This window comes from Aeromonas sp. R7-2 (assembly GCF_040908105.1).
GTDB classification, from domain to species: domain Bacteria; phylum Pseudomonadota; class Gammaproteobacteria; order Enterobacterales; family Aeromonadaceae; genus Aeromonas; species Aeromonas caviae.
Map to the genome: position 1 here is coordinate 55,833 of NZ_JBFODC010000036.1, position 110,604 is coordinate 166,436.

Here is a 110,604-nt window from a genome sequence, read left to right on the forward strand (position 1 = left end):
CTGGCTGGTGATCCTCAACACGGCCCTGGCCTACTGGGCCTGGCTCTGGGGACTCAAACGCCATGGCCCGGAGGTGATGGGGATGCTGGCCCTCACCAATCCCATGGTGGCGGTCTCCTGCGGTGTGCTGATGGTGGGAGAAACCCTGGATGGCCGTCAGTGGCTCGGCATCGGCATCATCCTGCTCTCTCTCTTCCTGATGAAGCTGCCGGCCCGCTCCTTCCTCAAGCGCTGGCAGAACCGCAAGGCCGCCATCGGCAGCGTCGACAACGGCTGATCCGCAGTCAACCCGACACAAAAAAAGAGGAGCCACCAGGGCTCCTCTTTCACATGGGTTGTTGCCGTTAGGGTCAAACGCCTGCCTTGGCCAGGGCGGCGGAGACGATCTGCTGGGCTTCCTGCTGGATGAGGTCCAGGTGCGCCTCCCCCTTGAAGCTCTCCATGTAGATCTTGTAGATGGACTCGGTGCCGGAGGGGCGCGCCGCGAACCAGCCGTTCTCGGTCACCACTTTCAGGCCGCCGATGGCGGCATCGTTGCCAGGCGCCTTGGTCAGCTTGGCGAGGATGGGCTCGCCAGCCAGGGTGGAGGCTTCCACCAGGGCCGGATCCAGCTTGGAGAGCACCGCCTTCTGGGCGCTGTTGGCCGGGGCATCAATGCGGCGGTAGCTGGAGCGGCCGAATCTGGCTTCGAGCGCATCGTAGTGGGCCTGGGGATCCTTGCCGGTCACCGCCAGGATCTCGGCCGCCAGCAGCGCCAGAATGAAGCCATCCTTGTCGGTGGTCCAGACGGTACCGTCCTTGCGCAGGAAGGAGGCACCCGCGCTCTCCTCGCCGCCAAAGCCGAACTCGCCGCTGTAGAGACCGTCCACGAACCACTTGAAGCCGACCGGCACCTCTTTGAGGGTGCGACCGATCTCGCCGGCCACCCGGTCGATCATGGAAGAGGAGACCAGCGTCTTGCCGACGGCCGCCCCCTTGGGCCAGCCGGTTCTGTGGGTGAACAGATACTGGATGGCCACCGCCAGATAGTGGTTCGGATTCATCAGGCCCGCCTTGGTGACGATGCCGTGACGGTCGTAGTCAGGGTCATTGCCAAGGGCGATGTCGAACTTGTCTTTCAGGGCAATCAGGCTCGCCATGGCGAACGGGCTGGAACAGTCCATCCGGATCTTGCCGTCTTTGTCCAGGGTCATGAAGGAGAAGGTCGGGTCGACCTTGTAGTTCACCACCTCGATGTCCAGACCGTAGCGCCTGGCGATGACGTCCCAGTAGGCGACGCCGGAGCCACCCAGCGGATCCACGCCTATCTTGATGCCAGCCTGCTTGATGGCGGCCAGATCCAGCACGTTCTCGAGATCATCCACATAAGGGGTGACATAGTCGTGTTCCACCACGAACGGGCTCTTGAGAGCCTCGGCAAACGGCATCCGCTTCACACCGGCCAGGCCCGCTTCCAGGATCGCGTTGGCGCGGTCTTCCACCCACTTGGTGATCTCGCCTTCGGCAGGACCGCCGTGGGGCGGGTTGTATTTGAAGCCACCATCTTCCGGCGGGTTGTGGGACGGGGTGATCACCACGCCGTCCGCCTGGGCCACGGGTTTGCCTGCGTTGTGGCGCAGGATGGCATGGGAGATGACCGGGGTCGGCGTGAAGCCGAGGCCGGCCTGAATGCGGGTCTCGACACCGTTGGCCGCCAGCACTTCCACCGCGCTGGCAAAGGCGGATTCAGACAGGGCATGGGTATCCATGCCAACGAACAGCGGCCCCGTGATACCGGCCTGCTGGCGGTACTCCACCAGCGCCTGGGTCACCGCCAGAATGTGGGATTCGGTGAAGGCGCTGTGCAGGGCGCTGCCGCGGTGACCGGAGGTGCCGAAGGCGACCCGCTGCTCAGGGCGGCTCATGTCCGGCTTGTTGAGGTAGTAGGCGCTGACCAGACGGGGAATGTTGGTCAGATCGCAAAGACGAGCCGGCTGACCGGCGTGGGAATGCTGTGCCATGGCGTTTTCCTTGAGCTGAGCCTTGCCCGGCAAGGCCTGAAGTCATTGATGGGTTAAACGGCGCCGCACACCCGAGCCGTCAGATCCTCGTCATAACCCATGCTGTTCATGAGCTGGGCCACCATGTTCTGCTTGCGGCTGGTATTGGTATTGGTGATCACCCAGAACGGGGTCTCCGGTACCGGCTTGGGCTTGGTGGTGCTGCCACTGGCACGCAGCGCTTCCGGGTCACGGGAGAAATAGACGCGCTTGCGCCCTTTTATCTCGGTCGCCTGGGTGAAACCTTCCGGGTTGTCCCGATAGAGGGTGCTCAATACCAGCATGAAGCGGTTGATGGACTTCTCTTCTTTCTGAAGCTCGCCGGAATCCAGCAGTGCCTCCAGCCCCATGGCATCGGCCACGGGTTGCGGTTGCATCGCAGGCGCGGCCGCCACGGTTGCCGTGCCAGCCTGGGCGGGTTGCTCCAGCAGGCGACGCAGGATATCGGACGCACTCTCGCCGATGTGCCGGGTCTGGCTCGCGATAAAGAAGTAGAGATCGTCATCAAGCTCGATGGTTTTCATAGGGATGCGCTGGACTCGTCGAAATTCGGATGCGGCGATTATACATAGGCAGACCCGGCAGCCCAAGCAAGGGGCGGACAGATGTGCATGAATCTCCTTGAGAATACGGCATAATGACGGGCCAAGTGTGTGATCCCCCGCACTGATAGCCGATCCCGGGGAGATATTTTTGAAAAAAAACCACAAAAAAATCCCCCGCCAGGAATGAAATCCTTTTCTTTCAGTGTGTTAAAAAGTATGGCGATAGAGCCCACGACCGATAAGGTGTCATTTTGCAACAATATCCACGATTGAACTTCAAGGATCAGGGCGAAGGCCCGACTGTCGTGCTGATCCATGGCCTCTTTGGCAGCCTGGACAACCTCGGCCTGCTGGCGCGCCCCCTCAGCGAACAATACCGGGTCATCAGCGTCGATCTGCGCAATCACGGCGCCTCCTTTCACTCGGACGAGATGAGCTACCCGGCCCAGGCGGCGGACATCCTGGCCCTGCTGGACCATCTTGGACTTGAGCAGGTGGCCCTGGTGGGCCACTCCATGGGGGGCAAGGTCGCCATGCAGGTCGCCAAGCAGGCCCCTCACAGGGTCAGCAAGCTGGTAGTGGCGGACATCGCCCCGGTGGCCTATCCCCACGCCCGCCACAAGAACGTGTTTGCCGGGCTCAATGCCACGCTGGCCACGCCCCCCCAGAGCCGCAGCGAGGCGGAAGCCATGCTGGCCGAGCACATCGAGATCGCCGGGGTGCGCCAGTTCCTGCTCAAATCCTTCGCCAAAGGGGAGTCTGGATGGGGGTGGCGTTTCAACGTGCCGGCCCTTGAGCGCAACTACGCCAACATCATGGGCTGGCCTGACGATGAACGCCGCTTCGAAGGCGCGACACTCTTCATCAAGGGGGGCGACTCCGACTATATGTTGCCCGAATACACCGGGGCCGCGATGGCCCAGTTCCCGGCCGCCAAGGCCCGCGTCATCGCCGGCACGGGTCACTGGCTGCACGCGGAAAAGCCGGTTTTGTTCAACAAACTGGTTGTGGATTTCCTGTCGACAGGCGGTTAACAGTTTCAAATCCTTTGTGATATAGTGCGCCCGTCTTAAGGAGTGCGCGCAATCCATGCTGAGTGAACACATCGATCTCATCGAGAGTCTGGGCCTGAAACTGTTCTTCGTGGCCATCTTCCTGCTGATTGGTCTGGCCATTCAGGACGTGCTCAAACGGGGCAATGTGCCCCGCTTCGGCCGCTTCGTCGTCTGGCTGGTGCTGTTTCTGGGTTGCGCGGGTTTTGTCGCCAAGGGGCTGATCGAAATGGGCTGGGAAGGCTCAGGGATCGGCTAACTACTTTTCATCTGTGATGTATGGCCAAACAGCAAACTGATCGAACAACACTGGATCTGTTCGCAACTGAGAAGCGCCCCGGCAGGCCAAAGACCAATCCACTCCCCCGCGAGACCCAGCTCAAGATCAACAAGCGCAACCAGCTCAAGCGCGATCGTGAGAACGGGCTGAAACGGGTCGAGTTAAAGGTGGAAGCCGAGTTGCTGGAGCGCCTGAACCAACTTGCGCTGCAACAGAACGTCAGCCGAGCCGAGCTGATCCAATCTATCCTGAAGCAACAGATCGAGTCTGCTCATGCAGCAGGCATCGCAATCTGAACCGTCAAGCATCAACACCAGATACGGGTAACGAAACACTATGGCTAGTGTAGGTCTGTTTTTCGGCAGCGATACCGGTAATACCGAAGCTGTCGCCAAGATGATCCAGAAAGAACTGGGCAAACAACTGATTGAAGTCCGTGACATTGCCAAGAGCAGCAAGGCCGACATCGACAGCTTCGATCTGCTGATGTTCGGCATCCCGACTTGGTACTACGGCGAAGCCCAGGCCGATTGGGACGACTTCTTCCCCGAGCTCGAAGAGATCGACTTCAACAACAAGCTGGTGGCCATCTTCGGATGCGGCGATCAGGAAGACTATGCCGAGTACTTCCTCGACGCCATGGGCACCCTGCGTGACATCGTCGAAGCCAAGGGCGCCATCATCATCGGCCACTGGCCGACCGCGAGCTACGAGTTCGAAGCCTCCAAGGCACTGGTGGATGACAAGCACTTCGTGGGCCTGGGCATCGACGAAGATCGCCAGCCGGAGCTGACTGCCGAGCGCGTCAAGGGCTGGTGCAAACAGCTGCACGAAGAGATGTGCCTGGGCGAGCTGGAGTGATCTGATCTCCCTCCCTCTTCATGCAACAAGGGCCCCGACGGGGCCCTTGTTGCATCTGCAGCAGGCTTTCAGCCACCCCTGTGCTGGGGCTTGGATCTGACATAGAGGGTGCGCTTCACCTGGGCCACCAGCTCGCCCTGGCCATCCTGCACCTGCACCTCGAACTCGGGAAAGTGCTTCTCCCCCCCCTCGGTCGCCGCCACGATCGATGCCAGCTTGGCGTCGCTCAGGGTGAACTCCGCCACCAGTTTGCCCTTGCCCGGCTTGATGAAATTGATGCTGCCCGCCTTGTCCCACACGTAGTAGCGGTTCTTGAAATAGCCCATCAGCATCAACGGGTAGATGGGATCCGTCATGGCGAACATGCTGCCACCGAACTGGGTCCGGTTGGCATTCTTGTTCCACCAGCGGGACTTGAGAGTGACCCGGCAGAAGCGAAAATCGGGGCTCAGGGTTTCTATCTTGATGCCTGCACCCCAAAAGGGGGGCCAGGCGTTGAGGGCGCAGCGCACCCAGGCGGCATTGCCGAAAAGCCAATCCATGGATCTCATCCGACCAGACTATAAAGAAGTCACATAGTATCAACATTCTCTGGTCGAGCAAGCGGGCCTGAATATTCCCATGACGGGCTTGATGAGCTAAAGCCCTTGAATTGCTGGGTTTATTTTTAACTTGGCTACGACCTATAATGACAGGCCAAGCGAGTTCGTGGTTGCCATTACAGCGGCAGTCAATCAGAATAACCACACCTTCGAGAATGCGAATAAATAGAAATGGCAGACAACAACCAAGCGTTAAAAAAGGCCGGGCTCAAGATCACCTTGCCCCGTGTCAAGATCCTGGAAATCCTGCAACAGCCGGACTGCCAGCACACCAGTGCGGAAGATCTGTACAAACGGCTGATCGATCAGGGCGAGGAGATTGGTCTCGCTACCGTTTATCGCGTTCTCAACCAGTTTGATGATGCCGGTATCGTCACCCGTCACCATTTCGAAGGGGGCAAGTCGGTGTTTGAGCTGGCCACCCAGGAGCACCACGACCACCTGGTCTGCCTCGACTGCGGCAAGGTGATCGAGTTCTCCGACGAGGTGATCGAACAGCGCCAGCGCGACATCGCCAAGGCGCACAACATCCGTCTGACCAACCACAGCCTCTACCTGTATGGCCACTGCGCCAACGGTGACTGCAAGCACGACGATTGATTCGGCCGGGTCGGCGCAATAAAAAAGCCAGCATGATGCTGGCTTTTTTGTGTCCGCAATCCGGATCAGAAGCGGCAGGGTTTCCCCTGCCCTATTCTATCAGACCTCGGCCTTGCCCCAGACGTCACGCAGGGCCACGGTGCGGTTGAACACCAGGCGCTCGGCGCTGGAGAGCTTGTTGTCGGCGCAGAAGTAACCTTCACGCTCGAACTGGTAGGCAAACTCCGGCTTGGCATCCTTCAGGGAAGCTTCCACCCGGGCCCCTTCGATGATCACCAGGGATTCCGGATTCAGAGCCGCTTCGAAGTCATCCTCGGCGCCCGGGTTCGGCACCTTGAACAGACGGTCGTAGAGACGCACTTCGGCCGGCAGGGAGTGAGTGGCGCTGACCCAGTGGATCACCCCTTTCACCTTGCGGCCGTCCGCCGGATCCTTGCCCAGGGTCTCGGGGTCGTAAGAGCAGTAGATGCAGGTGACCTTGCCGTCCGCATCCTTCTCGACCCGTTCGGCCTTGATGACGTAGGCGTTGCGCAGGCGCACTTCCTTGCCCAGCACCAGCCGCTTGAACTGCTTGTTGGCTTCCTCTTTGAAGTCCGCTTCGTCGATGAAGATTTCGCGGGAGAAATGCAGCTCACGGGTCCCCATCTCCGGCTTGTTCGGGTGCGCAGGCGCCGTCAGCACCTCGTCGGCCGCCAGGTTCTCGATCACCACCTTCACCGGGTGCAGCACGGCCATGGCGCGCGGGGCGTTCTCGTTGAGATCGTCGCGGATGCAGGCTTCCAGCATGCTCATCTCGACGATGTTGTCCTGCTTGGTCACACCGATGCGCTTGCAGAACTCGCGGATGGAGGCCGGGGTGTAACCACGGCGGCGCAGACCGGAGACGGTCAGCATGCGCGGATCATCCCAGCCGTTCACGTGCCCCTCGGTCACCAGCAGGTTCAGCTTGCGCTTGGACATGACGGTGTATTCGAGGTTCAGACGGGAGAACTCGTACTGACGGGGGTGACAGTCGATGCTGATGTTGTCCAGCACCCAGTCATACAGGCGACGGTTGTCCTGGAACTCCAGGGTACACAGGGAGTGGGTGATCCCCTCCAGGGCATCCGAGATGCAGTGGGTGAAGTCATACATCGGGTAGATGCACCACTCGTCACCGGTCTGGTGGTGGTGGGCAAACTTGATGCGATAGATGACGGGATCGCGCATCACCATGAAGGGGGATGCCATGTCGATCTTGGCGCGCAGGCAGGCGCTCCCTTCGGCCATCTCGCCGTTCTTCATCTTGGCGAACAGGGCCAGGTTTTCTTCCACGCTGCGATCGCGGAACGGGCTGTTCTTGCCAGGGGCGGTCAGGGTGCCGCGGTATTCGCGCATCTGCTCCGGGGAGAGCTCGTCCACATAGGCCAGTCCCTTCTCGATGAGTTCGATGGCGTAGCCGTGCAGCTTGTGGAAATAGTCGGAGGAGTAGCAGATCTCGCCGCTCCACTGGAAGCCCAGCCACTGGACGTCCTGCTTGATGGACTCCACGAACTCGATGTCTTCCTTCGCCGGGTTGGTGTCATCGAAACGCAGGTTGCACTGACCCTGATAGTCGCGGGCGATGCCGAAGTTCAGGCAGATGGATTTGGCGTGGCCGATATGGAGATAACCGTTCGGCTCCGGCGGGAAACGGGTATGCACGCTGCTGTGCTTACCGCTGGCCAGATCTTCATCAATGATCTGACGAATAAAGTTAGTTGGGCTGTTCGCCTGACTCATGGCTCACCTCAAAAATGCGTCACTGGCGGACGTTGTGCCGGCTGGCACCCTCATACCCCCGCCGTCAAGCCGGGTATGATCCCTCATTACGCGCCCTGCCTCAACCTGAATTTGGCCAATTCGGGTCATTGGCGCACCAAAAACGGCGAAACGGGAGAAATTGCAGAGATCCTGGTCAAAAAAAGCCCCGCACGGGGCGGGGTCTCAAGTGATGAAAAACAGACAAAACACACACAACAAAGGTTCACACGCAGAGTCAACCTTTCCCAAACCCGATGGCCATCGACCTTGGGAAAGGCGGGTCTTGCGACCCACCTTGCGTTATGGATTGAGAGCTATCAGTTCAGCTCGGTGACGCGGCTGGTACGCTTGCCATCGAAGCTGGTGGTACGCAGCCAGACCTTGCCATCCACGGTCGGCTTGGCGGCAGCGTCGTAGGCGCTCCAGCTCTTGCCATCCAGGCTGTACTGGATGGGCAGACCCGGCAGATCCACATTCGCTTCCAGCACACCGTTCACCACCTTGGCACCCGGTACGGAGAGGCGATATTCCACCCCGGCCTGGTCCAGTTTGGGCAGCACTCGCTGACCCAGCACGTTGGCAAACTGGTTCCACTCCTTGTTCAGGGTGGCCTTGTTGACATGCTTGGTAGTGCCGGAGAACTCGCGACCCTTCACGTAATCGAGCTCGAAGCCGCCCTTGTGCCAAGCGCGCTCGGCCACGGAGAAGATGCGCGGGTAGACCATGTACTCGTACTGGGCATCGGTGCGCACGGTTTCACTCCATTGCTGACCGGAGATCCCCTTGAACTTGACCGGATCCTGGTCACCCTTGGCCACGAAGGCGTTGCCGTCGCGGTCAACCGAGGTCTCGGCGTTCTGCGGCAGGTTTTCCGGGGCGAAGGCGAACACCTTGCGGGTGTCGTTGAAGCGGGTTGCCCAGTAGTAGCCACGCTCGGCCGGGTGTACCTCGTTCGGGAAGTCGAAGTAGAGGTAATCCGGATTGGAGAGCACCACGTCATAACCCTTGTGCGCCCACTTCATCGCTTCGTTGAAGCCACCCCAGTAGAGGGTTTCCCAGAAGTTGACACGGGTGTTGTCGGTGGCGAAGTCCTTGGCGCTGTTGGCGTATTTCAGACCATCTTCCCACGCCTGCAGGGTGGAGAAGCCGTGACCCTTGACCATCTCGCTCACTTCCTTGGCAAAGTAGACCGGCAGCTCGGCCACGTCCTTGATCTTGCCATCGTCGATCATCTTCTGGCACATCGGGGACTTGCCGAACGGCTTGTCCTGCTTGCTGGAGTCGACGTTGCCCTTCCATGCCACCAGCTCTTCTTTCTTGGTGACGGCCGGATCCTGGTAACCACCGCCCTGCATGATGTTCTTCGCCTCGTCACCACCGTAGTGCCAGGCGGTCAGCGGCTGGCCGGCGGCCTGGTGCATCTGGGCCACTTCATCCATCACCTTGGCCACGAAGGTGGCGGCACCCGGCTGGCAGGGGTTGATGAAGGACATCTTGTCGTAGAACTGCACCGAGGTGACGTTGGAGGTATCGGCCGGGTCAGTCAGACGGAACTGGTTCGCCTCGGCCTCTTTGCCCTCGCTCATCAGACGCTTGTAGCGTGCCTCCATGGAGACCACGGCGGCACGGGCGTGGGCCGGCATGTTGATCTCGGGGATCACGGTCACACCGCGCGCCTTGGCATAGCGTACCAGGTCGATGTAGTCCGCCTTGCTGTAGAAACCGGAGCCCTGGTTGTCGCTGGTGGGGCCGGAGCCGAGCTGCGGCATCAGGCACTTGGTTTCGGACTCGTCATGGCAACGCTGGCTGCCGACGTCGGTCAGCTCCGGCAGGCCCGGGATCTCCAGACGCCAGCCTTCATCGTTGGTCAGCCCCAGGTGCAGCACGTTGAGCTTCATGGCGGACATCTGATCCACCAGTTTCTTCATGGTCTCCGGGCTTCGGAAGTGACGGGCCACGTCGGTCTGCATGCCCCGGTATTCAAAGCGCGGCGCATCCTCGACGCTCATCTGACTCACCAGCTTGTCGTCAACGCCCAGCAGAGAGATCAGAGACTGGGCGCCCCAGAAGGCGCCGTCAACGTCGTGCCCCTGAATGACGGTGCCCTTCTGGCCGATGGTCATGTCGTAGCCTTCGGCCTGCTTGAGCTTGCTGCCGAGCTTGATGGTGACCGGGTAGCCGGTGTCGGAGAGGGTAACACCCAGCTTGGTCAGTTGCGCCTTCAGGGCCTCGGCGCGATCGCTCGGCAGGTCAAGGGCATTGAGCTTGATGGTGGAGAAGTCGACTTGCGGGCCGGCCTTGACCACCTGCTTCATCGGGCTTGGCAGGATGCGGTCGTCAATCTTGCCGGCAGGCAGCAGGGTACTGGTCTGGTTCGCGGCGAAACGGGTCTCGCTGTTCATCAGGATGTTGTTGTCATCCTTGGTGCGCTTCCAGCCATCGGCCGGCATCGGCTTCTCGTAGGTGCTGGCATCGTCGATGTTGCTCATGCTGGCCAGCACTTTCGGCTCGGCCCCTTCACTGGCGACATACCAGTTCGGCATGATGTCAGATTCGAACAATACCCAGTATTCCACCACCAGGGGCACCTCGACCGTGGCGTCCTTGGCAAAGCCCTGGAACTTCTCGGTCGGCGTCAAACGATAGAGGTCGCCGGTCAGGTGGGTGATGGTGAACTGGTCGTTGTCCACCCGCTGGATGCGGCGGATGGAGGAGACATAGATGCTCCAGTCCTTGGAGGTGACGTCGGCACCGGTATTGGTCAGGTGCAGCTTGGCAACGCCGCAGCTTGCCCACTCGGAGCCCAGGGCCTGGCAGTCAAGACCGGCGCCGGCACCGTCATTGGTGACGACTTCGTACTTGACGACGAGGTTGCTGGCGAGGGCGTCGACCACCGCTTGCCTGGCAGCATCGGCTGCAAGTGCGGGACCGGCGAAAACGGTAGACATGGCAATGGCTAACAGAGAATGTTTCAAGTTCATAACTGCTGCTCTCATTTGAAGTAAAGGTTGGATTTTCTTGGCTTTTTTTATATGGGGCCCCGAGGCGGGGCCCTTAGTTATGTCAACAATGGACTTAGACTTGAGGTGAGCGAGTCGCTCGATTAACGCAGGGCTTTCATCTCACCGGCGATGATCTCGGCCAATGGGCCCAGAATCACCTGCAGGTTCTGCTCACCGAGCTTGACCACACCGGCCGCGCCCAGGGCTTTGAGCTTGCGCTCGTCAACGATGCTGCGGTCTTTCAGGGTCAGACGCAGACGGGTGATGCAGGCATCGATGGTCACCAGGTTCTCCTGACCACCCAGCACTTCCAGATACTGCTTGGCCAGCTCGGTGCGGTCGGTGGTTTGAGCCTGTACCGGCACGGCTTCGTCATCTTCACGACCCGGGGTTTTCAGGTTGAACTTGGCGATCACGGCGCGGAAGACCACGTAGTAGAGGCCGAAGAAGACCAGACCCTGTACCAGCAGCATGTACCACTGGGTCGCCAGCGGGTTGCGGCTGGAGAGCACCATATCCACCAGACCGGCGCTGAAGCCGAAACCGGCGATCCAGTGCATGGAGGCTGCGATGAACACGGAGATACCGGTCAGCAGGGCGTGGATGACGTACAGTACCGGCGCCACGAACATGAAGGAGAACTCGAGCGGCTCGGTCACCCCGGTGAAGAAGGCGGCAAAGGCGGCAGCGATCATGATGGACGCAACCTTCTCTTTGTTCTCTTTCTTCGCGCTGTGGTAGATGGCCAGTGCGGCACCCGGCAGACCGAACATCATGATGGGGAAGAAGCCGGCCTGATACATGCCGGTCACGCCCACGACAGCCTTGCCGGCGTCGATGGAGGATTGGCCACCCAGGAAGTTCGGGATGTCGTTGATGCCGGCCACGTCGAACCAGAACACGGAGTTCAGGGCGTGGTGCAGACCAACCGGGATCAGCAGACGGTTGAAGAAGGCATAGATGCCGGCACCGGTGGAGCCCATGCTGACGATGGATTCACCGAAGCTCACCAGGCCACCGTAGATGACCGGCCAGACGGCCATCAGGATGAAGGAGACGACGATCATCACCACGGAGGTCACGATCGGCACCAGACGACGACCGGAGAAGAAAGCCAGCGCCTTGTGCAGCTCCACGCTGCTGAAGCGGTTGTAGAGCTCGGCGGCGATGACACCACACAGGATGCCGACGAACTGGTTGCTGATCTTGGCAAAGGCTGCCGGCACCTGGTCGGCCGGGATACCCTTGATCTGGGCCACGGCGCCCGGGCTCAGCAGGGTGGTGACCACCAGGAAGCCGACCAGACCGGCCAGCGCGGCGGAACCGTCTTTATCCTTGGACATGCCGTAAGCGACGCCGACGGCGAACAGAATGGGCATACTGTCGATGATGGCGGCGCCCGCCTTGATCAGAAACGCAGCCAGAGGGCTTCCGCCACCCCAACCGTTCGGGTCAATCCAGTAGCCAATCCCCATCAGGATCGCGGCGGCAGGCAATACCGCTACCGGCACCATCAGGGCACGGCCGATCTTTTGCAAATAACCGAGAATGTTCACGGTTCCTCTCCTTAGTTGGTGTTTTTCTAGAAATTAAGTGCTTATCACGTTCGACGCATAAGCCATCAAGGCTTGATTGGCAGTCTATGTGTTTTATTTCGCTGCGCAAATTAATAAACCAGCTTTCGTGATCATTATCACTCAACAGAGATAAAGGTAGCCGATAGATGTGGCTTAGTTCGCAATCTTTATTTACGCTATAAAACAACTTGAATCCGTGTCTGGTCCCTTGCCGTCACTCCCTGTGCGGCAACCGTACTGAGGTATATAGAATGCGCCTGATCCCGTTGAAGTCTGCCAGCCAGGTGGGTCTCTGGTCTGCCCGTTACATCGTTGACCGCATCAATGCGTTCAAACCCACTGCCGAGCGCCCCTTCGTGCTGGGTCTGCCCACTGGCGGCACCCCGCTCAACACCTACAAGCGCCTGATTGAGCTGCATAAAGCCGGCGAGGTGAGCTTCCAGAACGTGGTCACCTTCAACATGGACGAGTACGTGGGGCTGCCCAAGGAACACCCGGAGAGCTACCACAGCTTCATGCACAACAACTTCTTCAATCACGTGGACATTCGCCCGGAAAACATCAACATCCTCAATGGCAACGCCGAGGATCTGGTGGCCGAGTGCCAGCGCTACGAAGACAAGATCAAGTCCTACGGCAAGATCCACCTGTTCATGGGCGGCGTCGGCAATGACGGCCACATCGCCTTCAACGAACCGGCCTCTTCCCTGGCTTCCCGTACCCGGGTCAAGACCCTGACCGAAGACACCCGCATCGCCAACTCCCGCTTCTTTGGCGGCGACATGGAGCAGGTGCCCAAGCTGGCCCTGACCGTGGGTGTCGGCACCCTGATGGACGCCGAAGAGATCCTGATCCTGGTGGTCGGTCACGCCAAGGCCCAGGCCCTGCAGGCCACCGTGGAGGGCTGCGTCAACCACATGTGGACCATCTCCACCCTGCAACTGCATCCGAAAGGGATTGTGGTGTGCGACGAACCTTCCACCATGGAGTTGAAGGTCAAGACGGTGCGCTACTTCCAGCAACTGGAAGCCGACAATATCAAGCACCTCTGAGGAGCTCCCATGTACGCTCTGACTAATTGCACTCTCTACACCGGCAGCTGCGTGCTGACCGGTTATGGCGTGGTCATCGATGGCGACAAGATTGTCGCCATCTACCGCCAGGCAGAACTGCCCGCCGGCATCGAGCAGATTGACCTCCAGGGCGCCAACCTCAGCGCCGGCTTCATCGACGTCCAGCTCAACGGCTGCGGTGGCGTCATGTTCAACGGTCACATCACCACGGACACCCTGGCCACCATGCAGGCGGCCAACCTGAAATCCGGGACCACCAGCTTCCTGCCGACCCTGATCACCAGCCCGGATGCGGACATGAAGCAGGCCGTCGCCGTCACCCGCGACTACATGGCCGCCCACCCCAACGAGGTGCTTGGCGTCCATCTGGAAGGGCCCTACACCAACCTCAAGCGCAAGGGGATCCACCCGGCCGAACAGATCCGCCAGCCCGCCGACGAGATGATCGACTTCTTCTGCGACAACGCGGACGCCATCGCCAAGATCACCCTGGCGCCGGAGCGCAACAAGCCCGAGCACATCCGCCGTCTGGTGGAGGCCGGCATCCTGGTCTCCGCCGGCCACACCGCCGCCAACTACGACCAGGCCATGGCGGGCTTTGACAACGGCATGCGCTTTGCCACCCACCTCTACAACGCCATGACCCCGACCCTGAACGGTCGCGAGCCCGGCGTGGTCGGTGCCATCTACGATCGCAAGGATGTCTATGCGGGCATCATCGTCGACGGCCACCACGTACACTGGGCCAACGTGCGCCTGGCGCACAGGATGCTGGGGGAGCGGCTGGTGCTGGTCACCGATGCCACCGCGGCGGCAGGCGCACCGGAAGGCTTTGAGAAATTTGATTTTTGCGGTGCAACCGTCTATTTCCGCGATGGTCAGTGCGTCGATGAGAATGGTACACTCGGCGGCTCCGCCCTCACCATGATCGAAGGGGTGGAAAATCTGGTCAAACAGGTCGGATTGCCGCTCGACGAAGCACTGAGAATGGCCACCCTTTACCCCGCTCGCGCCATTGGATGGGACTCGCGTCTCGGTAGTATCCAGGTCGGAAAAATTGCCAACCTCACCGTCTTTGATCAGGCCTTCGCGGTCTGCGGGACCGTGGTTAACGGACACTACACAACACAGTGACACTATGACTGGCGGACAAATAGCAAACGTAGATCTTATCAAGCAGGTAAACAGTGCGGTCGTCTATCGCCTCATTGACCTGCAGGGGCCCATCTCGCGGGTCAAAATTGCCGAGTTGAGTCAGCTGGCCCCGGCCAGCGTGACCAAGATAACCCGGCAACTGATCGAGCACGGTCTCATCAGGGAAACCTCGCCGCAAGCCTCCACTGGCGGGCGCCGCGCCATCTCCCTGACCACCATCAAGCATCGCTTCCAGTTTGTGTCCGCCAAGCTGGGTCGCGGCTACCTGCAGCTCTCCCTGTATGACCTCGACGGCAAGGAGCTCGATCAGCACATCACCCAGGTGACCGAGATCGAGCAGCAACCGGTGGTGGACATGCTGCTGCGGGAGATTGGCGCCTTCATCGACGCCAATCAGGATCGCAGCCGCAACCTCATCAGCATCGCGCTGACCATGCCGGGTCTGGTCAACCCGGAATCCGGCATGGTCATCTACACCCCCACCTACCAGATCCGCAACCTGGGGCTCGCCAAGCTCCTGGAGCACCACTTCAACCTCCCCTGCTACGTGGGCAACGACACCCGTTCGCTGGCGCTGGCCGAACACTTCTTCGGCGAGTCCCGCGACTGCATGGACTCCATCCTGGTGAGTGTCCACCAGGGGACGGGCTCGGGCATCATCACCAAGGGCAAGGTGTTTCTCGGCCAGAACCGCAACGTCGGCGAAATAGGCCACATCCAGGTCGAACCCCTTGGCAAGCGCTGCCACTGCGGCAACTTCGGCTGCCTCGAGACCATCGCCTCCAACGAGGCCATCGTCGACAAGGTGAAGGAGCTCATCAGCCGCGGTCACCTGAGTTCGCTGCAAGAGAAGCACATCACCATCCAGGAGGTGTGCAAGGCGGCGGTGGCCGGTGACGAGCTGGCCCGCAGCGTGATCGAGAACGTGGGGGAGCACCTGGGGCGCGCCATCGCCATCACGGTCAACCTGTTCAACCCCCAGAAGGTGCTCATCGCCGGTGAAATCACCGCCGCCGAAGAGATCCTGATCCCGGCCATCCGCCGCTGTGTCGAGCACCAGTCTCTGCCAAGTTTCCATCGCGGCCTGCCCATCGTGAAGGCGCGCTTTCAGAACCAGCCCACCATCGGCGGCTTCGCCCTGGTCAAGCGCTCCCTGCTGGAAGGGGATCTGCTGCAGATCATCATGGAGCAGAAGTAAGGCCTACCCCTTCGGATACGAAAACGGCAGCCAGTGGCTGCCGTTTTTTTATGGTCTGTTTTCGCCGGTTCACCCCGCCCGGCACGGTTTGAACAGATCCAGCTTGCCGTCATAGACCTGGGTCTGCACGTCCATGATACCGAGCATGGAGTGAAACAGGTTGTCGTGGGAGAAGCGCTTGCTGGCTGCCTCCTGTTGCAGGCAATCCAGATTGAGCTGACGGTCTGCCTGCAACTGGGGAGAGAACCAGGTCAGGAGCGGCACCCGGGTCTGATCGTCCGGTGCGAACTTGTAGGGGGTGCCGTGCAGATAGAGCCCCATGGCGCCGAGGGATTCGCCGTGATCCGACAGATAGACCAGCCCCACGTTGTACTGGCTCTCCAGGCTCTTGAGCTTGTCGATGAGCTGGGCCAGCACCTTGTCGGTGTAGCGGATGGTGTTGTCATAGGTGTTCACCAGCTCTTCGTTACTGCAGTTCTCGATGTCGCTGCGCGGGCAGTCCGGCAGGAAGACGCGATCGGCGGCCGGGTAGCGGCGATAGTAGGTCGGACCGTGGCTGCCCATCAGGTGGAAGGCCACCAGCTTGCTGCCCTGCTTGCCCTGCATGTCGGCGATCTGCTGATCCAGCCCCTGCAACAGCACCTCGTCATGACAGGCATTACCGGAGCAGTATGCGGGGAATGCCTTGGGCTCAATCTCGATGGTGGGGACGTTTTTGCACACCCCCTTGCAGCCGCCGTCGTTTTCCTTCCAGAGCACCGAGATCCCGGCATGTTGCAGCACGTCCAGCAAGCCGTCCTGGGACTGGGCCCTGGCCTCGTCATAGCCGCGCCGGGTCATGTTCGAGAACATGCATGGCACGGAGAGCGCTGTGGCGGTGCCGCAGGAGCGCACGTTCCTGAACGAGACGACATTGGCCTCCTTCTCGGTGAAGCCGTTGGTCTCCTTCTTGTAGCCGTTGAGGGAGTAGTTCTGGCTGCGGGCCGTTTCCCCCACCACCAGGAACATCAGGGTCGGCTTCTCATGCTGGCCGATCACCCTGGCATCGGTGCCGATCTGCTGGTAGGGAATGGGAGTGGCGAAGACCACATCCCTGGCGTACTTGTAGAGCCCGTGCACATAGTTGGCGGGCACTATCTCCTTGCCGAGGGACTTGTGGTTGCGCCCGACCGAGGCGTAATCCTGGTAATAGAGGGCGGCAGCCCCCATCAGAAACAGCAAGGAGAGGGCGATGGAACCGAGGCGCAGACCCAGCCCCTTGTACCAGGGACGGGGATACTCAATCTTCACCCACAGCAGGACCAGCACCGGCAGCAGGCCGGTCAGCAGGAACCAGAGCACCACGGAGCCGTTGAGGTAGGAGCCCGCCTCCCCGCTGTTGGTTTCGATGATGTTCTGCATCATGCCCATGTCGAAGATCACCCCGTACTTGAGCATGGCGTAGCTGACCAGGGAGCCGGTCAGGATGAGCAAGGCGAAAAAGGGCTTGAGCAGATAACGGAAGGTAAAGGGCAGGAACACCGCGTTGAGGGCCGCCACCAGTACCAGGGGAATGGAGAGGACAAACCCCGCCTTGACGTGTTCAAGGGCGCTGAGAATGCGATAAAAGTGCAGGAAAATGGGCCAGTTGAAGACCAGTGCAAACAGCAGCACCAGCAACAGATTGACCTTCATCACTCCCAGAGTGAGACGCATAGAGAGACTCCGACAAACCAGTGGAACTAACAACCTGCCAGCAGGCTTCGTGGTGACCATCCCGGCACTCGGCCCTGAAAAACAGGACAAGAGCCAGGGAGGTCCAGATACGGGGTCATCCTAGGACGGCAAACTTAAGCGAACATTAAGAGAGGAAATCGAACCACAAGGGGAGGTGCGCGGTCTGGCACATAAAAAACGGCAGCCCGGGCTGCCGTTTTTGCGAAGGTAAACAAGGTGTCGCACCTGTGTGTTCGCGAACCTGAACAGGGTCGCGGCAATCTCGTCGGAGCCGGGGAAGAGGACCCTTGTGGTCGCCCTCCCCTTGCCCTGGGGGATCACAGGGTCGCGGCGATCTCGTCGGAGCCAGGGAAGAGGACCGTTGTGGTCGCCCTCCCCTTGCCCTGGGGGATCACAGCGCTCCCGAGAGGCAATTACAGGGTCGCGGCGATCTCGTCGGAGATGGAGCCGTTGTGGTACACCTCCTGCACATCGTCCAGATCTTCCAGCATGTCGATGAGGCGCATCAGCTTGGGCGCGGTCTCGGCATCCAGTTCCGCCTCGGTGGAGGGGATCATGGTCACTTCGGCGCTCTCGGGCTTGAAGCCGGCAGCTTCCAGACCGTCCAGCACGGTGCCGAAGTCGTTCGGGGTGGTGTAGACCTCGATGGTGCCATCTTCTTCGGTCACCACGTCGTCGGCACCGGCGTCCAGCGCGGCGTCCATCAGGGCGTCTTCATCGGCGCCCACGAAGGTCAGCACCCCCTTCTTGGTGAACAGATAGGCCACGGAGCCGTCGGTCCCCAGGTTGCCGCCGCACTTGCTGAAGGCGTGACGCACTTCGGCCACGGTACGGTTGCGGTTGTCGGTCAGGCACTCCACCATGACGGCGGAACCGGCCGGGCCGTACCCTTCGTACACGATGGTCTCGAGCTGCTCGCCGTCACCGCCGCCGGCCCCACGGGCGATCGCGCGGTTGATGGTGTCGCGGGTCATGTTGCTGGTCAGGGCTGCCGCCACCGCCGCACGCAGGCGGGGGTTGTTGGCAGGATCGGCATCACCCAGACGCGCGGAGGTGGTGATTTCGCGGATCAGCTTGGTGAAGATCTTGCCGCGCTTGGCGTCTTGCGCCGCCTTGCGGTGTTTGATGTTGGCCCATTTACTGTGACCTGCCATAGGGACTCTCCGTTATAGTTGGAAATTTCAGTAACACTGGTTGCGCCCAGAGGGAAACGGGAAAGGCCGCATCGCTGCGGCCTTTGTTGCCGATAACGGCTTATTCGTCACCCTTGACGGTGGTCGCAATCGCCAGCTCGCCCAGTTGGGCCGGGTTGGCAAAGCTCGGGGCGTCTGTCATCAGACAGGCGGCCGCCGTGGTTTTCGGGAAGGCGATGACATCCCGGATGTTGTCGGTGCCGGTCAGCAGCATGCTCAGGCGATCCAGACCGAAGGCCAGGCCGGCGTGGGGCGGGGTGCCGTATTTCAGGGCATCCAGCAGGAAGCCGAACTTCAGGCGCTGCTCGTCCGGGGTGATCCCCAGGATGTCGAACACGGTGGACTGCATCTCGCTGTTGTGGATACGCACAGAGCCGCCACCCACTTCGTAACCGTTGATCACCATGTCGTAGGCGTTGGCGTAAGCGCCCACCGGGTTCGCTTTCAGCTCGGCCGGGCCCAGGTTGCTCGGGGCGGTGAAGGGGTGGTGCATGGCCGCCAGGCCGCCTTCGCCATCTTCTTCGAACATGGGGAAGTCGATGACCCAGAGCGGCTTCCAGACGTTCTCCACCAGGCCCAGATCGCGGCCCACCTTCAGGCGCAGGGCGCCCATGGCATCGCACACCACTTTCTTGGAGTCGGCGCCGAAGAAGATGATGTCGCCATCCATCGCGCCGGTGCGGGCCAGGATCTCGCGCACGATGGCGTCAGAGAGGAACTTGGCCACTGGGGACTGCACCCCTTCGAGGCCGTTGGCGGCTTCGTTGACCTTCATCCAGGCCAGGCCCTTGGCACCGTAGATGCCGACGAACTTGGTGTACTCGTCGATCTGCTTGCGAGACAGCTCCGCGCCGCCCGGTACCTTCAGGGCCGCCACGCGGCCTTTCGGATCCTTGGCAGGACCGGCGAACACGGCGAACTCCACCTCGGTCAAGAGATCTGCCACGTCCACCAGCTCCATCGGCAAACGCAGGTCCGGCTTGTCGGAGCCGAAGCGGCGCATGGCTTCGTCGAAGGTCATGATGGGGAAGTCGCCCAGGTCCACGTTCAGGATGTGCAGCCAGAGCTTGCGGATCATCTCTTCCATGATTTCACGCACCTGGGGCGCGGTCATGAAGGAGGTCTCCACGTCGATCTGGGTGAATTCCGGCTGGCGGTCGGCACGCAGGTCTTCGTCGCGGAAGCACTTGACGATCTGGTAGTAGCGGTCGAAGCCGGACATCATCAGCAACTGCTTGAACAGCTGGGGGGACTGCGGTAGGGCGTAGAACTTGCCCTTGTGCACGCGGCTCGGCACCAGGTAATCACGGGCCCCTTCCGGGGTCGCCTTGGTCAGCATCGGGGTCTCGATGTCGAGGAAGCCGTGCTCGTCCATGAAGCGGCGCACGAAGGCACTGGCCTTCGCACGGGTCTTCAGGTACTTGGCCATCTCGGGACGACGCAGGTCCAGGTAGCGGTACTTGAGGCTCACCTCTTCGCTGTTGACCTGGTTGAAGTCAAGGGGCAGCGGCTCGGCACGGTTGATGATGGTGAGCTCGTGGGCGAACACCTCGATGGCACCGGTGGCCATGTCGCTGTTGCGCTGGGAGTCGGGGCGGGTACGCACCACGCCGGTCACCTGGATGCAGAACTCGCCGCGCAGCTCGGAGGCCAGGGCAAAGGCGTCCGGCTTGTCCGGATCGAAGAACACCTGCACGATGCCCTCGCGGTCGCGCATGTCGATAAAGATGAGGCCGCCGAGATCACGACGACGATGGACCCAACCGCACAATGTAATGGTCTGCCCGGCATGGGCCTCATTGACCTGTCCGCAATAGATAGAGCGCATGGACTTCTTCCTTCGAAATGGTAGAGAGACGGTTCATCCTGGGTCGCCGGGCACGACTGGCAAGCACCGTCTGTCTCACAGCTGGCCAGATCCTGCTTCTTGCCCGGTTTGAAATCTGTCTCGGGTCATCCGGCTCCCCGAGCCGGATTCTTGCCGCCGCCCCAGGCATGCCCCCGCTCCCGACCGGGATGACGAGTGGGCGCCGGGGTATCGGCTGGCGTCGTTGTCTGGCCACTGCCGGGCCGCGATCATCGTCACCCAGGGGCTCGGTCGCGCGCATTACGACAATGTGGCAAACAAAAGGGTTGGCATTATAGAGGAAAACCTCCATTTGGGTAAAATGGCCCGCAGCCCCCTTTACCCTGTTTTTTGTTGTTCTGGCGCAAAAAGGAGGGCAAAAGTGCGCCAACCTGCCGACAGGAACCATCATGAGCCTCTATTTGGGCCTGCCCCAGTGGTCACACCCGGCCTGGCCCGGCCAGTTGCTTGGGATGAATGCCAGGCCCGCCGAGCACCTCGCCGACTATGCCCGGGTGTTCAACTCCGTGGAGGGCAACACCACCTTCTACGCCTCGCCGACCCCGGAGACGGTGCAGCGCTGGGCCGATGCGGTCCCCGACCACTTTCGCTTCAGCTTCAAGTTTCCCAAGGAGATCAGCCACCAGAGCGATCTGGTGAGCGCGGACAAACAGGTGACGGCCTTCATCCGCCTGCTGGCCCCCCTGCATGACAAGCTGGGGCTGCTCAAGCTGCAACTGCCCGCCCGCTTCGGGCCAGAGGGGCTGGCCCGTCTGGATGCCTTCTTCGCGCGGCTGCCCCAGGATTTCACCTATGCCCTCGAGGTGCGCCACCCCGATTTCTTCGCCAAGGGGGAGGCGGAACGGGCCCTCAACCGGATGCTGATGGCGCGGGGCATCAATCGCATCATGCTCGACAGCCGCCCGCTCTTCTCGGTGCCCGCCACCACGGCCGCCATGATCGATGCCCAGGGCAAGAAACCCAGGTTGCCGGTCCATCTGCTGGCCACGGGGGGTGCCCCGGTGGTGCGCCTGATTGGTTTGCCTCAAATCGAGGACAATCACCCATTTTTGCCACCATGGTTGCCACATTGGAAACAATGGCTTCAGGAGGGCAAGGATCTCTACCTCTTTGTTCACACCGCCGACAATGCCCGGGCCCCCGAACTCGCACGGCAGATCAGCCGCCTGCTCGGCCAGGAGATGGCCCCCTGGCCGGGAGAAAACGATCGCGCCCGCCAGGGGGTGCTGCCCTTTTGAGCGGCCCCCTCCCCGCCCCTTCTCTATCCCCAAAAAAAGCCGCTTTTTTTGTGGTCCCACCGGGGTTGGCGTCAAGACAAACGCCCGCCTTTCCTCTACACTAGCGCCCCAAGTAAGGTCCCGGGCCTGGGTGCATGGCAATGCGTTGCCCACCCCAGCCCGGCACCCTGAGGGCCCGGACCATGGCCCGTTGCGAACAGGGGCAGCCCGAAGGATCCCGGAGCAAGCCACCCCGTTCGTCAACCGGTGACGACGCCATTTCGATGTCCGTCCACCCAAGATTCAATTGAATAAAACAGCCGCCCACCACACCGGCTGTCAGGTTGCGTCAGCATGCACGATCAGATTTTTGCCGCCCCCATTGCCCGTCTGGGAGACTTCTGCTTTGACGAGCAGGTCGTCGACGTCTTCCCCGACATGATCCAGCGCTCGGTGCCCGGTTACAGCAACATCATCTCCGCCATCGGCATGATGGCCGCCCGCTACGCCCAGCCCCAGAGCCGCCTCTACGATCTCGGCTGCTCCCTCGGCGCCGCGACCCAGGCCATGCGCCGCCACGTCACCCAGCCCGGTTGCCAGATCACGGCGGTGGATCTCTCCCACCCCATGATCGAGCGGGCCCGCGCCCACCTCTCGGGCTTCAAGTCCGAGGTGCCGGTGGATCTGGTGGAGGCGGACATCTGCGACATCCCCATCGAGAACGCCTCCGTGGTGGTGCTCAACTTCACCCTGCAGTTCGTCGCCCCCGAGAAGCGGGCCGCCCTCATCGCGCGCATCTTTGACGGCCTGCGCCCCGGCGGCATCCTCATCCTGAGCGAGAAGTTCCGCTTCGATGACGAGCAGGTCAACGAGCTGCTCATCGACTTGCACCTCGACTTCAAGCGGGCCAACGGCTACAGCGAGCTGGAAATCAGCCAGAAGCGCACCGCCCTTGAGAACGTGATGCGCACCGACACCCTGGCGGTCCATCAGGCGCGCCTGCGGGACGCCGGCTTCACCCACCTGGACCTCTGGTTCCAGTGCTTCAACTTCGGCTCCATGATTGCCATCAAGCCAGCGACACCAACTAAGCCATGATCGATTTCGCCCATTTTTATCAACTGATCGCCAAGAACCGGTTGAGCCACTGGCTGCACACCCTGCCCGCCCAGCTGCACGCCTGGCAGCACGACAACCTGCACGGGGATCTGCCGCGCTGGAACCGCGCCCTCGCCAAGCTGCCCGTCGTGGCCCCCGGCCGGATCGAGCTCAAAGAGCGGGTCGCCATCGGCGGCTCCGATAGCCTGGGAGAGGGTGAGCGCAAGAAGACCGAGAGCCTGTTGCGCCAGCTCATGCCCTGGCGCAAGGGCCCCTTCCATGTGCACGGCATCCACATCGACACCGAGTGGCGCTCCGACTGGAAGTGGGATCGGGTGCTGCCCCACATCAGCCCGCTCCAGGGCCGCTACGTGCTGGACGTGGGCTGCGGCAGCGGCTACCACCTCTGGCGCATGGTGGGGGAAGGGGCGAAACTGGCGGTCGGCATCGACCCGAGCCCGCTGTTCCTCTGCCAGTTCGAAGCCATTCGCCACTTCATGGACAACGACCAGCGCGCCCACCTGCTGCCGCTCGGTATCCAGGAGCTGCCGGCGCTGCGGGCCTTTGACACCGTCTTCTCCATGGGGGTGCTCTATCATCGCAAGTCCCCCATCGAGCACATCGAGCAGTTGCGCAACCAGCTCAAAGACGATGGGGAGCTGGTGCTCGAGACCCTGGTGGTGGACGGCGACGAAAACCAGGTGCTGATGCCCTCCGATCGCTACGGCAAGATGCGCAACGTCTGGTTCCTCCCCTCGAGCGCGGCCCTCACACGCTGGGTCGAGCGCTGCGGGTTCACCGATGTGCGCATCGTCGACGAGAATATGACCAGCACCGACGAACAGCGTCGTACCGACTGGATGATTAACGAGTCCCTGAGTGACTATCTGGATCCACACAATCCTGCACTCACGGTCGAAGGATACCCGGCACCCAAACGTGCCGTACTGATCGCCAGAAAGGCCAAAGACTAGCCGATGGCGGCTGTGGAAGTTACACTGACCCAATTCCAGGAAGCACAGTTAAATGAATGACATGAAAAGCAAATTAAAAGGAATGACCCTGCTCTCCCTGCTCAGTCTCGGCGGGTGTGTCAGTATGGAAAAAGCCCCCCCGGCCCCGACCCTGACGCTGGCCGAGCTGCGCAACGAGATCTCGTTGAGCGAGCAACGTCTGCAAACATCCATGGAACAGCAACAGAAGCAGTATGTGCAGCAACAGCACCTGCTGGTTCAGCTCAACACCGATGTCACCAACATGAAAGAGTCCGTGAAGAAAGTCGACAGCAAGCTGGCTACCCTGCCTCCCGAGCCGCCCAAGGCCATGCCCATTCCCACCGAGAAGTGCCCGGCGCCGAGCCAGGGCCACACCGTCGATGGCAAGCTGCTGGTGGGTGAAGCGGAGTGGATCTGGGTTGACGCCGCCAACGACGCCTTCCAGGCCCGGGTCGACACCGGCGCCACCACCTCCTCCATCAGCGCCCAGGAGATCACCATCTTCGAGCGCAACGGCAAGAACTGGGTGCGCTTCTTCCTGAGCCACCAGGAGATGGACGACAAGATCCAGATTGAAGCACCCCTGGTGCGTCACGTGCGGGTCCGTCAGGCTTCCGCCGACGATCTCGACCGTCGCCCCGTGGTTCGCCTCGCCGTGCGCATCGGCGACATGACCGAGAAGGCCGAATTTACCCTGAAGGACCGCAGCGACATGACCTTCCCCGTGCTGCTGGGCCGTGAATTCCTCAAAGACATCGCCGTGGTCGACGTGGCCCGCGAATATATCCAACCCAAACCCAAGCTCAAGGATGTGAAATAATCCATGGTTTCCCGTAAGCCGTTCTATCTGCTGGTCGCCCTGCTCTACATCGTCGGCCTGGGGATGACCTTCTATCATCACATCGCGCTGGACGTCCCGCTCACGCCGGGTGAAAAGCGCCAGATCTGGTCCATCGAAGCCAAGCTCGAGTTCGAGGCCACCGGCGAGCCGGTGATCGCCTCCCTGGCCATTCCGGGCACCCAGCCCGGCTTCACCCTGATGAACGAGAACGCCGCGAGCCCGGGCTATGGCCTGTCGTTCGTGGAAAAAGACGGGGATGCCCGCGCCGAGTGGTCCATCCGCACCGCCTCCGGCCGTCAGGAGCTCTACTACCGGGTCGACATGATGGCCGATGCCCATGCCAAGCCCGCCGCCAACCCGCAGCCGCCCGCCATCGAGAAGCAGATCGAGAGCGAGCCCTACGCCACGGCCATGAAGCAGATCCTGGAGCGCGCCCAGGAGCGCTCCGCCGACGGCTACACCCTGACCCGCGAGATCATCAAGGAGATCGAGAAGCAGGAACAGAACGCCGAGCTGCTCAAGTCCCACAAGAGCCGCGCCAATCTGATTGCCGAGCTGCTCAACAACGCGGACGTCCCGGCCCGGGTGGTTCACGCCCTCAGCCTGGAAGATGGCCGTCGCCGTCAGGAGCTGGTGGATTACCTGCAGGTCTTCAACAGCCCGACCGACTACAAGCTGTTCAACCCGCAAAGCGGTGAACAGGGTCAACCGGCCAACCTGCTGCTGTGGGAGTACAACTCCGGCGCCCTCCTGGACGTCACCGGCGGTCACAACTCCCGCGTCACCTTCTCGATGATCGAGCAGGAGCAACCGGTCAACGTGGCCCTGGCCCAGAAGTTCGAAAAATCCGAGATGATGAACTTCTCCATCCACAGCCTGCCCCTGGAAGAGCAAGCCCTGTTCAAGGGTCTGCTGCTCATCCCCATCGGCGTGCTGATGGTGGTGTTCCTGCGGGTCATCGTGGGGATCAAGACCTCCGGCACCTTCATGCCGGTGCTGATCGCGGTCGCCTTCATCCAGACCTCGCTGGTCACCGGCCTCATCGGCTTCCTGCTGATCGTCGGCACCGGCCTGGTGATCCGTTCCTACCTCTCGAGGCTGAACCTGCTGCTGGTCGCCCGAATATCGGCGATCATCATCATGGTGATCTCGATGATCGGCATCTTCTCGGCGTTCGCCTTCAAGCTGGGGCTGACCGACGGCATGAAGATCACCTTCTTCCCGATGATCATCCTCTCCTGGACCATCGAACGCATGTCCATCCTGTGGGAAGAAGAGGGTCCCAAAGAGGTGTTCCGCCAGGGCGGCGGCTCCCTGCTGGTGGCGGTCATCGCCTACCTGGCCATGGACAACGAGCTCATTCGTCACCTCACCTTCAACTTCCTCGGCCTGCAGCTGGTGCTGATGGCGACCGTGCTGTTGATGGGTAACTACACCGGCTACAAGCTGAGCGAGCTCAAGCGCTTCAAGCCGCTGGTGGACGAGATGAAGTCTGGTGCCACCCCGGGTAAGGACAAGTAACAGATGTGGTTCTGGCAGAAATACACCAGTCCGTGGAGCCTGTCCCAGGCAGGCATCCTCGGCATGAACAAGCGCAACCACTCCTACATCAGCCGCTACAACCCGCGCCGCCTCTATCCGCTGGTGGATGACAAGCTCAAGACCAAGCGCATCGCGCTGGATGCGGGGGTGACGGTGCCTGAACTCATCGGCACCATCCGCGAGCAGCACGACGTGACTCGCATCACCGAGCTGGTGAAAGACTGGCCGGGCTTCTGCATCAAGCCGGCCCGCGGCTCCGGCGGCAAGGGGATCCTGGTGATCCTGCGCCAGGAGGACGGCCTCTTCTACAAGCCCAACGGCAGCGCCGCCAACGGCCAGGATCTGGAGCGCCATGTCTCCAACATCCTGGCGGGACTCTATTCCCTCGGCGGCAAGCCCGACGTGGCGCTGGTGGAAGGGCTCATCAACTTCGACGACGTGTTCGACGGCTACTCCTTCGAAGGGGTCCCCGATGCCCGGGTGATCATCTTCAAGGGGTTCCCGGTGATGGCCATGATGCGCCTCTCGACCTCGGCTTCCGATGGCAAGGCGAACCTGCACCAGGGCGCCGTGGGGGTGGGCCTGTGCCTGCGCACCGGCCGCGCCCTGCGGGCGGTGCAGTTTGGCAACCCGCTGCGCCACCACCCGGACACCGGCCTGGATCTCTATGATCTGAAGGTGCCCCACTGGGACACCCTGCTCAACCTGGCGGCCTCCTGCTACGAGATGTCCGGTCTTGGCTACATCGGGACCGACATGGTGCTGGACAAGTTCCGCGGCCCCATGCTGCTGGAGCTCAACGCCCGTCCGGGCCTTGCCATCCAGATCGCCAACGGTCGCGGCCTGGTGCCCAACCTCAAGACCATCGAGAAGCTGGGTCAGGTCAAGATGAACGTGGAGCAGCGGGTCAACTTCGCCAAGGATCACTTCGGTATCTTCGACGAATAGTCCGCCCCCCTTCTGCAAAAACGCGCCCACCGGCGCGTTTTTTTATGGCCGCTCCTGCGCGCAGGGCGCCCCGCCCGAAGGCCGATCCCCGTCACATCCCATGGCGGCGCCCCTTCAATGGCGCGGCACAAGGGGATAAGCTCCTGACCAATGAGGGGTGGCCTGCCCATCGGCGCAGGCCACCCCATGTGCGTGAGGCAGTGCGCCTGCCAGGGGGCACCGATTTGTCGGCGACAACGGGGCTTCTCGATGGTAGATTAATCAAATCAAATAGATAGCATCGATCGGGTTTCTCCTATGCAACGTTGGCCCAGCCTGAAGCAGCTCCAGTATCTGGTCGCTCTGGACGAGCACAAGAATTTCAACCGCGCCGCCAAGGCCTGCCATGTCAGCCAGTCGACCCTGAGTACCGGGATCCAGACCCTGGAGGACATGATGAACCTGCAACTGGTAGAGCGGGATCACAAGAGCTTCATCATGACGCCGGTCGGCATGGAAATCGTGGCGCGGGCGCGCAACCTGCTCTCCGACGCCCGGGATCTGATGGAGCTGGGGCAGCAGCAGGGGGGCGTCATGCACGGCACGGTGCGCCTGGGCTGCATCCCCACCATCGCCCCCTTCCTGCTGAGCAAGCTGCTGCAGGTGTGCGGCAAGGCCTATCCGGATCTGGAGCTGCTGCTGCGGGAAGACACCACCACCAATCTGCTCAAGCAGCTGGAGCAGGGGCAGCTCGATCTGCTGATCCTGGCGCTGCCGGTGGAGATCGGCGGCTTCCACAGCAAGACCGTCGGCCAGGATCCCTTCCACATGGTGATGCCCTCCCACATGGCTGCGGGCCTGCACATGCCGTTCGACTACAAGGAGCTGCCCAACCAGAGCATCTTCCTGCTGGAGCGGGAGCACTGCCTGACGGAGCACGCGGTGAGCGCCTGCCGGCTGCGGGACAAGAGCAAGATCAACCCCTTCGCCGCCACCAGTCTGCACACCCTGGTGCAAATGGTGGGGGCCGGTCTTGGCACCACCTTCCTGCCCCAGATGGCCATAGATGCGGGCATCCTCGACAACACGGACCTGGTGGCCATCCCCCTGCCCGGTGAGAAACCCTATCGGGAGATAGGCCTGGTGTGGCGCCCCAGCACCACGCGGGTGCAGACCTTCTACAAGATTGCCGAGCTGCTGACGCCGCTCATTACCCCCAAACCGGCGGGGTGACTCAGTGGCTGCCCCCACAGGCGGCCACTCGTCAATGCCGTTGTCATTCAGGTTCCAGGCAGGATCATCGTCTATGATGAACCCCGTGCCCTATCAAGGAGTTGAGATGTTTCGCACCTTGCTGCTGCCCCTGCTGGCCCTGCTTCTCGCCGCCTGCTCCAGCACGCCGGAGCCTCCCCCTCCCGTGCGCCAGAGCGGCGCATTCGACAACTTCTATCAGCAGTGGCGCGGCGTGCCCTATCGCATGGGCGGTACCAGCCGCGCCGGTCTCGACTGCTCCGCCTTCACCCAGCTCGCCTACAGCCAGGTGCTGGGCTTCACCCTGCCCCGCACCACGGAATCCCAGGCGAGTCTCGGCCGCCCGGTGGACAGATACCGTCTCCAGCACGGGGACCTGGTCTTCTTCAAGACCGGCTGGCAGCAGTACCACGTCGGGGTCTACACCGGGGCAGGTGAGTTCATCCACGCCTCCACCAGCAAGGGCGTGATCCGCTCGCGCCTCGACAACGTCTACTGGAACAGCCGCTACTGGCAGGCCCGCAGGCTGGTCCAGTAGGTGCGACCCCAAACATGAAAAGGCCCCGAGGGGCCTTTTCATGTTGTTGCAGGGTCAGTGCTTGCGGTGCCAGCGGGGCGAGGTGGCACGCTCCCCCCAGGGGGTCATGCAGGGCAGCAGGGCCCCCTCGATGACGTCCTCATGGCTCGCCAGCGCCAGGGCAATCTTCTCGTGGAGCAGGCGCAGCAGGTTCTTCTCCTGGCCCGCCAGGGAGTGGCCCGCGGCGAAATACTCCTGCTGATGTTGCAGCGCCAGCTTCTGGGCAAACTCATAGGTATTGAAACTGTCCGGCATGCGCGCGATCACGTCATCCAGCCGGGCCAGCAGGCTATGCAATTCCCTGGTCATGTGCGGTTCTCCCTCCGAGTTGGTGCCCCACAATTACCCCTTATTAGATAGAAGACCAATCCGGATGCCTCAAAAATGGGAGCCCGGACACAGTTCCGGACAACGCTGCCCACTGGCAGCCACCCTCTGCCCTCGCCCGGTTTACAAGTCGGCAACGAATCGCTAGATTTGGACCGACTAATCAGTCGGTCACTTTTCGTGCGGAGCATGCCATGGACACCACCGTCACCCCCGCCTCACCGGACAAGTTCTCCCTCCCCGAACAACTGCATCGGCTCAGGCAGGCCAGCCAGGCCACCCCCATGCCTGATCTGGCGTCCCGCCTCGCCAGACTTGATGCCCTCAAGCAGGGGCTGCTGCGCCACAAGCAGGCACTTTGTCAGGCCCTGGCCCGGGACTACGGCCAGCGCAGCGATTACGACAGCCTGATCGCCGATGTGCTCCCCTGCGTCATGCAGATCAACTACACCCAGAAACGGCTCAAGGGGTGGATGAAACCGGAGCGCCGTCATTCCGGCCTGCTGCTGGCCCCCGCCAGGGTCGAGGTGCACTATCAGCCCCTCGGCGTCGTCGGCATCATGGTGCCCTGGAATTTCCCGGTGATGCTGAGCCTCGGGCCCCTCATCGGCGCCCTCGCCGCCGGCAACCGCGCCATGATCAAGCTCTCCGAGTTCACCCCTCACACCAACGCCGTGCTGCGCACCCTGCTCGATGAGGCCCTCGGCGGTGACGAGGTGGTGGTCATCGAGGGGGATGCGGGGATCGCGGCCGCCTTCAGCGCCCTCCCCTTCGACCATCTCATCTTCACCGGCTCCACGGCGGTGGGTCGGCTGGTGATGGCCGCGGCCGCCCCCCAGCTCACCCCCCTCACCCTGGAGCTCGGCGGCAAGAGCCCCTGTCTCATCGCCCCCGACATGCCCCTGGCCCTGGCGGTGGAGCGGATGATCTTCGGCAAGAGCCTCAACGCCGGCCAGATCTGCGTGGCCCCCGACTACGTGCTGCTGCCGAGGGGGCAGGAGCAGGCCTTTATCGAGGCCTATCAGGCCCATTTTCGCCGCCTCTACCCCAAAGGGCTCGAGAGCCCGGATTATGGCGCCATCATCAACCCCCCCCAGTACGAGCGGCTCACCGCCTGGCTGGAGGAGGCGAGGCAGGCAGGCGCCCAGATCCACCCCTGCGTCACGCCCGCCCGTGATGACGCCACCCGCAAACTGGTGCCCCACCTGCTGACCGAGGTGCCCGGCCACTGCCAGGTGATGCAGCAGGAGATCTTCGGCCCCCTGCTGCCCCTGGTGCCCTATGACGACATCGAGGAGGCCCTGGCCTATGTGGCGGCCCGGCCCCGCCCCCTGGCGCTCTATCTGATGAGCCTGGACGAGACGTTGCAGCGCCGACTCATCCGGGAGACCCACGCCGGAGGCATGGCCATCAACGAGAGCCTGTTCCAGGTGGCGGCGGACGATGCCCCCTTCGGCGGCATCGGTCCCTCCGGCATGGGCCACTATCACGGCAGCGAGGGGTTTCTCACCTTCTCCAAGGCGAAAACCGTGCTACGCCGCGGGCGCTTCAGCACAGGCTCCCTCATTCACCCCCCCTATCGGCGCTGGTACCAGCGGCTGATGATGGCCCTGTTCCTGCGTTAGGAGGCGAGATGCGAGAGACCATGACCGACAAACGCCGCCAGATCCTGGATGCCGCCCTGGCCCTGTGCGCGGAGGATGGCCTGCAGGGCGCCGCCACCGCCCGCATCGCCAAGGCGGCCGGGGTGGCCAATGGCACCCTGTTTCATCACTTTCCCAGCAAGGAGGTGCTGATCCAGAGCCTCTACCAGGACATCAAGCTGCGCCTTGGCGCCGCCATCACCGAGGCCGATGCCGATGCCGCCCTGCCGCTCCAGGAGCAGGCCCGCCACTACTGGCACCAGGCCATGGGCTGGATGCAGGCCCACCCCCGTGAGCTCAGGTTCGTGCTGGGCTTTTTCCACTCCCCCCTGCTGGCCCGCCCCCTGCGCAGCCAGATCCTGGCGGAGACCTTGCATTTTCTGCCGAGCCTGCTCGCCCGGGGCCAGGCCAGCGGCGAGCTGATGTCGGCCCCGCCGGCACTGATGCTGGAGGTGTGCCAGGGCCAGTTTCTGGCCTGCGCCTCCCTCTTTGTCGATCAGCCTGAACTGGGAGAAGACCCCCACTGGCAGGAGAGCGCCTTCGCCCTCTTCTGGTCCGCCATCAGCGGAGGTTCCCATGCGCCCTGACGCCCTGCTTGCCACCGGCAGACGCCTCTGGATTGGCAGCCTGCTCTGGATCATCGGCCGCACTCTGTGCCGCGCCGCCCGGGTCGACGAGGCGGTGCGCCGCGAGCTTGCCCCCCTGCCGGACGGCCTCACCATCAGGCTCGAGGTAAACGGCATGACCCGGGGGCTCAGTCTCTACAAGTTCGCGGGGCGCTGGCACTGCGGTGAGGAGGCTGGCAGGGCGCATTCGACCTGTGCCCATGACGGCCCCCACCCCCTGCGGGTGCGCTTCAAGCACCCCGCCGTCGCCTTTCGCGCCCTCAGTTTTCGCCTCGGCATCAACCAGGCCTTTTGCGAAAACCGGCTGCTGGTGGAGGGGGATCTCGACGCGGCCATGCACCTGGTGCGAGCGCTTGAGCAGTTGCAGAGCCTGATCCTGCCCGCCTTCATCGCGCGGCCCCTGCTTCGCCACTACCCGGACCCGCATCGCAAGCTCGCGCGGGCCTGCCACATCTATCTGGGTCTGCTGACCGGTTGAACACGAGGAGAACGGGATGAGCCGTTATTACGATTTTTTCTGCCCGGTCAAACTGATGGCGGGGGAGCAGGCACTGGAACAGTTGCCGGATGCCTTGAGGGGATTGGGGGCTGGCCGCCCGCTGCTGCTCACCGACAAGGGGGTCAGCGGCAGCGGGCTCGCCACCCTGCTGGCCCATGTGATGGCCGAAGGGGCCTTGCCGGTCGCCGCCATCTGGGACGAGATCCCGGCGGACTCCTCCACCGCCGTGGTGGAGCGGATCGCCCGCCACTACCGGGAGCTGGGCTGTGACAGCCTGCTGGCCCTTGGCGGCGGCTCCGTCATCGACACCGCCAAGGCGGTGAACATACTGGCGACCCTGGGGGGCGAGCGGCTGCTCGACTATGCCGGAGCGGATTGCCTGACCCGTCCCCTCAACCCCCTGGCGGTGGTCCCCACCACGGCGGGGACCGGCTCCGAAGTGACGCTGGTGGCAGTGATCAAGGATGAAGGGAGCGGGCGCAAGGTGCCCTTCACCTCCCCCTTCCTGCTGCCCCGGCTGGCGGTGCTGGATCCCCGCTTCACCCTGGGGCTGCCGCTGCCCATCACTGCCGCCACCGCCATGGATGCCATGACCCACGCCATCGAGGCCTTCATCGGCAACGGCAAGAACCCGGTCAGTGACGCCCTGGCCCTGATGGCGGTGGAGAAGATAGCCACCGCCCTGCCCAGGGTGCTGGCCCACCCGACGGACAAGGGCCTACGGCTGCAACTGGCAGAGGGCTCCACCCTAGCGGGCATGGCGTTCTCCAACTCCATGGTGGGGCTGGTGCACGCCCTCGGCCACAGTCTGGGGGCGCGCTGCCACCTGCCCCATGGCCTCTGCATGAACCTCTTCCTGCCCACCGTGCTCGACTACAACCGGCCCGGCATCGACCCCGAGCTCGCCCGCCTGCTGCTGCCCCTGGTGGGGCCGGAGCGCTTTGCCGCGACCCCGGCCGAGGGGAGACCCCAGGCCACCATCGAGGCGTTGCAGGCACTGCGCGATACCCTGTGGCAGACGGCCAAGCTGCCCCGCACCCTGCGGGAGGCGGGCCTCACCGACAAGGCGCTGCTGCCCGGGATCCGGGATCTCGCCATCAACGATGGCGCCCTGCTCTACAACCGCAAGGATGCGGACAGGGACCAGTTGCTGGTCCTGCTGGAGCGAGCCTGGGAGTAACGGGCCCTTGCCCGTCAGACATCGGGGGTGAAGACCCCGGTGGAGAGATAGCGATCCCCCCGATCGCAGATGATCGCCACCACCACCCCCTGCCCGATCTCCGCCGCCACCCGCAAGGCCCCGGCCACCGCGCCACCCGAGCTGACACCGCAGCAGATCCCCTCCTCCCGCGCCAGGCGGCGCATCATGACGAGGGACTCTTCCAGTGTCACATCCAGCACCCCATCGACCCGCGCAGGCTCGAAGATGGCGGGCCGGTAGGCCTCGGGCCAGCGGCGAATGCCGGGGATCTGGCTCCCCTCGGCCGGTTGCAGGCCGATCACCGCCACCGCCGGGTTCTGCTCCTTGAGGTAGCGGGAGACCCCCATGATGGTGCCCGTGGTGCCCATGGCCGAGACGAAGTGAGTGACCGCCCCGCCGCTCTGGCGCCAGATCTCGGGGCCGGTGGAGCGGTAGTGGGCATCCGGGTTGGCGGGGTTGTTGAACTGATCGAGCACCAGCCCCTCCCCCCGCGCCTGCATGGCCAGGGCGAGGTCTCGCGCCGCTTCCATGCCCTCTTCCACCAGCACCAGCTCGGCGCCGTAGGCCTGCATGGCGTCGCGCCGCTCCTGGCTCATGTTGCTCGGCATGATGAGTCGCATCCGGTAACCCCGGGACGCCGCCACCATGGCCAGCGCGATGCCGGTATTGCCGGAGGTGGCCTCGATGAGCCGGGTTCCTGGCGCTAAGTGACCACTCGCCTCTGCCTGCCTGATGAGGTTCAGCGCCGCCCTGTCCTTGACGGAGCCGGCGGGGTTGTTGCCCTCCAGCTTCACCAGCAGGGTGACGCCGGGGTGCGGATTGATGCGGCGCAGCGCCAGCAGCGGGGTGTTGCCTATCAGATCGTCCAGGGTGGCGAAGGCCATGACGGATCCATCCTCTCTCAATGTTCTATACCTTGCCTTGCGACCATTCGCAGGCCGGCCAGTGTAAGCGAGCCCGCCATGGGCGCAAAGAATGGCGTTGGCAAACCCTGTCCGCCATGTTCTGATCTTCCCATTCACCCAGAGAGGACTCCCGATGAGCGACATCCTTCACCAGGCCGATCAGCAGCAGTTTGTCTGCACCGTGGACGGCAAGATCTCCCGCCTTGCCTATCGCCGGCTGGACGCCACCACGGTGGACGCCTACAGCACCCAGGTTCCCCCCGAGCTGCGCGGACAGGGGATTGCCGACAAGCTGGCCCGCCGCTTCTACGACTGGACCCTCTCTGAGGGGCTCACCATAGTGCCGAGCTGCAGCTACATCGACGTCTGGTTGCGCCGCAATGCCGGTTGAAGCCGGGGCGCTGCGGGAGGCACACCTGCGGGCCTGCACCGAGGCCCTGCTGCGGGCTGATCACCCGCGCATGGATTGCCTCCGGGCTGCGCGGGAGCTGGCCCTGCCCGACTGGGCCTTGGGGGCGGGGTTTGTGCGCAGCCTCATCTGGGATCACCTCCATCACAAGGCCGAACCCACCCCGCTCAACGACATCGATCTTATCTATCTGGACAGCGCTGATCCGACTGGATTGAAGGAGGCCGATCACGAAGCCTGGCTCGCCGCCAGGATGCCGGGCCAGTTGTGGGAGGTGCGCAACCAGGCCCGCATGCATCTGCGCCAGCAGGTGCCTCCTTTTGCCAGCTCCCTCTCGGCCCTCAGCCACTGGGTGGAGATACCCACCTGCATCGGGGTCCGCCTGCTGGCAGATGATACGTTCGAGTGGCTGGCCCCCTACGGCTTTGCCCCCAACTGGTCCCTGGTGGTGAGCCCCAATCCGCGCTGTCGCCAGGAGAGCCGTATCTTTAGCGAACGGGTCAGGGCCAAGGGGTGGCAACGCATCTGGCCTGACCTTGTGGTGAACTGGCCATGAGCGGATTGCAAAGGGTCGACAACCTTGGGCACACTAAGAAAAAGATGTTTGTAACTCAATGGGTTAAATAATGCGCGACTTCTTCTCTCTCGAGCGCTGGCTGCCGGGGCTCGCCGCCTTGCTGCAATACCAGCGGGCCTGGCTGATGCCGGATCTTCGCGCTGGCCTCTCGGTCGCGGCCGTGGCCCTGCCCGTGGCCATCGCCTATTCGGAGCTCGCCGGGGTAGGCGCCATCGTCGGCCTCTACTCCTGCATCCTGCCCATGGTGGTGTACGCCCTCTTTGGCACCTCCCGTCAGCTCATCGTCGGTCCGGATGCCGCCACCTGCGCGGTGATCGCCGCCGTGGTAACGCCGCTCGCCGCCGGGGATCCCACCCGTCACTGGCAACTGGTGATGACCATGACCGCCATGACCGGCTTCTGGTGCCTCATCGCCAGCCGCTTCAAACTGGGGGTGCTGGCAGACTTTCTCTCCCGCCCCATCCTGATGGGGCTGCTCAACGGGGTGGCCATCACCATCATGGTGGGCCAGCTCTCCAAGATCTTCGGCTTCACCTTCAGCGAGCGCTACCTGATAGAGCGGATCCTGAACGGCACCAGCTACATTACCCAGACCCATCTGCCCACCCTGGCCATGAGCCTGACGGCCCTGCTCACCCTGCTGCTGGCCAAGCGCTACAGACCGGCTTGGCCCTCTTCCATGGTGGCCATGGTGGTGACGGCGGCCCTGGTGTGGCTGTTCAATCTCGGCCGCGTCGACATCGCCACCCTGGGGACCATCGGCTCGGGGCTGCCCGCCTTCCAGATGCCGGACTTTCCCCCCGGGCTTATCCGTGAGCTGGTGCTGCCCGCCCTCAACCTCGCCATGGTGAGCTTCGTCTCCATGATGCTCACCGCCCGCAGCTTCGCCGCCAAGAACGGCTACGAGATTGATGCGGACAAGGAGTTTAGGGCCCTCGGCATGGCCAACCTGGCGGCGGCCGCCTCCCAGGGGTTTGCCATCAGCGGGGCGGATTCGCGCACCGCGGTCAACGACGCCAACGGCGGCAAAAGCCAGCTGGTCTCCATCATCGCCGCCGCCGTCATCGCCCTGGTCACCTTCTACCTGACGGCGCCGCTGCAATACATTCCCACCGCCGCCCTCGGGGTGGTGCTGGTGATGGCCTCCCTGTCGCTGACAGATTTTCGCGGCCTCTGGGCTCTGCGCGACTCGGACCGCGCCGCCTTCTGGCTCGCCCTGGTGACCTTTGTCAGCGTGCTCACCATGGGGGTCATTCCGGGCATCACCCTCGCGGTCCTGCTGGGGCTGTTCCAGTTCCTGCGCAACGTGATGCGCCCCACCGACCAGCTGCTCGGCATGGACGACGAGGGCGTGGTGCGCACCCTGGGAGACAACGAGCAGGCCAAGGCGATTCCCGGCATCCTGGTCTACCGCTTCAACTCCCCGCTCACCTACTTCAACGCCCCCTACTTCAAGCGGCGGGTGCTGGCACTGCTGGTGCAGGATCCCCACAATCCCAGGTGCCTGGTGGTGGATGCGGTGGCCTGCTTCACCCATCAGGACATCAGCGTCATGAGCATGGTGGGAGAGCTGCACAAGGAGCTCAAGCGGCGCGGCATCCACATGGTGATGGCCGGTCGGCACGGCCAGATGAGCCAGTGGTTCAAACAGGCGGGGATCCGGGTCGGCGAGGATGGCATCATCCTCTGCCCCGACATGTACCAGGCCCTGCGCATGACCCGCTGCTACCGGGAGCCGGTGTTCCGGGACGACGAGGGGGTGGAGAGCACCACGGATGCCCTGCTCACCCGCTGGCCGCACGATGACGACCTGCCCGACTCGGCGCGCCTCACCCGCCCCAGCGAGCAGGAGGCCGGCGCCACGCCGGTCTGAGAGACATCCCCTGGTCACAGGCCCCCTCCTCCTGCGACCAGGATTGCACCCCGCCCCCGCTTGGTGTTAAATGCCCCTCCAGTTGGCCCTGACGAGGGCCATCGCCAGCACCTGGATATCCCATGCAGACTCAATCCCACGCGGGCCCGGGCTCCCTCTTCGCCCTGACCTGGCCACTGTTCATCGATCTGGCCCTCCACTTTCTGACCGGGGCCCTCAACACCTTCATGGTGGGCCATGTCTCCTATCAGGGGGTGGCGGCCCTCGCGGTGGGCAACCAGGTCTTCGATCTCGCCATCACCCTGTTCAGCTTCGTCAGCATCGGCACCAGCGTGGTGATCACCCAGTATCTGGGGGCGGGAGACAAGGAAAAAGCCCGCGTCGTCATCCACACCGCCATCGGTTTCAACCTGCTGGTGGGACTGGTAGCCGCGGTCGGCGTCATGGCTGGGGCCGGCACTATGCTGGCGCTGATGAACCTGCCTGCCCACCTGATGAGCGACGGCAGCCTCTACCTGCAGATCATCGGGCTTTGCCTGCTGCCGGAGGCGGCGGCCCTCTGTCTGGCCGCCACCCTGCGTGCCCACGGCCACACCCGCCAGGCCATGTACGTGACCCTCATCGTCAACCTCATCACCTTCGTCGGCAACCTGCTGCTGCTCTACGGCTGGTTCGGCCTGCCCCAGCTCGGGGTCGCCGGGGTCGCCATCAGCACGGTGGCGGGACGCATCGTCGGGGTGGTGCTGCTGGTATGGCTGGTGGCGCGCAAGACCGGCATCCGGCTGCGTCTGCCCGAGATCGTCCGCCCAAGCCGCGCCATGCTGGACAAGGTGCTGCACATCGGTCTGCCGGCGGCGGGGGAGAACCTCTCCTGGATGCTGCAGTTCATGGTGGTGACCGCCTTCGTCGGCCTGCTCGGCGACAAGGCGCTGGCGACCCAGTCCTACTTCTTCCAGATCTGCCTGTTCATCCTGTTGTTCGGCCTCTCCATCGGCCTTGGCAACGAGATCATCATCGGCCACCTGGCGGGGGCCCGACGCTTCGATCAGGCCTATCGCCAACTGATGAAGAGCCTGAAACTCGGCCTCATCGTCACCGCCGCCATCGCCATCGCCGCCGCCCTCAACGGTCGCGCCATCATCAGCCTGTTCACCGACGACGCCGACATCATCACCCAGGTGGCGCAGCTCTTCCTCATCAGCCTCATCCTCGAACCCGGTCGCACCTTCAATCTGGTGGTGATCAACGCCCTGCGCGCCACCGGGGATGCCCGTTTCCCGCTCTACATGGCGCTCGTCTCCATGTGGGGCATTGCCGTTCCCCTGGCCTATTTCCTTGGTATCATGCAGGGCTATGGCCTGGTAGGCATCTGGCTGGCCCTCGCCTGCGACGAGTGGGTGCGCGGTCTGGCCATGTTCTGGCGCTGGCGCAGTCGTCGCTGGCAAAACAAAATTCTTGTCGAAACATAAGCGGAATCACCATGAAGAAAATCGGACTCTTGTTGACGGCCATCCTGCTCAGCCCGCTCGCCATGGCGCAAACCGCCCCGGCGACCCCCAAGGCGCAGGCTCCCCAGACCTGGTATGTGGCCCCCATCGTCATCGACGAGACCAGCGAAGCCCAGAAGGCCCTGACCAAGGAGTTCACGGCCCAGATGATCAAGACCATCAAGATCAACGAGTACCAGACCGGCAAGGCGGTGGGCAAGACCAAATCGCCCAAGTGGCTGATCCGCACCAAGCTGATGCCCGCAAGCCAAGAGCCCCTGGTCGGCAAGAAGCACCCGCAGGGCCTCACCTACGGCAAGGGCATCCCCACCCAGGAGATCGTCGGCGAGCTCATCATGAACGGCACCCTGGTGGCCCACATCGGTCAGGGCTGGCGCGAACCCATCGTCCCGGGCACACCGGTGGCGGAGAAGATCTCCATCGCCAACTACCAGTACGCCATCGGCAACGAGGCCAAGGCGCCGGATCTGGAAGAGCTGGCGGCGCAGATCGGTTTCGAGGCAGGCAAGGTGATTGCCAGAGACGGCAAGCCCCTGCCCGAGAAGAAAAAGAAAAAAGAGTAAACGGCTCACCCGTTTCCAGTCAGGGGCCTCGCGCCCCTTTCTGTTGCCCGCCCCGTTGCAGACCCCCTCTCCCGAATGTGAAGCGGATCCCGCTTCTTTCCTCTGCTGCCCCTGGGTCAGCAGGCAATCATCATGTAATTCAAACAGTTAAAAATCACCCTTCCCATGCAGCAATTCCGTGGCCCCGAATTGGATCGGGATCACGTTTCTCCCCGGCAGTAAGGGGTACTTTGGTCTTGCAGGCACAATCAAACGACAACAAGGAGGCTTCATTACATGTTTCCGGAGTACAGAGATCTCATCTCGAAACTGAAGAGCAGTGATGTCCATTTCCAGAAGAAGTTTGACTTGCACAACGACCTGGATGCGGAGATCAGGAAGCTGGAGAAACACCACGCCAGCGACTACAGCTCCGAGGTGAAGGATCTGAAAAAACAGAAACTTAAACTGAAAGAGGAGATATACGACATCCTCAAACAACATCCACACTAGACGCCTCGACGAATACCTGGATAAGCAACTTATCCTGCCAGCCCGGCCCGACGCCGGGCTTTTTGTTGGCCGCTCACGAGGCGCGGCAACGGCCACTTCCCTTGGCACCGGAAAACGAAGCGGGCCAATGGCCCGCTTGGTTATATTTCACTCACCCCATTATCACACCGGCGGATGGAAATGGCTGGCCTCGCGGGTAGCCATCTCCTCGTAGGTGGCCCACTTCTGCCACGCCACTTTTTGCGCCACCTGCATCAGCCGCTCAGCCTCCTCCGGATGGCTCTGGGCCAGCACCCGATAACGGGTCTCCTCCTGCCGGTATTCAGCGAGGGGGATGGAGGGGCGCAGGCTGTCGAGGCTGAAGGGGTTCTGCCCCGCACTGCGCAATACCGGGTTGTAGCGCATCAGCGGCCAGTGACCGGAGGCGACGGCCCGTTTTTGCTGGGTCAGGCCAAACTCCATATCGATGCCGTGGGCGATACAGTGGCTGTAGGCGATGATAAGCGACGGGCCCGGATAGGCCTCGGCCTCACGCAAGGCCTGCAGCGCCTGCTGCGGGTTGGCACCAAAGGCGATGCGGGCAACATAGACGTTGCCGTAGGAGATGGCCTGCAACGCCACATCCTTCTTGGCCAGCGTCTTGCCCCCCGCCGCGAACTTGGCGACGGCACCGAGCGGGGTCGATTTCGACATCTGGCCGCCAGTGTTGGAGTAGACCTCGGTATCCATCACCAACACGTTCACATCGCGGCCGGAGGCGAGCACATGATCGAGCCCCGATGAGCCGATGTCATAGGCCCAGCCATCGCCGCCGATGATCCAGACCGAGCGCCGCACCAGCTGATCGATAAGCGACAACAGCTCGCGGGCCTTGCCGGATTTCACCTCCTCCAACCGCTCCCGCACTTGCGCCACCCGGGTGCGCTGGGCGCGGATCTCCGACTCCAGCCGTTGCGGGGCGCTAATCAGGGTATCGACCAGCTCTGTGCCCAGCTCCCCCTTCATCGCTTCGAGGGCCGCCACCGCCTGACCGTGATGTTGATCGGCGGTGAGACGGAAGCCAAAGCCAAACTCGGCGTTGTCCTCAAACAGGGAGTTCGACCAGGCCGGCCCCTTCCCTTCGCCGTTCTTGGCCCACGGGGTGGTCGGCAGGTTGCCGCCGTAGATGGAGGAGCAGCCGGTGGCGTTGGCCACCAGCATGCGGTCGCCAAACAACTGGGTCAGCAGCTTGAGATAGGGGGTCTCGCCACAACCAGCGCAGGCACCGGAGAACTCGAACAGGGGTTCGAGGAACTGGGTGCCGCGCACAGTGGAGAAGTCCACCCGCTCGCGGGCAGGCCACGGCAGGCTCTCGAACCAGCGCAGCGCCTGCTTCTGACCAGCCAGATGGGGAGCCTTGTCCATCATGGCGATGGCGCGCTCGCCTTCATGGCTCTCATCCGCTCCTGCCCGCACCGGACAAGCCTGCACGCACTGGCCACAACCGGTGCAATCTTCCGGATAGAGCTGCAAGGTGTAGCGGCTGTCGGGGAAACCCTTGGCGGTGACGGGCACCGATTGGGCTGCCTCGGGGGCAGTCGCCAGCCAGTCCTGATGGTAGAACTTGGCCCGCAGCGCCGCGTGGGGGCAGACAAAGACGCAGTTGCCGCACTGGATGCAGATATCCGAATGCCAAATCGGGATCTCGCGGGCGATATCCCGCTTCTCGAAGCGGCTGGTGGCGGTGGGGTAAGTGCCGTCCACCGGCAGCATGGAGACCGGGATGCGATCGCCGCGCCCCGCCAGCATCTCGCCGGTGACACGCTGGACAAACTCGCTGCCGCCGGGAGCCAATGGCAGCGGATAGTCGCTGATCTGCTCCTCACCGGCGGGGATGGCCACCTGATGGAGATGAGCCAGAGTGTCGTCCACTGCCGCGAAGTTGCGCTCGACCACCTCGGGTCCCTTGCGGGCATAACTCTTCTCGATGCTCTCCTTGATCAGCGCAATCGCCTCATCCCGCGGCAAGATGCCAGCCAGCGCAAAGAAACAGGTCTGCATGATGGTGTTGATGCGATTGCCCATGCCGTTGCGCTCGGCCACCCGATCCCCATCGATGCAATAGAGCTGGATATTGAGGGCTCGAATGCGGGCGCGCAGCCGCTCGGGCAGCTGGTCCCACACCTTGTCCGCCTCATAGGGGGCATTGAGCAGCAGGGTCGCCCCTTCTGCGGCGTGCTCCAGCAGATCGACCGATTCGGCAAAGCCCCACTGGTGGCAGCCGATAAAGCTCGCCTGCTCGATAAGCCAGGGGGCGTCGATGGGCTCGGGGCCAAAGCGCAGGTGGGAGACGGTGCGCGAACCCGACTTCTTGGAGTCGTAGACGAAGTAGCCCTGGGCGTGGAACCCCTCCAGCTCGCCGATGATCTTGATGCTGTTCTTGTTGGCGCCGACGGTGCCATCGGCACCGAGACCGAAGAAGAGCGCCCGCACCCGGCTGGCGGGCTCCAGATCGCCGATGGGGTGCCAGGCCAGACTGAGGCCCGACACATCATCCACGATCCCTACGGTAAAGCGCGGGCGCGGCGCGTCGGAGGCCAGCTCCTCGAATACCGCCGCGCACATGGCGGGGGTGAACTCTTTGGAAGAGAGGCCGTAGCGACCGCCACTGAGCCAGGGCAGCCGCTTGATAAGGCCGCGCTGCAAGCCATCGATCAGCGCGCTCTGCACATCCAGCAGCAGCGGCTCGCCCCCTGCCCCCGGCTCCTTGGTGCGATCCAGCACCGCCATGCGGCGAACGCTCGCGGGCAGGGCATCGAGCAGCGCCTGCACCGGGAAGGGGCGATAGAGGCGCACCACCAAGACCCCGGTCTTGCGATCCTGCCGGTTGAGCCAATCCACCGTCGTGCGGGCGGTGGCCGCCCCCGAGCCCATCAGCACGATGACATCGGTGGCATCGGTTGCGCCGTGGTACTCCACCAGCCGGTAGTGGCGGCCGGTCAGCTCGCCGAGGCTCTCCATGCACTGCTGCACCCGCGCCGGCACCGCCTCGTAGAAGGGGTTGACGCTCTCGCGGGACTGGAAATAGGTGTCCGGGTTCTGGGCGGTGCCACGCATCACCGGATGATCCGGGTTGAGCGCCCGCGCACGGTGGGCGCGCACCCAGTCGTTGTCGATAAGGGCCCGGATCTCATCCCGATGCAGCGCGGTGATCTTGTTCACCTCGTGGGAGGTGCGAAAGCCGTCGAAGAAGTGGATAAAGGGCACCCGGCATTGCAGGGTGACGCTGTGGGCGACCAAAGCCAGGTCCTGCGCCTCCTGCACCGAGCCGGAGGCGAGCATGGCAAAGCCGGTGCTGCGCGCCGCCATCACGTCCTGATGGTCGCCAAAAATCGAGAGCCCCTGCGCCGCCAAGGATCGGGCCGCCACATGGAACACCGCCGAGGTCAATTCGCCTGCGATCTTGTACATGTTGGGCAGCATCAGCATCAGCCCCTGACTGGCGGTGAAGGTGGTGGCGAGCGCCCCCGCCTGCAGGGCGCCGTGCACCGTGCCAGCCGCTCCCCCTTCGCTCTGCATCTCCACCACCGTGGGGATGTTGCCCCAGAGGTTGGTCTGCCCCTGTGCCGCCCAGGCGTCGGCCAGTTCGGCCATGGTCGAGCTCGGGGTGATGGGATAGATGGCACACACTTCGCTCAGCTGGTACGCCACCCGGGCCGCGGCTTCGTTGCCGTCAACCATGATCAGTTCATGTTTCATTGGGACTCCTCCGGTTGGCGCAACTCGATGGCGTGGCAGGGGCACTGGTCATGGCAGGCACCACAGCCGGTGCAGCGTTCGGCATCCACCTGATACCCCAGACCCGGCCCCAGCTTGGCGATGGCCTGCTCTGGGCAGCTGCCATAGCAGCCGTCGCACTCGAAGCAGTTGCCGCAGGAGTAGCAGCGCGCCGCCTCGTAGCGGGCCGCCGTCTCGTCCAGTCCGCCGATGATCTCGCCAAAGTCATCCCGCGCCGAGGGAGGTTTGACCGGCTGGCTGCTGGCCGGCGCATGGGTCTGGAACCAGAGCTGCAACTGCTCCGGCCCCACCAATGAATAGGAAAGCGGCTTGTGGTAGAGGCGACCACGCAGCCAGGCATCCATATGGCGCGCCGCCTTCTTGCCGTGGCCGGTGGCGATGGTGACAGTGCGCTCGGAGGGCACCATGTCGCCACCGGCAAAGAGGCCCGGCACATCCGTCATCAGGTTCTCACCAACCTGTACTACTCCCTCCTTGTTGACCCGCACGCCGGGGATGCTCTCAAGCACCGAGAGGTCGACCTCCTGACCCAGCGCCAGAATGAGGGAGTCCGCTTCCAGGGTTTCAAACTTGCCGGTGGGCACCGGCTTGCCCTCGGCATCCAGCGCCATCACCTCCACCTCGATGTTGGTACTGTCGAGCTGGCGGATAGTGCGCAGCCAGTTGATCTTGATCCCCTCCTCCTCGGCCTCGTCGGCTTCAAAGGCGTGGGCTGGCATATGGTCCCGGTCGCGGCGGTAGATGATCATCGCCTCCTCGACCCCGAGGCGACGAGCGGTGCGGGCCGCATCCATGGCGGTATTGCCGCCACCGTAGATGGCCACCCGCCGTCCCAGTTTGGGCGGTGGCATTCCTTTCTCTTCGGCCAGACTCGCCTGTTCGAGGAAACTCACCGCATCGAGGATCTTGCCCGCCTCCCGGGCCGGAATATCAACCCGCTTGGCCAGATGGGCGCCGATGGCCATGAAGACGGCGTCAAAGCCCCCCTCGTCGCGCTCGCACAGCACATCCTCCACCTTGTGGTTGAGAGTCAGGGTCACCCCGGCCGCCACGATGCGAGCCACCTCCCGATCCAGCACGTCGCGAGGCAGGCGGTAGGCGGGAATGCCGAAACGCAGCATGCCGCCAGCCAGCGGCCCCGCCTCGCGGATCTCCACCTGATGGCCGAGCCGATTGAGGTGCCAGGCGCAGGAGAGGCCGGAGGGACCTGCACCGATCACCAGCACCTTCTTGCCGCTGGCAGGGGCAGGTGGCGCAGGCTGCCAGCCACGGGCCAGCGCCTCGTCGCCGAGGAAGCGCTCGATGGCGTGGATGGAGACGGCATCATCCACCTGGGCACGGTTGCAGGCCGTTTCGCAGGGGTGATAACAGACCCGCCCGTGGACTGCAGGCAGGGGATTTTCTTCGATCAGTCGTTGCCAGGCCGCCTCAAAGCGGCCTGCTTCGGCCAGGGCAAGCCAAGCCTGGATGTTCTCGCCAGCCGGGCAGGCATGGTTGCAAGGTGGCAGGGCCGGCCGCCAGACGGGTAGCCGAGTACGGACCGGGCCTGTTCCCGTTTTCTGGGAGAGATCCGGCTGTGGGGTCATATCCAGTTGTTTGCTCATACATTGCTTTCTTCTTTTTGTGTGACAGGCCCCATCCGAATGCGCTTGATACCGTTTTGCCTGGGCAGACGGTGGCCGGAGAGGGAAGAAGCGAAAGCGTCAGAAACTGGAAGCTGGCCCGATGATGGGCCGTTTTTTGTACGACATGGTGGATCAGGATCAATAAATGTTGCGCTTTATGGGTCGCCCCCTTCACAACCGGATCTCCGTCACACCCCGCAGCCATTCGGGCCTGTCGCCCGAGCCCCCTCGCCGCCCTCGACATGGGTAGCAGGAGAAGATTGCCGCCCGGGGCAGGAATCGTTATCTTCCCCTCTTCACAGGAATCGCCACAGCACAAGGACCAGGACATGCCGACCCTCGCCAGCATACATCTCTACCCCATCAAATCGACGGCAGGCATGCCGCTGGAGCGCGCCCGGGTGACCCAGGAGGGGCTTGCCGGGGATCGCCGCTACATGGTGGTCAAACCGGATGGCACCTTTATCACCGCCCGCACCCATCCCCAGTTGCAGCAGGTGGTGGCCACCCCCGTCGAGGGGGGGCTGCAACTGCGCTATCCGGGTCTGCCCCCCCTTGCCCTCATGGAGGCGGCGTTCAGTCGCGCCCCTCAGCACACCGGTGTCTGGGGGGATCGCTTTACCGCCCTGCACACCGGGCCCGAAGCCGATGAGTGGCTGAGCCGGGTGGCGAGGGAGCCGGTGCGCCTGCTCTGGCTCGGGGAGGCATCCGATCGTTTTCGGGAGAAGACCGGCACCCGGGTGAGCTTTGCGGACGGCTACCCCTTGCTGCTCATCAGCCAGGCTTCCCTTGAGGATCTCAACCTGAGATCCGATGCCTTGCACCAGATGAGCCAATTTCGTACCAACCTGGTGGCGAGCGGCACCCGCCCCTTTGAAGAGGATGGCTGGAAGCGGATCCGCATCGGCGAGGTGGAGTTTCGGGTGGACAAGCCGTGCAGCCGCTGCATCATGACCACGGTGGAGGCAGGCACGGAGCGCTTCAATGCCCTGAAAGAGCCGCTGGCTACCCTCACCCGCTACCGCCGTGGCGAAGATGGTGAGGTCTATTTCGGCCAGAATCTGGTGGCCCTGAACGAGGGGTGGATTGACGCGGGCAGCGAGATCGAGGTGCTGGAGCGGGCCCGGGCGCCGGTCTACCCCAACGCGGCCCCGAAAAAACGGGAGCTGGTGTGCGTCGCCCGGGAACCCCTGGCCCGGGATCTGGAAACCTTCTGGTTCGAGGCTGCCGACGGCGAGCCCCTGCCCGACTACCTGCCTGGACAGCACCTGCCCATCAGCCTCGATATCAAAAACTCACGGGTTCAGCGCCGCTACACCCTGAGCTCCACGCCGGAGCGGCCCGAGCGTTACAGCATCAGCGTCAAGAAGCTGGCCGATGGCCGCCTCTCCCCCTGGCTGCACCATGAGCTGAAAGTGGGCGACCGGTTGCTGGCCGCCCCCCCGGCCGGCGAGTTTCACTTAGGGTCCGAGCGCAGGCTGCTGCTGCTCTCGGCGGGATCCGGTGTCACCCCCATGCTTTCCATTGCCCGCACTCTGGCACTACGGGGGGAGCTCGATGACGTCCACTTCATGCACCTGTGTCGCAGCGAGGCAGACATTCCTGCCGCCAGCGAGCTGCACGCCATGGCGCAGCAGGGAATGACCCTCACCCTGATCCTGAGCCAGCCTGACAAACACTGGCAGGGGCTCAGCGGCCGTCTGAATGACGATCACCTGGGCCGGATCCGGGATTTGCAGGAGCGGGAGGTGTTTATCTGCGGCCCCCACGGCTTTATGGCCGATGCGGCCGCCAGACTGGCCGCCCTTGGCGTGCCTGCCGAGCGCATCCGCCAGGAGAGCTTTGGCGGGGCCCTGCTCTCGGTGGCCCGCCCCCATCAGGCGGTGCAACTGCGTATCGGCGAGCGGGAGTTTGCGGGCAACAACCAGGGCACCGTGCTGGATCAGGCCAACAAGCAGGGAGTAGAGCTGCCCTGGAGCTGCCGTGCCGGTATCTGCGGCAGTTGCAAGCAGACCCTGGTCTCGGGCGAGGTGGATCACCCCGATGCCCCCGCCATCAGCGCCGCCGAGCGTGCCGAGGGCAAGATCCTCGCCTGCTGCGCCGTGCCCCTGACGGATCTGGTGATCAAATAGGGTGATCGGGGGGCAAAACCCCGTCCCCGGAATGCAAAACGGCTGCCCGAGGGCAGCCGTTTTCTTTAGATGACTGGCTATCAGCCCCGCAGGGCGGCGATGCGCTGCTCGATGGGCGGGTGGCTCATGAACAGCTCGCTCATGGAGCGCTTGCCGTTGATGCCGAACGCCATCATGGAACCCTCCATCTGCGGCTCGGCACCGCGGGCGAGACGCTGGAGCGCGGCAATCATCTTGTCGCGGCCGGCCAGCTTGGCGGCACCGGCGTCGGCACGGAACTCGCGCTGACGGCTGAACCACATGACGATGATGGAGGCGAGCACGCCGAACACCATCTCCAGCACGAACACGGTGATCATGTAGGCGAAACCGCCGGTGCTGCTGCTCTCTTCCTCGTTGTTGGAGCTGAAGAAGTTGCTGATGACGCCGGCCACGATGCGGGCGAAGAACATCACGAAGGTGTTCACCACCCCCTGGATCAGGGTCAGGGTCACCATGTCGCCGTTGGCCACGTGGCTCACCTCGTGGGCCAGCACGGCTTCCGCCTCGTCGCGGCTCATGCTGTAGAGCAGACCAGAGGAGACGGCGACGAGGGAGTCGTCACGGCGGGCGCCGGTGGCAAAGGCGTTCATCTCGGGGGAGTCGTAGATCCCCACTTCCGGCATCTTGATGCCAGCCTCACGGGCTTGACGGGCAACAGTGCTCACCAGCCAGTGCTCGGTCTCGTTGCGGGGCTGCTCGATGACCTGGACGCCATAGCTGCGCTTGGCCATCCACTTGGACATCAGCAAGGAGATAAAGGAACCCCCAAAACCGAACACGGCGCAGAACACCAACAGACCGGAAATGCTGGACTTGTTGATCCCCAGAACCGAGAACAGGATATTGAGTACCACCCCCAGCACCAGCATGACGGCCAGGTTGGTCACCAGGAATAGCATAATTCGCTTCATATTGACTCCTTGTGAGATATGGATGCATGGTTCGGGGCGCCCCAGGGGCGACCGATGCCACACTTGCCCCAGATAATAGACAGACTCGATGAATGTTTGCTGAATGTCTGGCCTCAGAGCAAGGGCGACACATCGAGACAGTGGTGCAAATCCACCTCATTCACCGCGTCCACGAAGGGGAGCTCCCCCAGAAATGGGGCCGGCAACATGGCTTTCAAGGTGTCCAGGTTCTCCTCGTAGCGGCTCATGTGCGGATCCACCCGGTTGATGACCCAGCCCGCCAGGGTCAACCCCTGCTGGCGAATGGCGCTGACGGTGAGCAGGGCATGGTTGAGGCAGCCCAGCCTGGCCCCCACCACCAGGATCACCGGCAGCCGCTCCTGGGCGACCCACTCCGAGAGCAGACGCTGATGATCCAGCGGCAGGAACCAGCCCCCCGCCCCTTCGACAATGACGAGATCGGCCCCAGCTCCCTCAATCTCCCGCAAGCCGGCGGACAGCCCCTCGAAGGGGATGCTCACCCCCCGCTCACGGGCGGCGATATGGGGGGCGATGGGCGGCTCGAAGGCATAGGGATTGACCTGCTCGTAGGGCAGCGCAACCGTGGCCGCCTGCTGCAACAGCAAGGCATCCAGATTGCGAAGCCCCTCCGGGGTGCGGGTGCAGCCCGCCGACACCGGTTTGTACCCGGCGCAGCGAATGCCTCTGGCGGCAAGCGCCAGCAACAGGGTGCGGGCCACCAGGGTCTTGCCCACGTCGGTGTCCGTACCCGTGATGAAATAGGATGTCCCCATGATGATTCCTCGATGCAGTGCAGGGGCGCAGAGGCGCCCCGATATCCATGGTGAAAGGCAGGCGCGCGTCCTGCCGCTGAAGGGGTGGGTGCGCCGGGTCTTTTTGTGTCAGCGCCGCACCAGGCGCCCGAGGCAGACCTCGTAGCTGGCGGCCAGCAGGCCGTCCGGTTGACGGTGGCGCTCGTAGGCCTCCCCCAGTCGCACCAGGCGCTGGCGATGACCCAGGCCCGCAGACCGCTCGTCGTTGACCTGGCTCGCACCTATCCCCTTGAGGTCGCGCAGCAGTCCACTGAGCGCCGGGTAGGCGAGGGACCAGGTCAGCGGGCAGAGTGCCGGGGCCTCGAAGCCCCCGTCACGGGCCGCCTGCTGCAACTGGGGCAACGTCAGGAAGCGATTGACATGGTCACGACCATCCACGGCCCGCCAGGCCTCCCGCAGTTGCCACAGTGACCCCGAAAGCAGGGTCGAGAAGAAGACCTGGCCACCGGGTTTGAGCACCCGGTTGAGCTCGGCAAAGGCCTGGGCCGGCCGCTCGCACCACTGCAGGGCCAGGCTGGAGAAGACCCAGTCCAGGCTCTGGTCGGCAAAGGGCAGCCCCTCCGCATCGCCGCACACCAGGCGGGCTCCGCTGCCGCGAAGGGCCGCCTGGGCCAGCATGCCGGGTGCGAGATCCAGCCCGGTCAGCGTCTCGCAGCGCGGCGCCAGGGCAGGCAGGAAGAAACCGGTACCGCAACCCAGATCCAGCCCGGCCCCTGAGCGCACCTCTTTCACGCCCCCCTCGTCCATGCGCGCCAGCAGCGACTGCCCCACCTCCTGCTGGAAGCGGGCGTGGGCGTCGTAGTGGCGGGCCGCCGCTCCGAAGCGGCGGGCGAGCTGTGCCTTGTCCACCGACTGGAAACGCTCATGCACCATGGGCGCCCCCTCTCTCTTCAGTGGATGGGCGGGGCCCCAGGGCCTCGAGCAGGCGATCCACGTCATCTTCGCCATGGGCGGCGCACAGGGTGATGCGAAGGCGCGCCGTGCCGACCGGCACCGTGGGCGGGCGGATGGCGCCAGCCCAGACACCGCACTCCCGCAGCCGCTCGGCCAGTTGCAGGGCAGCGACGCTCTCCCCCACCAGCAACGGCTGGATGGGGGTATCACTTGCCCCAAGCCGCCAGCCGAGCGCCTGCGCCCCCTGCCGGAACCGGGCGACAAGGCGAGCCAGGTGGGCACGGGCCTCGTCGGCTACGCGTACCAGTTCGATGCTCTGGCGCACGGCGCACGCCTGGGCGGGGGGCATATGGGTGCTGTAGACATAGTGGCGGGAAAAATTGACCAGGTACTCCACCAGCTCGCGACTGCCCCCCACAAAGGCGCCGGCCACCCCGAGCGCCTTGCCGAAGGTCCCCATCTGGATGTGTACGCTGGCCGGGTTCACCCCCTGGGCCGCCAGGGTGCCGCGCCCCTCGGCACCCAGCACGCCGAGGCCGTGAGCATCGTCAATCATCAGCCAGTTGCCGCTTCGGGATGCGAGTGTTGCCAGCTCAGCCCAGGGGGCCTGATCCCCGTCCATGCTGAAGACCCCTTCCGAGACGATCAGGCCCCGGTTTGGCTCAAGCAGCCGCTCAAGGGCCGCCATGTCGTTGTGGCCGAAGCGCTTCATCTTGCAGGGGAGCTGGCTCCCCATCTCCTGCAGGGAGGCGTGGTTGAGCTTGTCCTGCCACAGCAGGTGATCCTTGCCGAGCAGGGCCTTGAGCACCGCCTGATTGGCGGAGAAGCCACAGTTGAACAGCAGCACCGCCTCCACGCCGAGCCAGTCGGCAAGCGTCTCTTCCAGCTGCTGGTGAGCGCGGCTGTAACCCGTCACCAGGGGCGAGGCGCCTGCCCCTGCGCCATATTGCGCCACCCCCGCCGTGAAGGCGGCCTTGATGGCGGGGTGACCCGCAAGGCCCAGGTAGTCGTTGCCAGAGACGTTGAGGTAATCACGCCCCCCGACCCGGATCCGCCCACCGCTCGCCACATCCACCGGGGTGCGTCGGCGCAGCAGGGTGGCCTGTTCACGCTCGGCCAGCGCCTCCCCCAGGGCAAAGGGGCCGGTAACAACGGGCGTCATCATGGACGGAGGACATCTGCGCGGGAACGGGTGGCATCGTAGAAGAGTTCGCTCGGCTCGCTCTGGCGGTTCACCTCGGCCAGCAGCTCCTCCTCTTGAACCTGATCCGGCTTCTGGGCCCGCTGGGCGGGGCGAATGCCAAGGCGCTTGAAGAGCTGCATGTCGCTGTTCTCGTCCGGATTGGGGGTGGTCAGCAGCTTGCAGCCGTAGAAGATGGAGTTGGCCCCGGCCATAAAGCACATGGCCTGCATCTGCTCGTTCATCTTCTCCCGCCCGGCGGAGAGGCGCACGTGGGAGGCCGGCATCATGATGCGCGCCACGGCGATGGTGCGGATAAATTCGAACGGGTCCAGGTTCTCCTGGTTCTCCAGGGGCGTCCCCTTCACCTTGACCAGCATGTTGATGGGCACGCTCTCCGGGTGGCGCGGCAGATTGGCCAGCGCCATCAAGAGGCCCGCACGGTCTTTCGCCTGCTCCCCCATGCCGACGATGCCGCCGGAGCAGACCTTCATGCCGGCGCCGCGCACATGCTCCAGGGTGTCGAGCCTGTCCTGATAGGTGCGGGTGGTGATGATGTCGCCGTAGAACTCCGGCGAGGTGTCGAGGTTGTGGTTGTAGTAATCGAGCCCCGCCGCCCCGAGACGCGCCGCCTGATCGGCGGTCAGCATCCCGAGCGTCATGCAGGTCTCCATGCCGAGCCCGCGCACCTCTTCAATCATGCGCAGGATGTAGGGCATGTCCTTCTCTTTCGGGTTGCGCCAGGCCGCCCCCATGCAGAAGCGGGACGAGCCGTTGGCCTTGGCCTCCCGGGCCCGCTCCAGCACTTTTTCCACCTCCATCAGCCGCTCGGTCTCGAGCCCGGTGTGGTAGCGAGCGCTCTGGGGACAATATTTGCAATCTTCCGGGCAGGCCCCGGTCTTGATGGAGAGCAGGGTGCTTACCTGCACCTCGTTCGGGTCGAAATGGGCACGGTGCACCGTCTGGGCCTGGAACAGCAGATCGTTGAATGGCAGGGCAAAGAGATCCTGAACCTCGGACAGGGTCCAGTCGTGACGAAGGGCGTGGGCACCCGCGGTGAGAGCATTCATACATGGCTTCCGGTTGTTATTGGTGGGATCCTGCGCCGCGCTCAAGAGAGCGTTCGCCGCAAGACCCGCCAGCTGGACAGCGCGACGCCAGGGCGTGCGCGAAGCCAAGTGGCTGAAATTGTTGGCTAGTGTAGAGAGCACGCGTAGACTGTCAACACCGACCAGATCAAATCAATTGACAATAGAACACAAAATGACCAACCAAGAATTCGACCTGCACCACGTCTGGCACCCCTATACCTCCCTCACCCATCCCCTGCCCTGCTATGAAGTGGCCAGCGCCAAAGGGGTGACCCTCACCCTGACGGACGGGCGCGAGCTGGTGGATGGCATGAGCTCCTGGTGGGCCTGCGTTCACGGCTATCAGGTGCCGGAACTGGACGCGGCCGCCACCGCCCAGCTCGGCAAGATGTCCCACGTGATGTTTGGCGGCCTGACCCATGCCCCGGCGGTCGAGCTCTGCCGCAAACTGGTGGAGATCACCCCGAAGGGGCTGGATCGGGTCTTTCTGGCGGATTCCGGCTCGGTGGCGGTGGAGGTGGCCCTCAAGATGGCCCAGCAGTACTGGCATGCCAAAGGGACGCCCCGCGCCAAATTCGTTGCCCTTCGGGGCGGCTATCACGGCGACACCTTCGGCGCCATGAGCGTGTGCGACCCGGATGGCGGCATGCACGAGCTCTACCAGGGCTTCCTGCCCGAACACCATTTCGTCGAAGCGCCAAGCTGCCGCTTCCACGCTCAGTGGGACGAGCAGAGCGTGGTGGAGCTGGCCACCCTGGTGGCGGATCATCACGAGGAAATCGCCGCCATCGTGCTCGAACCCATCGTCCAGGGGGCGGGCGGCATGCGCTTCTACCACCCCCGCTACCTGCAGTGGGTGCGCGCCCTGTGCGACGAATTCGGCCTGCTGCTGATTGCCGACGAGATAGCCACCGGCTTTGGCCGCACCGGCCAGCTCTTTGCCTGCGACTGGGCCGGCATCAGCCCCGACATCATGTGCCTGGGCAAGGCGCTCACCGGCGGCTATCTGACGCTGTCGGCCACGCTCACGACCGAACATGTGGCTCGCACCGTGTGTGACGGCAAGGCAGGCGTCTTCATGCACGGCCCCACCTTCATGGGCAACCCGCTTGCCTGCGCGGTAGCCAACGCCTCCATCGAGTTGCTGCTCGCCTCCCCGTGGCAGGCGCGGGTGCAAGCCATCGAACACCAACTCAAAACCGAACTGGTGGAACTGACCCTGCACCCGGCGGTGGCGGATGTGCGGGTGCTCGGCGCCATCGGGGTGGTGGAGATGAAGGAGCGGGTGGACGTGGCGCGCATCCAGCGCAAGTTCGTGGAGCTGGGCGCCTGGATCCGTCCCTTTGGCAAGCTCATCTACCTAATGCCCCCCTTCGTCATCACCCCCGAGGAGCTGCGGGTATTGACCGGCGCCATCCACGAGGCCATCACCATCGGCGAATATTGAGTCCGGATGAACGGGCCCTGCATGAGAACGCAGGGCCTTTCGGCGCTTTTTCATCAGAATGTGAGCAAGACACCAAAACCCGTCCGGCGAGGAGAGTAGACTGCGCGGGTTTTACCCAACAGATGTACCAGCCCCATGCGCCTCTCCATTGCTGCCAAGATCAACTTCTTCCTGCTCTTCATCTTCTCCATGGTATTGGTGTTTTCCGCGGCCTATCAGGCGGTGCGCGAGCGTGACCTCATCCTGACCCTCATCAAGGAGCAGAGCCGCGAGCAGACCGAGGCCTACTTCGACGGCCTCAACATGCTGATGCTGACCGGCAAGATGGACGCCCGCGACACCCTGCGCGCCAAGTTTCTCCATCACGCCCACGTGGAAGATGCCCGCATCGTGCGCGGGGCGGCGGTCAACAAGCAGTACGGGCCGGGCCGTGACGTCGAGGCCCCGAAGGACAGGTACGATGCCCTGGCGCTGGCGGGCAAGGGGAGCCTGGAGGTAGAGCATGACGGCATGCACAGCCGGCTGGTGGTGACCCGCCCGCTGCTGGCCAGAAAGGATTTTCGCGGTACCGACTGCACCAGCTGCCACCAGGTGCCGGAAAACACCGTGCTGGGGGCGGTGCGTTTTGACTACTCCCTCGACACCCTGTTTACCCGGGTGGAGCAGAACATCCTCACCTCGGCCCTGAGCCTCACCCTCATCTTCGGGCTGGGACTCCTGCTCACCCTCTGGGTCATCCGCACCTGGATAGTCCGCCCCCTCAACCAGCTGACCCGCTCCATGGAGGAGGCCACCGATCGCAACGACTTCGGCCACAGGCTGGAGGGGGATGAAGGGGACGAGATTGGCCGGGTGGCGCTCGCCTACAACCAGATGCTCGACAGCGTGGAGCGCCAGATAGGCAAGCGCCCCGCCTCTCAGGGGCTGGATGACGGCGACGGCCCTCAGCCCCGGTAGTAAAGCAGCAGGCAGGCCACCAGGATCAGCAGCAGGATGAAGAGATTGACGTGGCGGGCATCTTCCTGCCGACGGCTGCGGCCACGGGCCAGCACCAGCACCACCAGGGTCAGCAGGCAGCAACCCCAGAGCCCGCGCTCCAGCCAGGGGGTAAGCAGGGGGTCCCAGCTCTGGCGCACCTTGACGCCCCCATAGACCAGAAAGCCGTAAGCCACCTCTGGCCGGGCGAAGTGATAGAGGGAGAGCAGGGCGACAAAGCCGCCCCAGCAGAGGATCACCAGCCCCTGCAACACCCGTATCCAGCCATCCGGCCCCCGCCTGCGCTCCTTCACCCTCACCCCCGTCCAGCCGCCATGATCCATGCACTATGCATGGGGAAATCCCCGCAAGGGTCCGACATTTTTGCTTGTTTATCAAACCTGCGCGGGTAAGATGAACGGCTTAGTCTGCCATGGTGGGCCAACTGCGCCCGGGCCAGACCCCTAGTGTTGCAAATAGCGCTGCAAGAACAAGCTGGAGACAATATTTCGATGACGCACGCATCCGTAGTTGATGTGCTGGCCGGTAAGTATTCGGTCGGCACCACCCTGACTGTGAAAGGGTGGATCCGGACCCGCCGCGATTCCAAGGCGGGGATCTCATTTTTGGCCGTTTCCGATGGCTCCTGCTTCCATCCGGTGCAGGCCGTCGCCCCCAATACCCTGGCCAATTACGAGAATGAAGTGCAACGTCTGACCACAGCTTGCTCCGTCGAAGTGACCGGCACCGTGGTCGAGTCCCAGGGCAGCGGCCAAGCGTTCGAACTGCAGGCCACCGAGGTCAAGGTGGTGGGCTGGGTCGAAGATCCGGACACCTACCCCATGTCTGCCAAGCGCCACAGCATCGAGTACCTGCGCGAGCAGGGCCACCTGCGTGCCCGCACCAACATCGTCGGTGCCGTGACCCGGGTGCGCAACTGCCTCTCCCAGGCCATTCACCGCTTCTTCCACGAACAGGGCTACCTCTGGATCGCGGCGCCCCTCATCACCGCCTCCGACACTGAAGGGGCCGGCGAGATGTTCCGCGTCTCCACCCTGGACATGGAAAACCTGCCGCGCACCCCCGAAGGCAAGGTGGACTACGACAAGGACTTCTTCGGCAAGGAGACCTTCCTGACCGTGTCCGGCCAGCTGAACGTCGAAACCTACGCCTGCGCCCTGTCCAAGGTCTACACCTTCGGCCCGACCTTCCGCGCCGAAAACTCCAACACCAGCCGCCACCTGGCCGAGTTCTGGATGGTGGAGCCGGAAGTGGCCTTCGCCGATCTGGAAGACAACGCCGCCCTGGCCGAAGCCATGCTGAAGTACGTCTTCAACGCCGTGCTGACCGAGCGCCGCGACGATCTGGAGTTCTTCGCCCAGCACGTGGACAAGGACGCCATCGGCCGTCTGGAGCGCTTCGTCGCCTCCGACTTCGCCCAGATTGACTACACCGACGCCATCGACGTGCTGCAAAACTGCGGCAAGAGCTTCGAGTTCCCGGTCTCCTGGGGCATCGACCTCTCCTCCGAGCACGAGCGCTACCTGGCCGAGGAGCACTTCAAGTCCCCGGTGGTGGTGAAGAACTACCCGAAGGACATCAAGGCCTTCTACATGCGCCTCAACGACGACGGCAAGACCGTTGCCGCCATGGACGTACTGGCCCCGGGGATCGGCGAGATCATCGGCGGCTCCCAGCGTGAAGAGCGCCTCGAGGTGCTGGATGCCCGTCTGGCCGAGATGGGCCTGAACAAGGAAGACTACTGGTGGTACCGCGATCTGCGTCGCTATGGCACCGTGCCCCACTCCGGCTTCGGTCTGGGCTTCGAGCGCCTGGTGGTCTACGTGACCGGCATGGGCAACGTGCGCGACGTGATCCCCTTCCCCCGTACTCCCCGCACCGCCGAGTTCTAAGGCGACCCGCCTACTCGCACCGTGCAAAAGCCGACCCCCGGGGTCGGCTTTTTTTATGCCCGCCTCGCTCTTCCCGCACCTGTCATTTCCGCCTTTTGCATTCCAAACCCTGTGCTCTCCCCCATCTTTCCCGTCATTTATCTGGTGTGCGCCAGGAGGCGGTCCCCTGTTCAAGGGCTGAACCGTAGTTTTTATGCACTTAAATCGGAAAAAAGCCGGTTGTTGAAGCAACGCAATTTTTTACCCCTTTAGGGGTGACAAAATGTCCATTAACCCTTCAGGGGTAATTGATGACAGCGGATCCCGGGCAGCTGGCCGATGGGGACATGGATAAAACACACGAGGTAATGGAATGATCTTGATGGAATTTTTGGTGGTACTCGGCTGCTTGCTGCTGGGTACCCGCTTCGGGGGCATGGGGCTGGGTCTCATCAGCGGCATTGGTCTGTTCCTGCTGACCTTCGTCTTCGGCCTGGTGCCGGGCGAGCCGCCGGTGCAGGTAATGCTGACCATACTGGCGGTCATTGGCTGCGCCGCCACCCTGCAGACCGCCGGCGGTCTCAACCTGATGATGCAGGTGGCCGAGCGTCTGCTGCGCCGTCACCCCCAGTACATCACCCTGCTGGCGCCGCTCACTACCTGGACCCTCACCTTCCTGTGCGGCACCGGCCACGTGGTCTATACCATGTTCCCCATCATCGCCGACATCGCGCTGCAGAAGAACATCCGCCCGGAGCGCCCCATGGCAGTGGCATCCGTTGCCTCCCAGATGGCCATCTGCGCCTCGCCGGTCTCGGTGGCCGTGGTCTCCATGGTCTCCATCCTGGCGGCGGCTCACGGCGTGGGTCAGGCCTACGGTCTGCTCGACATCCTGATGGTGGCCATCCCCTCCTCGCTCACGGGTGTCATGATGGCGGCCCTGTGGAGCCTGCGCCGCGGCAAGGATCTGGACAAGGACGAGGAGTTCCAGGCCAAGATCAAGGACCCTGCCCAGCGGGACTTCATCTACGGCGGTGGTGAAACCCTGCTCAACACCAAGTTCCCGAAAGAGGCCTACTGGTCGACCTGGATCTTCTTCGCCGCCATCGCTGCCGTGGTGCTGCTGGGGGCCAATGAGGCGCTGCGCCCCGTCTTCACCATCAAGGAGAAGACGGGCCCCCTCTCCATGAACCTGGTGATCCAGATGATGATGCTGATCGCCGGCGCCATCATCCTGATGCGCTGCAAGGTCAAGCCGGGGGAGATCGCCAACGGCGCCGTCTTCAAGGCGGGCATGGTCGCCATCTTCTCCGTGTTCGGGGTCGCCTGGATGAGTGAAACCTTCTTCCAGGCCCACATGCCGCTGCTCAAGGAGACCCTGGCCCACGTGGTACAGGCCCAGCCCTGGACCTACGCCCTGGTGCTCTTCCTCATCTCCAAGCTGGTGAACAGCCAGGCCGCGGCGCTCACCGCCATCGCCCCCATGGGGCTGGCGCTGGGGGTCGAACCCAAGCTGCTCATCGCCTTCCTGCCGGCGAGCTACGGCTACTTCGTGCTGCCGACCTACCCGAGCGATCTCGCCTGCATCGGCTTCGACCGCTCCGGCACCACCCGCATCGGCAAGTTCATCATCAACCACAGCTTCATCATTCCGGGCCTCATCGGGGTGGTGACCTCCTGTACCCTGGGCTTCATCCTGACCAGCATCCTGCTGTAACAGGCATCCAGTGCGAGCGGCTCCCCCGTGGGAGCCGCTTTTTTATCCCCGCATCCCCGGCCCGCGCTTTGCCATCGCCCCCCACTCTGGGTAGCATGAGCCCTCTTTTATTCAGCGGAAATCCCCCATGTCTCGCGTCATCCTGCTCTGGAGCGGCGGCAAAGATGCCATGCAGGCCCTCTGCCACGCCCGGGAAGCGGGCCATCAGGTGGTGGCCCTGGTCACCTTTGCCCCGCCAGCGCCCCGCTTTCTCGCCCATCCTCTGTCACAGGTTCGCCGTCAGGCGGCGGCCCTCGCGCTGCCCCATCGGCTGGTCACCATCGAGGCGCCCTTCGATCTCGGTTATGAGCGGGCCCTGGCGGCATTGAAAGAGGAGTGGCAACTCGATGGGGTCGTCACCGGCGACATCGACAGCGTGGGGGGCGCGCCGAACTGGATCCGCGAGCGCTGTCGCCCCCTGGGGCTCACCGTCCACACCCCTCTCTGGCAGCAACCCCGCGAGGCGTTGCTGGCGGACATGCTGGCCCGCGGCATCGTCGCCCACCTCTCCTGCGTCGATACCCGGGTACTGGCCCCCGAGTGGGTGGGGCGCAGGCTCGATGCGGCCACCCTGGCCGAATTGCAGCAACTGGCGGCAACCCGGGGCTTCGATGCCTGCGGCGAGCAGGGGGAGTACCACACCATGGTGACCGACGGCCCCGGGTTTGCGGCGCCGCTGACGCTCGGCCACTGGCAGGTGGCGCGCCAGGAGCACCTCGCCTATCTGCAAGAGGACGAGGAATGACCTCTCTCGAGGGCGACACATAAAAAACGGGAGGCGATGGCCTCCCGTTTTGCTTGTCCTTAACGTTGACCTATTTGGCCAGCTTGCCCAGCACCCGCTTAAGCAGGCGGATGCGCGGCTCGATGCTCTCCAGCAGCAGGAACTCCCCCTCCGAGTGGAAGCCGCCCCCCATGGGGACGAAGCCATCGAGGGACGGCACGCCTGCGGCGGCGGTGAAGTTGGCATCCGAGCCGCCACCGGCCTCCAGCCAGGTGAAGGGGACGCCCTCCTCCCTGCCTGCCGCCTCCACCAGCGCCATCAGGGCCTCGGTGTCGCCGCTCGGGCGCATCGCGGGCTTGAAGCTCTGGCGCGCCACCTCGACCCGGCAACCGGCGAGGAAGGGGTTGTTGGCCATGAAGGTGAGCCGGTCGTGCACCGCCTGCGCCTCTTCGTTGCGCCAGAAGCGCAGATCCACGATCGCCTCGGCAAAGTCGGGCACCACGTTGACGCCGGTCCCCCCCTGCACCACCCCCACGTTCATGGTGGTGCCGGTTTCCATGTTGACCTGCTGGTTGATGGCGAGCACCCAGTGGGCCAGCTCCGTGATGGCGGAGATCCCTTGTGCCAGGGCCGAACCGGCATGGGAGGCCTTGCCGTGGAAGGTGATGCGGTACTTGGCATTGCCCTTGCGGGCGCTGATGAGATCCCCGCTCGGGCGCGCCGCCTCGGCCACCAGCACGCAGCCGCTCTGTCTGGCTTTTTTCACCAGCCATTCTTTGGACCAGGGGGAACCAATCTCCTCGTCGCAGTTGCAGCAAACCAGCACCTTGAGCCTGGCCAGCACGGCCGGGTCCAGCTCTTTCAAGGCATACCAGGTGGAGAGCAGGCCGCTCTTCATGTCCGAGACGCCGGGGCCAAAGGCCTGATTGCCTTCGATTTTCAGCGGTCGCTTGGCCGCCGTCCCCTCGGGGAAGACGGTGTCCATGTGGCCCACCAGCATGACGTCGTAGTGATCCGCCCCCGGGGCATTGGTTGCCTCGAGGCAGGGGCCGCACTCGGCGGCGAACTGGTGGCGGGTCACCTGCCAGCCGATGGCCTCATATTTCTCGGTCATGATGTCGGCGACCCGGGCCACCCCGGCCGGGGTGCGGGTGCCGCAGTCGAGGTTGATGAGCGGGGCGAGATCCGCCAGATAGGTATCGAGGGAAAACGGGCGCGTGAGGTCGTTCATTGTCTTCTCCATGGAACAATCTGCGTAAAACACAGACTGTTTTTGCAACGATAAGAGTGGGCGGGCACTCGACGCCGCCTCGTCAACGGCGGTCGGCCAGCGTGGATCAACTGGCCGCCGCCTCTACTACACCAGAGCCTTTACATGAACAGCAGATAGTTGAGGAGCAGCGCCGTCACCAGGGCCCCCGCCATGGGCACGCTGGTGCGCTTGACCACCACGAAGGGAGAGACCTTGGCGATGCCCGCACAGGCGATGAGCACCGCCGCGATGGGGGAGACGGTGCGGCCGATGCTCGAGGCGAGCTGCATCGGCAGCAGCATGGTCACCGCTGGCACGCCAAACTTGGCTGCCACCGCGGGGGCCAGGGAGGAGAAACTGAGGAAGGCTGCGTTGCCCGAGCCCATGATGACCGCCGCCACCATGATGAGCCCCACCATCACCAGGGTCATCAGGCCGCTGCCGATGCCTGCATTGCTGGCAGAATGGAGCAGGGTGTCGATGGCGCCGATGGCCTTGAGGGATTCGGCGAAGAGCTCGGCACAGACGATGAGCGCCACCACGGGGCCGAACACCTTGCCCATGCCGTCGAGGAAGCTCGACAGCCCCGCGAAGGCGGTGCGCACCGAGCGGGTGCGCAGCAGCTCGCACAGCATGCCGATAAAGACCGACAGCAGCATGGCCACCTCCACGCTGACGCTGATGGTGGTCACCAGGAGCTTGGAGAAGGTCATCATCAGTACGAAGGGGATGATGGGCAGCAGGCCGTACCAGGTCGGCGCCGCCACCTCGTCCGCCCCTTTTTCGTCAAGCTCCGCGTGCTCGCCGCGATGCAGGGCCGGATCCCAGCCCTCCTGGCTGTCACAGTGCCGCTGCCAGAAGAAGTGCAGCACCATGGTCACCAGCAGCATGGGGACCACCAGCCAGATCTGGTAGTCGACGAAGTAGCTGGTGGGATCCATGCCGGATTGACCGGCGGAGAAGATGGCGTTGGTCTGGGTCGGGCCGATTTCGAACGCCTGGGAGGTGGCGATGACGCCGCAGGCGGAAGCCGGGCTGATGCCGAGGTTGCGCATCACAGGGTACATGGTGACCATCAACAACAGGCCAAGGCCGGTGGCGGAGGTGACGAACAGGGAGACGAAGACCGCCACCAGGTAGCAGATGGCCAGCATCAGGTAGCTGGACTGGATGCCCGCCACCGGCTTGACCGCCACCCGCACCAGGGCCTGGGAGGCGCCGATATGGGACATGTAGGTGGCAAAGCCCGCCACCGCCATGATGGTGAGGCCAAGGCCCGCCGCCCGGTAGGAGAAGATCCCCTTGAACACCTCGAACAGGTCGAACAGGGCGAAGCCGGTGCTCTTGTCGGCGGGCAGAATGGGGTGCAATCCCAGCCAGTAGGCCACCGCAAAGAGGGCCATGCCTGCCAGCGCCAGCACCGCCTGCGGGTTGTAATCCTTGATGATGCCGTAGACCACGGCGATCAGCACGAGCAAGACGAAGACGAGTTCCAAGGTGCACTCCTGACAAGATTATCGAGAAGCGCAATCTAGTGGGGGATCTCCCCTTTCCTCTTGATCACCATCAATAAAGATGGAAAAAGCAAACGGTTGTAGATTTTTATTCCGAAAATAAAACCAAAAACGACATTTAACATCACGAAACTGGATCTAGAATGCTCCCCAGGGTATCCCTGACCGACAACCGCCACTTTGTTTGCGTTGGATCAACATCCCGCCGGGGTGAACTGGCCAAGATGCCCGTCGACACAGAGCGACCATTTCGCACCGGAGAGAGTTATGACAAACCAAGCCACCGCAGGCACCCCGACCTGCGACTGCAAGCTGTGGGACATCCTCGTCGAGTCTGCAAAGGAACGCACCACCATTCGTTACTCCAAACTGGCCAGGCAGGCCGGGCTGGAGCAGTGCCAGGATGAACTGCGCACCCTGCTGCAACGCATCCGCATGTATTGCACCGAAAATCACCTGCCCATTCTCTCCGCCATCGTGATGGATGACGTGGGCAAGTACGCCGGCCTCTCCTCCAGCCTGCCGGATGCCCCCTGGGAGCGGGCACGGGTCTTCGATCACGAGTGGACCACCCTGCACTGAGTGCCGCCCCCTGAATCCGGAACGCGCCCAGACCAGCAGGCGCGTTCTGGTTTTTGGCCCCCGCCGTTTCTTCCCCGGCCCCAGCGGCCCCATCCGGCCAGGTGTGCTTCCCTGTGAGGCTCCCTGCCCCCTGTCGTCCTATCCGGCCAGGTGTGCAGCATAAGGGCCTCCTCCCTCGGTCTCCCCCTTTGATGCCGCAGCGCATCCCGTCCCAGACCAGCGTGTGCTGGCGCGCGGCCCCCTCCCTTCTCCACTCGGCCTGACTGGTAAAACCAGCCCATCCGGCCATGAGCGTTGCCATGGGGGGGCCACAATGCCAGAATCGGGCCCTTGCACGATTTCAGGGCCGCCGGCCCGCAGACAAAGGATCCCCCATGGCCACCACCCTCTATGGCATCAAGAACTGCGACACCATCAAGAAGGCCCGCAAGTGGCTGGAGGAGGCGGGTATCGATTACCGCTTTCATGATCACCGCGCCGACGGTCTGAGCCCGGAACAGCTCGATCTCTGGCTCGCCAAGCTGGGCTGGGAAGCCCTGCTCAACACCCGTGGCACCACCTTCCGCGCCCTGCCGGAAGCAGAAAAACAGGGGCTCGACACCGCCAAGGCCCGTGACCTGCTGCTGGCCCACCCGGCCATGATCAAGCGCCCGCTGCTGGACCAGGACGGCACCCTGACCCTGGGCTTCAAGGCAGACCTCTATCAATCCCTCTTCTCCCGTTAACTTTTTCTGTTAAGGAACACCGATGTCGGACGTCATCACACTGGCCAAGGATCTGATCAGCCGCCCCTCCGTGACCCCCCTGGATGAAGGGTGCCAGACCCTGATGGCGGAGCGCCTCGCACGCCTGGGGTTCGTCATCGAACCCATGGTCTTTGAGGACACCACCAACCTCTGGGCACGCCGTGGCAGCGAGGATCCCCTCTTCTGCTTCGCCGGCCACACCGACGTGGTACCCGCCGGCCCCCTGGAGAAGTGGGACACCCCGCCATTCGAGCCGACCATCAAGGACGGCATGCTCCATGGCCGGGGCGCCGCCGACATGAAGGGGTCTCTGGCCGCCATGGTGGTGGCGACCGAGCGCTTCGTGGCCGAGCACCCGGACCACAAGGGCTCCATCGCGTTTCTCATCACCTCGGATGAAGAGGGGCCCTTCATCAACGGCACGGTACGCGTCATCGACACCCTGGAGGCACGCAACGAGAAGATCCGCTGGTGCATCGTCGGCGAGCCCTCCTCCACCGCCCAGGTCGGGGACGTGGTGAAGAACGGCCGTCGCGGCTCCATCACCGGCGATCTGCTGGTGCGCGGGGTGCAGGGCCACGTCGCCTACCCCCATCTGGCGGACAACCCTATCCACAAGGCGGCCCCGGCGCTGGCGGAGCTCGCCGCCATCGAGTGGGACAAGGGCAACGCCTACTTCCCCCCCACCAGCTTCCAGATCGCCAACATCCAGGGCGGCACCGGCGCCTCCAACGTCATCCCGGGGGAGTTGCAGGTCCAGTTCAACTTCCGCTTCAGCACCGAGCTCACCGATGCGGCTATCCGCGAGCGGGTCGAGGCGCTGCTGACCCGTCACGGCCTGGACTTCGAGCTGAAGTGGACCCTCTCCGGCCAGCCCTTCCTGACGGACACCGGCGCCCTGCTGGACGCCACTGTCGCCGCCGTGGCGGCAGTGAACGGCCAGCAGCCGGCCCTGCTCACCACGGGGGGCACGTCCGATGGGCGCTTCATCGCTCCCACCGGGGCGGAAGTCATCGAGCTCGGCCCGGTCAACGCCACCATCCACAAGGTGAACGAGTGCGTGAAGGCGGACGATCTGGATCTGCTGGCGGATATGTACCAAGGGGTGCTGGCACGACTGCTGGCATGAGCGGCGCTCCGGACAAGAGAGACCAGACCATGAATCAGGATCAACTGCTTGGGCTGGATGAGAGCCACCTCATCCTGGTGGGGCGCGGCCCCCATCGTCTGACCGCCGCCACCGCGGCGGCCTTCAACGACATGCAGGTGGCTGCCGCCCATGCCGGTTTCAACCTGCAGGCGGCCTCCAGCTGGCGCGGCTTCGAGCGCCAGCTCGCCATCTGGAACGGCAAATGGCGCGGGGAGCGCCCTCTGCTGGATGCGCACAACCAGCCCCTCGATGCCCTGCAACTGGGCGAGACCGAGCGACTGCACGCCATCCTGCACTGGAGCGCCCTGCCCGGCACCAGCCGCCATCACTGGGGCACGGATCTCGACATCTACGATCCGGACTGCCTGCCCGCCGGCACCCGGCTCGCGCTGGAACCCTGGGAGTACGAGGCGGGCGGCTGGTTTGCCGATTTGCGCGAATGGCTGGACGATCACATGAACGACTTCGGCTTCTTCCTGCCCTATGCAAAAGGGGAGCAACCGGATCAGGGGGTGGCCTACGAGCCCTGGCACCTGAGCTTCGCGCCCGAATCCGACGGGCTGGCCCTGGATCCGGCGGCGCTGGCGCTTTGTCTGGAACGAGCGGATATTGAAGGCAAGGAGTGCATCCTGGCTCATCTCGACGAGATCCTGGCCCGCTATGTCACCCCGGCACACCACGAAAGGAGATTCTGATGAGCTTGTGGTTATGGATAGGCTTGCCGCTGCTGTTTTTGCTCGGCCTGTTTCTCAACGCCATCAAGGACATGAAGCAGCTCGAGAAACAGCTGCCCAAGTACAAGGACAAGATCCGGGAGGTCAAGGACGACGAGGACGACTGACCCCCTCGCAGGAGCCCGTCGGCGCTCCTGCACCCTTCCCGTCCACGGCATTTTTTCGCCCTCTGCCGCCCCCCTCTGCCTGCACTGAAAGCCCCATCCATTGCCCCCTTTCCCTGCGCTTTCCCGCGCGGGCACTCCGCCCTCACCCTGCTTGAAAACAGCGCAACAAACGTAAAAAACTGCAAAACAATGCACAATTAAGCCACACAAAGGGGGTCAATCTGCATATAATGTGCCTGTTTTGCAGCCCGCCATAAGGAGTTCGCCATTGGATGCTACCACCGTCAACAGTTTCTTCTTCATCGGTGCCCTGTTGGTGGGTGCCAGTGTCCTGTTGAGCGCACTCTCCTCCAGAGTCGGCATCCCCATTCTGGTCATCTTCCTCGCCGTCGGCATGCTGGCGGGTGAGGATGGTCCCGGCGGCATCCACTTCGCCGACTACTCGGTCGCCTACCTGGTGGGCAACCTGGCACTGGCCATCATTCTGCTGGACGGCGGCATGCGCACCCGGGTCTCCTCCTTTCGGGTCGCGCTCTGGCCCGCGCTCTCGCTGGCCACGGTCGGGGTGGCCATCACCACCGGCCTCACGGGCCTCGCCGCCGCCTGGCTGTTCGACCTCAACCTGATGCAGGGGATGCTCATCGGTGCCATCGTCGGCTCCACCGATGCGGCGGCGGTCTTCTCCCTGCTCGGCGGGCGCAGCCTCAACGAGCGGGTCAGCGCCACCCTGGAGATTGAATCGGGCAGCAACGATCCCATGGCGGTCTTTCTCACCGTCACCCTGATCGAGGTGCTGGCCACCGCCCAGCAGGGGCTGGATGCCGGCTTCCTGCTACTGCAACTCGTCAAGCAGTTTGGTCTGGGCGCTGGCATCGGCCTTGCGGGGGGCTGGCTGCTGTGGAAGCTCATCAACAGTGCCAAGCTCGCCCCCGGTCTCTATCCCCTGCTCACCGTGAGCGGCGGCCTGCTCATCTTCGCCCTCACCACGGCGGTGGGGGGCAGCGGCATCCTCGCCATCTACCTCACCGGCCTGCTGCTTGGCAATCTCTCCCTGCGCAGCCGCAGCACCACCCTCTCCGTGCTGGACGGCCTGACCTGGCTCAGCCAGATCGGCATGTTCCTGGTGCTGGGGCTGCTCGCCTCTCCCCACAAGCTGCTGCCCATCGCCCTGCCGGCACTGGCCCTGGCCATGTGGATGATCCTGTTTGCCCGTCCGGTGTCGGTCTGGATTGGACTGCTGCCGTTCAAGAACTTCGCGCCGCGCGAGCGCTGGTTCATCTCCTGGGTGGGGCTGCGCGGCGCCGTGCCCATCATCCTGGCGGTCTTCCCCATGATGGCGGGGCTGCCCAATGCCCAGCTCTACTTCAATGTCGCCTTCTTCGTGGTGCTGGTTTCGCTCATCCTGCAGGGCAGCTCGCTGCCGTTGGCATCAAAGCTGGCGCGAGTGGAGGTGCCCGCACCGCCCTCTCCCATCAACCGCTCTGGGCTGGAAATCGATCTCGACAGCCAGTGGGAGACCTTCGTCTATCGCCTGAGCGCCGAGAAGTGGTGCATCGGCTCCCCCTTGCGGGAGCTGCGCATGCCTCAGGGCACCCGCATCTGCGCCCTGTTCCGCGGCCAGGAGCTGCTCCACCCCTCGGGCAGTACCTGCCTGCAATCCGATGACATCCTCTGCGTCATCGGCCACGAGCACGACCTGCCCGCCCTCGGTCAGCTCTTCAGCCAGGCGCCGGAGCAGGATCTGGGCCCGCGCTTCTTCGGTGACTTCCTGCTGGAGGCCAACGCCAGGCTGGTGGATCTCGCCCCGCTCTACGGGCTGGATGTGAGCGAGGTGGCGGATCAGAACCTCGGCGATTTTATTGCCCATCAGTTGGGCGATAATCTGGTGGTCGGTGACCATGTCGCCTGGCAGGGACTGCTCTGGACGGTGGCGGAAATGGAAGAGGGTGAACCCCGCAAGATAGGGGTACGCTTCCTGGAAGAAGACCCCGTCTAGGCGCCGGCCATCGTAGCCCGCATTTGTGTGAGAAGGGAGTGAACCATGCCTTATCAAACCCTGTTGTCCGGTCTGTATCCTCCCTCGCCCAAGCTGGGCCTCATCGAGGGTTTCTTTGGCAAGGGCTGGAGCTGGGAAGCCCGTGCCCGCTACGCCCAGTGGCTGCCCCGCCACGGCTATGGCTTCTACCTCTACGCCCCCAAGGAAGACGGCTACCTGCGCAAGCACTGGGCCACCCCCTGGCCCGCCGACCAGCTTGAAGCCCTGTGCCAGCTCGCCCGCCAGTGCCGGGAGAACGGTCTGGCCTTCGGGGTGGGCCTGAGCCCCATGGGAGCCCATCACGACTATGCCCGCCAGCGACCCGCCCTGCTGGAGAAGGTGAGGCTCATCGAAGAGGCGCTCAAGCCCGATATCCTGGCGATCCTGTTTGACGACATGAAGGGGGACACCCCGGATCTCGCCCACTGGCAGCTCACCATCGCCCACGACATCGCGGCCCACACCGACGCAGGCCGCCTGCTGTTCTGCCCCAGCTACTACAGCACGGATCCGGTGCTGGAGAAGGTGTTCGGTGCCATGCCCCCCCACTATCTGCAGGATCTGGGTCAGGGGCTCGACAGGCGCATCGATGTCTTCTGGACCGGCCCCAAAGTCTGCTCCACCGAGTATCCGGCTGCCCACCTCAAACAGGCCGCCGACTGGCTCCATCGCAAGCCCTTCCTGTGGGACAACTATCCGGTCAATGACGGCAGCAAGGCGAGCAGCTTCCTGCACCTGCGCGCCTTCGAAAACCGTCCGGCAGAGCTGGCAGATCTCGTGAGCGGCCATGCGGTCAATCCCATGAAACAGGCGGCCCTCTCGGCACTGCCGCTCGCCACCCTGCCCATGAGCTACAAGCTCGGCAAGCAGTACGATCCTGACAAGGCGCTTCACGCCTCCCTCAACGCCACCTGCGGGCCGCAGATCTCCGCCATGATCCAGGCAGACCTGCCGCTCTTCCAGGACATCGGTCTGGCCCAGCTCACACCCGAGCAGGTCATCCATCTCAAGAGCCGCTACCTGCCGTTCCAGGATCAGGCCTGCGTGAACGAGATCCTGCGCTGGCTGGCCGGGGAGTACGTGTTCGATCCGGACTGCCTGACCGACTGACCTCATGAGTCCATGAAAAGTGGGGTCATGAATAAACGGGCCCATGTAAAAGGCCACCTCCCGGGCAGGGAGGTGGCCTTTTTGCATCATCTCTCTTCAGGTGCCCCATGGCGTCACATAGGGCGGCAGATTGAGCGGGTGTTTAACCGAAGGCCAGCCAGACCCCGACAAACAGCATGAGAGAGCCCGCGATCCGGTTCATCAGAGTGACATTGCCGCTCTTGGCGAGGAAATGGCGCAAGGTGCGGCCACCGCTGGCATAGAGCATCAGGCAGGAGAACTCGATGACCAGGATGAGCGCGACCAGGGCCCCTATCTGGGGTGCCATCGGCTTGGCCGCATTGATGAAGGGGGGCAGCAGGGAGACCATGAAGGCCCACCCCTTGGGGTTGGCGATGGCGGTCACGAACCCCTGCACGGCCAGTCCCATGGGGCTGGTCTGCTGGCCCGCCGAGAGATCCGCCGGGATGGCCATCTTGCCCTTGGCCTGCCACATCTGGATGCCGAGCCAGACCAGGTAGGCGCCACCTACATATTTGAATGCTGAGAACAGGGCCGGGTAGTTGAGCATGACTGCCGCCACCCCGACCACCGACAGCACGGAGACCAGGCCGACGCCGACAAGCTCCCCCCACATCATGTGCAGGGTACGGCGCACCCCCAGACTCATGCCCAGGGTCATCGCCAGGGTCATGCACATACCGGGGGTTACTGAGACAAAAAAGAACGTGGGAATAAAGAGCGCCAAGATGGCGGGATCAATCCAGTCGGACACACTACACCTCCAGGGTAACAAGCAGACGATCTTGCCTATCACACTCTTTTAACACAAGAAAAACCTTTTCATTCAGCAAGAATTCAGCATTAAAAACCCTGTGACAAGGATTGTCGCGCCTGTGTAAGATGCCGCCTCACTCCTCTTTCGGGTTAGGATCTTTCATGTCATTGAATAATCTGTCCATTCGTCTTCAAGTGCTTATCCCTCTCCTGCTCGCCAGCCTGTTGATGCTGCTGATGGCCGTGATCAGCAAACAGGAAATCGACGGTGCCATTCAGGACATGAATGAAACCACCGCCAGCGTCACCCGCCACAAGGACGACATCGCGGCCCTGATCCACGCCACCTACCGGCTGCGCACCAACGCCATCTACGGCCTGTACGATGAGGCCCTCTTCGCCCAGTTGCCGGCCCAGCTCTCCGCCGCCGAGCAGGAGATTGGCGCCATCCTGACCAGACTGGTTGTCACCGGAGCCGAGCAGGACAACCGTCAGGTCGCGGCCGCCCTGCAGGCCTACCTCGGCCATACCCGCAGCAGCATGCTGCCCCTGCTGACCGCCAAGTACCAAGGCAGTGGCGATCCCGCCGCCTATGAGCAGGCCCGCCTGCACTTTCGCGATCTGGGGGAGGCGCTCATCAAGCAGATCGATGCCATGTCCGTCCACATCAATCAGCTGACCCAGACTGAGATTGCCGAGGAGCAGGCCCACTACCGCGCGACCCTGCTGCGCACCCTGCTGCTGATGGGGGGCACCCTGATCGCGGCCCTGCTGGGCGGCTGGTGGATCTCCGGGCGCATCGTGCAGCCCATCGGCCAGTTGCAGGAGGTGATGCACGCCGTCGCCCTCGGCCGCTTCAACGTGCGTGCCAATGCCGAAGGCAACAACGAGCTGGGCCAGCTCGCCAGGGATATCAACCGGACCCTGAGCCAGCTTGCCAACACCATCCAGACCCTGACCGGCATCAGTGGCAATGTGGCCTCCGCCGCCACCGAGCTTGCCGCTGTGATGACCCAGGCAGAGGTCAACGCCCAGCAGCAGCGCGGTGAGACCGAACAGGTGGCCTCCGCCGTCACCGAGCTGGCCAGCACCGCCGACAACGTCAACCACAACGCCGCCCTGGCCGACGAGCTGGCCCGGGATGCCAACAGTCGGGTCGAGCAGGGGCTGGCCCTGTTTGCCGAAAGCATCGAGGCCAACGGCCGCATGGCGGGCAGTCTGGAGAACGCCGCGACTGTGGTGGCCAGGCTCAAGTCCCAGTCCGAGCAGATCGGCAAGGTGATCGAAGTCATTCAGAGCATTTCGGAGCAGACCAACCTGCTGGCCCTCAACGCCGCCATCGAGGCGGCCCGCGCCGGTGAAAGCGGCCGCGGCTTTGCGGTGGTGGCCGACGAAGTGCGCCTGCTGGCCGCCCGTACCCAGGACTCCACCAAGGAGATCCAGGCCATCATCGAGCAGTTGCAGAGCCAGTCCCTCTCCGCCAACAGCGGCGTGCAGCAGACCCTGGAGATCCTCGGCCACAACCGGCAGCTCTCCGCCGAGGTACAGGCATTGCTGGGGGGCATCACGGATGCGGTCAACCAGATCAACGGTGCCAACGCCCAGGTGGCGACCGCGGCAGAACAACAATCCTGCGTCACCGCCGACATCAGCCGCAACCTCACCAACATCCACGAGATCGTGAACCAGAACGCCGCCGGCATCAGCCAGAGTGCCGCCGCCAGTCACGAACTGTCACAGCTCGCCGAGCAGCAGCGCAGGCAGCTCGCCCAGTTCCTGCTCTGATACTGCGAGGATCTCTTCGATACCGCGGGGCCCGGCGCTGGCCCCGCACTTGCCCCTCCCCCTTCACGCCTCCTGTTTAAAACGGGTTTTTGCCATCAAGGTGTCATTGGGGGCTGGGCTGCATTCGCAAATGTGGGTATGGTAGAGGCACGTCACTCCCCCTCATCGAGAGATCATCATGAGCCTGAAGTTCAAGAAACCCGCTTTTATCATGCTCGGCCTCATCGCCCTGCTCTCCGCACTCTGGCTCGATTTCTATCTGCCGGAACACACCATCGCCACCATCACCGGGGTGGAGGTGAAGCGCACCGACAAGGATGGCCCCATCAGCCAGAAGAACCCGGCTGACGGCCCCACCACCGACGTCTATTACATCTACACCGAGCGCCCCGGCGAGAAGATCCGGGTGTTTCGCAATGAAGACACCGAATGGGGCTGGCCCTTCTACTTCAAGTTCAACGCCGCCGACGTCCAGGCCAAGGCCAAGTCCATGGAGTTCGAAAAACGCCTGGCCATCATCACCTCCTACGGCTGGCGCGTGAACATGTTCTCCATGTTCCCCAACGTCACCAAGATCGCGAGCACCGAGCCCGATGCCTCCACCTGGAGCTTCTTCCGCTGGTTCTGGTTCGGTGTCTGGGCCCTGGTGATGGGCAAGGCGGCCATCGCCACCTGGCGCTACTTCGATCGCCTCGAGGACGAGATATGAGCGAGCCGAGTAAGACCCGCACCAGCTTCTATCGCCGGCTCTACGTGGCTCACCTCATCAGTCAGGGCACGGACACCGTGCCCGCCATCATGGAGGCGACCGGCATGCCGCGCCGCACCGCCCAGGACACCCTCAGCGCCCTGGCGGAGCTCGACATCCAGTGCGCCTTCGAGCAGACCGAGGGGGCTCGCCATCTGCAGGGGCACTACCGCATCAGCGACTGGGGGCCCATCAATCCGGCCTGGATTGCTGCGCAGCTTCCCGTCATCAGGCAGACCCTGGGGTATCCTTGACACCCCGGACCCGGGTCTGCTCCCATAGAGAAGGGGCCAGCCTTGCGGCTGGCCCCTTTCTTGTCTGGCCTGATATCCCGTTGCCCTCCCCCGGACTCACTCCCCTTCGCCGAAAGACGCTTCCGGCAGCGGCTCCGCCGACTCACCCCGGGTGCAGTCGATGATGGAGCGCTTTGGATTGTTGGGGTCGCGCAGCAACAGGGGGGCCATCCCCTCGTCATGCAGCCTCTCGTCGGAAAATTCGCTGCCATAGGCGTTATGTGTCAGCCTGCGGGCATTGGCGATGGGGGTATCCACGAAGAGGGCATGTACCTCGAAGGTGGAGGCTGGCACCAGGAAGCCGACGATGGGCAGGCCGTGCAGCTCCTGATGGACTTTGTACCAGGCAAAGCCCTCGCTCACCTTGTCAGGGGTATACATGGCGAGCTGCGGATTGGCCGGGCGCCCGGTCTCGATGTCGAGATGAAGGGTATCCAGCTCGCAGGTCGCCAGCCCCTGCCACATCTTCTCGAACGGGGTCGCGCAACCCGTCAGTTGCATGCATGTCAGCAGCGCCAACGTCCCTTTCCACATTCCCAACCCCTTATCCGATGTCCAGGATGTCAACCAAATGAGCGCAGTCGCTGCACCAGCAACTCGATGAAACCGACCCTGTCGAGCCCCAGCAGCACCAGGGCATTGGCCGGTTTGCCGGTCAGGTCGTAGCGATCCACCACCGTCATGCCCAGGGTATGGGTCCCGCCGGTTTCGATATCGACCCGGCACTCCACCCCGTGAAACAGGGAGGGCGCCAGCAGCCAGGCGATGGTACAAGGGTCATGGAGCGGTGCGCCAGCAAATCCCCACTTGGGATCCCGATGATAGATCATGAAAAAGTCGAGCAGCTGTGCCACGCACTGCGCCACCGGGTTGGGAATGACGCGTACCCGCTCGATATCCTCGTCCATCACCTGGGCCTCGTGGGTCACGTCCAGCCCGCACATGGTGATGGGCAGCCCCGACTTGAAGACCATATCGGCCGCTTCGGGATCCACATAAATATTGAATTCCGCCGCGGGGGTCCAGTTGCCCGCACCGGCGGCGCCCCCCATCAGCACAATGCGGGCGATCTTCTGCTTGAGCTCGGGGTGGGCCGCCAGCAAGAGGGCAATGTTGGTGAGCGGCCCGGTCGGCACCAGGGTGACCGGCTCCGGGCTCTCGCGCAGACACCTTGCCATCAGTTCAAGGGCGCTCATCGCCCGGGGAGCAAAGGCGGGATCCGGCAGCTCTGGGCCGTCCAGCCCCGATTCGCCGTGGACGTTGTCGGCGATGATGAGCTCACGGGCCAGGGGCTTGGCTGCCCCCGCCGCCACCGGGATGTCGTCGCGGCCGAGCAGGGTCAGGATGCGCAGGGCATTGTTGAGGGTCTTGTCCGGGGTCTGGTTGCCCGCGCTGGTGGTGACCGCCAGCACCTTCAGCTCGGGGCTCGCCAGCGCCAGAATGAGGGCGATGGCATCATCGTGGCCGGGATCGCAATCGAGAATAACGGGCAACGCCATGGACAGACTCCTTACAACATGACAGGGAGCCATACCTTAGCAAGAGATGTCCAGATGAACTCAGGAGGGAGTCACAAAACGCTTCAACCAACGAGATCAAGTACTTGGCGACAGGCCTTGGGAGCGGACATCCAGATTCGCCGCGCCGCCATCGTTCGGGTATGATCCCTCCCCCCTTCATCGTCCGGCTGCCCCATGTCCGTCATCGTCGACACCTTCATCGCCCCGCCCTGCGCCGCCGCCATCGAGATCCTGTTTGAGGATGCGCATCTGCTGCTCATCAACAAGCCGAGCGGCCTGCTGAGCCTCTCGGGCAAGAACCCGCAGAACCTCGATTCGGTCCATTACCGGCTGGTACAGGATTACCCCGGCTGTACCCTGGTGCACCGCCTCGACTTTGGCACCTCGGGCGTCATGGTGGTGGCCAGAAACAAGAGCATCAACGCCCTGCTCTGCCACCAGTTCAGCCAGCGCACCGTGAGCAAGGCTTACGAGGCACTGCTCTGCGGCCATCTGGCGGTGGATGAGGGCGTCATCGACGCACCCATCGCCAAGGATCCGGCGCTGTTCCCGCTGATGAGCATCTGCGCCGCCAGCGGCAAACCCGCCCGCTCACGCTATCGGGTGATGGAGCGGCTCACCCTGGAGGGGGCAGGCCAGCCGGTGCCATTGACCCGGGTCAGGCTGGTACCGGAAACCGGGCGCACCCACCAACTGCGCATCCACAGCCAGTGGCTGGGCCATCCCATCCTGGGATGCGATCTCTATGGCGGCCTGCTCCCGCCCGGCTGCGAACGAGCCCCCAGACTGATGCTGCACGCCAGTGAACTCGGTTTTGTGCACCCGGTGAGCGGCGAAGCGGTACAGATCCGCTGTGAGGCACCCTTTGCGCAGGCACTGGCGGCCATGACGGTGCAACAGGGGTAACGAAGAAGGGGGAAAGCAGGGCCAGGAAGGCAAAAGGGGCAAACGGCGGATAAAGATAGGGGCCGCGCTTTCGCAACGGCCCCCACCCCCCACTCGGTACTCTTTGTTACAAAGAGGGCTATCAGATCAGCTTGCGGGCGGCGCCCAGCACGATCTTGATGGCATCAGATTCGGTTTTCGCCATGGTTTCGGCGTTCGGGATTTCCTGCTGGGTACGGTTCACGATGACACCGGCCACCATGCCCGCACGCAGGCCCTGGCTGGTACACATGGTCAGCAGGGTCGCGGACTCCATCTCGTAGTTCAGCACGCCCATGGCTTGCCACTCTTTCATGGAACCCTGGAAACGTTGTACCACGCGACCGGATACGGTGTCGTAACGCTCCTGACCCGGGTAGAAGGTGTCAGAAGAAGCAGTGACGCCCACATGCAGCTTGGAGCCCAGCTCCTTGGCGGTGTTCACCAGGGCGGTGGTGCAGTCGAAGTCGGCCACTGCCGGGAACTCCATCGGCGCAAAGTGCAGGCTGGCACCGTCGAGGCGCACGGAGCCGGTGGTGACGATCACGTCGCCCACGTTCAGGTGCGGCTGGATGGCGCCGGTGGTGCCGATGCGCAGGAAGGTACGGATACCCAGCTGGGCCAGCTCTTCCACCGCGATGGAGGTGGACGGGCCACCAATACCGGTGGAGCAGATGATCACGGCCTTGCCGTCCATCTCGCCGCGCCAGGTGGTGAATTCACGATGGCTGGCCAGGTGCACCGGGTTGTCCAACAGCTCTGCGATGCGCTTCACGCGCTCGGGGTCACCGGGGACGATCGCCAGGGTGGCGCCTTGCAGATCCGCTTTTTTCAAACCCAAGTGAAATACATCAGACATAGTGGACTCCTGGTTGCGCCCCGCCGCATGGCAGCCGAGTGCAGTTAAGGTGATTCTTTACGGTACTTTCAAGCCGGTGTCCCCTCATCCGGGGAGGCGCCAACTATGGTCGAAAGCGCTTTCCAATTCCTTGATGCGCCTCACACTTCTGCGCTTCAAAGCTGACAAAAATGGCGCGAAACGTTTGCTAAGATGATGAATTTCTTGAAAAACGTTTTTACGTTCCTTTTGCACTCCCATCCCTTGTCAAGCCTTGAGCGACCGTCCATTTAAAGAGCGCGATCGAGTCCACAAAGTTGCAAACGAGATACCATTGACCCCTTCTCATCCCCTCCGACGCTGTTATGTTGGCGCCCGCATACCACTTAATGGCTAATCATACGGAGTCCATCATGGCGACATTCAAGTTCTACATTCCCGCAATCAACCTGATGGGGGCGGGCTGCCTGCAGGAAGCGGCAGCAGATATCCAGGGACATGGCTATCGCAAGGCGCTCATCGTCACCGACAAGATCCTGGGCCAGATTGGCGTGGTGGGCCGGCTTGCCGCCCTCCTGGCCGAGCACGGCATCGGTGCCGTGGTGTTCGACGAGACCAGACCCAATCCCACTGTGGCCAACGTCGAGGCGGGTCTTGCGATAATCCGGGCCCACGGCTGCGACTGCGTCATTTCGCTCGGCGGCGGCTCACCCCACGACTGCGCCAAGGGCATCGCCCTGGTGGCCGCCAATGGGGGCAGCATCAAGGATTACGAGGGGGTGGATCGCTCCGCCAAGCCGCAGTTGCCGCTCATCGCCATCAATACCACCGCCGGCACCGCCTCCGAGATGACCCGTTTTTGCATCATTACCGACGAATCCCGTCAGGTGAAAATGGCCATCATCGACAAGCACGTCACGCCGCTGATGTCGGTCAACGATCCGGAACTGATGCTGGCCAAGCCCGCCGGCCTCACCGCCGCCACCGGCATGGATGCCCTGACCCACGCCATCGAGGCCTATGTCTCCACCGCCGCCACCCCGGTCACCGATGCCAGCGCCGTGATGGCCATCGCACTGATTGCCGAACACCTTCGCACCGCCGTGCATCAGGGGGAGGATCTCCATGCCCGTGAGCAGATGGCCTATGCCCAGTTCCTGGCCGGCATGGCCTTCAACAACGCAAGCCTGGGCTATGTGCACGCCATGGCTCATCAGCTCGGGGGCTTCTACGACCTGCCCCACGGGGTGTGCAATGCGGTGCTACTCCCCCATGTCCAGGCCTACAACGCCCGGGTGTGCGCCGGCCGGCTCAAGGATGTGGCCCGTCATATGGGGGTGGATGTGAGCGCCATGAGCGATGAGCAGGGTGCGGCGGCAGCCATTGACGCCATCCGGCAACTGGCTCGCGACGTCAAGATCCCCGCCGGTCTGGAGCAGCTCGGGGTCAGGGCCGACGACCTCGACGTGCTGGCCAACAATGCGCTCAAGGATGCCTGTGGTCTCACCAACCCCAGGCAGGCGACTCACGCGGAGATCGTCGCCATCTTCCGCGCCGCCATGTAAGGGGGCAAGATCTGCCAGGGCCGCCACGCGGCCCTTTTTATTGGCTGATGGATCAATGGCTTTTTACTTCCGCACGGGGAGTGGGTATGATTTGCCGAGCTAAAAAGACTGTATGGATGATCTGAACCCGATATGCGGATGAAACACCTGATTGCCGCGGCCCTGACCGCCCTCACCCTGTCCGGTTGCAGCCTGGTCTATCGCATCGATATTCCCCAGGGCAACTATGTGGAACAAAAGCAGGTCGACAAGCTGCGCCAGGGCATGACCCGCGAACAGGTCGAGTTCGTGCTGGGTTCTCCCATGTTGCGCGACAGCTTTGACCCCAACACCTGGTACTACCTCTATGAGTTCCAGCCCGGTCGGGGCGACAAGGAGCGCAAGGAGCTGACCCTCAACTTCGTGGGTGACAGACTGGCCACCGTGACCGGTGATTTCCCTCTCCCTGCCGCCTTCACCACACCGCTCTAGATGACATTACAAAACCGGCTTCTGCCGGTTTTGTTCTCTCTGGCCCCGGTGATGTCGCCGGGCCACACTCTGGATGCCTCATTGCCCCGAGGAGATCATCATGAGTCGATTCCTGATTGCCGGCGCCACCGGTCTGATTGGCAAAGCCTTGCTGCGCGAGCTGGGGACGGAACACGACCTCCTCCTGCTCTGCCGCAAACCGGGCGATCCCGCTCCGGGACGCACCTGGCTGCCCACCTCGTTCGACGCGCTGGACAGATTGACGCTGCCCTCCCCTGTGGACATTGCCTTCTGCTGCCTTGGCACCACCCGCAAGGATGCCGGCTCGGCCGAGGCATTTCGCCGGGTCGATCTCGACTATGTGCTGGCCTTTGCTGCGCTCGCCCGTCTCCACGGCTGCCGCCGCCTGCTGGTGGTCTCCAGTCTGGGCGCCAACCCGGGTTCCCCTGCCCTCTATCCCCGCACCAAGGGCGAGATGGAGCAGGCCCTGCTGGCCCAGGAGTGGCAGCGGCTCGTCATCCTGCGCCCGGCCATGCTGCTCGGCCATCGAGAACCTGCGCGCCGTTCGGAGCAGATCATCCAGGCCATCTATCCGCTGGTCAAGCCCCTGCTGCGCGGGTCGCTGCGCCGCTGGCGTGCCATCGAGGCCAGTCAGGTGGCGCACGCCATGGCGCGCCTTGCCATCCAGGAGAGCGGGATAGAGACGGTGGAAAACGAGCGCCTGCTCACCCTGTGATGCCCCGTGCCGGGCGAGACGATCACAAAGGGGCGCCACGGCGCCCCTTGTCACAACCCATCACCCGTCAGGTGCCGGCATCGTCTCGCTTGCGGTGCACATCGGGCCGCCCGCCGGTGACCACATCGGCACGCCCCTCTTCCTTGGCTTTTTCCGCACGCTTCTTGCGCATCTCCTTGGGATCGGCGATGAGAGGGCGGTAGATCTCGATGCGATCCCCCTCCTGCACCGACTCTGTGCCCTTCACCGGACGGCTGTAGATACCGAACTTGTTGACCGACAGGTCGATCTCCGGGTGCTTTTGCAGGATGCCGGACTGTTCGATGGCCGCCAGCACGCTGGTCTCGGGCGCGACCCGGATGCACAGCACCGTCTGCCGCTCGGGCAGGGCATAGGCCACTTCGATATTGAGGAGCTCAGACACCGTAAACCACCTTGGCACGATTGGAGAAGGCAAGCACCATGGAGCTCACCAGCTCGCGGAAGATCTGGCCAAAGGCCAGCTCAATGAGTTTGGAGGTGAACTCGAAGTCGAGATCGAACTCCACCTTGCAGGCATCCACGTCCAGGGGCGTGAAGGTCCACCATCCCGCCAGCTTGCTGAAAGGCCCCTCCACCAACTCCATCTTGATGGTGCGATTGGCATCGAGCTGGTTGCGCGTGGTAAAGGTCTTGGCGATACCCGCCTTGGCCACATCGACCGAGGCCATCATGTAGTCTTCACCTGACTCGTGAACACGGCTGCCGACACAGCCGGGCAGGAACTCAGGATAGGCATCAACATCATTGACCAGCCGGAACATCTGTTCCGCGCTGAACATCACCAGGGCACTGCGAGTAATACGGGGCATGGGTTTTCCTCATCCAATCGGCCCGATTTTATCACCTTGTCAGCCAAAATCACCGCCGAAACTGTTCGCGGGCCACCAAGCAGGGCAATCGCACACTTTCCGGCCAGTGTGACCTGCTCTCGCCCCGCCCTTCCCTCAAAATCGTCATCGAACTGCTCACAAAGCCGCCACTCGGAGCGCTGTGCGTTTTACAGCCGCCGCCACCCACGTATAATGCGCCTTCCTAAACATTGCCTAAGGCCCCCGTCATGAGCAAAAAGAACAGTAAAAACAAAGCCGGGTCCAGCACCATTGCACTCAACAGAACCGCCCGTCACGAGTACTTCATCGAAGAGCGCGTGGAAGCCGGCCTGTCCCTGCAAGGGTGGGAAGTGAAGTCCCTGCGGGCGGGCAAGGCCAACATCAGCGAAGCCTATGTCATCTTCATGCAGGGGGAAGCCTTCCTGTTCGGCTCCAGCTTCCTGCCGCTGAACGCCGCCTCCAGCCACGTGGTATGCGATCCGACCCGCACCCGCAAATTGCTGCTCAGTCGCCGTGAACTCGACAAGCTCGAGAGCCTGACCGCTCGTCAGGGCTACACCATAGTGCCGCTGGCCCTCTACTGGAAAGCGTGCTGGGTCAAGGTCGAGATCGGCCTGGTGAAGGGCAAGAAAGAACACGACAAGCGGGAAGACACCAAGGCCCGTGAATGGGATCGGGAAAAAGCCCGCATCATGAAGAACAAGCACCGCGGTTGATTGTGCGCCGCCGGCCCCCATGCGGCGACCAATAAACCAGCAATCGACCGGCCAAGGCCGGTCGATTGCCATCAACGCCTTGCCATGACAGGATTTTTGCGTACAATCCCTTTTGACAACTTGGGGCTGATTCTGGATTCGACAAGATTCACGAAACCCAAGGTGCATGCCGAGGTGCGGTAGGCCTCGTTAATAAACCGCAAAAAAATAGTCGCAAACGACGAAAACTACGCACTCGCAGCTTAATAACCTGCGCTGAGCCCTTCTCCCCTAGCTTGCCTGTGTCCTAGGGAAATGGAAGGTCATCCTTCACAGGATCGTGTGGAAGTCCTGCTCGGGGCGGAAGCATTAAAACCAATCGAGCTAGTCAATGCGTGGCGTGTCTCTCCGCAGCGTGTTGGCGAATGTAAAGAGTGACTAAGCATGTAGTACCGAGGATGTAGTAATTTTGGACGGGGGTTCAAATCCCCCCAGCTCCACCAAACGTTTGGAAAGGGCCACTTCGCAAGAAGTGGCCCTTTTTGTATCCTTTTTCTCGCCTTCAGAGGATGTATCCGCCCCGCGAGTGCTGTGCATCTCCAGACCAAGGGCCAAAGGCTCTGCGGGTCGTGACTGCATTTGACATGGGCCAGCATCCAGGTGATGCGGCCAGCAAAAACCGGCGAGTGGAACGGCAATTTGCCCGGGAGCTCTGGGCTACGCCATCAGCCCAGCGCCTCCATGGGGTTGAAACAGCCTCGAGGATTCGCCCCCGAGAACTTTCCACTAGCCGTTGGCAGTGGAATGCTGGGTCAGATGAACGACGGGATTTTCGGAGAAGAGGTAGCGGTCATCCTCCATTTCGTCATCGAAGATGGTGGCCTGGAAGAGCATCTGCTTGGTGTTCTCCAGGTGCTGCCACATGGCCAGCTTGGCCGCCTGCGGATCCTTGCGCATCAAGGCCTTGAGGATCTGGTCGTGATCGTCGCACCAGCTGGAGATAGCCTTGTCGTCGATATGCTCGTGGAGCTTGCGCCAGTAGGGGTTGCGCTCGCGATGCAGCCAGAGCTGCTCGGTCAGGATCACCAGCACGGAGTTCTGGGTCGCCTTGGCCACCTGGATATGGAACTGCTTGTCCCACTCCGAATCGCGGGCACGATCCTCCTTGCGGGCCAGGGCCTGGATCTTCAGCAGCTCCATGATGTCCTGCTTGGTCACCTGGGTCGCGGCAAACTCGGCGATGTTGCTCTCCAGCAGTTGCCTGGCTTGCAGCAGCTCGAAGGGGCCCGCCGTCAACAGGGCGTCATCCAGGGTGGGAATCGCTTCGGCATACTGGCTCTCCCGGGCGATCACGTGGATCCCGGACCCTTTCTGCACCGCCACCAGCCCTTCCACTTCCAGCATGATGATGGCTTCGCGCACCACGGTGCGACTCACGTCCATCTCCTCGGCAATCAGCCGCTCGGCCGGCAGACGCTCGCCAACTTGATAACGCTGGCTGGCAATGCGTTGTTTCAGCTCGGCGGCGACTTTCTGATAGAGACGCTTTGATTCAACCAAGTCCATATTCATCTCACTCACACCCCAGCCTCATACTCTTCAAGTGCCGGGACTGTCCCCCGGATACGGTAACTTGTTATACCAATTTACATGAAAATGAACAAGTGAGCCCTGGGCTCACTTGCTCTCTCATGACTCAATGCATGCCAAACAGTCCCGGCAGGAAGAGGCTGAGTGACGGTATGTAGGTCACCGCCATCAGGCTCAGCAGCAAGACGAAGAAGAAGGGCAGCATGGGCCGGATCAGGGCCTGCAGCTTGACCCCCGAGACCGAACACCCCACAAACAACGCACTGCCCACCGGCGGTGTACAGAGCCCGATGCAGAGGTTGAAGATCATCATGATGCCGAAGTGGACCGGATCCATGCCGAGCTCGGTGACGATGGGCAGGAAGATCGGGGTGAAGATCAGCACCGCCGGGGTCATGTCCATGAAGACGCCCACGATGAGCAGGATCACGTTGATGATGAGCAGGATGACCAGAGGGTTATCGGAGACATTCATCAAGGCGTCACTGATGGTGTAGGGGATATCCGCATTGGTCATGGCCCAGGACATGCCCACCGAGATGCCGATCAGCAGCAGCACGATGGCGGTGGTGATGACCGAGTCCAGCATGATGGCCGGCAGATCCTTGAACTTCACTTCGCGGTAGATGAGCACCGAGAGCACGAAGGTGTAGACCACGGCGATGGCGGAGGCTTCGGTGGCGGTGAAGATGCCCCCCAGGATCCCGCCCATGACCACCACCACCAGCAGCAGGCTGGGGATGGCATCCCAGAAGGCGCGCATCACCATGGCAAAGGAGGGTCGCTCCGCAACCGGGTAGCCACGGCGCTTGGCGATGATGGCTCCCACGGCCATGATGCTGAGCCCCATCAGGATGCCGGGGACGTAACCGGCCATGAACAGGGTGGCCACCGAGATGCCGCCGGCGGTCAGGGCATAGATGATGAGCACGTTGGAGGGCGGGATCAGCAGACCCGTGATGCAGGAGGTCACGTTGATGGCCGCCGAATAGGCCGGATCATAGCCGGACTTCTTCTGCATGGGGGCCATGGTGCCACCCACCGCGGCCGCGGCTGCCACCGCCGACCCCGAGATGGAGCCGAACAGCATGTTGGCCATGACATTCACGTGGCCGAGCGAGCCCGGCATGCGGCCCACCAGCACCTGGGAGAAGTTGATGAGCCGCTGGGCGATGCCGCCGCAGTTCATCAGGGTCCCCGCCAGGATGAAGAAGGGGATCGCCAGCAGGGAGAAGCTGTCGAGGCCGGTGGCCATCTTCTGGCCGACCACCGCAAGGATGGTTTCCATCGGCAGCATCATCATGCCGGAGGCCAGGGTCGCCAGGCCGATGGAGAAAGAGATGGGCACGCCCGCGAACACCAACACGAAGAAGGAGCCGAACATGACCAGGGCTATGGTCCAATCCATCAGATGTTCTCCTCTGAGGGGGCAAGATCGGGGGTGGGCGCCAGACTGTCGAGCAGGGTCTCCAGCATGAAGAGCACACAGTAATAACTGATGATGAGGCCGCTCAGGGGCAGCACGGCGTAGACATAGGCCATCGGCAACTGCATGGCCGGGGAGACCTGGCCGGTGCTGTAGACCTTGGTCACCAGGGTCAGGCCGCCCCACACCATGGCGCCGCTGGAAAACAGCAGCACGCAGAGATCCACGAACAGCTGGTTGGCGAGCTTGCGCCCTCCCTTGAGGTCGGAAACGAACAGGTCGATGCTGAGGTGGCGACGCTTGCCGGTGGCGTAGGCCGCTCCCAGCAATCCCACCCAGATCATGCTGAAGCGGGCTATCTCGTCGGTCATGGTGCTCGGCTGTGCCAGCACGTAGCGGCTGAACACCTGCCAGACCACGCAGACCACCAGCATGGCCATCACGGCGACGGTAAACCCGGCGAGCAACCTGTCGATGGGTTGCTTGAACTTTTCAAGACGCATTGCGGTTCTCCCGGGAGGGCGATCTCGTCGCCCTCCCCTCATGATTACTGACCGGCTTCATTCTCGATCTTGGTGAGCCACTCACCGCGTATCGGATCCTTGCGGAAATCGTCATACAGGGGGGCCAGCGCAGTGCGGAAAGCCTCCTTGTCGACCTGGATGAAGGTGGCCCCCGCGTCGGTCGCCTGCTTGCGAGATGCCGCGACCTCCTTGTCCCACAGCTCCTGTTCGTAGGTTTCCGAGTGCTTGGCGGCAGTGGTGAGGATGGCCTTCTGCTCGTCGGAAAGCTTGTCCAGCACCTTGCTCGAGATCACCAGGAAATCGGGCACAGAAGTGTGCTGATCTTCGGCGTAGAACTTGGCCACCTCGACATGACGAGTCTGCACGTAGGAGGGCTCGTTGTTCTCGGCGCCGTCGATGACCCCTTGCTGCAGTGCGGTGTAGACCTCACCGAAGGGGATCGGGGCCGGGGCCGCACCCAGCAGTTCGATCAGCTTGATGGTGGTGGGGGTGGCGACCACCCGGATCTTCATCCCCTTCATGTCGGCCGGGGTGTGAATAGGCTTGTTGGCGTAGAAGCTGCGGGTCCCCGCCACGTAGGCGGCGATGGAGACGAAGCCCTTGTCACGGGTCTGGGCCATCATGGATTCGCCCACGGGGCCGTAAATAACCTTGTTGAAGTGGGCCTGATCCTTGAACAGGTAAGGCAGGCTGAAGATGGAGAAGGCGGGCGAGAAGGGTTCCATCTCGCTGGCACTGGCCTTGGTCATGTCCAGGGCGCCGTTTTGCAGCAACTCCAGGGTCTCACGGGGACCGCCCATCTGGCCACCCGGGTAGATGCGCAGCTTCATCTTGCCGTCGGAGGCGGTGCTGATCTCCTTGGCCATCTGGGCCAACGCCTGGTGTACCACATGGTTGGTGTCCAGGTTATGGGCCAGCTTCAGCGTCACTCTCTCCATGGCATGGGAAGAGAAGGCTGTCAGGGCCAGGGGGGCGGCCATCAGGATGGCGGCGGCGATGGTTTTCATTTTCATTGGAGCGGGACCTCAAGTGTGTGCGTTTATCTGCTAGACCTCTTCCCTGAGGAGTCAGTCTTAATGTCCTACATCTTTGTGATGCACACTGTAATTGGTAGAACATCTATGAATGTTGAGAACCATCACAAAAACGGCATACCCCCACAAATGGGCTGTGATAAACCCAACGCAGGTCACATTTTCCCGATCCACAAGAGTAAAAAGGTGTCATACAAACCTCTCATCCAGCCTCTTCATCCTCTTTCCCGCTCTTTCTCACCCTGTTAGGCACCATTGAAGGCCCTCTTTGAGACTCAAAATGGTTTAATTCGACGATTTTGTGAGCCGACCGGTGTTTTTTCAATATGGTGACTGGACGAGATGTCTGGCAATGAGAATAATTGGTCCAACAACTATATCCACTTCACCGAGCACTCTCGTAGGGAGCAAGCGAATGACCGCCTTCATGACCGATGACTTTCTGCTGGATACCGAATTCTCGCGCCAGCTTTATCATGGCTTCGCCGCCGGACAGCCCATTTTCGACTATCACTGCCACCTGCCGCCCCAGCTGATTGCCGAGGATCACCGCTTCGCCAACCTGTATGAGATCTGGCTCAAGGGGGATCACTACAAGTGGCGCGCCATGCGCTCAAACGGAGTGGATGAACGCTTCTGCACCGGGGATGCCGACGACTACGCCAAGTTCGAGGCCTGGGCCCGCACCGTGCCCCACACCATCGGCAACCCCCTCTATCACTGGACCCATCTCGAGCTCAAGCGGCCCTTTGGCATCACGGGCCAGCTGCTGGGGCCGCAGACCGCACAGGCCATCTGGCACCAGTGCAACGACAAGCTGGCCCAGCCCGACTTCTCGGCCCGCGGCATCATGAAACAGATGAACGTCAAGATGGTGGGCACCACGGACGATCCCGTCGACGATCTGCGCCACCACGCCGCCATCGCGGCCGACGGCGGCTTCGACATCAAGGTGCTGCCGAGCTGGCGTCCGGACAAGGCGTTCAACATCGACGCCCATGGCTTTGCTGACTACCTGGCCGAACTCGGCCGGGTCAGCGACATCCAGATCCGCACCTTTGCCGATCTGACCCGGGCCCTCGGCGTGCGGCTGGATCACTTCGCCGCACACGGCTGCAAGATTGCCGACCATGCCCTGGACGAAGTGCCCTTCGGCCAGGCCGGCGAACAGGCGCTCGACGCCATGCTGACTCGACGTCTGGGGGGCGCCGTACTGGAGAGCGCCGATGTGGCCGCCTTCAAGACCGCCGTGCTGCTCTATCTGGCGGGCGAATACCACCGGCGCGGCTGGGTGCAGCAGTACCACATCGGGGCGCTGCGCAACAACAACAGCCGCCGCCTGCTGACCCTGGGGCCGGACACCGGCTTTGACTCCATCCACGACGCTCCCGTGGCCAAGGCGCTCTCCCGCCTGCTCGACGCCCAGGACGCGCAAGGGACGCTGCCCAAGACCATCCTCTACTGCCTGAACCCGAGGGACAACGAGGTGCTCGGCACCATGATCGGCAACTTCCAGGGGGACAACCTTCCCGGCAAGATGCAGTTCGGCTCGGGCTGGTGGTTCAACGATCAGAAGGATGGCATGGAGCGCCAGATGACCCAGCTCGCCCAGCTCGGCCTGCTCAGTCGCTTCGTCGGCATGCTGACCGACAGCCGCAGCTTCCTCTCCTACACCCGTCACGAATACTTCCGCCGCATCCTGTGCCGCATGATCGGGCACTGGGTCGCGGACGGTGAGGCCCCGGCCGATCTCGCGCTGCTGGGCCAGATGGTGGAGAACATCTGCTTCCACAACGCCCGCGACTACTTCGCCATCGAGCTGAACTGACCAGAAATAAAAAATGAGGCGGCGGGCATGTCCCGCCGCCGGAGCGGACCATTCCATGGGTCAAACCGCGCCCATCATCCATATCCGCCACAGGGGCACAACCCCATGAGGACCACAACAAGATGCAACGCCTGAATCGTGATGCCTTCCCGGGGGCCCAATATCCGGACCGCGTGATCCAGTTTGGCGAGGGGAATTTCCTGCGCGCCTTCATCGACTGGCAGCTGGACCTGCTCAACGAGCACACCCGCCTCGACGCCGGCGTGGTCATAGTGCGCCCCATCGACAGCGACTTTCCCCCCAGCCTGAGCACTCAGGACGGCCTCTACACCACCGTCATCCGCGGGCTGGACGAGTCCGGCAAGGCCATCAGCACCCAGCGCCTGATCCGCAGCGTCAACCGCGAACTGAGCTGCTATCGCCAGTTCGACGAGGTGCTGGCACTGGCGCGCAACCCGGATATCCGCTTCCTCTTCTCCAACACCACGGAAGCCGGGATCAGCTATCACGCCGACGACCAGTTCGACGACGCTCCGCCCGCGAGCTTCCCGGCCAAGCTGACCCGCTTGCTGTTCGAGCGCTTCAGTCACTTTGACGGCGCCGCCGACAAGGGCTGGGTGCTGCTGCCGTGCGAGCTCATCGACTACAACGGCGACGCCCTGCGCGAGCTGGTGCTGCGCTACGCCGCCCAGTGGCAGTTGCCAGACGCTTTCCAGACCTGGCTGCGCGAACACAACACCTTCTGCTCCACCCTGGTGGATCGCATCGTCACCGGCTTCCCCCGGGACGAGCACGCCGAGCTGCAGGCGCAATTTGGCTATCAGGATCAGTTCGTGGTCACCGCCGAGCACTTCTACCTGCTGGTGATCCAGGGGCCTGCATGGCTGGCGAGCGCCCTCTGCCTCGATCAGCTGCCCGCCGGGCAGGCGCTCAACATCCTCATCGTCGATGACATCAAGCCCTACAAGGAGCGCAAGGTCGCCATCCTCAACGGCGCCCACACCGCCCTGGTGCCGGTCGCCTTCCTGGCCGGGCTCGACACGGTGGGCGAGGCCATGGCCGACGAGGAAATTGGCGAGTTCGTCGAGCGCATCATGCGCGATGAGATAGTGCCGACCTTGAGCCTGCCGCAAGAAGAGCTGCTCTCCTTCGCCCGCGACGTGCAGGGGCGCTTTCGCAACCCCTTCATCAAGCACCAGTTGCTCTCCATCGCCCTGAACGGCATGACCAAGTTCCGCACCCGTTTGCTGCCGCAGTTGCTGACCTATCAACAGCAGCAGGGCACCCTGGCGCCGCGCCTGAGCTTTGCCCTCGCCGCCCTGCTCGCCTTCTATCGCGGGGAGCGCAACGGACACGCCTATCCGCTGCAGGACGATCAACCCTGGCTCGACGCCTACGCCCGCCTCTGGCCTGCGGTGGAGCGCGGCGAGATCCCCCAGCGCGCCCTGGTGCAAGAGGTGCTCGGCCAGGAGGCCCACTGGGGCCAGTCCCTGTGCGAGGTGCCCGGCCTGGTCGAGCGAGTCGATGCCTGCCTGACCCGGATCCGCGAGCAGGGCCTGCGCGCGGCGCTGGCCGCCTGCTGCTAAGGAGTGACCATGCAAGCCGTGATTCGCATCCACCCCGCCGACAATGTGCTGGTGACCCTGAGAGAGCTCGCCGCCGGCGAGCAGATAGCGCACGAAGGTGTTGCCTTCACCCTGAGCGACCCCCTCCCCCGCGGCCACAAGCTGGCGCTGGTGGCCCTCAGTGAAGGGGATCAGATCATCAAGTACGGTCTGCCCATCGGCCACGCCACCCGCGCCATCGCGGCGGGGGAGCATATCCATCACCACAATCTCGCCACCAACCTCAGCGAGCTCGACGAGTACAGCTACCAGCCGGAACTCATCGACGTCAGCACCGCGCTGCCGGACCGGGAGATCCAGGTCTACCGCCGTCACGACGGCCAGGTCGGCATTCGCAACGAGCTGTGGATCCTGCCCACCGTGGGCTGCGTCAACGCCCTCGCCAAACAGATGAAGCAACAGCTCGAGCGCGACACCGATCTCGGCGCCATTGACGGGGTGCATCTGTTCAGCCACCAGTACGGCTGCTCCCAACTCGGTCAGGATCACCTCAACACCCGCACCCTGCTGCAAAACCTGGTGCACCACCCCAACTCGGGGGGGGTTCTGGTGGTGGGGCTGGGCTGCGAGAACAACCAGATCGCCGCCTTCAGGGAGACCCTGGGCCCGATCGATGCCGCCCGGGTGCGCTTCATGGTGTGCCAGCAGCACGATGACGAGGTGGAGCACGGGCTGGGACTGCTGCGCGAGCTGCTCGCGCAGATGCAGCAAGACAGGCGCCAACCCGGTCGGCTCGGCGAGCTCAAATTCGGGCTGGAGTGCGGCGGCTCGGACGGCCTCTCCGGCATCACCGCCAATCCGCTGCTCGGCTGCTTCTCCGACTACGTGATCCAGCACGGGGGCAGCTCGGTGCTGACCGAGGTGCCGGAGATGTTTGGCGCCGAGCGCATCCTGATGTCCCGTTGCCAGGACGAGCAGACCTTCGACAAGACGGTGCAGATGGTCAACGACTTCAAGCAGTACTTCATCGACCACCAGCAGCCCATCTACGAGAACCCCTCCCCCGGCAACAAGGCGGGCGGCATCTCGACCCTGGAGGAGAAGTCCCTCGGCTGCACCCAGAAGGCGGGGCACAGCCAGGTGGTGGACGTGCTGCCCTACGGCGCCCGCTTGCAGCGCCCCGGGCTGAACCTGCTGAGCGCCCCGGGCAACGACGCCGTCGCCACCAGCGCCCTGGCCGGCGCAGGCTGCCACATGGTGCTGTTCAGTACCGGGCGCGGCACTCCTTACGGTGGCCCGGCCCCCACGGTCAAGCTTGCCACCAACAGCGATCTGGCCAGGCGCAAGCCACACTGGATCGACTTCAACGCCGGCACCCTGATTGAGGGCACACCCATGAGCAGTCTGCTCGCCCAGTTCATCGACCTCATCGTCGATATCGCCAACGGCAAGCCGACCTGCAACGAGCGCAACGACTTCCGGGAGCTGGCCATCTTCAAGAGTGGTGTCACCCTGTGAGTCTCGAGCTTGGCTGGCTGCAACCGGTCTGGACCCTGATTGAACAGCAGCCCCTGGCGCAAGGCATCGGCCTTGCCGCCATGCTGGTCGGGGTGAGCGCCTTCCTGCAACGGGATGACAGCCGCTTTCGCTGGCGGCTGTGTCTCTACCAGGGAGCCATCGCGGTCCACTTCCTGCTAATGGGTGCCAGCACGGCGGCTCTCAGCGCCGCCCTCAGCTGTGGTCGCACCATCGCCTCGGGGCGCACCCGCAACCACTGGGTGATGCTCTTCTTCCTCGTGCTGGTGTGGGTACTGGGCATCCCCGGGATCACCAGTGCGGTGCAGTGGCTCCCCATCATCGGCACCACCATCGGCACCTGGGGCCTGTTCCGGGCCCGCGGGCTGGCGCTGCGGCTGTGCATGCTGGCGGGCGGCCTGTGCTGGACCAGCCACAACATACTGATCGGCTCCATCGGCGGCAGCCTGATTGAGACCACCTTCCTGTTCGTCAACTGCCACACCATGTATCGCATGTGGCGTCATCCCCTGGCGAACCCCCTGTAACGATTGCAAGGAGTCGAAACCATGACCCGACAGATAGCCGTCATCGGCGAATGCATGGTGGAGCTGCGCCGAGCCGGGCAAGGCCTGCTGGCACAAGGTTTCGGGGGCGACACCCTCAACACCGCCCTCTATCTCGCCCGCCTGGGGAGCCAGGCGTTCGCGGTGCACTATGTCACAGCCCTCGGCCAGGACGGGTTCAGCAGCCAGATGCTGGCCGCCTGGCAGCAAGAGGGCATCCACACCGACTGGGTGCTGCGCCTGGCAGACAAGGCCCCTGGTCTCTATCTCATCGACACCGCGGCCGACGGCGAGCGCTCGTTCACCTACTGGCGCAGCGACGCCGCCGCCCGCTACTGGCTGGCGCAACCCGAGGGCGAGGCCATTCTCGCCGCCCTGAGCCAGTGCGATCTTGTCTACGTGAGCGGCATCAGCCTGGCCATACTGCCGCCCGCCTCGCGCCAGCGCCTGCTGGAAGGACTCGCCGCAGCGCGCGCCCGGGGGGCCAGAATTGCCTTTGACAACAACTACCGCCCCCGCCTCTGGCAAGACAAGGAGACCGCCAAAGAGGCCTACACCGCCATCCTGCGCCTGGCGGACATCGCCCTGCTGACCCTGGATGACGAGCAGGCACTCTGGGGCGACGCGGAGGTCGAAACCTGCCTCGCCCGCAGCCAGGGCTTCGGGGTGGGCGAGATCGTCGTCAAGCGCGGCTCTGAGCCTTGCCTGGTGGTCACGGCAGCGCAGCGGATCGAAATCGCCGCCCTGCGGTTGTCCGCCGAACAGGTGATCGACACCACGGCGGCGGGCGACTCCTTCAGCGCCGGTTATCTCGCCGCACGCCTGCAAGGGGCCGACGTCACCGACGCCGCCCGGGCAGGCCACCGCCTGGCGGCGGCCGTCATCCAGTATCCGGGGGCCATCATTCCCCCCTCCCACATGCCATCACTCAAGGAAACGCACCATGTCTGATCTCATCGCCCGCCTCGAAGCCCTCAAGGTGATCCCCGTCATCGCGCTGAAAGATGCTGCCCAGGCCGTCCCTCTCGCCCGGGTGCTGGTGGAAAATGGCCTGCCCGCCGCCGAGGTGACCTTCCGCACCCCCGCCGCCGCCGAGGCCATCCGCCAGATGCGCGCGGCCTACCCGGATCTGCTGATCGGGGCCGGCACCGTGCTCAACCGCGAGCAGGTGGATGCGGCCGTTGCGGCGGGCGCCGACTTCATCGTCAGCCCCGGCTTCAACCCGACCACGGTGCAGTACTGCCTGGACAAGGACGTCACCATCATCCCCGGGGTCAACAACCCCAGCCTGGTGGAGCAGGCCATGGAGATGGGGCTGCGCCACCTCAAGTTCTTCCCGGCCGAGCAGTCTGGCGGCACCGCCATGCTCAAGGCCCTGGGCGCCGTCTATCCGGTGCGCTTCATGCCCACCGGCGGCGTGACGCCGGCCAATCTGAAGGAGTATCTGGGGCTGAATGCCGTGATCGCCTGCGGCGGCACCTGGATGGTGCCGGCCAAGCTCATCGACGAGGGCAGATGGGAAGAGCTGGCCGCCCTGGTAAGAGAGGCCGTGGCGGCCCTGTGATCATCGGTTGAGCGGGGGAAGGTCTGCCCTCCCCCGGATGTGTTGAAGAGCCACTTCCCGCGAAGTGGCTTTTTTATGCCCTGCAAGGGCTGGAGATCAATGTGCGGTTGCAGCAGTCTGCCAGCGGCTTATTCCCCTGCGTCATCGGGCGTCAACACCAGCCTGCGCCAGGGCCCCGTGATGTCGCAATGACCCGTCTCTTCGGTGTTCTCCCAGCCCAGGCGATGATAGAAAGCCATCGCCGTGGTGTTGCGCATGGCCACCTTGAGGGAGGCCGGGGAGGGGTATCCGGCCAAGCCGGCGGCAAGCAAGGCCCGCCCCATGCCCTGCCCATGCCAGTCCGCCACCACGTAGAGATGATGCACGAAGCTCTCGGCCCCCCAGATGGAGACGAATCCGCACGGGCTGCCCCCTTTCTCCGCCACCCAGATCTCCTCGCCCCGGGTCTGCTCGGCAAAATCCTCGAGCCGGAACAGGGCGGGATCAACCCAGTGGAAGGCCTGGCGCCTTCCCTTGAGGAAGAGCTGCGCCAGCATGGGCTCGTCAGCTTCCGTCATCATTCTGATCATGACACCATCCTTGCGTTGCGTGCTTGTCGCTTCCCACTCTCGATGGATCCCGCCGGGCTGTCAAATCGGCAATGTGGACCCTCTTGAATACGTAACCGTGTGACACAGGGCTGCCTATTTTATCGCCTCAGGGGCTATACTGCCGAGGTCCCGTCCATGACTGGTTTGAGGTTCACTGATTTATGGATAACAAGCAAATTGAAGGCAGTATTCTGGTACCCGCCCACATTGACGATGTCTGGCGGGCCTGGACCACGGAGAGCGGGCTGCGCAGTTTTCTGGCGCCGGAGTGCCTCATGGTCCCGGAACCCAACGGACCGTTCGAGATTTATTTCAGACCCGATGCTCCCCTCGGCGAGCGTGGCAGCGAAGGGTGCCGGGTGATGGCGGTCATGCCCCATGATCTGCTCAGCTTCAGCTGGAATTTCCCTCCCCAGTTTCCCCACATTCGTCAGCAGAAGACCCAGGTCAGCCTGCGCTTCGTGCCGGAGGGCCAGGGCACCCGGCTCCACTTCCTGCAAACCGGCTGGGCGCAGGATCCGGACTGGGACCAGGGCTATGCCTACTTCCGGGAGGAGTGGCTGGAACTGAGTCTGCCGAGGCTTCAGTACCGTTTCACCCACGGCCCCATCGACTGGAACAACCCGCCGGGCAAGCAGCAGCTGAAATCCCTGGCCCAGTGACGTCCATTCAAGCGATGGGCATGGCATGAAAAAGGACCCGCTCAGGGTCCTTTTTCATGGATGGGCAGGCGGTCACTCCACCGGCTCTTCATCGAACAGGGGGTGATAGAGCACCTCGCCCCTTACCCCGTCGAGCCCGCCGGGTTGCAACTCCATCGCCATGAAACACTCCGTCGGCACCTCATAGATGCAGTGCAGGCCGAAGTCGCTGGCAGGCCGAAAGCCGAAACGGGCGTAGTAGGCGGGATCCCCGAGCACCACCACCGCCTTCCAGTCCATCTCCAGTGCCGTGTCCAGCCCTTCCCGCACCAGATCCGAGCCAATGCCCTGCCCCTGCCAGTCGGGATGCACGGCCACGGGTGCCAGTCCCAGCCAGGGCCCTTCCTGTCCCTCAATGGTGATCGGGCTCAGCATCAGGTGCCCCATGAACTCGTACTCTTCCTCCTCGACCATGGTGACCACGGCGGCCCCACATTCTCGCAGGCGGTTGACCAGTTCGGCCTCGTCGGGACGACCAAAGGCGGCACTCACCAGCTCATAGACTGGCAGCATGTCGCCGGGACGCTCGGTTCTCAACATACAGCGTTACTCCTCGTACAGCAGGGCGGCCATTATTCCACAGAAGTGGTGCGCCTCTTCACTGCCTTTGTCTGAAAATGGGAGGGCGGACTCAGGAAAACGCCTGACAGACCCCGCACCAGGCTTCGCGATGACCGCCCTTGCGCAAGCCATCAGCGTCCGTCGTCAGGCTGTCTCAATCGCCGCAGATAGGCGAGGCCCAGATCCCCGCACTCCTTGAGCAGGGCGCCACCACCATGGGCCTGCACCCCGGGCGCCTCTGGCGCCAGCATGGCCAGGGGATAGCGCCGTACCTTCAGCCCGCTGAGTGTCTGCTCGCCCTCTGTCGCCTCCCCCGCCATGAAGAGCGCCACCCCCTCATCGTGCAGTATGGCCACAACCACCTCCTCGTCATCCAGCCAGGGGGCCAGCGCCTCTTTGCGTGCATCCGTCAGGCGCGCCGGGCGATCCAGCCGCCAGTGATCGAGCTCGAGGGCGCCATCGGCCGGATCTGGCCGACGCCCGTCATGGTGCATGCCAGTCTTTTCCATCACCCGGCCTGAGGCGAGGTTGCCCGGCATGTGGCGGGCGGTGAGGGCAGGCAGGCGCCACTGTTCGAAGGCAAACGCCCTGACCAGGCTCGCGGCCCGGGTGGCCAGCCCCCTGTTCTGCCAGGGCACGCCGACCCACCATGCCAGCTCCCCGTGCCAGTGCAGGGAGAGGGTGCCGACCAGGGGAGCGGGCTCGTCTCCACGCCCCTGGGGCAGAGTCAGGGCCCAGGTGCATCCCAGCCCGAGAGCAGCCTTGCGCCCGCTCAGGGCAAGCCAGTCCCGCGCCGCCTCCGGCGAATAGGGGTGGGGGATGTTGAGGGTATAGCGGGCGAGCGCCGCATCCGAACAATAACGCAGGATGGCGCTCTCATCGCCGGGCAGCAGGGGGCGCAGCACCAGCGCGTCCTGCCCGCCAGGCTCGCGCAGCACCGGGGTCATCAGGCGGCGGGCAAGCAGGCGTTGCAGGGCAACCCCAAGGTCGTCATCGGCACCGAGGCGATGATCCGCCCCCGCGGGCCCCAGGGTGAGCAGGCCGCTCTCTCTGGCCAGGGTCAGCAGGGAGCCGGAGGCAGCGATCAGGATCTGCCGGTCCGGCTGTGTCACCATCAGCGGGGAGGCGGCCTCCCCCAGCCAGGCGGCAAGCAGGTCGCGGGCACGGAGAATGCCATCTGGCGGGCTGACCGACCAGGGTGCCATCTCCCTCGCCTCCCCTTTGCCAAGCAGCAGCCACCAGCGGTTTCCCTGGTGCTGCCAGGCCTGCAACGCCGCTTGCCAGGAGGGGCGCCAGAGCGCACCCTCGATATACAGATCCATTCCTTCCCCCACATCCGCCCCCCGGATCAGGCACCGGGTGCCCGGGCGGCACCACACTCCTGTCTGAGGCAGCATAAGCAGCTGCCAATGAGTTGTTAAACCATATATTTACCATGGTTAAACGGCATACCCCATGAAAAAATGCCATATGGCTGACTTGATGGCGGTCACATTCCTTCCCCTCCTCGCTTCCTATCATGCCCCCATCATGGCGTGACCAAAGACGCCCATGAAGGACAACGGATAACAAGAGAACACACTATGCAGCCAACCAGCCCACTCAAAACGGTAGTAGTCAGTACCCTGGCGACCGCCCTGCTGATCTTCGTGGCCCAATCCCTCATCGGGAAGCAGGAGATCAGACTCGGCATCGCCATCATCCCCATCCTGCCCATGCTCTTTGCCGTCATCATCGGCATGATCGTCTCCGCCAAGCCCGTCAAGGATCGCATTCCCGGCTGGAAGAGACTCTTCACCGAGCGAGAAGAGGGCTTCTGCGGCAAGATGGTGGGTTTCAGCCTGCTGATCCTCGGGACCCAGTATGCGGGGATGATCATCCCCAACCTCAAGATGATCCTGAGCGTCGGCGTACCGCTCTTCCTGCAGGAGATAGGCAACCTCCTGCCCATCCTCATCGCCATTCCGCTGGCGGTGAAATTCGGCTTTGGCCGCCGCGCCATCGGGGCCTGCTCCTCCATCAGCCGTGAACCCTCGGTCGCGGTGATCCAGGGCAAGTTCGGCACCGGCTCCCAGGAGTACATCGGCGTGCTCGCCATCTACCTGTGCGGCTCCGTCATCGGCACCCTCTGGTTCAGCGTGCTTGGCAGCATCGCCCCCCTCACGGGGCTGCATCCCCTGGCCCTGGCCGCCGGTTCCGGCGTGGGATCCGGCTCCATGCTGAGCGCCGCCTCCGGTGCCCTCATCAACGGCCTGGACGAGGCGATGGCCCAGCAGGTGCTCAGCATCGCCGCCGCCTCGAATCTGCTCTCGTCGGCCCTGGGGGCGCTCTCCCTCACCTATCTGGGTCTGCCGCTCGCTGAAAAAATCTATGCCCTGACCGCCAAAGGAGAGAAAGCATGAAAAGCATCGTGATGGATATGCGCTTCGTCTTCCTGGCGATCCTGCTGGCCATGTTCACCCAGACCCTGACCTCGGGCCTGCCGCTGTGGCAGATGGGGGACAGCTTCGTCGCCATGTCCCTGGTGGTGTTCGCCTCCCTGGTGACCAAGCGCTATCTGCCCTCCTCCCTGCCGGCCTTTGCCTATGCCACCATCATCGGCATTCTCATCTGCCTGCCCGAGACCCCGGTGCGCGGCCTCTTCATCGATGCCGTGGCCAAGATCTCCTTCCTCTCCTGCTGCGTGCCGCTCCTGGCCTTCGCCGGCCTCTCGGTGGGCGGTCAGCTGGAGGAGCTCAAGAAGATGTCGTGGAAGGTGATCCTCATCTTCATGATCGTCTCCACCTGCTGCTTCTTTGGCGCCTCCCTGGTTGCCCAGCTCGGTTTCTCCATTCAAGGGATCATCTGATGAACCACTACCATATCGAACCTGACCTGTTGGCCCTGCGCGACTTCAGCTACGAAGTGCGCCACCACCTGCACCGCATCCCGGAATACTCCGGGGCCGAGTTCAAGACCTCTGCCTACTGCCGTGGGTTGATGGAAAAGTTCGGCTACAGGATCACCCTGTATCCCGGCTTCACCGGTTTTCACGGGGATCTGGCGGTCGACCCCACCCTGCCCACCATTGCCTTTCGTGCCGACATGGATGGCCTGGAGATGCACGACATGAGCGAGGTGACGTTCAAATCCACCCATGAGGGGATGGCCCACAACTGCGGCCACGACTCCCACATGGCGATCGCTCTGACCGCCGCCAAGTGTCTGGCCGCCAACCGCGAGCGCCTGCGGTACAACGTCCGCTTCATCTTCCAGATGGCGGAAGAGGACATGCGTGTCCCCGGGGCCGAAAAGATGGTGGAGCTTGGCTGCATGAAGGGGGTGGACGAGGTCTATGCCCTGCACAACGACGGCGCCATGGAGACGGGCACCATCAAGTTCAACCAGGGGGTCATGTCCTCCTGGGGATCTGCCTGGACGCTCGATGTGCACGGCATCTCCGCCCACGGATCCACCCCCCACAAGGGGCTGGATGCCATCCGGGAGGCGGTGCGGATCATCGAGGACATGGACTACATCGTCGCCAAGCGCACCAGCCCGTTCAGCCCGGCGGTCTTTGGTTGCGGCATGATCAACGGCGGCACCATTCCCAACGCCATCGCCGATCATGTGCAGGCCCGTGGCACCATCCGCGCCATGGATGCCGAAACCGACCAGATCCTGAAAAACAGCTTCAGGGACATCATCGCCCAGAGCGAGCTGCGCGGCTTCAAGACCACCATGGTCCATGCCGGCTACCCGGCGGTGGAGAACCACCCCCAGGCCTGCGAGCGCCTGCAACAAGCCGCCTCGGATGTGTTGTCCAGCGACGGGATCAACGCAAAGGGCCAGCCCATGACCGGCAGCGAGGACTTCAGCTACATGATCAACGCCACGCCAAGCCGCATGGGGGCCATGTTCTTTCTCGGCAGCGGCAATCAGGCCAAGGGGATCTGCAACTACCTGCACGCGAACCCCTATTACCTGGACGACGACTGCCTGCTGGTGGGAGCCCAGATCTTCGTCAATCTGGCGACCAGGGTCGACTGACGGGCCAGGGGGATCTGCCACTACCAGCACCACGTCAATCCCCTACTACCCGGATGATGACTGCCTGCTGATCGGTGCCCAGATACTCGTCAATCTGGCGACCCGAACCCCCTAAGCAGCAAGGGGGCTGCCGCACCCCGAAGCCCTGCTGGATGATGGCGATCTGCTGCTCGGCACCCGGAGCGCCGTCAATATGGTGACCACGATAGCCGGGAGAGAGGGATCACCGGGAAAAGGCAGCGCAGGACACCACTTATCACAAAAAAGAGAGGCCATTGGCCTCTCTTTTTTGCCTCTATGCAGCACATCTGACTCCCCCTGACGGCCTTCAGAGCCAGGGCAGGGTCGCAGACGGGGCGGGCGTTCCCTGGTTGAGCAGCGCCAGCTGCACCGTCTCCCGGCTCACATGGGGGGCATAGAGGTGGATGAAGTCGTACATGTAGTCCCGCAGGTGGGCGTGCCTGCGCAGGCACACATGGGCCACGCTCGAGGCGATCAGATGATCGATGTTGAGGCAGACCAGGCTCTCCCTGTCCCCTTCGTCGAACGCCGAGGTGGCGATCACCCCGACACCCATCCCCAGGCGCACATAGTGCTTGATGATGTCGCTGTCGGTGGCCGTCAGCACGATGCGGGGGCTGAGGCCATGGCGACCGAACGCCTTGTCCATCTTGGAGCGGCCGGTGAAACCGAACACATAGGTGATGAGGGGATACCGGGCCAGATCCGCCATGGCCAGCGGCTGGCAGTCCAGCAGCGGATGGCCGTGGGGCACCACCACGCTGCGCCCCCAGCGATAGCAGGGCACGGTCGCCAGCTCGTCGAACAGGTGCATGGACTCGGTGGCGATGGCCATCTCCACATCCCCGTTTTGCGCCATCTGCGCCAGTTGGGCAGGGGCTCCCTGATGCAGCTGGATGCTCACCTCGGGGTAGCGGCGGGAGAATTCGGTAATGACCGCCGGCAGCTTGTAGCGGGCCATGGTGTGGGTGGTGGCGATGCGCAGCACCCCGCTGGTGGCCAGCTGATCCCCGAGGGAAAGCTGGCCAATTTGCTCCACCTGGGCCACCACTCCCCTGGCCAGCTCCATCACCTGCTCCCCCATGGGGGTCAGGCCCGACAGGTTCTTGCCCTTGCGGGTAAACAGCGCCAGCCCTAGCTCCTCTTCCAGCATCTTCATCTGCTTGCTGAGGGTCGGCTGGGAGGTATAGAGCTTCTCCGCCGTCGCCGAGATGTTGAAGTTGTTCTTCACTATCTCGGTGAAGTTCTTGAGCCGGGCGATGTTCATCAGGGTGCCAGGCGCGCGATGTGCCAGCCGTCCCCCTCGCGGGTGTAATAGAAGCGATCGTGCAGACGGTGCTCCCCGCCCTGCCAGAACTCGACGGTGTCGATGCGCACCCGGAAACCACCCCAGAAGCTCGGCAGCGGCACCTCGCCATTGGCAAACTTCTGTTTGAGTTCGAGGAACTTGGCCTCCAGCACGCCACGGGCCGAGATGCGGGTCGACTGTTTGGAGACCCAGGCGGCGATCTGGCTGTCCTTGGGACGGCTGTGGAAATACTTCATCACCTCGAAGGTGCTCATCTTCTCCACCCGACCGGTCACGTGTACCTGTCTGTCCAGGGTATGCCAGGGGAAGAGCAGGCTGATACGGGGGTTGCCCTCCAGCTGATGCGCCTTGCGGCTGCCCATGTTGGTGTAGAACACCATGCCTTCGGCATCGTAGTGCTTGAGCAGCACGGTGCGCTGCCAGGGCTGGCCATCGGCATCCACGGTGCCCACCACCATGGCGGTGGGATCGGTCAGTTTGGCCTCGCACGCCTGGGCCAGCCACTTCTCGAACAGGGCGAGGGGCTCGGCCGGCAGATCGGCCCGGTGCAGTCCACCCCTGGTGTATTCGCGACGCAGATCAGCCACATCCATCATCTTGATTTTCCTTCTCTCTTTCTCTGCCGCCCGTGCGGCGATGGGTGCAGGCATTGTGCGACGAGCGCGCCATGGGTACAAGCCTCGGGGCGGCCAAATGGCGGAGCAAAAAAAGAGGGAGGCTCATGCCTCCCTCTTTATGCCGATGACCGTCAGCCTACTGCTTGCCGTCAACCGGCGGGCAATGGGCCAGCATGCGCCGGTTGTAGTCCGCCGCATAGGCGCTCAGCCTGGCATGGGCCTCCTTCTGATCCGGCTTGATGACATCCCCGAATCCATCGAGATAGCGCACGCCGCAGCGCGCCTTGGCCGCCGCCTGCTGATCCGCCGCGATCCCGGGCGCCACCTCGCCGCGCCCGGCCCGCACGATCAGCCGGTAATCCTGCCTGGCAAGGCTGGCGCTGACCGCCTGTTCCAGGGTGTCTGCATCGGCCTGACAACCACCGAGCAGGGTGAGCAGCAGCACCCCGGCCAGTCTCATGCCCGCCTCCGCTGCCAGCCCAGCAACGCCAGGGCCAGGGTCCAGAAGCCGAGGGCACCGCCGCCACCGCTTCCCCCCTCTTCACCGCGCTGGGTGACCGAGAGCTTGAGGGGACTGATGGCGAAGAAGATGTTGTCGCTGCACGCCACCTTCAAGCGGGCAGTGCCATCCTGGCCCGCCGGGATGGTGACGCTCGCCGAGCCCGAGTTGGGTTTGCCGCTGGCAAGGGGAGTCCAGTTTGCCCCCTCGTCCCGGGTCATGAAGAGATCCACCTTGCTGCAGTTGATGGGGGCGGCATTGGTGCCGGCCACTTCCCAACTGATGGTCTGCGTCTTGCCCGCCCCCAGGGGGGTCACCACCGGGCTGGTCAGGGCAAAGGCCTTGCCGGTGTTGACCACCTGGATCTTCATGTCATCGCTGGCGACACCGCCCTTGCCGTCCCGCGCCGTGAGGCGGAAGTTCAGGTCCCGGTTGGTGGCAGGCCAGGCCTCCCCTATCGCCAGGGTGTTGGTGAGCAGGGAGGTGAGACTCGGCAGGGTGCGCTCCGGCACGCTGGTCGGCGCCACGAAACGGAACAGCGGGCGGCTGCCGTCGTCCACCATGGTGGCCGGACTGCTCGACTCCGTCCCCAGATCGATCTGCTCCCAGGTGTAATTCAGCGGATCGCCGTCAAGATCGGCCCCCGCCCCCTTGAGCACGAAGGGGGTGTTGGCAGGGATGACGTAGTCATTGCCTGCCGCCACCTGGGGCGCATTGTTGACCAGCGCCAACGGGGTGCCGCAATTTGGCTCCGTGGCCATGTGGGCCCGCATCTGCTCGATGGACTTGCTGTGGAAATAGGGCTCGCTGTGGGGCTGCAGATCTTCGTCTCCGCAGATCCCCGCATAGGCCATGATGGAGCTGCCGCTGCCCGGCTCCCAGGCCTGGCTTGGTTCCCGGTTGCCGCCGCCACAACTGCCTGTGGTGCCGTTGAAGGTGTGGTCTGCCCCAAACTGGTGACCAATCTCGTGGGCCACGTAGTCGATGAAGAAGGCATCCCCCACCGGCTCGGAGGAGCCCGTCATCCCCGCCGATTTGTCAGGGGTGCAGAGTACGCCCAGTCCCGCCAGGCCACCGCCACCGGTATTGACCACATGGCCGATGTCGAAGGCCCCCAGACCCTTGGTCAGGGCATCGGCCTGCACCTGCATGTTGGCATCCACATCGCCGTCATCATTGTTGAAGGGATCGTTCGCCACGTCGGTGAAGATGATGGTGTCGTTGCCGCTGGCCAGCTGGAATTCGGCCGCCACGTCACGCTGGTAGACCTCGTTGACCCGGTTGAGCAGGGTGGTGATGGCGCCAAGACCCGCCTCCACGGTACCGCCGTGATACTGGGTATACTCCCCCGCCGCCGAGATGGCGATGACATAACGCTTGCGCTCGTTGCCATCCACCAGCACCTGGCGGGCCAGCTTTTTGGCCTCGCCCCCGATCACCTTGTCCGCCTCTTCTTCCAGCCGGCTGTGGGCATCCTGCTGGTAATAGACGGCATAGCCTTCCCCGTTGCGAAGGGGATCGACGAACACCATTTTCCCTTCATGGCTGAACATGGCGTGGAATCCCTGGGGACCGAGATCGAAGCGCCCGGTCTCGCCCGGCGCCGCTTCGTTGTGCCCCTTGAAGGCCAGGATATCGGGATATTTGGCGGCCAGATCCGCCGGCAGCAGATCATAGGGTTGCAGGCTGAAGGTCACCTCCTTGCCATCCGGCAGAGGCAAGGTCAGGCGGCGCTCGCCCCCCTTCAGGGCAGCCAGGTAATCGGTGGAGACGGTGACGATGCGATACTGGCTGGCCCTCACCTCGTACCCATCGGCGGCGGTGGCCCGCGCCGTGACCGTATGCCACTCGCCGGCCATCAGGTTGCCGGACGTCATCAGACCCGCCACCAGCACCGCCAGCGGAGAATATTTCATCAACTGCATCTTTTTAATTCCTTTTTAAACGGATTCACCTGAACTGCCACGGCATCATTTGCCCGCTGGTCCGATTAGTCCAGCAACATCCTCTGTACATTCCCCGAATGGGGAAGGTTGCACCAATGCAGACTAGCCCCTATCATGGCGCGGATTTGTCCGTTCCAGAACCCCTCTTCGACGGGGCCGGTTCACTCTTTCTTTGGCCAAGGTTAATCTCATGCTCAAGTCCCCACTGTTGCCCCGTTTCGGGGATCTGGTCGTTGCCATCGTTGACGATGTGCTGGGTCAGGGTCTTACCCTCGACCGCGCCTATGCACGTCACTTCTCCGGCATCGAACTCAAACCGCAAGAACAGGCAAGGATTGCCCTGGTCACCGGCGATCTGCTGCGCCGCCTCAGCCTCTACTGCTTCCTCACCGGCATCCAGGTCCGTCAGGCGGAGAAGAATGTCTGGCCGCTGCTGCACAGCTGGCACGCCTTCCACAAGATAGATCAGCCTAACCACCCGACCCTGGATCGCTTCAACGAGGAGGCGTTCCGCCGCCGCCTGACCGAAGCCAAGAAGAACCCGGTGCTGATGGACGGCTGCCCTGCCTGGCTGGAAAAACTCGGCAGCGAGCAACTGGGCGACGCCTGGCCGGCCGAGCGTGCCGCCCTGGCCTGGATGCCCAAGCGTTACCTGCGGGTCAACACCCTCAAGTGCACCCGGGACGAGCTGCAAGCCATGCTGGCCAAAGAGCATGTCACCACAGTGCCCGTCGACGGAGTGGAGACCGCCCTGCAAGTGACCTCGGACGCCGCCCTGTTCCGTACCCAGGCCTTTGCCGATGGCTGCTTCGAGCAGCAGGATGCCGGCTCCCAGCTGGTGGCCGCGGCCCTCGACGTCAAGCCCGGCATGCGGGTCATCGACGCCTGTGCCGGTGCCGGCGGCAAGACCCTGCACCTGGCCGCCATGATGCAGGGCAAGGGCCGTCTGCTGGCCATGGACGTGGAAGAGTGGAAACTGGAGAACCTCAAGCAGCGCGCCCGCCGCGCCGGTGCCCACAACGTGGAGACCCGGGTCATCACCAGCAGCAAGACCGTCAAGCGCCTTAAAGAAAGCGCCGATCGCGTGCTGCTGGACGTCCCCTGCTCCGGCCTTGGCGTGCTCAAGCGCAACCCTGATGCCAAGTGGCGCGACACCGCCGAGCGCCTGCCGGTGCTGGTCGCCCTGCAAGAGGAGATCCTGCAGCGCTACAGCCAGATGGTGAAGGTGGGCGGCTTGCTGGTCTACGCCACCTGCTCCATCCTGCCCGAGGAGAACCGCCAGCAGGTGGACAAGTTCCTCGCCGCCAACGAGCACTTCCGCCTGATCGGCGATCACAACGTCAGCCCGGCCGAGACCGGCTTCGACGGCTTCTACATGGCGCGCCTCGAGCGCATCGCCTGATGTCTGTCGTGGGCACAAAGAAAAGGGGAGCCAGTGGCTCCCCTTTTTGCATGGTATGAATGCGGCCTTATTCGGCGGCAGCGTCATCCTGCTTGTGCTTGGCGGCAGTTTCCTTGATCAGGGTCTGCAGCTCGCCGGCCTGGAACATCTCGATCATGATGTCGCAACCACCGACCAGCTCGCCCTCGACCCACAGTTGCGGGAAGGTGGGCCAGTTGGCGAATTTCGGCAGCTCGGCGCGGATGTCCGGGTTCTGCAGGATGTCGACATAGGCGAAAGGCTCGCCGCAGGACATCAGGGCCTGGGAGGCCTGGGCAGAGAAACCGCAGCTGGGCAGCTTGGGGGATCCCTTCATGTAGAGGATGATGGGATTCTCAGCCAACTGCTGTTTGATCTTTTCAATAGTTTCCATAAATGCCTCACTGGAGCGATTTCGGCGGCCATTCTACTGCAATCCGGGCAGACCACAAACTGGCAAACCGTTGCGAATGAAAGAAGTCATGCATCAATACGCCGCAGCTTGATCCGGATCATGGCAAGAATCAAGGGTTGTTCGCCCATCTTTGATACTGCTACAATCGACGGGCTTTGGGCCGTCTGGCCCCCTCATTTCAAGAACAATTCTTTTCAAGATAGAAAAGAGTACGCAATGTCTTGCAACCGTCGCCTTCGCACGGACCAGCCAATGGAGAGTAGAAAATGGCTTTCGAACTTCCCGCTCTGCCCTATGCAATCAATGCTCTGGAACCGCACATCTCCCAGGAAACCCTGGAATACCACCATGGCAAGCACCACAACACCTACGTGGTCAACCTGAACAACCTGGTGCCGGGTACCGAGTTTGAAGGCAAGTCTCTGGAAGAGATCATCAAGACCTCCACTGGTGGCGTCTTCAACAACGCTGCCCAGATCTGGAACCACACCTTCTACTGGCACTGCCTCTCCCCGAACGGCGGTGGCGAGCCCACTGGCGCCCTGGCCGATGCCATCATCAAGGCCTTCGGCTCCTTCGCCGAGTTCAAGGATGCGTTCACCAAGTCTGCCATCGGCAACTTCGGCTCCAGCTGGACCTGGCTGGTGAAAAAGGCTGACGGCTCCCTGGCCATCGTCAACACCTCCAACGCCGGTTGCCCGCTGACCGAAGCCGGTACCACCCCGCTGCTGACCGTCGACCTGTGGGAACACGCCTACTACATCGATTTCCGCAACCTGCGTCCGAAGTACATGGAAACCTTCTGGGCCCTGGTCAACTGGGAATTCGTGGCCAAGAACCTGGCTGCCTGATAAGCCTTTCTTGCCAAAACGCCCCGCACTTGCGGGGCGTTTTTTTATGGTCGAATACCTGCCATCGACAACAAAGGCGCCCGCAGGCGCCTTGTGGAAGATGACCGTGCTTACTGGTCTATCTCGTCCATGTAATCGTCGAGGTTGCCATCATCCGCCGCCTCTGGCTTCTGCTCCTGGAGCTCGGGTTTGCGGCCCGTCACCTTGCCATCGTTGTACTGCAAGTAGAAGTCCTTGGTCAGGGCGTAAGGATCCAGCGCGTTGTCGATGATGCGCTCCTGATCGATCAGCTTGGAGCGGGTACCGAGGCCATCCAGCGCCCAGTGCACCACCTTCAGCGGGAAGGTCAGCAGGGCATAGGGGAAGTAGATGGTATCGATGGTATCCCCCACCAGTTGCCGGGTGGTGGTGGGACCGTAGACCGGCACCATCAGATAGGCGCCATCCCCGATGTCGGCCTTGCCGAGCACGGTGTCCATCTCCAGCGTGTTGCGAGCCAGGCCCGCATGCTTGGCCACGTCGAACAGACCGAGCAGGCCCACAGTGGTGTTGAGGGTGAAGCGGCCCAGGTTGGTACCGGCCCCTTTCAGATCACCCACCAGCAGGTGGTTTACCATGCTGCTCGGCTCGTCGAAGTTGTCCACGAAATTCTCGATGCTGTCCCTCACTCCTTGCGGGACATAGCGGGCATAGCCGTGTACCACGGGGCGCGCCACATAGGGCTCCAGCACGTCATAGTTGACGGCCCACATGGCACGGTTGGGCCCCTGGAAGGGGTCGCGAGGATCGCTGGCCGTGCTGGATGCCCCGGGGCGGCTCGGGGTCTCGCCGAGATCCAGGCTCTCCGGGCCCGGCTTGGGAGGGCCGCCCGCACAGCCCGCGAGCAGCAATGCCACCGCCAATGCTCCTGAACGCAGATACATATGAAAGTCCTAAGATTTTTTTGGGTATTGATATGAATTATACAGGGGGCCCACCCCAAGGGGTGGGCCAAAAGCGTATTAGAGGGCGTGATCGATGCGGATGTCAATCGGCGCTGTGGGGATGGTGCTGGTCGGCACGGTGACAGAAACCCCTTCAAAGGCGCCTTCCTTGTTCATGACGTTGCCGCCCCGGGAGAGTCGCGCCTTGAACTGTAGCTCGGCATGGGCCGCCAGCTTGCTCCCCTCCATCATGGCATCCCCGTCCCCCAGGGAGAGGGTGAGCGGGAGATGCGGGCCAGCAATGCGCTTGACCGCGATGGGCATGGGCGGACCGTTGGGGATCACCGCAAAGACGAACAGATGGGCATCTTCCGGCATCTTTATACCCGGCGCCAGGGTGATGTGCAGGGGGAACTCCCCCTCTTTCACCGCCAGCACCTCGGCTTGTGCCTGGCCTTCGGCAGACGGGGTGGTCACGGCGATGCCACGCTGGCCAAGCTGCTGCCTGGCGTACTCCATGGAGCGCTCCACCATGGTGTAGCGGGCCGAGCCCGGCTCCAGCAGCGGCAACATCCCCTGCCAGCGGTCGAGGGCGGTCTGGAAATCCTCTTTTTGCAGGGCCATGAAGGCGTGGACGGAGCGGGCCTCGATGTTGGCCGGGTCCTCGGCAATGACCGCCTGCAACAGCTGATCCGCACGGGCTTCCTCCCCCGTCATCATCAGGGCCTGGGCATAGGGCACCGCCACCATGGCCTTCTGGGGCGCGAGGGCGTAAGCACGCTCCAGCGCCTCGCGGGCCATCTCGGGATCATTGCCATCCAGGGTCAGGCGCCCCAGCAGCAGCCAGCCGCGATAGTCGTTCGGTTCTTCTTTCAGCCGGGTTCGCAGGGCCAGGGTGAAGTCCAGCAGATCCTGCTCGGTCACCCGGGCGTCGCGCTCCACCAGGATGCGGTTGCTGAGCTCCCCCAACCGGCTGCTGGCATCCTGCCAGCGGCTCACCTCCTGCCAGGCGCCGAGCTTGGCGTAGAGGCCGATGCTCACCACCGCCAGCACCAGCACACCGGGGATCCAGATCAGGCTCTTGCCGCCACGGGCGGTCTGCTCCACGTCGGGAATGTCGTCCAGGAGGCTGCGCTGCAGCTCCACCAGGGATTCCGGCTCCTCCGCCAGTATCCCCTGCTCCCGCTCTTCCCCTATCTCCAGCAGGCGCTGGCGATAGAGCTGCTTGTTGAGGGCCGAGCGACTGATGCTCTGCCTGCCCTCGCCGCGCCACAGCGGCACGATCAGCGCCAGGCTCGCCAGCACCAGCAGGGCCGCACCCAGTATCCAGAATGGGGTCATGGTTTCTCTTCCTCTTTGAGCAGGGCGGACAGCCTGGCCTGCTCTTCTGCACTCAGGGTGCCTTCAGGCTGTTGCAAGGGAGCAGGGGCATGGCGGCGGCTTCGCACCACCACGGTGACGACGCCAATCACGATGACCAACAAGGGGCCAAGCCAGAGGATCAGGGTCGAGGCCATCAGGGGGGGATCATAGAGAATGAAGTTGCCGTAGCGGGCCACCATGTAGTCCACCACTTCCTGCTTCTCCTTGCCCTCGCGCACCATCTGGTAGGTCTTGTCCCGCAGATCCTTGGCGAGCCCGGCGTTGGAGTCCGCGATGTCCTGGTTCTGGCACTTGGGGCAGCGCAGCTCGCGGGTCAGCTCGCGAAAGGTCTGCTCCTGGGCGTCGCTCTCGAAGGTGTAGACATCGATGGCGGCGCGGGCCTGTCCGGCACAGACGAGACCGGCCAGCAGCAACAGGGATGCAATCAGTGTTTTCATCGGGGAGGCCTCACTTCATGGCATCGAAGATGGGTTTGAGGGTACTGGCCCAGACGTCTGGGTTGATGTCCCCCACGTGGCGATAGCGGATGATGCCCTGGCTGTCGATGAAGAAGGTCTCGGGCGCGCCATAGACACCGAGATCCAGCCCCAGCATGCCGTCCGGATCGTAGAGGTTGACCTGGTAGGGATTGCCAAGCTCCGCCAGCCACTTGATGGCCTTGTCACGCTCGTCCTTGTAGTTCATGCCGACGATGTAGATCCCCTGCCCCGCCAGCTCCTTGAGGTAGGTGTGTTCCCCGTAACAGGTCGGGCACCAGGTGGCCCAGACGTTGAGCAACATGGGGCGCCCCTTGAGGATGCTCCTGTCGTGCTGCTTGCCCAGGTCATAGATGTCCTGCAGGGTGAACACGGGCACCTCCTTGTCCACCATCACGGATTCGAGCTTGGTGGGATCGGAGCCAAGTCCCTTAAGAAGAAACCCAAGCATTAATAAAAACAAAATAAAGGGGATTAAAAACAACCAGGTCTTTTTGTTCATGCCTTGGCCTCCTCGTCACGACGTCCGAAGCGGTAGCGCTTGTCCAGCATGGCCAGCACGCCGCCGAGAGCCATGAAGACGCCGCCAAACCAGATCCAGCGCACGAAGGGCTTGTAGTAGATCCGTACCGCCCAGGCGCCGTTGTCGAGCTGCTCGCCGAGCGCCGCATAGAGATCCCGGGTAACCCCCGCATCGATGGCCGCCTCGGTCATCGGCATGCGGCTCACGGTGTACATCCGCTTCTCGGGCTTGAGCAGGGCAACCTGCTTGCCATCCCGGTGCACTTCCAGCACACCCTTGAAACCGTCGTAGTTGGGGCCGTTCTTCTCCTTGATGCCGGTGAAGACGAACTCGTAATCGGCGAACTGGACGCGATCGCCGGCCTGCATCCGCAGGTCCTTCTCGATGCTGTAGTTCTGGGTGCAGGCGATGCCGATGATGCTGACCGCGAGCCCCACGTGCCCCAGGATCATGGCCCAGTGGCTGTTGCCAAGCTTGCGCACGCCGGTGGCAAAACCGTGTTTGTGGGTGGCCCGCGCCCAGGTCTCCTGCACGCTGGTGACGATGATCCAGACGCCAAGCCCGATACCGAGCGCAGCCCAGGGTTTGAACGCCTCGGCAAAGAGTTTGGGCAACAGCAGAGCCGCGGCCAGGCTCAGCACCAGGGCGAGCATCACCTTGCCCTTGAGCTCACCGAGATCCTGGCGGCGCCAGCGGAACAGGGGGCCCACCCCCAGCAGCAGGGCGAAGGGGATGATGAGCCAGCTGTAGATGTGGTTGAAGAAGGGGGTGCCGATGGAGATGCTGCCAAGCCCCAGCTCCTTGTGCACCAGGGGCAACAGGGTGCCGAGCAGCACGGTGAGCAGGCCCGCCACCAGCAGGATGTTGTTGCCAAGGAGCAGGGTCTCGCGGCTCCACAGCTCATGCTTGCCGTGGCTCTTCACCTGGGAGCCCTTGAAGGCGAACAGCAGCAGGGAGCTGCCTATCACCGCCAGCAGGAAGCCCAGGATGAACAGACCCCGGGTCGGGTCCGAGGCAAACGCATGGACCGACACCAGCACGCCGGAACGCACCAGGAAGGTGCCTAGCAGGCTCAGGGAGAAGGCCGAGAGCGCCAGCAGCACGGTCCAGGCCTTGAAGGTGGCGCGCTTCTCGCTCACCGCGAGGGAGTGGAGCAGGGCCGTGCCCGCCAGCCAGGGCATGAAGGAGGCGTTTTCCACCGGGTCCCAGAACCACCAGCCGCCCCAGCCGAGTTCGTAATAGGCCCACCAGGAACCGAGCACGATGCCCAGCGTCAGGAAGACCCAGGCCGCCATGGTCCAGGGACGGGACCAGCGCGCCCAGGTGGCGTCCAGACGCCCCGTCATCAGGGAGGCGATGGCGAAGGCGAAGGCCACCGAGAAGCCCACGTAGCCCATGTAGAGCATGGGGGGGTGGAAGATGAGACCGGGATCCTGCAGCAGCGGATTGAGATCCCGCCCGTCCACCGGGAAATACGGCAGGGTGCGGGTGAAAGGATCCGAGGTGAACAGCACGAAGGCGGTGAAGCCCACCGAGATAAGGCCGAGCACCCCGAGTACCCGCGCTACTGCATCGAGCGGCAGGCGGCGGCTGAAGAGGGCTACCGCCGCCGTCCAGCCTCCCAGGGTCAGCACCCAGAGCAGCAGCGAGCCTTCATGGGCTCCCCACACCGCCGAGATGCGGTATTGCAGGGGCAGCAGGCTGTTGGAGTTGGTGGCCACGTACTGCACGGTGAAGTCGTTGTCGATAAAGGCCCAGGTGAGGCAGAGAAACGACAGCAGCAGCAGCAGGAACTGGCTGTAGGCGAGCGGGCGGGCCGCCGACATCATGCCAAGACGACCGAGATGGGCCCCGATCAGCGGGTAACTGCCCAGCAGCAGGGCGGTGGCGAAGGCCAGGATCAGTGAGAACTGCCCTAATTCCGGGATCATTGACTATTCCCTCTCGATTGCACGGAGAAACCTGCCGATTTGGCGGTATAAAGAAGTGAATTCTTGGCGCATACCGGCATCATTGCTTGGCTCCCTGCAACTGCGCCTCTGTGTATTCGGGCTTGAAGTGCATGCCGTTGGTGGCATCGGCCACTTCCGGCGGCATGTAGTTCTCGTCGTGCTTGGCCAGCACCTCGAAGGCGGCGACCGTGGTGGCATCCTTGAGGGTGCCCTGGGCGACGATCCCCTGCCCTTCCCGGAAGAGATCCGGCAGGATGCCGTCAAACTCCACCGTCACCAGATGGCCGCCGTTGTCCACCAGCTTGAAGGCTACCTTGAGGCTCTGGGGATCCCGCACCACAGACCCCGGCACCACCAGGCCACCGATGCGCAGGCGCTGCCCCTCCTCGGGCTTGATCTTCTCCGGCCCCTTCCCTTCCACCAGCTCGCTCGGGGTGTAGAAGAGGTCGATGTTCTGGCTCAGGGCATAGAGCACCAGGCCAGTCACGCTGGCAAGGCCCAGGCTGATGGCCAGGATGATGGTGAGGCGTTTCTTGCGGCGCGGGTTCATAGGGTGTTCTCCATCTGCTGGGCCGCCTTGCGGCGTGCCTCCCGAGCCTGCTTGTTGCGCAGTTCGCCAAGCAGGCTGCGGGTCTTCAACCGGGTGGAAATGACGATGCCGACCAGGCAGAGCAGGGTCAGACCGAAGGAGAGCCAGACGTAGAAGGCATAGCCTCCCATGGCCATGAAATCACTGAACGAGGCAAAGTGCATGCTTACTTCTCCTGCCTGGCGATGTCGGCGACCCAGGGGCGGTGCCACTCCCGCATCAGCAGCTCATTGCGAAAACGCATCAGGGTCAGGGCACCGAGAAACGCGGCGAACGCCAGGATCATGATGAGCAGCGGCCACAGCATCTCGGGGGAGATGGAGGGTTTGTCAAACTTGGTGATGGTGGCCCCCTGGTGCAGGGTGTTCCACCACTCCACCGAGTAGTGGATGATGGGCAGGTTGATCACCCCGACCAGCGCCAGGATGCCGGCGGCGCGCCCCGCCACCACCTTGTCGCTGAAGGCGTTGTAGAGGGCGATGACACCCAGATAGAGGAACAGCAGGATGAGCTCGGAGGTGAGCCGGGCATCCCACACCCACCAGGTGCCCCACATGGGTTTGCCCCAGGCGGCGCCGGTAAAGAGGGCAATGAAGGTGAAGACGGCCCCCACCGGGGCGATGGCCGCCACCGTCATGTCTGCCATGCGCAGTTGCCACACCAGGCCAATGAAGGCGGCCACCGCCATGGTGGAGTAGGCGCCCATGGAGAGGATGGCGGAGGGCACATGGATATAGATGATCCTGAAAGAGTCGCCCTGCTGGTAATCGGCGGGTGCAAAAGCCAGCCCCCAGACGGTGCCGATGATGAAGGCAAGCAGGCTTGTCACGGCAAACCAGGG

General features: G+C 63.3%; 107 protein-coding genes and 1 other RNA gene (2 of these 108 running past the window's edge). 61 read left to right on the forward strand and 47 right to left on the reverse strand.

What is annotated here, in order from left to right:
* Positions 1-277, forward strand: partial view of a DMT family transporter gene (locus AB5Y47_RS15575; RefSeq protein WP_043154179.1) — the 3' end only. It extends 605 nt beyond the left edge of the window; only the last 277 of its 882 coding nucleotides appear in the window; the start codon falls outside the window, past its left edge; the stop codon is at positions 275-277.
* Between the two features lie 73 nt (positions 278-350).
* On the opposite strand, the gene pgm is transcribed toward AB5Y47_RS15575, so the two are convergent.
* Positions 351-2,000, reverse strand: coding sequence for a phosphoglucomutase (alpha-D-glucose-1,6-bisphosphate-dependent) (gene pgm / locus AB5Y47_RS15580; protein ID WP_010674109.1), 1,650 nt, complete (start codon positions 1,998-2,000; stop codon positions 351-353).
* 53 nt (positions 2,001-2,053) lie between these two features.
* Positions 2,054-2,563: a replication initiation negative regulator SeqA gene (seqA, locus tag AB5Y47_RS15585; protein WP_010674108.1), complete on the reverse strand. Its 510-nt coding sequence runs from the start codon at positions 2,561-2,563 to the stop codon at positions 2,054-2,056.
* 290 nt (positions 2,564-2,853) lie between these two features.
* Here seqA and AB5Y47_RS15590 point away from each other — a divergent pair, with 290 nt between their 5' ends.
* Genes AB5Y47_RS15590 through fldA form a run of 4 tightly spaced genes read left to right on the forward strand, consistent with a single transcriptional unit; the run spans position 2,854 to position 4,777 of the window.
* Entirely contained in the window at positions 2,854-3,618 is a 765-nt protein-coding gene (locus tag AB5Y47_RS15590; RefSeq protein WP_041215535.1) for an alpha/beta fold hydrolase, read from the forward strand.
* 55 nt (positions 3,619-3,673) lie between these two features.
* Positions 3,674-3,895 (forward strand): DUF2788 domain-containing protein, encoded by a 222-nt coding sequence (locus AB5Y47_RS15595; RefSeq protein ID WP_042077338.1) that lies wholly within the window; start codon positions 3,674-3,676, stop codon positions 3,893-3,895.
* A gap of 20 nt (positions 3,896-3,915) precedes the next feature.
* Positions 3,916-4,212, forward strand: coding sequence for a LexA regulated protein (gene ybfE, locus AB5Y47_RS15600; protein WP_005325670.1), 297 nt, complete (start codon positions 3,916-3,918; stop codon positions 4,210-4,212).
* Between the two features lie 40 nt (positions 4,213-4,252).
* On the forward strand, positions 4,253-4,777 hold the full coding sequence (gene fldA / locus AB5Y47_RS15605; protein WP_010674104.1) for a flavodoxin FldA: 525 nt from the start codon (positions 4,253-4,255) through the stop codon (positions 4,775-4,777).
* 68 nt (positions 4,778-4,845) lie between these two features.
* On the opposite strand, the gene AB5Y47_RS15610 is transcribed toward fldA, so the two are convergent.
* On the reverse strand, positions 4,846-5,319 hold the full coding sequence (locus AB5Y47_RS15610; RefSeq protein WP_010674103.1) for a DUF4442 domain-containing protein: 474 nt from the start codon (positions 5,317-5,319) through the stop codon (positions 4,846-4,848).
* Positions 5,320-5,550: 231 nt separating this feature from the next.
* Here AB5Y47_RS15610 and fur point away from each other — a divergent pair, with 231 nt between their 5' ends.
* Positions 5,551-5,979 (forward strand): ferric iron uptake transcriptional regulator, encoded by a 429-nt coding sequence (fur, locus tag AB5Y47_RS15615; protein WP_010674102.1) that lies wholly within the window; start codon positions 5,551-5,553, stop codon positions 5,977-5,979.
* 99 nt (positions 5,980-6,078) lie between these two features.
* Here the strand turns inward: fur and glnS are convergent, their stop codons facing one another.
* From glnS to nagE, 3 genes are all read right to left on the reverse strand, one after another.
* Positions 6,079-7,740 (reverse strand): glutamine--tRNA ligase, encoded by a 1,662-nt coding sequence (glnS, locus tag AB5Y47_RS15620; RefSeq protein ID WP_042878130.1) that lies wholly within the window; start codon positions 7,738-7,740, stop codon positions 6,079-6,081.
* A 338-nt stretch (positions 7,741-8,078) separates the two neighbouring features.
* Positions 8,079-10,742: a beta-N-acetylhexosaminidase gene (locus AB5Y47_RS15625; protein WP_043155196.1), complete on the reverse strand. Its 2,664-nt coding sequence runs from the start codon at positions 10,740-10,742 to the stop codon at positions 8,079-8,081.
* A 122-nt stretch (positions 10,743-10,864) separates the two neighbouring features.
* Positions 10,865-12,319, reverse strand: a complete 1,455-nt coding sequence (nagE, locus tag AB5Y47_RS15630) for an N-acetylglucosamine-specific PTS transporter subunit IIBC (RefSeq protein WP_039039841.1) — start codon at positions 12,317-12,319, stop codon at positions 10,865-10,867.
* A gap of 272 nt (positions 12,320-12,591) precedes the next feature.
* Between nagE and nagB the strand changes: the two genes are divergently transcribed.
* Genes nagB through AB5Y47_RS15645 form a run of 3 tightly spaced genes read left to right on the forward strand, consistent with a single transcriptional unit; the run spans position 12,592 to position 15,766 of the window.
* Positions 12,592-13,392 (forward strand): glucosamine-6-phosphate deaminase, encoded by an 801-nt coding sequence (gene nagB, locus AB5Y47_RS15635; protein ID WP_043155198.1) that lies wholly within the window; start codon positions 12,592-12,594, stop codon positions 13,390-13,392.
* A gap of 9 nt (positions 13,393-13,401) precedes the next feature.
* Entirely contained in the window at positions 13,402-14,547 is a 1,146-nt protein-coding gene (gene nagA, locus AB5Y47_RS15640; RefSeq protein ID WP_043155200.1) for an N-acetylglucosamine-6-phosphate deacetylase, read from the forward strand.
* Between the two features lie 4 nt (positions 14,548-14,551).
* Positions 14,552-15,766: an ROK family protein gene (locus AB5Y47_RS15645; protein ID WP_010674096.1), complete on the forward strand. Its 1,215-nt coding sequence runs from the start codon at positions 14,552-14,554 to the stop codon at positions 15,764-15,766.
* A gap of 69 nt (positions 15,767-15,835) precedes the next feature.
* Here the strand turns inward: AB5Y47_RS15645 and AB5Y47_RS15650 are convergent, their stop codons facing one another.
* The 3 genes from AB5Y47_RS15650 to aspS all read right to left on the reverse strand — a co-directional run bounded on the left by AB5Y47_RS15650 (position 15,836) and on the right by aspS (position 20,503).
* On the reverse strand, positions 15,836-17,461 hold the full coding sequence (locus AB5Y47_RS15650) for a phosphoethanolamine transferase (RefSeq protein WP_043155202.1): 1,626 nt from the start codon (positions 17,459-17,461) through the stop codon (positions 15,836-15,838).
* Positions 17,462-17,895: 434 nt separating this feature from the next.
* The gene (locus AB5Y47_RS15655; protein ID WP_043155205.1) at positions 17,896-18,636 is read right to left on the reverse strand and encodes a YebC/PmpR family DNA-binding transcriptional regulator; all 741 of its coding nucleotides are present in this window, start codon (positions 18,634-18,636) and stop codon (positions 17,896-17,898) included.
* 100 nt (positions 18,637-18,736) lie between these two features.
* Positions 18,737-20,503, reverse strand: a complete 1,767-nt coding sequence (gene aspS / locus AB5Y47_RS15660; RefSeq protein WP_043155207.1) for an aspartate--tRNA ligase — start codon at positions 20,501-20,503, stop codon at positions 18,737-18,739.
* Between the two features lie 428 nt (positions 20,504-20,931).
* Between aspS and AB5Y47_RS15665 the strand changes: the two genes are divergently transcribed.
* The 8 genes from AB5Y47_RS15665 (at position 20,932) to AB5Y47_RS15700 (ending at position 28,951) form a co-directional block, all read left to right on the forward strand.
* A complete protein-coding gene (locus tag AB5Y47_RS15665; RefSeq protein WP_010674092.1) occupies positions 20,932-21,780 on the forward strand; it encodes a DUF72 domain-containing protein in 849 nt (282 codons plus the stop codon).
* Positions 21,781-22,113: 333 nt separating this feature from the next.
* Positions 22,114-22,857, forward strand: a complete 744-nt coding sequence (cmoA, locus tag AB5Y47_RS15670; RefSeq protein WP_043155209.1) for a carboxy-S-adenosyl-L-methionine synthase CmoA — start codon at positions 22,114-22,116, stop codon at positions 22,855-22,857.
* Positions 22,854-23,831: a tRNA 5-methoxyuridine(34)/uridine 5-oxyacetic acid(34) synthase CmoB gene (gene cmoB, locus AB5Y47_RS15675; protein WP_042017353.1), complete on the forward strand. Its 978-nt coding sequence runs from the start codon at positions 22,854-22,856 to the stop codon at positions 23,829-23,831. Before cmoA ends, cmoB begins: the two co-directional genes overlap by 4 nt.
* A gap of 82 nt (positions 23,832-23,913) precedes the next feature.
* Complete coding sequence (locus AB5Y47_RS15680; RefSeq protein ID WP_010674089.1) at positions 23,914-24,672, forward strand: ATP-dependent zinc protease; 759 nt, start codon at positions 23,914-23,916, stop codon at positions 24,670-24,672.
* 3 nt (positions 24,673-24,675) lie between these two features.
* Complete coding sequence (locus AB5Y47_RS15685) at positions 24,676-26,214, forward strand: inactive transglutaminase family protein (RefSeq protein ID WP_010674088.1); 1,539 nt, start codon at positions 24,676-24,678, stop codon at positions 26,212-26,214.
* A 3-nt stretch (positions 26,215-26,217) separates the two neighbouring features.
* Entirely contained in the window at positions 26,218-27,183 is a 966-nt protein-coding gene (locus AB5Y47_RS15690; RefSeq protein ID WP_039039849.1) for an alpha-L-glutamate ligase-like protein, read from the forward strand.
* A 297-nt stretch (positions 27,184-27,480) separates the two neighbouring features.
* The gene (locus AB5Y47_RS15695; protein WP_010674086.1) at positions 27,481-28,395 is read left to right on the forward strand and encodes a hydrogen peroxide-inducible genes activator; all 915 of its coding nucleotides are present in this window, start codon (positions 27,481-27,483) and stop codon (positions 28,393-28,395) included.
* Between the two features lie 106 nt (positions 28,396-28,501).
* Positions 28,502-28,951 (forward strand): C40 family peptidase, encoded by a 450-nt coding sequence (locus AB5Y47_RS15700; protein ID WP_029314241.1) that lies wholly within the window; start codon positions 28,502-28,504, stop codon positions 28,949-28,951.
* 54 nt (positions 28,952-29,005) lie between these two features.
* Here AB5Y47_RS15700 and AB5Y47_RS15705 read toward each other — a convergent pair whose 3' ends face one another.
* Complete coding sequence (locus AB5Y47_RS15705) at positions 29,006-29,299, reverse strand: hypothetical protein (protein ID WP_041212706.1); 294 nt, start codon at positions 29,297-29,299, stop codon at positions 29,006-29,008.
* A 212-nt stretch (positions 29,300-29,511) separates the two neighbouring features.
* On the opposite strand from AB5Y47_RS15705, the gene AB5Y47_RS15710 reads away from it, so the two are divergent.
* From AB5Y47_RS15710 to AB5Y47_RS15725, 4 genes are read left to right on the forward strand one after another with little or no spacing between them, the layout of a single operon-like run.
* Complete coding sequence (locus AB5Y47_RS15710; RefSeq protein ID WP_319885216.1) at positions 29,512-30,942, forward strand: coniferyl aldehyde dehydrogenase; 1,431 nt, start codon at positions 29,512-29,514, stop codon at positions 30,940-30,942.
* A gap of 8 nt (positions 30,943-30,950) precedes the next feature.
* Entirely contained in the window at positions 30,951-31,547 is a 597-nt protein-coding gene (locus AB5Y47_RS15715; RefSeq protein WP_319885217.1) for a TetR/AcrR family transcriptional regulator, read from the forward strand.
* On the forward strand, positions 31,537-32,064 hold the full coding sequence (locus AB5Y47_RS15720; protein ID WP_041212703.1) for a hypothetical protein: 528 nt from the start codon (positions 31,537-31,539) through the stop codon (positions 32,062-32,064). Before AB5Y47_RS15715 ends, AB5Y47_RS15720 begins: the two co-directional genes overlap by 11 nt.
* Before the next feature lie 16 nt (positions 32,065-32,080).
* Positions 32,081-33,265: an iron-containing alcohol dehydrogenase gene (locus tag AB5Y47_RS15725; RefSeq protein ID WP_319885218.1), complete on the forward strand. Its 1,185-nt coding sequence runs from the start codon at positions 32,081-32,083 to the stop codon at positions 33,263-33,265.
* Positions 33,266-33,279: 14 nt separating this feature from the next.
* Here AB5Y47_RS15725 and cysM read toward each other — a convergent pair whose 3' ends face one another.
* Entirely contained in the window at positions 33,280-34,170 is an 891-nt protein-coding gene (cysM, locus tag AB5Y47_RS15730) for a cysteine synthase CysM (RefSeq protein WP_319885219.1), read from the reverse strand.
* Positions 34,171-34,324: 154 nt separating this feature from the next.
* Here cysM and AB5Y47_RS15735 point away from each other — a divergent pair, with 154 nt between their 5' ends.
* The 6 genes from AB5Y47_RS15735 to AB5Y47_RS15760 all read left to right on the forward strand — a co-directional run bounded on the left by AB5Y47_RS15735 (position 34,325) and on the right by AB5Y47_RS15760 (position 39,613).
* Entirely contained in the window at positions 34,325-34,582 is a 258-nt protein-coding gene (locus tag AB5Y47_RS15735) for a GNAT family N-acetyltransferase (RefSeq protein ID WP_041215550.1), read from the forward strand.
* Entirely contained in the window at positions 34,572-35,156 is a 585-nt protein-coding gene (locus AB5Y47_RS15740) for a nucleotidyltransferase family protein (protein WP_043155221.1), read from the forward strand. The genes AB5Y47_RS15735 and AB5Y47_RS15740 overlap by 11 nt, the downstream gene beginning before the upstream one ends.
* 70 nt (positions 35,157-35,226) lie before the next feature.
* A complete protein-coding gene (locus AB5Y47_RS15745) occupies positions 35,227-37,050 on the forward strand; it encodes a SulP family inorganic anion transporter (protein WP_039039857.1) in 1,824 nt (607 codons plus the stop codon).
* Between the two features lie 122 nt (positions 37,051-37,172).
* Positions 37,173-38,519 carry an MATE family efflux transporter gene (locus tag AB5Y47_RS15750; RefSeq protein ID WP_010674075.1) on the forward strand — a complete coding sequence of 449 codons (1,347 nt, stop codon included), beginning with the start codon at positions 37,173-37,175 and terminating at the stop codon, positions 38,517-38,519.
* An 11-nt stretch (positions 38,520-38,530) separates the two neighbouring features.
* A complete protein-coding gene (locus AB5Y47_RS15755; RefSeq protein WP_039039859.1) occupies positions 38,531-39,121 on the forward strand; it encodes a hypothetical protein in 591 nt (196 codons plus the stop codon).
* A gap of 276 nt (positions 39,122-39,397) precedes the next feature.
* Positions 39,398-39,613, forward strand: coding sequence for a YdcH family protein (locus tag AB5Y47_RS15760; protein WP_005313020.1), 216 nt, complete (start codon positions 39,398-39,400; stop codon positions 39,611-39,613).
* Positions 39,614-39,775: 162 nt separating this feature from the next.
* Here the strand turns inward: AB5Y47_RS15760 and nifJ are convergent, their stop codons facing one another.
* Together nifJ and AB5Y47_RS15770 are read right to left on the reverse strand one after the other, a co-directional pair.
* Entirely contained in the window at positions 39,776-43,351 is a 3,576-nt protein-coding gene (gene nifJ, locus AB5Y47_RS15765; protein WP_368220375.1) for a pyruvate:ferredoxin (flavodoxin) oxidoreductase, read from the reverse strand.
* Positions 43,348-44,994 (reverse strand): NAD(P)-binding protein, encoded by a 1,647-nt coding sequence (locus AB5Y47_RS15770; RefSeq protein ID WP_319910336.1) that lies wholly within the window; start codon positions 44,992-44,994, stop codon positions 43,348-43,350. Before AB5Y47_RS15770 ends, nifJ begins: the two co-directional genes overlap by 4 nt.
* A 350-nt stretch (positions 44,995-45,344) precedes the next feature.
* On the opposite strand from AB5Y47_RS15770, the gene AB5Y47_RS15775 reads away from it, so the two are divergent.
* Positions 45,345-47,147, forward strand: coding sequence for a hybrid-cluster NAD(P)-dependent oxidoreductase (locus AB5Y47_RS15775; RefSeq protein WP_270825398.1), 1,803 nt, complete (start codon positions 45,345-45,347; stop codon positions 47,145-47,147).
* Positions 47,148-47,227: 80 nt separating this feature from the next.
* Here the strand turns inward: AB5Y47_RS15775 and htpX are convergent, their stop codons facing one another.
* The 5 genes from htpX to bioB all read right to left on the reverse strand — a co-directional run bounded on the left by htpX (position 47,228) and on the right by bioB (position 52,077).
* The gene (htpX, locus tag AB5Y47_RS15780) at positions 47,228-48,100 is read right to left on the reverse strand and encodes a protease HtpX (RefSeq protein ID WP_010674070.1); all 873 of its coding nucleotides are present in this window, start codon (positions 48,098-48,100) and stop codon (positions 47,228-47,230) included.
* 113 nt (positions 48,101-48,213) lie between these two features.
* Positions 48,214-48,894, reverse strand: a complete 681-nt coding sequence (bioD, locus tag AB5Y47_RS15785) for a dethiobiotin synthase (protein WP_041212695.1) — start codon at positions 48,892-48,894, stop codon at positions 48,214-48,216.
* Between the two features lie 108 nt (positions 48,895-49,002).
* Complete coding sequence (gene bioC, locus AB5Y47_RS15790) at positions 49,003-49,806, reverse strand: malonyl-ACP O-methyltransferase BioC (protein ID WP_041212694.1); 804 nt, start codon at positions 49,804-49,806, stop codon at positions 49,003-49,005.
* Positions 49,796-50,992 carry an 8-amino-7-oxononanoate synthase gene (bioF, locus tag AB5Y47_RS15795; protein WP_043155233.1) on the reverse strand — a complete coding sequence of 399 codons (1,197 nt, stop codon included), beginning with the start codon at positions 50,990-50,992 and terminating at the stop codon, positions 49,796-49,798. The genes bioC and bioF overlap by 11 nt, the downstream gene beginning before the upstream one ends.
* On the reverse strand, positions 50,989-52,077 hold the full coding sequence (gene bioB, locus AB5Y47_RS15800; RefSeq protein ID WP_043155235.1) for a biotin synthase BioB: 1,089 nt from the start codon (positions 52,075-52,077) through the stop codon (positions 50,989-50,991). The genes bioF and bioB overlap by 4 nt, the downstream gene beginning before the upstream one ends.
* Positions 52,078-52,270: 193 nt before the next feature.
* Between bioB and bioA the strand changes: the two genes are divergently transcribed.
* A complete protein-coding gene (bioA, locus tag AB5Y47_RS15805; RefSeq protein WP_043155237.1) occupies positions 52,271-53,545 on the forward strand; it encodes an adenosylmethionine--8-amino-7-oxononanoate transaminase in 1,275 nt (424 codons plus the stop codon).
* A gap of 135 nt (positions 53,546-53,680) precedes the next feature.
* Positions 53,681-54,502, forward strand: a complete 822-nt coding sequence (locus AB5Y47_RS15810) for a HAMP domain-containing protein (protein WP_043155238.1) — start codon at positions 53,681-53,683, stop codon at positions 54,500-54,502.
* On the opposite strand, the gene AB5Y47_RS15815 is transcribed toward AB5Y47_RS15810, so the two are convergent.
* Complete coding sequence (locus AB5Y47_RS15815) at positions 54,490-54,834, reverse strand: hypothetical protein (RefSeq protein WP_042016383.1); 345 nt, start codon at positions 54,832-54,834, stop codon at positions 54,490-54,492. The two genes, AB5Y47_RS15810 and AB5Y47_RS15815, sit on opposite strands and share 13 nt — an antisense overlap.
* Before the next feature lie 198 nt (positions 54,835-55,032).
* On the opposite strand from AB5Y47_RS15815, the gene asnS reads away from it, so the two are divergent.
* The 3 genes from asnS (at position 55,033) to AB5Y47_RS15830 (ending at position 58,913) form a co-directional block, all read left to right on the forward strand.
* Positions 55,033-56,433 (forward strand): asparagine--tRNA ligase, encoded by a 1,401-nt coding sequence (gene asnS / locus AB5Y47_RS15820; protein ID WP_039039869.1) that lies wholly within the window; start codon positions 55,033-55,035, stop codon positions 56,431-56,433.
* A 352-nt stretch (positions 56,434-56,785) separates the two neighbouring features.
* Complete coding sequence (locus tag AB5Y47_RS15825; protein WP_279956224.1) at positions 56,786-58,129, forward strand: anaerobic C4-dicarboxylate transporter; 1,344 nt, start codon at positions 56,786-56,788, stop codon at positions 58,127-58,129.
* A 127-nt stretch (positions 58,130-58,256) separates the two neighbouring features.
* Complete coding sequence (locus AB5Y47_RS15830; RefSeq protein WP_368220377.1) at positions 58,257-58,913, forward strand: hypothetical protein; 657 nt, start codon at positions 58,257-58,259, stop codon at positions 58,911-58,913.
* Positions 58,914-58,983: 70 nt separating this feature from the next.
* On the opposite strand, the gene AB5Y47_RS15835 is transcribed toward AB5Y47_RS15830, so the two are convergent.
* A complete protein-coding gene (locus tag AB5Y47_RS15835) occupies positions 58,984-60,123 on the reverse strand; it encodes a M20 family metallopeptidase (protein ID WP_368220378.1) in 1,140 nt (379 codons plus the stop codon).
* Positions 60,124-60,263: 140 nt separating this feature from the next.
* Positions 60,264-61,640, reverse strand: coding sequence for a C4-dicarboxylate transporter DcuC (gene dcuC / locus AB5Y47_RS15840; RefSeq protein WP_368220379.1), 1,377 nt, complete (start codon positions 61,638-61,640; stop codon positions 60,264-60,266).
* A gap of 285 nt (positions 61,641-61,925) precedes the next feature.
* Here dcuC and AB5Y47_RS15845 point away from each other — a divergent pair, with 285 nt between their 5' ends.
* From AB5Y47_RS15845 to AB5Y47_RS15875, 7 genes are all read left to right on the forward strand, one after another.
* Positions 61,926-62,240: a hypothetical protein gene (locus AB5Y47_RS15845; RefSeq protein WP_010674057.1), complete on the forward strand. Its 315-nt coding sequence runs from the start codon at positions 61,926-61,928 to the stop codon at positions 62,238-62,240.
* 374 nt (positions 62,241-62,614) lie between these two features.
* Positions 62,615-62,965 carry an ArsC family reductase gene (locus tag AB5Y47_RS15850; protein WP_039039874.1) on the forward strand — a complete coding sequence of 117 codons (351 nt, stop codon included), beginning with the start codon at positions 62,615-62,617 and terminating at the stop codon, positions 62,963-62,965.
* A 22-nt stretch (positions 62,966-62,987) separates the two neighbouring features.
* A complete protein-coding gene (dapE, locus tag AB5Y47_RS15855; protein ID WP_368220380.1) occupies positions 62,988-64,115 on the forward strand; it encodes a succinyl-diaminopimelate desuccinylase in 1,128 nt (375 codons plus the stop codon).
* 29 nt (positions 64,116-64,144) lie between these two features.
* Positions 64,145-64,831 (forward strand): M15 family metallopeptidase, encoded by a 687-nt coding sequence (locus AB5Y47_RS15860; protein ID WP_029314223.1) that lies wholly within the window; start codon positions 64,145-64,147, stop codon positions 64,829-64,831.
* On the forward strand, positions 64,831-64,977 hold the full coding sequence (locus tag AB5Y47_RS15865; RefSeq protein ID WP_010674048.1) for a hypothetical protein: 147 nt from the start codon (positions 64,831-64,833) through the stop codon (positions 64,975-64,977). The genes AB5Y47_RS15860 and AB5Y47_RS15865 overlap by 1 nt, the downstream gene beginning before the upstream one ends.
* Positions 64,978-65,245: 268 nt before the next feature.
* Complete coding sequence (locus AB5Y47_RS15870; RefSeq protein WP_194859934.1) at positions 65,246-66,973, forward strand: potassium/proton antiporter; 1,728 nt, start codon at positions 65,246-65,248, stop codon at positions 66,971-66,973.
* 45 nt (positions 66,974-67,018) lie between these two features.
* Complete coding sequence (locus AB5Y47_RS15875) at positions 67,019-68,122, forward strand: beta-N-acetylglucosaminidase domain-containing protein (RefSeq protein WP_045525256.1); 1,104 nt, start codon at positions 67,019-67,021, stop codon at positions 68,120-68,122.
* A gap of 142 nt (positions 68,123-68,264) precedes the next feature.
* Here AB5Y47_RS15875 and AB5Y47_RS15880 read toward each other — a convergent pair whose 3' ends face one another.
* Positions 68,265-68,897 carry a LysE family translocator gene (locus AB5Y47_RS15880; protein WP_039039878.1) on the reverse strand — a complete coding sequence of 211 codons (633 nt, stop codon included), beginning with the start codon at positions 68,895-68,897 and terminating at the stop codon, positions 68,265-68,267.
* 164 nt (positions 68,898-69,061) lie between these two features.
* Between AB5Y47_RS15880 and AB5Y47_RS15885 the strand changes: the two genes are divergently transcribed.
* The 3 genes from AB5Y47_RS15885 to AB5Y47_RS15895 all read left to right on the forward strand — a co-directional run bounded on the left by AB5Y47_RS15885 (position 69,062) and on the right by AB5Y47_RS15895 (position 71,686).
* On the forward strand, positions 69,062-70,684 hold the full coding sequence (locus AB5Y47_RS15885) for a methyl-accepting chemotaxis protein (RefSeq protein ID WP_368220381.1): 1,623 nt from the start codon (positions 69,062-69,064) through the stop codon (positions 70,682-70,684).
* A gap of 178 nt (positions 70,685-70,862) precedes the next feature.
* Positions 70,863-71,393, forward strand: a complete 531-nt coding sequence (locus AB5Y47_RS15890) for a DUF1523 family protein (RefSeq protein WP_010674042.1) — start codon at positions 70,863-70,865, stop codon at positions 71,391-71,393.
* Positions 71,390-71,686 carry a helix-turn-helix domain-containing protein gene (locus AB5Y47_RS15895; protein WP_039039881.1) on the forward strand — a complete coding sequence of 99 codons (297 nt, stop codon included), beginning with the start codon at positions 71,390-71,392 and terminating at the stop codon, positions 71,684-71,686. The genes AB5Y47_RS15890 and AB5Y47_RS15895 overlap by 4 nt, the downstream gene beginning before the upstream one ends.
* 96 nt (positions 71,687-71,782) lie before the next feature.
* Here the strand turns inward: AB5Y47_RS15895 and AB5Y47_RS15900 are convergent, their stop codons facing one another.
* Complete coding sequence (locus tag AB5Y47_RS15900; protein WP_045525252.1) at positions 71,783-72,259, reverse strand: hypothetical protein; 477 nt, start codon at positions 72,257-72,259, stop codon at positions 71,783-71,785.
* A gap of 29 nt (positions 72,260-72,288) precedes the next feature.
* On the reverse strand, positions 72,289-73,224 hold the full coding sequence (gene rihA / locus AB5Y47_RS15905; protein WP_045525250.1) for a pyrimidine-specific ribonucleoside hydrolase RihA: 936 nt from the start codon (positions 73,222-73,224) through the stop codon (positions 72,289-72,291).
* Between the two features lie 195 nt (positions 73,225-73,419).
* Between rihA and AB5Y47_RS15910 the strand changes: the two genes are divergently transcribed.
* Positions 73,420-74,151, forward strand: coding sequence for an RluA family pseudouridine synthase (locus AB5Y47_RS15910; protein WP_368220382.1), 732 nt, complete (start codon positions 73,420-73,422; stop codon positions 74,149-74,151).
* A gap of 121 nt (positions 74,152-74,272) precedes the next feature.
* Here the strand turns inward: AB5Y47_RS15910 and udp are convergent, their stop codons facing one another.
* Positions 74,273-75,028 (reverse strand): uridine phosphorylase, encoded by a 756-nt coding sequence (udp, locus tag AB5Y47_RS15915; protein WP_010674037.1) that lies wholly within the window; start codon positions 75,026-75,028, stop codon positions 74,273-74,275.
* 392 nt (positions 75,029-75,420) lie between these two features.
* On the opposite strand from udp, the gene yiaY reads away from it, so the two are divergent.
* From yiaY to AB5Y47_RS15930, 3 genes are all read left to right on the forward strand, one after another.
* Complete coding sequence (gene yiaY / locus AB5Y47_RS15920) at positions 75,421-76,572, forward strand: L-threonine dehydrogenase (protein ID WP_043154545.1); 1,152 nt, start codon at positions 75,421-75,423, stop codon at positions 76,570-76,572.
* 132 nt (positions 76,573-76,704) lie between these two features.
* Positions 76,705-77,043: an outer membrane protein assembly factor BamE gene (locus tag AB5Y47_RS15925; RefSeq protein ID WP_029314185.1), complete on the forward strand. Its 339-nt coding sequence runs from the start codon at positions 76,705-76,707 to the stop codon at positions 77,041-77,043.
* A 100-nt stretch (positions 77,044-77,143) separates the two neighbouring features.
* Complete coding sequence (locus AB5Y47_RS15930) at positions 77,144-77,779, forward strand: NAD-dependent epimerase/dehydratase family protein (protein WP_043154542.1); 636 nt, start codon at positions 77,144-77,146, stop codon at positions 77,777-77,779.
* A 67-nt stretch (positions 77,780-77,846) separates the two neighbouring features.
* Here AB5Y47_RS15930 and AB5Y47_RS15935 read toward each other — a convergent pair whose 3' ends face one another.
* Together AB5Y47_RS15935 and AB5Y47_RS15940 are read right to left on the reverse strand one after the other, a co-directional pair.
* Positions 77,847-78,203, reverse strand: a complete 357-nt coding sequence (locus tag AB5Y47_RS15935) for an RnfH family protein (RefSeq protein WP_039039886.1) — start codon at positions 78,201-78,203, stop codon at positions 77,847-77,849.
* Entirely contained in the window at positions 78,196-78,630 is a 435-nt protein-coding gene (locus tag AB5Y47_RS15940) for an SRPBCC family protein (RefSeq protein ID WP_010673974.1), read from the reverse strand. Before AB5Y47_RS15940 ends, AB5Y47_RS15935 begins: the two co-directional genes overlap by 8 nt.
* Before the next feature lie 248 nt (positions 78,631-78,878).
* Between AB5Y47_RS15940 and smpB the strand changes: the two genes are divergently transcribed.
* Together smpB and ssrA are read left to right on the forward strand one after the other, a co-directional pair.
* Positions 78,879-79,367, forward strand: a complete 489-nt coding sequence (gene smpB, locus AB5Y47_RS15945; protein ID WP_010673973.1) for an SsrA-binding protein SmpB — start codon at positions 78,879-78,881, stop codon at positions 79,365-79,367.
* A 122-nt stretch (positions 79,368-79,489) separates the two neighbouring features.
* Positions 79,490-79,849: a transfer-messenger RNA gene (ssrA, locus tag AB5Y47_RS15950) on the forward strand.
* A 283-nt stretch (positions 79,850-80,132) separates the two neighbouring features.
* Here ssrA and exuR read toward each other — a convergent pair.
* The 4 genes from exuR to AB5Y47_RS15970 all read right to left on the reverse strand — a co-directional run bounded on the left by exuR (position 80,133) and on the right by AB5Y47_RS15970 (position 83,899).
* Positions 80,133-80,912 (reverse strand): transcriptional regulator ExuR, encoded by a 780-nt coding sequence (gene exuR, locus AB5Y47_RS15955; protein WP_043154540.1) that lies wholly within the window; start codon positions 80,910-80,912, stop codon positions 80,133-80,135.
* Positions 80,913-81,042: 130 nt separating this feature from the next.
* Complete coding sequence (locus tag AB5Y47_RS15960; RefSeq protein WP_043154537.1) at positions 81,043-82,344, reverse strand: TRAP transporter large permease; 1,302 nt, start codon at positions 82,342-82,344, stop codon at positions 81,043-81,045.
* A complete protein-coding gene (locus AB5Y47_RS15965) occupies positions 82,344-82,865 on the reverse strand; it encodes a TRAP transporter small permease (protein WP_043154535.1) in 522 nt (173 codons plus the stop codon). The genes AB5Y47_RS15960 and AB5Y47_RS15965 overlap by 1 nt, the downstream gene beginning before the upstream one ends.
* 44 nt (positions 82,866-82,909) lie before the next feature.
* Positions 82,910-83,899: a TRAP transporter substrate-binding protein gene (locus tag AB5Y47_RS15970; RefSeq protein ID WP_043154532.1), complete on the reverse strand. Its 990-nt coding sequence runs from the start codon at positions 83,897-83,899 to the stop codon at positions 82,910-82,912.
* Positions 83,900-84,335: 436 nt separating this feature from the next.
* Between AB5Y47_RS15970 and uxaC the strand changes: the two genes are divergently transcribed.
* From uxaC to AB5Y47_RS16000, 6 genes are all read left to right on the forward strand, one after another.
* A complete protein-coding gene (uxaC, locus tag AB5Y47_RS15975; protein ID WP_069652824.1) occupies positions 84,336-85,748 on the forward strand; it encodes a glucuronate isomerase in 1,413 nt (470 codons plus the stop codon).
* Positions 85,749-85,870: 122 nt separating this feature from the next.
* Entirely contained in the window at positions 85,871-87,334 is a 1,464-nt protein-coding gene (locus AB5Y47_RS15980) for a tagaturonate reductase (RefSeq protein WP_324040960.1), read from the forward strand.
* A gap of 9 nt (positions 87,335-87,343) precedes the next feature.
* Entirely contained in the window at positions 87,344-88,831 is a 1,488-nt protein-coding gene (locus AB5Y47_RS15985; RefSeq protein ID WP_128296021.1) for a UxaA family hydrolase, read from the forward strand.
* The gene (locus tag AB5Y47_RS15990) at positions 88,828-89,376 is read left to right on the forward strand and encodes a YgjV family protein (protein WP_319891699.1); all 549 of its coding nucleotides are present in this window, start codon (positions 88,828-88,830) and stop codon (positions 89,374-89,376) included. Before AB5Y47_RS15985 ends, AB5Y47_RS15990 begins: the two co-directional genes overlap by 4 nt.
* Positions 89,377-89,397: 21 nt before the next feature.
* The gene (locus AB5Y47_RS15995) at positions 89,398-90,345 is read left to right on the forward strand and encodes a sugar kinase (protein ID WP_202015512.1); all 948 of its coding nucleotides are present in this window, start codon (positions 89,398-89,400) and stop codon (positions 90,343-90,345) included.
* A complete protein-coding gene (locus AB5Y47_RS16000) occupies positions 90,338-90,958 on the forward strand; it encodes a bifunctional 4-hydroxy-2-oxoglutarate aldolase/2-dehydro-3-deoxy-phosphogluconate aldolase (protein ID WP_128296023.1) in 621 nt (206 codons plus the stop codon). The genes AB5Y47_RS15995 and AB5Y47_RS16000 overlap by 8 nt, the downstream gene beginning before the upstream one ends.
* 128 nt (positions 90,959-91,086) lie before the next feature.
* Here AB5Y47_RS16000 and AB5Y47_RS16005 read toward each other — a convergent pair whose 3' ends face one another.
* A complete protein-coding gene (locus tag AB5Y47_RS16005) occupies positions 91,087-91,527 on the reverse strand; it encodes a GNAT family N-acetyltransferase (protein ID WP_041212649.1) in 441 nt (146 codons plus the stop codon).
* 182 nt (positions 91,528-91,709) lie between these two features.
* Between AB5Y47_RS16005 and AB5Y47_RS16010 the strand changes: the two genes are divergently transcribed.
* Positions 91,710-92,210, forward strand: a complete 501-nt coding sequence (locus AB5Y47_RS16010) for an SRPBCC domain-containing protein (protein ID WP_010673967.1) — start codon at positions 91,710-91,712, stop codon at positions 92,208-92,210.
* A gap of 72 nt (positions 92,211-92,282) precedes the next feature.
* On the opposite strand, the gene AB5Y47_RS16015 is transcribed toward AB5Y47_RS16010, so the two are convergent.
* Together AB5Y47_RS16015 and AB5Y47_RS16020 are read right to left on the reverse strand one after the other, a co-directional pair.
* Positions 92,283-92,789 carry a GNAT family N-acetyltransferase gene (locus AB5Y47_RS16015; protein ID WP_010673966.1) on the reverse strand — a complete coding sequence of 169 codons (507 nt, stop codon included), beginning with the start codon at positions 92,787-92,789 and terminating at the stop codon, positions 92,283-92,285.
* A gap of 152 nt (positions 92,790-92,941) precedes the next feature.
* A complete protein-coding gene (locus AB5Y47_RS16020) occupies positions 92,942-94,132 on the reverse strand; it encodes a GNAT family N-acetyltransferase (RefSeq protein WP_319910350.1) in 1,191 nt (396 codons plus the stop codon).
* Between the two features lie 261 nt (positions 94,133-94,393).
* Between AB5Y47_RS16020 and AB5Y47_RS16025 the strand changes: the two genes are divergently transcribed.
* From AB5Y47_RS16025 to AB5Y47_RS16035, 3 genes are read left to right on the forward strand one after another with little or no spacing between them, the layout of a single operon-like run.
* The gene (locus AB5Y47_RS16025) at positions 94,394-95,212 is read left to right on the forward strand and encodes a DUF3100 domain-containing protein (protein ID WP_010673963.1); all 819 of its coding nucleotides are present in this window, start codon (positions 94,394-94,396) and stop codon (positions 95,210-95,212) included.
* On the forward strand, positions 95,209-95,658 hold the full coding sequence (locus AB5Y47_RS16030; RefSeq protein WP_042016367.1) for a hypothetical protein: 450 nt from the start codon (positions 95,209-95,211) through the stop codon (positions 95,656-95,658). Before AB5Y47_RS16025 ends, AB5Y47_RS16030 begins: the two co-directional genes overlap by 4 nt.
* Positions 95,658-96,839, forward strand: coding sequence for a M20 family metallopeptidase (locus AB5Y47_RS16035; RefSeq protein WP_323938565.1), 1,182 nt, complete (start codon positions 95,658-95,660; stop codon positions 96,837-96,839). The genes AB5Y47_RS16030 and AB5Y47_RS16035 overlap by 1 nt, the downstream gene beginning before the upstream one ends.
* A 328-nt stretch (positions 96,840-97,167) precedes the next feature.
* Here the strand turns inward: AB5Y47_RS16035 and AB5Y47_RS16040 are convergent, their stop codons facing one another.
* From AB5Y47_RS16040 to AB5Y47_RS16055, 4 genes are all read right to left on the reverse strand, one after another.
* Positions 97,168-98,127 (reverse strand): LysR substrate-binding domain-containing protein, encoded by a 960-nt coding sequence (locus AB5Y47_RS16040; protein ID WP_103243515.1) that lies wholly within the window; start codon positions 98,125-98,127, stop codon positions 97,168-97,170.
* The gene (gene pdxH / locus AB5Y47_RS16045; RefSeq protein WP_103243516.1) at positions 98,127-98,765 is read right to left on the reverse strand and encodes a pyridoxamine 5'-phosphate oxidase; all 639 of its coding nucleotides are present in this window, start codon (positions 98,763-98,765) and stop codon (positions 98,127-98,129) included. Before pdxH ends, AB5Y47_RS16040 begins: the two co-directional genes overlap by 1 nt.
* Before the next feature lie 157 nt (positions 98,766-98,922).
* On the reverse strand, positions 98,923-99,246 hold the full coding sequence (locus AB5Y47_RS16050; RefSeq protein ID WP_010673958.1) for a hypothetical protein: 324 nt from the start codon (positions 99,244-99,246) through the stop codon (positions 98,923-98,925).
* On the reverse strand, positions 99,243-101,210 hold the full coding sequence (locus tag AB5Y47_RS16055; RefSeq protein ID WP_346198738.1) for a reprolysin-like metallopeptidase: 1,968 nt from the start codon (positions 101,208-101,210) through the stop codon (positions 99,243-99,245). The genes AB5Y47_RS16050 and AB5Y47_RS16055 overlap by 4 nt, the downstream gene beginning before the upstream one ends.
* A 211-nt stretch (positions 101,211-101,421) precedes the next feature.
* Between AB5Y47_RS16055 and AB5Y47_RS16060 the strand changes: the two genes are divergently transcribed.
* The gene (locus tag AB5Y47_RS16060; protein WP_010673956.1) at positions 101,422-102,633 is read left to right on the forward strand and encodes an RsmB/NOP family class I SAM-dependent RNA methyltransferase; all 1,212 of its coding nucleotides are present in this window, start codon (positions 101,422-101,424) and stop codon (positions 102,631-102,633) included.
* 67 nt (positions 102,634-102,700) lie between these two features.
* Here AB5Y47_RS16060 and AB5Y47_RS16065 read toward each other — a convergent pair whose 3' ends face one another.
* Positions 102,701-103,045 carry a Grx4 family monothiol glutaredoxin gene (locus tag AB5Y47_RS16065; RefSeq protein WP_010673955.1) on the reverse strand — a complete coding sequence of 115 codons (345 nt, stop codon included), beginning with the start codon at positions 103,043-103,045 and terminating at the stop codon, positions 102,701-102,703.
* 287 nt (positions 103,046-103,332) lie between these two features.
* On the opposite strand from AB5Y47_RS16065, the gene sodB reads away from it, so the two are divergent.
* On the forward strand, positions 103,333-103,917 hold the full coding sequence (gene sodB / locus AB5Y47_RS16070; protein ID WP_261999028.1) for a superoxide dismutase [Fe]: 585 nt from the start codon (positions 103,333-103,335) through the stop codon (positions 103,915-103,917).
* A 110-nt stretch (positions 103,918-104,027) separates the two neighbouring features.
* On the opposite strand, the gene AB5Y47_RS16075 is transcribed toward sodB, so the two are convergent.
* The 8 genes from AB5Y47_RS16075 to AB5Y47_RS16110 all read right to left on the reverse strand — a co-directional run.
* Positions 104,028-104,840: a VacJ family lipoprotein gene (locus AB5Y47_RS16075; RefSeq protein ID WP_029314176.1), complete on the reverse strand. Its 813-nt coding sequence runs from the start codon at positions 104,838-104,840 to the stop codon at positions 104,028-104,030.
* 78 nt (positions 104,841-104,918) lie between these two features.
* On the reverse strand, positions 104,919-106,181 hold the full coding sequence (gene ccmI, locus AB5Y47_RS16080; RefSeq protein WP_052815848.1) for a c-type cytochrome biogenesis protein CcmI: 1,263 nt from the start codon (positions 106,179-106,181) through the stop codon (positions 104,919-104,921).
* Positions 106,178-106,660 (reverse strand): cytochrome c-type biogenesis protein, encoded by a 483-nt coding sequence (locus tag AB5Y47_RS16085; RefSeq protein WP_151027477.1) that lies wholly within the window; start codon positions 106,658-106,660, stop codon positions 106,178-106,180. The genes ccmI and AB5Y47_RS16085 overlap by 4 nt, the downstream gene beginning before the upstream one ends.
* 10 nt (positions 106,661-106,670) lie before the next feature.
* Positions 106,671-107,201 carry a DsbE family thiol:disulfide interchange protein gene (locus AB5Y47_RS16090; RefSeq protein ID WP_102948480.1) on the reverse strand — a complete coding sequence of 177 codons (531 nt, stop codon included), beginning with the start codon at positions 107,199-107,201 and terminating at the stop codon, positions 106,671-106,673.
* Positions 107,198-109,153, reverse strand: a complete 1,956-nt coding sequence (locus tag AB5Y47_RS16095; RefSeq protein WP_041212639.1) for a heme lyase CcmF/NrfE family subunit — start codon at positions 109,151-109,153, stop codon at positions 107,198-107,200. Before AB5Y47_RS16095 ends, AB5Y47_RS16090 begins: the two co-directional genes overlap by 4 nt.
* A 79-nt stretch (positions 109,154-109,232) precedes the next feature.
* On the reverse strand, positions 109,233-109,724 hold the full coding sequence (ccmE, locus tag AB5Y47_RS16100) for a cytochrome c maturation protein CcmE (protein ID WP_010673948.1): 492 nt from the start codon (positions 109,722-109,724) through the stop codon (positions 109,233-109,235).
* The gene (ccmD, locus tag AB5Y47_RS16105) at positions 109,721-109,927 is read right to left on the reverse strand and encodes a heme exporter protein CcmD (protein ID WP_039039901.1); all 207 of its coding nucleotides are present in this window, start codon (positions 109,925-109,927) and stop codon (positions 109,721-109,723) included. Before ccmD ends, ccmE begins: the two co-directional genes overlap by 4 nt.
* A 2-nt stretch (positions 109,928-109,929) precedes the next feature.
* Positions 109,930-110,604 carry the 3' portion of a heme ABC transporter permease gene (locus AB5Y47_RS16110; protein ID WP_010673946.1) on the reverse strand. It continues 66 nt past the right edge of the window, so only the last 675 of its 741 coding nucleotides appear in the window; the start codon falls outside the window, past its right edge — the gene reads right to left on this strand; its stop codon occupies positions 109,930-109,932.

What these genes read in the sequence shown, in the direction of transcription:
- pgm (WP_010674109.1), bottom strand. Translation starts at nt 2,000, where the DNA reads ATGGCACAGCATTCCCACGCCGGTCAGCCGGCTCGTCTTTGCGATCTG.
- seqA (WP_010674108.1), bottom strand. Translation starts at nt 2,563, where the DNA reads ATGAAAACCATCGAGCTTGATGACGATCTCTACTTCTTTATCGCGAGC.
- AB5Y47_RS15595 (WP_042077338.1), top strand. Translation starts at nt 3,674, where the DNA reads ATGCTGAGTGAACACATCGATCTCATCGAGAGTCTGGGCCTGAAACTG.
- ybfE (WP_005325670.1), top strand. Translation starts at nt 3,916, where the DNA reads ATGGCCAAACAGCAAACTGATCGAACAACACTGGATCTGTTCGCAACT.
- fldA (WP_010674104.1), top strand. Translation starts at nt 4,253, where the DNA reads ATGGCTAGTGTAGGTCTGTTTTTCGGCAGCGATACCGGTAATACCGAA.
- AB5Y47_RS15610 (WP_010674103.1), bottom strand. Translation starts at nt 5,319, where the DNA reads ATGGATTGGCTTTTCGGCAATGCCGCCTGGGTGCGCTGCGCCCTCAAC.
- fur (WP_010674102.1), top strand. Translation starts at nt 5,551, where the DNA reads ATGGCAGACAACAACCAAGCGTTAAAAAAGGCCGGGCTCAAGATCACC.
- glnS (WP_042878130.1), bottom strand. Translation starts at nt 7,740, where the DNA reads ATGAGTCAGGCGAACAGCCCAACTAACTTTATTCGTCAGATCATTGAT.
- AB5Y47_RS15625 (WP_043155196.1), bottom strand. Translation starts at nt 10,742, where the DNA reads ATGAACTTGAAACATTCTCTGTTAGCCATTGCCATGTCTACCGTTTTC.
- nagB (WP_043155198.1), top strand. Translation starts at nt 12,592, where the DNA reads ATGCGCCTGATCCCGTTGAAGTCTGCCAGCCAGGTGGGTCTCTGGTCT.
- nagA (WP_043155200.1), top strand. Translation starts at nt 13,402, where the DNA reads ATGTACGCTCTGACTAATTGCACTCTCTACACCGGCAGCTGCGTGCTG.
- AB5Y47_RS15645 (WP_010674096.1), top strand. Translation starts at nt 14,552, where the DNA reads ATGACTGGCGGACAAATAGCAAACGTAGATCTTATCAAGCAGGTAAAC.
- AB5Y47_RS15650 (WP_043155202.1), bottom strand. Translation starts at nt 17,461, where the DNA reads ATGCGTCTCACTCTGGGAGTGATGAAGGTCAATCTGTTGCTGGTGCTG.
- AB5Y47_RS15655 (WP_043155205.1), bottom strand. Translation starts at nt 18,636, where the DNA reads ATGGCAGGTCACAGTAAATGGGCCAACATCAAACACCGCAAGGCGGCG.
- aspS (WP_043155207.1), bottom strand. Translation starts at nt 20,503, where the DNA reads ATGCGCTCTATCTATTGCGGACAGGTCAATGAGGCCCATGCCGGGCAG.
- AB5Y47_RS15665 (WP_010674092.1), top strand. Translation starts at nt 20,932, where the DNA reads ATGAGCCTCTATTTGGGCCTGCCCCAGTGGTCACACCCGGCCTGGCCC.
- cmoA (WP_043155209.1), top strand. Translation starts at nt 22,114, where the DNA reads ATGCACGATCAGATTTTTGCCGCCCCCATTGCCCGTCTGGGAGACTTC.
- cmoB (WP_042017353.1), top strand. Translation starts at nt 22,854, where the DNA reads ATGATCGATTTCGCCCATTTTTATCAACTGATCGCCAAGAACCGGTTG.
- AB5Y47_RS15680 (WP_010674089.1), top strand. Translation starts at nt 23,914, where the DNA reads ATGACCCTGCTCTCCCTGCTCAGTCTCGGCGGGTGTGTCAGTATGGAA.
- AB5Y47_RS15685 (WP_010674088.1), top strand. Translation starts at nt 24,676, where the DNA reads ATGGTTTCCCGTAAGCCGTTCTATCTGCTGGTCGCCCTGCTCTACATC.
- AB5Y47_RS15690 (WP_039039849.1), top strand. Translation starts at nt 26,218, where the DNA reads ATGTGGTTCTGGCAGAAATACACCAGTCCGTGGAGCCTGTCCCAGGCA.
- AB5Y47_RS15695 (WP_010674086.1), top strand. Translation starts at nt 27,481, where the DNA reads ATGCAACGTTGGCCCAGCCTGAAGCAGCTCCAGTATCTGGTCGCTCTG.
- AB5Y47_RS15700 (WP_029314241.1), top strand. Translation starts at nt 28,502, where the DNA reads ATGTTTCGCACCTTGCTGCTGCCCCTGCTGGCCCTGCTTCTCGCCGCC.
- AB5Y47_RS15705 (WP_041212706.1), bottom strand. Translation starts at nt 29,299, where the DNA reads ATGACCAGGGAATTGCATAGCCTGCTGGCCCGGCTGGATGACGTGATC.
- AB5Y47_RS15710 (WP_319885216.1), top strand. Translation starts at nt 29,512, where the DNA reads ATGGACACCACCGTCACCCCCGCCTCACCGGACAAGTTCTCCCTCCCC.
- AB5Y47_RS15715 (WP_319885217.1), top strand. Translation starts at nt 30,951, where the DNA reads ATGCGAGAGACCATGACCGACAAACGCCGCCAGATCCTGGATGCCGCC.
- AB5Y47_RS15720 (WP_041212703.1), top strand. Translation starts at nt 31,537, where the DNA reads ATGCGCCCTGACGCCCTGCTTGCCACCGGCAGACGCCTCTGGATTGGC.
- AB5Y47_RS15725 (WP_319885218.1), top strand. Translation starts at nt 32,081, where the DNA reads ATGAGCCGTTATTACGATTTTTTCTGCCCGGTCAAACTGATGGCGGGG.
- cysM (WP_319885219.1), bottom strand. Translation starts at nt 34,170, where the DNA reads ATGGCCTTCGCCACCCTGGACGATCTGATAGGCAACACCCCGCTGCTG.
- AB5Y47_RS15735 (WP_041215550.1), top strand. Translation starts at nt 34,325, where the DNA reads ATGAGCGACATCCTTCACCAGGCCGATCAGCAGCAGTTTGTCTGCACC.
- AB5Y47_RS15740 (WP_043155221.1), top strand. Translation starts at nt 34,572, where the DNA reads ATGCCGGTTGAAGCCGGGGCGCTGCGGGAGGCACACCTGCGGGCCTGC.
- AB5Y47_RS15745 (WP_039039857.1), top strand. Translation starts at nt 35,227, where the DNA reads ATGCGCGACTTCTTCTCTCTCGAGCGCTGGCTGCCGGGGCTCGCCGCC.
- AB5Y47_RS15750 (WP_010674075.1), top strand. Translation starts at nt 37,173, where the DNA reads ATGCAGACTCAATCCCACGCGGGCCCGGGCTCCCTCTTCGCCCTGACC.
- AB5Y47_RS15755 (WP_039039859.1), top strand. Translation starts at nt 38,531, where the DNA reads ATGAAGAAAATCGGACTCTTGTTGACGGCCATCCTGCTCAGCCCGCTC.
- AB5Y47_RS15760 (WP_005313020.1), top strand. Translation starts at nt 39,398, where the DNA reads ATGTTTCCGGAGTACAGAGATCTCATCTCGAAACTGAAGAGCAGTGAT.
- nifJ (WP_368220375.1), bottom strand. Translation starts at nt 43,351, where the DNA reads ATGAAACATGAACTGATCATGGTTGACGGCAACGAAGCCGCGGCCCGG.
- AB5Y47_RS15770 (WP_319910336.1), bottom strand. Translation starts at nt 44,994, where the DNA reads ATGAGCAAACAACTGGATATGACCCCACAGCCGGATCTCTCCCAGAAA.
- AB5Y47_RS15775 (WP_270825398.1), top strand. Translation starts at nt 45,345, where the DNA reads ATGCCGACCCTCGCCAGCATACATCTCTACCCCATCAAATCGACGGCA.
- htpX (WP_010674070.1), bottom strand. Translation starts at nt 48,100, where the DNA reads ATGAAGCGAATTATGCTATTCCTGGTGACCAACCTGGCCGTCATGCTG.
- bioD (WP_041212695.1), bottom strand. Translation starts at nt 48,894, where the DNA reads ATGGGGACATCCTATTTCATCACGGGTACGGACACCGACGTGGGCAAG.
- bioC (WP_041212694.1), bottom strand. Translation starts at nt 49,806, where the DNA reads ATGGTGCATGAGCGTTTCCAGTCGGTGGACAAGGCACAGCTCGCCCGC.
- bioF (WP_043155233.1), bottom strand. Translation starts at nt 50,992, where the DNA reads ATGATGACGCCCGTTGTTACCGGCCCCTTTGCCCTGGGGGAGGCGCTG.
- bioB (WP_043155235.1), bottom strand. Translation starts at nt 52,077, where the DNA reads ATGAATGCTCTCACCGCGGGTGCCCACGCCCTTCGTCACGACTGGACC.
- bioA (WP_043155237.1), top strand. Translation starts at nt 52,271, where the DNA reads ATGACCAACCAAGAATTCGACCTGCACCACGTCTGGCACCCCTATACC.
- AB5Y47_RS15810 (WP_043155238.1), top strand. Translation starts at nt 53,681, where the DNA reads ATGCGCCTCTCCATTGCTGCCAAGATCAACTTCTTCCTGCTCTTCATC.
- asnS (WP_039039869.1), top strand. Translation starts at nt 55,033, where the DNA reads ATGACGCACGCATCCGTAGTTGATGTGCTGGCCGGTAAGTATTCGGTC.
- AB5Y47_RS15825 (WP_279956224.1), top strand. Translation starts at nt 56,786, where the DNA reads ATGATCTTGATGGAATTTTTGGTGGTACTCGGCTGCTTGCTGCTGGGT.
- AB5Y47_RS15830 (WP_368220377.1), top strand. Translation starts at nt 58,257, where the DNA reads ATGTCTCGCGTCATCCTGCTCTGGAGCGGCGGCAAAGATGCCATGCAG.
- AB5Y47_RS15835 (WP_368220378.1), bottom strand. Translation starts at nt 60,123, where the DNA reads ATGAACGACCTCACGCGCCCGTTTTCCCTCGATACCTATCTGGCGGAT.
- AB5Y47_RS15845 (WP_010674057.1), top strand. Translation starts at nt 61,926, where the DNA reads ATGACAAACCAAGCCACCGCAGGCACCCCGACCTGCGACTGCAAGCTG.
- AB5Y47_RS15850 (WP_039039874.1), top strand. Translation starts at nt 62,615, where the DNA reads ATGGCCACCACCCTCTATGGCATCAAGAACTGCGACACCATCAAGAAG.
- dapE (WP_368220380.1), top strand. Translation starts at nt 62,988, where the DNA reads ATGTCGGACGTCATCACACTGGCCAAGGATCTGATCAGCCGCCCCTCC.
- AB5Y47_RS15860 (WP_029314223.1), top strand. Translation starts at nt 64,145, where the DNA reads ATGAATCAGGATCAACTGCTTGGGCTGGATGAGAGCCACCTCATCCTG.
- AB5Y47_RS15865 (WP_010674048.1), top strand. Translation starts at nt 64,831, where the DNA reads ATGAGCTTGTGGTTATGGATAGGCTTGCCGCTGCTGTTTTTGCTCGGC.
- AB5Y47_RS15875 (WP_045525256.1), top strand. Translation starts at nt 67,019, where the DNA reads ATGCCTTATCAAACCCTGTTGTCCGGTCTGTATCCTCCCTCGCCCAAG.
- AB5Y47_RS15885 (WP_368220381.1), top strand. Translation starts at nt 69,062, where the DNA reads ATGTCATTGAATAATCTGTCCATTCGTCTTCAAGTGCTTATCCCTCTC.
- AB5Y47_RS15890 (WP_010674042.1), top strand. Translation starts at nt 70,863, where the DNA reads ATGAGCCTGAAGTTCAAGAAACCCGCTTTTATCATGCTCGGCCTCATC.
- AB5Y47_RS15895 (WP_039039881.1), top strand. Translation starts at nt 71,390, where the DNA reads ATGAGCGAGCCGAGTAAGACCCGCACCAGCTTCTATCGCCGGCTCTAC.
- AB5Y47_RS15900 (WP_045525252.1), bottom strand. Translation starts at nt 72,259, where the DNA reads ATGTGGAAAGGGACGTTGGCGCTGCTGACATGCATGCAACTGACGGGT.
- rihA (WP_045525250.1), bottom strand. Translation starts at nt 73,224, where the DNA reads ATGGCGTTGCCCGTTATTCTCGATTGCGATCCCGGCCACGATGATGCC.
- AB5Y47_RS15910 (WP_368220382.1), top strand. Translation starts at nt 73,420, where the DNA reads ATGTCCGTCATCGTCGACACCTTCATCGCCCCGCCCTGCGCCGCCGCC.
- udp (WP_010674037.1), bottom strand. Translation starts at nt 75,028, where the DNA reads ATGTCTGATGTATTTCACTTGGGTTTGAAAAAAGCGGATCTGCAAGGC.
- yiaY (WP_043154545.1), top strand. Translation starts at nt 75,421, where the DNA reads ATGGCGACATTCAAGTTCTACATTCCCGCAATCAACCTGATGGGGGCG.
- AB5Y47_RS15925 (WP_029314185.1), top strand. Translation starts at nt 76,705, where the DNA reads ATGCGGATGAAACACCTGATTGCCGCGGCCCTGACCGCCCTCACCCTG.
- AB5Y47_RS15930 (WP_043154542.1), top strand. Translation starts at nt 77,144, where the DNA reads ATGAGTCGATTCCTGATTGCCGGCGCCACCGGTCTGATTGGCAAAGCC.
- AB5Y47_RS15940 (WP_010673974.1), bottom strand. Translation starts at nt 78,630, where the DNA reads ATGCCCCGTATTACTCGCAGTGCCCTGGTGATGTTCAGCGCGGAACAG.
- smpB (WP_010673973.1), top strand. Translation starts at nt 78,879, where the DNA reads ATGAGCAAAAAGAACAGTAAAAACAAAGCCGGGTCCAGCACCATTGCA.
- exuR (WP_043154540.1), bottom strand. Translation starts at nt 80,912, where the DNA reads ATGGACTTGGTTGAATCAAAGCGTCTCTATCAGAAAGTCGCCGCCGAG.
- AB5Y47_RS15960 (WP_043154537.1), bottom strand. Translation starts at nt 82,344, where the DNA reads ATGGATTGGACCATAGCCCTGGTCATGTTCGGCTCCTTCTTCGTGTTG.
- AB5Y47_RS15965 (WP_043154535.1), bottom strand. Translation starts at nt 82,865, where the DNA reads ATGCGTCTTGAAAAGTTCAAGCAACCCATCGACAGGTTGCTCGCCGGG.
- AB5Y47_RS15970 (WP_043154532.1), bottom strand. Translation starts at nt 83,899, where the DNA reads ATGAAAATGAAAACCATCGCCGCCGCCATCCTGATGGCCGCCCCCCTG.
- uxaC (WP_069652824.1), top strand. Translation starts at nt 84,336, where the DNA reads ATGACCGCCTTCATGACCGATGACTTTCTGCTGGATACCGAATTCTCG.
- AB5Y47_RS15980 (WP_324040960.1), top strand. Translation starts at nt 85,871, where the DNA reads ATGCAACGCCTGAATCGTGATGCCTTCCCGGGGGCCCAATATCCGGAC.
- AB5Y47_RS15985 (WP_128296021.1), top strand. Translation starts at nt 87,344, where the DNA reads ATGCAAGCCGTGATTCGCATCCACCCCGCCGACAATGTGCTGGTGACC.
- AB5Y47_RS15995 (WP_202015512.1), top strand. Translation starts at nt 89,398, where the DNA reads ATGACCCGACAGATAGCCGTCATCGGCGAATGCATGGTGGAGCTGCGC.
- AB5Y47_RS16000 (WP_128296023.1), top strand. Translation starts at nt 90,338, where the DNA reads ATGTCTGATCTCATCGCCCGCCTCGAAGCCCTCAAGGTGATCCCCGTC.
- AB5Y47_RS16005 (WP_041212649.1), bottom strand. Translation starts at nt 91,527, where the DNA reads ATGATCAGAATGATGACGGAAGCTGACGAGCCCATGCTGGCGCAGCTC.
- AB5Y47_RS16010 (WP_010673967.1), top strand. Translation starts at nt 91,710, where the DNA reads ATGGATAACAAGCAAATTGAAGGCAGTATTCTGGTACCCGCCCACATT.
- AB5Y47_RS16015 (WP_010673966.1), bottom strand. Translation starts at nt 92,789, where the DNA reads ATGTTGAGAACCGAGCGTCCCGGCGACATGCTGCCAGTCTATGAGCTG.
- AB5Y47_RS16020 (WP_319910350.1), bottom strand. Translation starts at nt 94,132, where the DNA reads ATGGATCTGTATATCGAGGGTGCGCTCTGGCGCCCCTCCTGGCAAGCG.
- AB5Y47_RS16025 (WP_010673963.1), top strand. Translation starts at nt 94,394, where the DNA reads ATGCAGCCAACCAGCCCACTCAAAACGGTAGTAGTCAGTACCCTGGCG.
- AB5Y47_RS16030 (WP_042016367.1), top strand. Translation starts at nt 95,209, where the DNA reads ATGAAAAGCATCGTGATGGATATGCGCTTCGTCTTCCTGGCGATCCTG.
- AB5Y47_RS16035 (WP_323938565.1), top strand. Translation starts at nt 95,658, where the DNA reads ATGAACCACTACCATATCGAACCTGACCTGTTGGCCCTGCGCGACTTC.
- AB5Y47_RS16040 (WP_103243515.1), bottom strand. Translation starts at nt 98,127, where the DNA reads ATGAACATCGCCCGGCTCAAGAACTTCACCGAGATAGTGAAGAACAAC.
- pdxH (WP_103243516.1), bottom strand. Translation starts at nt 98,765, where the DNA reads ATGATGGATGTGGCTGATCTGCGTCGCGAATACACCAGGGGTGGACTG.
- AB5Y47_RS16050 (WP_010673958.1), bottom strand. Translation starts at nt 99,246, where the DNA reads ATGAGACTGGCCGGGGTGCTGCTGCTCACCCTGCTCGGTGGTTGTCAG.
- AB5Y47_RS16055 (WP_346198738.1), bottom strand. Translation starts at nt 101,210, where the DNA reads ATGCAGTTGATGAAATATTCTCCGCTGGCGGTGCTGGTGGCGGGTCTG.
- AB5Y47_RS16060 (WP_010673956.1), top strand. Translation starts at nt 101,422, where the DNA reads ATGCTCAAGTCCCCACTGTTGCCCCGTTTCGGGGATCTGGTCGTTGCC.
- AB5Y47_RS16065 (WP_010673955.1), bottom strand. Translation starts at nt 103,045, where the DNA reads ATGGAAACTATTGAAAAGATCAAACAGCAGTTGGCTGAGAATCCCATC.
- sodB (WP_261999028.1), top strand. Translation starts at nt 103,333, where the DNA reads ATGGCTTTCGAACTTCCCGCTCTGCCCTATGCAATCAATGCTCTGGAA.
- AB5Y47_RS16075 (WP_029314176.1), bottom strand. Translation starts at nt 104,840, where the DNA reads ATGTATCTGCGTTCAGGAGCATTGGCGGTGGCATTGCTGCTCGCGGGC.
- ccmI (WP_052815848.1), bottom strand. Translation starts at nt 106,181, where the DNA reads ATGACCCCATTCTGGATACTGGGTGCGGCCCTGCTGGTGCTGGCGAGC.
- AB5Y47_RS16085 (WP_151027477.1), bottom strand. Translation starts at nt 106,660, where the DNA reads ATGAAAACACTGATTGCATCCCTGTTGCTGCTGGCCGGTCTCGTCTGT.
- AB5Y47_RS16090 (WP_102948480.1), bottom strand. Translation starts at nt 107,201, where the DNA reads ATGAACAAAAAGACCTGGTTGTTTTTAATCCCCTTTATTTTGTTTTTA.
- AB5Y47_RS16095 (WP_041212639.1), bottom strand. Translation starts at nt 109,153, where the DNA reads ATGATCCCGGAATTAGGGCAGTTCTCACTGATCCTGGCCTTCGCCACC.
- ccmE (WP_010673948.1), bottom strand. Translation starts at nt 109,724, where the DNA reads ATGAACCCGCGCCGCAAGAAACGCCTCACCATCATCCTGGCCATCAGC.
- ccmD (WP_039039901.1), bottom strand. Translation starts at nt 109,927, where the DNA reads ATGCACTTTGCCTCGTTCAGTGATTTCATGGCCATGGGAGGCTATGCC.